This window comes from Neptuniibacter marinus (assembly GCF_001597725.1).
GTDB lineage: Bacteria > Pseudomonadota > Gammaproteobacteria > Pseudomonadales > Balneatricaceae > Neptuniibacter > Neptuniibacter marinus.
Genome location: NZ_LUTR01000015.1, coordinates 1 through 84,237 on the forward strand (window position 1 = coordinate 1; position 84,237 = coordinate 84,237).

Consider the following 84,237-nt stretch of genomic DNA (forward strand, 5'->3'; position numbering starts at 1 on the left):
AGTTATCATCTAATAAACGATATAAATCGCTATGGATGGTGACCTTCCTACAGAGGACTTTCACCTCATTAGTTCATACCCATGCTGGGCGTACACAAGGCCATTAAGTCGGATTCGTAACAGTTGGCTCGGTTCCGCTTCGCTACACATTTTAGCCAACTATTGCTCATCGCTTATGGCGGCGTTAGGCGCTAGAAGTGTGGCTTACTTTCAGGGGTTTCTACGTCGATTCAATACAATCAGGGAAATAGGTATTAAATAGGGGAAGATGTGTCGAGCAATTATTGTTATGGATTCGTGTGTTTTGTTCCGCTTGATGCGAATGCTCCGAAATTCTTTGGTTTCTCCGAATTTCTAGCTGGACTAGCGCTCATGGTACTGGCATGGACAATAGCCGATGTGCGCTACCGCTTTAGGGTTAGAACGACACCACTACCGCTCCAAGGGGTAACATTCTCTGTGGTAGCAGCTGTGGGAGTTTTGACCCTACTGACGGATCTGTGGCGTGCAGAGCAATGGCTGGTTCCACGAGGGAATCTCTTGACACCAGCAGGGTGGCAAGCTTTCCTCGGAGGTATTTTTCTTCTGACGTTTCTAACATGGGCATGGTTCGCTTTCATTCGTCCTCCTGTCTTTGGTAAGAGGAATGCCCAGCGGTATGGCCAAACCCTCTATCAGATTATTCTAAAAGGTTCTCCGTCAGAGCTATCTGTGATTGCAGATGAAGTAGCACGCTCGGCGAAGTCGTTGATTCGCCACGCCACGGATAGGGGTGAGTTTAAAAACTACCGTAGGCAGGAAAAGGAAGATAAGGCCCCGTCGAAGGTGACTGCCTGTGCTAATGATATATTGCTTCTGATTGCCGATAAGAGATTCTGTCGATCAATTGTCGAATCGTCCCCCGGTACTGCGTTAGCTGTGTTCTACGAGATTGGCGAGACACAGAAGTACGGCATCCCAGTAGAGATTTTCTCCAAGAATATCGTGAACGAGGCCCTCGCAAATAAGGATTCCTTCCTATTCAATGAAGCCGAAGGGTACGAATCCGGCTTGATCGGCTATCACAAGCCCCTGAGCCAAGCCATGTTCTCAAATTACAAGATGGTTGAAGTAATCGGAACACTTTTAGACCCAGACATATGGGATAAAAGAAAGTGGGATGCTGCGCAATGGAAAGCTTACTGCCGGGTAGTTCTGATGACCCTCCGCGATTATGTAGAAAAGGACTTTTGGAGGCACTCCTTCGTGCTGTACCGCGCAAAGGGCTATATTGAGCACGCTGCATTCGATCTCTACAAAATTGATGGGATCGCGAACAGTGGCTGGGATGACGATGTACAAGCGAGGCTTCGAGTTATCGTTGAGTTCATCAAGGACGCTATCGAGATTCTCGAAAAGAGGGGAGTTCCTGAGGGCCTCCAGCTAAGAGTTCGGGAGGAGCGTGGTAGGGAGTCCTTCTATGATCACCTGGCTTCCATAATCTTCGAGATCATATTCTCCGCATCCGCAGTTCGGTCTCCTGCTAGCCAATGTTGGTGGATCCAGCATAATTCCGTCTGGGGTGAGCTGTTTAACTTCAGAAGCTTAAATGGAGCTGCTGGCAAGGTAGTGAAGTTCAAAGTGCGTCGCCTTATTTACAATGAGATAGCAGATATGGCGCGCTTCCCAAACTTTAAGGGGGCTAGGATTATTGGCTTCTGCTTGAACGTTATGGGAATTACTGTCACGGATCAGGACTATTTTTACGACAGTAAGGCATTACAGAAGGTGGTACTATCGTGGACGAAAAAAAAATATGCGTGGCTGTACTCCTATAACCCGCAAGTAGCGGAAGCGTGTCTGGTCGATGGCATTACGTATGACGAGGATAATCGACGTTTGGTCAAAACTTACCCAGCTGAAGGTTTGAGACGCAAGCCAAAGTATGTTTACTTTGATGTGGACCCGCCACCGCCCGAAGAAGAAAATCCCTAGAATGGTCACGTGCTACCAGGACGAGAAGATAGCGCCTAACAATCGGCTGCACGGCGACTGGTTTTCCGCCGCTTCGCGGCTCCAAACCGGCACGTGAGCCGGGCGTTAAACCTTTTACGAATAAATAATTCTATGGAAGGACAATGAATTACAAAAAGGCAATCTCAATTCTATTAGCCACATTACTTTTGACCGCTTGCTCAGGAATGAGAGGTGGATTAACCAAAAACGAACTTGATTCGAGTAATAATATCGCGGTTGTATCCCTTTTAGGTACCAACTTTAATGGTATCCACATTGGAACGACTATTTTCAGTAATGTTGTGTATGAAGAAACAGTCCCTGAATGGAACATTGATGGATTTACTGAAGAGTTAATTATTTCACGGCTTAATCAATCAGATTTACGTACTGCTGTAGTTCTGCAACACGATCCAAACCTTAAGGAACGTTTGAAAAAAACATGGAGCTTTCTTAATGGTTATGACTATAAAGAGCTAATAGAATCCGCAAAAAACCAAGGCGCCGATACACTTATTCTTGTCAAACCAACAAGGTACGATAACAAACCATTTCATGAGCCTGGTTATGGCTTCTACGAACGTTCGTTTCTTGGCAATGCACAGAGCTGTGTTTATTCACTATTTACCATGACTGTATTCTCTACTAATAGTGGACAAGAATTAGGGTGGGAATGGGGATTCCCCTGTGAAACAGGTGAGGTTGAGATCAAATGGAAAGACAGCTTTGATCAATATACCAAAGAAGAAACACAGCTACTTCGTCTTAAAGTAGAAAACAGTGTAAAACAAAATGTATTGTCGGCTCTAAGAGCCCTTGGTTATTAAGGTCATCAAAAAAAGCCTAAAGATCAAAAACCAACAGGATCGGTCTGGCTTTTTGCAATACATAAAATAAATAGGGCCCGAATATATTTTCTACGGCCTCGTAGACAACATGCTGTTTAGCGTTAGGGGTTTGGTTCTATCGAGCATTTCCTTATTTATTGCTTTAACTGGGGGCTCTCCCACAGACAGAGTCATTGCTTGGATTAGATGTATCGTCCAACCCAAAACAGGTGGATGCAGTTGTTATATCATTAGACTACTGCAACAGCTTAATGGACGGTTGGTATACGCAGTCGATAACAAGTCATTAACTACTATTTCTTCTAAGTACTATTACTCGTGCAACATCAGCGAACAAATTACACCAGCGGTGTAAGGAAAAAGGCGTATCCCATTGGAATTTACGAACTACTCTATCGAACTACTGACACTTTTATTTTTAGTGTCGGTTGTCGCCGGACTCCTTGATACATTGGCAGGTGGCGGCGGGTTAATATCAATACCTGCCTTAATTTTGAGTGGCGTTCCCCCTTTGGCTGCACTGGGGACCAACAAATTACAAGGTTGTATGGGGACGGCTACAGCGTCTTATATGATGCTTAAAAATAAAAGAATACGCTGGAACAACGTGAAGTATCTAATGTTAACAGCGTTTCTAGGCGCAGCACTGGGAACCATCGCTGTGCAATTTATAAATACAGATGTATTAGCCTTTGTTATTCCTATTGTTCTTTTATTTATCGCTATCTACTTTCTTATATCGCCAAAACTCATTAAAACTCAGGGTGTCGCTAACTTAACCAACACAAAGTATAAAAATATAGTTGTCCCTTTTATTGGTTTTTATGACGGTATGTTTGGTCCGGGTACGGGCTCTTTTTTCGCCCTGTCGGGTATTCTATGTCGAGGACATGACCTAATAACATCTACAGCCATCGCTAAACCCTTAAACTTTGCGACCAATATCGCGTCTTTAATTGTATTTTTAGTGGCCGGTCATATTGTTTGGGTTGTTGGACTATCGATGATGCTAGGGCAATTCATAGGTGCATGGCTTGGCGCCCATTGTTTGTTCAAAATTAAGCCCGCCTATTTAAGAATCATTGTCGTTCTTATGTGTAGTGCTATGCTATTAAAGTATGCTGATTCAATGGGATGGTTTGTTTTCGCCTAACACACCCTTCAAAAGGGAAAATAACGGTGGGTTTTTGGTAGTTACTTAACGTTAAGATCTATTAATAGCACGCTTGAGTAGCGAGTGTTTCTCGTTTCTCACTGCTTGTAAGGTTTGTATGTTTACTTCTTTAACGTCCAGCATGATTGCTTTTGCTGTTGCCGCATTGGTGATTATCATTGCCGGTAGCAAGTTGGCAAAACTGTCAGATTCATTAGCTGACCAAACAGGCTTGGGCGAAGCATTATTTGGGGTTTTACTCTTAGCGGGAGTTACCTCATTACCTGACTTTGCAGCAACACTCACGGCGGCCATTGATGCTCGCCCCAATTTGGCCATGAGTAATGTCATGGGGAGTATGGCCGCTAATCTTGTCTTTCTGGCTGTGGCAGATATTGTTTATCGTAAAGCTAATTTGGAACATGCGGCAGCCTCTGCCGTTAATCTGATGCTCGCTGGCTTGCTCATTGTTTTATTAACCTTGCCTTTACTGGCCGTTTTTAGCCCCTCTATTACTTTTTTTAATATTCACCCCATTACACCCGTAATTATTATCGCTTATATATCCGGGTTGCACTTAGTTCTGCATACGAAAACAAAACCTATGTGGTTCCCTCGACAAACATGTCAAACGGTTGCAGACCAACCTGATACGCGCCATAGCAGTAATTTAACCTCCGTGTGGATAACGTTTACCTGCATGGCTGCGTTAACGGGGATAGCGGGTTGGGTTTTAATGGAATCAGCAAAACAGATAGCCGATCAAACGGGAATTTCTGAAACACTTATGGGTGGATTTTTCACCGCGCTTGCCACTTCTACACCCGAGCTAGTCACCACGATTGTTGCCATTCGTATTGGTGCTTTAACCCTTGCAGTCAGTAATATTTTTGGCACTAACTGCTTTAATATGTTGGTGGTTGCCGCTGCTGATGTAGGTTATACCCAAGGTTCTATCTATCATGATATGGCTCCTGTCCAAGTCACCTGGGCTTTGGTGAGTATTTTAATGACAGCGACTTTACTCTTAGGCATGGTGCGACGGCAGACTTATGGCATTGGTAAAATCGGGTTTGAGAGCGCCCTTATTTTAGCGATCTATGGTATTGCTTTGGGCTTCGTTATCTTAAGTTAAGTCATTAGCCACAATGCTGGCTCAATCTGACCTTTTTTCCAGAAATCATCTCTTAAAGAGCTTTCCTCCTCGAACACAGAAAAACTCCTGATGAATAGTTTAAATTCTTCCTATAAACCATCTATCGCAATGACCAGAAACCCACTTATAGAGGCAGCAACGAGAGAAACGAAAAATATTGATGAAAATTTATAAAAAGAACCTTCAAAACCAGCCAACAAAAACCCTACTTAATGTATGATATAACCCCTATAAATTAATTAGTTAACAATTTTATTCACTTCAAAAAGCTACCATATCGTCTTGGTTAAAAGAGCAAAAGGGTTATTAATGAAAAAACAATTAGCACTCATATTAGCGTTAGCTTCAACCTCTGCATATGCAGACTCTAGTAATTTTGAAGGCTTCGAAGCCGGTTTAGGTTTGGGATATGTTAACGCCGATATGGTCTACACAGATAGTAATTCGGATCGTTTGAATTGGGATAAAGATGATGCGGTTGTACAAGTAAACGTCGCTTATCATTGGCCAATTAATAAAGATTGGCTAATTGGTGTAGGTGCAACGTACGACCTGAATGATACTGATGCAAGTACTCAAATTTACAGAAGTGAAGATATTAATGCAGAGTTGCAACACCACTCCTCAATCTATGTCCAACCAACCTATGTAATTGATGATGGATCGGCTGTCTTCGCAAAAGTTGGTTATCACAAAGCGAGAACCAACGTCACGGGGCCAAGTTCAGTATGGACTGAAGATAACATCACTGTTGAAGGTATTGGCTATAGCCTAGGTTATAAAAGGCTGATCCAAAACAACCTATTTATTCAAGGTGAGCTTTTGTTTGTTCATTATGATGATGAACAATTAGGGAGCGGTGCATTCACCTATGAGTATGAGCAAAAAACTCGTTCTGCTGTCGTTACGTTAGGTTATCAGTTTTAAACTATATCAATGGGCTAGGTTTCACTTGTTGCAATACATAACAGCAAGTGAGGCCTGTCTTTTGTAGGAGGTCAGAACCTTATGAGCAGCCTCCGTTAAACTGTAGTAAATTCATATCTGTAAGCTGATAAGAAGCAGCAAAAACGAGTCCCCTACTCTTCACATAAAGCCTGCATCGCAGATAGTTTAAAAAATAACTCTATTTCAACACTGGACGATCCGCTACCTAGACAAGGTATTTGTCAGGCTTACCCATTCTGTAGATCAAAGAATAAAAGTCGAGCGTTTTTCATGGTAGCGTATACTAAGAGAATCAATCGGACTGCCATTATTTGATGCGTTGAACATAGGGCAATATATGAATTCTTTAATTTCGTTAGACCGTCTCCGATTTCTATTCAACCGTTTTAGTGAAAGGCTATGGGTGCGCCCATTGGCGGTCTGCTTTTTATCCATTGCAGCGGTCTTTGCAGCGAAGTTTATAGATGGCTCCGCTGTGGCAAATCAAATGCCTTCTATTGCTCAAGATTCAGTTGAAACTTTACTTTCACTGCTCGCATCCAGCATGTTGGTAATCGCTACCTTTTCGGTGGGTTCAATGGTATCGGCATACGCCGCTGCCAGTAGCTCTGCCACCCCTCGCGCTTTCTCTTTAGTGGTTGCTGATGACGTATCCCAGAATGCTCTTTCAACCTTTGTTGGGGCATTTATTTTTAGTGTGGTTGCTCTAACTGCGGTAAAAAACGCTTTCTATAATCAAGCCGGCTTATTCAGCCTTTTTGTACTTACCACCATTGTCTTTGCAGTAGTGATTCTGACTTTTGTCCGCTGGGTCGATAATATCGCGCGGCTGGGACGGGTGGGATCAACCATTGAAAAAGTTGAAAGGGCAACGGAAAACGCTTTTATTAGAAGACGAGATAAACCTAGGCTGGGTGGCATATCAGTATCAGATATTACCAGCAAAGGGATCGATGTTTTCTCACCAACGATTGGTTATGTGCAGCATATTGATATGGCGGCCCTTCAGGGTTGGGCGCAAGGTGTTGATGCGCATGTCGTAGTATCAGCATTACCCGGAACACTCACTACAGCCGACAAACCTTTAGCGTCGGTGCATATGTCATCATCTGCGTTGTCCAACGTAGATTATACGGGCCTTATTAAATCATTCCACATTGGCCACGACCGTACGTTTGAAGATGATCCTCGCTTTGGCTTAGTCACGTTATCAGAAATTGCCGCACGGGCTTTATCTCCTGCCGTCAACGATCCCGGAACAGCGATAAAGGTAACGGGTTCGCTGGTACGTTTAATTTCGCTCATTGATCAACCCGAGCAAACAGAAAGCAAACCTAAATATGACCGTGTAGCCGTTCCTGAGGTTGCCTTGCAGGATATGTTCGATGATGCTTTTACGGCTATAGCACGCGATGGTGCGGGTGTAATAGAAGTATGTATTCGTTTACAAAAAGCGTTGACCTCTCTTGAGTCCCTTAACAACAAGGAAATAAAAAAAGCGGCCCAATATCACCGACGTTTAGCCCTGAAGCGGGCATGTAATGTACTTGATATAGAAGAGGATTTAATCGCTATTAAAAAAGCCGCACGCGAAGATAAATCGATGTGACATTCAGATATAGATTAAGACAGAGCAGGCCTAACAGATGACAGCTATACTCACTTTTTTTACAACCTTGGCCTGTATAGTGACGTTACTTCCCTTTTCACGTCATCCCCACTGGGCCATCAGGGGAATGGATTTTCCTCGCCTACAATTTGCTATTTTTATAGCGGTTTTATTGATAGCTAATTTTGTTTTCCTTAATAAACAATCCCAATTTACGTGGGTTGTAATCTCAATCACTGCGCTTTGCTTGGCCTGGCAGTTATGGTGGATATTACCTTATACACGTTTATGGCCCCATGAAGTAAAAGAGACTAAGGAGAGTAGCCCTGATAAGCAAATAAGTATTATGACGGCTAATGTTCTAACGCCTAACCGAAAGGTAGATAAGCTAATCCAGTTAGTACAGATACATAAACCCGATGTTCTTGTAACACTCGAGTCTGATCAGTGGTGGGAAGATCAACTCAAGGTGGTGGAAGTAGATATGCCACACAGCATAAAATGTCCACTGGATAACCTTTACGGCATGCATGTGTTCTCACGGTTGCCCTTAAGTAACCAAGAAATAGCTTACTTGGTCGAGAAAGAGGTTCCGTCCATACACACCACCTTAACTTTAGACTCAGGTGATAAAGTCCGCATGCACTTTATGCATCCTGCCCCTCCTAGCCCTACCGAAAATCCACAATCAGCAGAACGGGATGCTGAATTAATCATTGTGGCCAAAAGTGTTGCTAAAAGTAATCAACCTATCATCGTAACAGGGGATCTTAATGACGTGGCTTGGTCTGCGACAACGCGCCTCTTTCGTAAAATAAGCGGTCTGTTAGATCCGCGAGTTGGTCGCGGTATGCTAAACACGTTTCATGCGGACTTTCCTTTTCTACGTTGGCCTTTAGATCATCTATTTCATAGCCAACACTTTACCCTAAACTCCATTAAGCGTTTACCGCCAATCGGTTCTGATCATTTTGCTTTACTAACTAAATTAACGCTCTCGCCTACAGTAGGGGCTGACCAAACGGGGTTAGAATCCAATACGTCTGATCACAACTGGGCAAAAGAAATAACCGAAAACCAAAGCATCAGCGTAAATGATGTTCCACAAGTAGATAATAGTAAATAAAATCGGCCACTATAGAGGATGTTTAACTCGTCGTTTAGATAGCTATTTATCAACCACCAGCACCGTACAGACAAACGTTATGTTTAAGACACGATGAATAAAAACATCTTAGTCACAGCAGCAAGGTACTCGTTTCCACATGAAGCGGAATTAGCTCGCTCTAGTTTAGAAGCAAAGGGGATTACAGCCTTTGTTGCAGATGCTCATACGATAAATATGCAGTGGTTGTATTCTAATGCGCTAGGTGGCGTTAGGGTGCAGGTATATAAGAGAAATTTGGAAGCGGCACAGGCTATATTGAATACTGATTATTCATCATGTGTAGAATCCGAAGTCGATTGCGACGAAGAACCTAAGTGCTCAAAGTGCGGAGGAGTGCTAGAGCCATATACAAAAGGCAAACGGCCCGCATTTGTTGTTTTCATCCTATTTGGCTTTCCGCTCTTTTTTTATCAACATGGGCTACGTTGCACTCATTGTGGTTATTTCACCCAAACATAATCCATTAGCTGGCTCGCTTAGCGTATGCTTTTATCCTCCCTTATAGAAATACTCTGCTAAAAGCATAAAAACCCGTAGACTAAAAGTCTGCTGTTTTTTTTATTTAAGCAGCTAAATAGCATTAGCGGATGCGCCTAGACTTTATGCTTTTAATGACTATAAGATTTATAAATATTTTTTCAGCGTGAATGCACCACGTAGATCGCCCACGGAGAAGCCGGTTGCTTTATCTTCTGGGTATAGTGCTTGTAGGCTTTCCTGCAAGGCTGGCTTGATGTTACTGCCATGGCAGCCCAAACACTGGTCCGCTACTGGAATCGCTTTCATCATACGAAAGACCTTGCGACCATCTTCATCCACAACGACTTGTGAAAAACCTAAGGTTTTTAAATTAGCACCTTGCTGAGTTTGTTTAGCAAATTGTTCTAGTACCTGTTTTTCCCACTCATCAGGCGCATTCTCAGGATTACGTAATTTCAAACTTGTACGGCCTATATCCCAACCTGAAGATTGAGATATTTCGTGAGTTAGAGGCATTGCCTTTGTATTACAAACGGCAATAGCCGCCGGTGCACCGCCTTCTTCTTTCGCCTTTTTTAACTCGCCCATTAAGGTGGAAGCTAACTGCATAATAACCTGTTTAGCTTCAGCCTGAAGCTCAGGGATATTTACGGTGAACTCTTCAGCCTGAACCGAAGGGGTTGCAGCTATAGCTGCTGCAGCCAAAATAAGTGCTTTCATACTTAATGCCTCTTTGCATACAATCTATCTAATGCTGCAAAGTATATAGAAATAATTAGATTAGTAAACACTAATATACATTAAACCTACTCAAAGCCTCTTAGCTGGCAGGCTTATTCTGTAAAAACTGCATAAACGCTTGCTGAGCTTCAGTTGAAGACATGCGTTCGTAAAAAAGCGTACCCTCTTCATCCATTACTTGGTGTAACTGCTGAAGGTAAGCTTTTTTCATTAACATTTTAGATGTTTGGACCGATTGCGAAGGCAGCCGTGCTAATCGTTCAGCACGAGCACGGGCGCATTTGAGTAAAATATCGCAAGTTACAATCTGGTTGATTAAACCAATCTCTTGGGCTTTTTCAGCATCAAAAGGCACACCTTCAACCATCATTTCAAACGCCTGCCGATGGCTGACCATTTGCGGAAACAGTAAAGTGGAACCCCCTTCTGGAATAAGGCCTAATTTAACAAAGGGCATTTGACAGTTTAAATCATCGGCAGCCACCACAAGATCGCAATGTAGCAACATGGTAGAACCTATACCTACGGCATTACCTTGAACGGCGGCAATAATTGGTTTTTTACACTCAGCTAATTGGTGTAAAAAGCCAATAATAATCTTAATTGCATCAGCCCCATCACCGACAGATATGAAATCTTGAATATCATTACCCGCACAGAAACTAGTTCCCTCAGCACGAATAAGCACAACATTGATCTCTGAATTTTCAGATGCCGAATCTAACAGTTGAGTTAGCTGCTCATACATAGAAAGGGTCAATGCGTTCTTTTTTGCTGTTCTGTTTAGAATAATCTCCAGAACATCCTTATTCTGCTCTGCTAGGACAAATTCATTCATAGAAGTTCTCAATTAGATCTGATGTTTTATAAGAGCTACAGCCATTATTTATCAATATAATGTTCGGGCAGATAAGTTTTAATCATTTCGCTACTTTGGCCCCACACATGGCAACTATTGAGCATAAATTTTGCGCCCTCTTTCAGCACCCCTTCATCCCCCTCTTTACCTGAACTTGGCCATATCGCTTGTATTGCTGTCGTTGCCACAACCGGTAATAGGTCATTCAAATGGGTACAACCCGCAACACCGCCTAGCAATGCTCTGGCCTGTTTTTGCCACCCAGGCCCAATACGGGAGCCTTCCAGCTTTTTGAACGCAGAGGTAATCTGGCTACACATGCGAAAAGGTGATTTATCAATGACCGCTTCGACATGATGTATATGTAAGCCTTTATCAAGGGTCACCCGTATGCTGATATCGTGAAACGCTTCTCCTCCTGCCACATAGCCACCCCGTTCAGCATTATCTACATCATGGGTTTTAACATCCGTCATACGTGCTTCTATATCCCATAATTGATCGTCACGTAGATAACCCGTGCAAACCACTGTACGGGTATGTTGAGCCGTTCGATGAGAAGGTTTAGATAGTGGCATTAACTCGTTCCTTACTCAGTTGGCATCAGGTTGTGGCGATTTAAGCATTCGACGTAAAACTTTACCTACATTCGATTTAGGTAGGTCATCTGCAAACTCAACCTGTTTAGGCACTTTATAACGCGTAAGTTTACCTTTACACCAATTACGAATATCTTCGCGGTTCAAATCGGGATTACTACTCACAACAAAGACTTTAACGGTTTCTCCCGCTTTAATATCAGGCACACCAATAGCTGCACACTCAATCACATCGGGATGTTGTGTAATGACATCTTCAACTTCATTAGGATAAACATTAAACCCAGAGACGATAATCATATCTTTAGCGCGATCAACGATTCGATAGTAGCCATCTTCATCTAAAGTGGCGATATCACCGGTAATAAAGTAGCCATCGTCGGTGAATGAACATGCTGTCTCTTTAGGACGCTGCCAGTAACCTCTCATCACTTGCGGACCTTTAACACAGAGTTCACCCGCCTCACCAATAGGTACGTCTTCGCCATCAGTACCAATTACGCGGATATCTGTATGAAGCATCGATAAGCCAATGGTGCCTATGCGGTTCGCCAGCGGTGGATTAAAACAGACCGCCGGTGAGGTTTCGGTTAAACCATAGCCTTCGGTAATATCGCAACCGGTTTTTTCCTTCCACAACACTGCTGTTGATTGGTTTAGCGCCATACCACCCGATGCGGTAAATTTAAGGTTACTAAAATCCACATCTAAGAACTTTTCATCACTGCACAATGCGATAAAGAGCGTATTTAAACCGACAAAAGTGCTCATCTTCCATTTATGCAGCTCTTTGATAAAACCGGAGATATCACGTGGATTGGGAATTAAAACACTGTGACCACCCAGCAACGATACAACCTGAGCAACGGTAAAGGCATAAATATGATAAAGCGGCAGCGGAGATATGACTGTTTCTGTCCAATCAACGCCGGGTACTGTGAGTCGATTTTCAGCCTGCAACATATTAGAAATTAGATTGGCGTGCGTGAGAACAGCACCTTTTGATACGCCTGTAGTGCCGCCCGTATATTGCAATACAGCCGTGTCACCCGGAACGACTTCAACATGCTCAGGCGTTTCACCTAAATATTTTAACAGTACTTCTCGTAAAGGGAGCGCATCCGGCAGGTAGAAATTGGGTTCCATCTTTTTCAGATATTTAACAGCGGCATTAAGTATATTACGCTTAACAAACCCATGGAGATCACCCACTTGGGTCACAAATAGGTTTTCTATCTGGGTATTCGGCAGTATCTCTTCTGCCTTATGCGCCATACTTTTGTGAATAATCAACGCTTTTGCGCCAGAATCACAAAACTGATGCTCCATCTCTTTAGCTGTATAAAGAGGGTTGGTGTTTACAATCACTAACCCCGCCCTTAATGCTCCCATAAGTACAACAGGATATTGGATAAGATTGGGAAGCTGGATCGCAACACGGTCGCCGGGCTGTAAATTGGTCTCTTTCTGTAAATAAACAGCAAACGAAGCAGACAAGCGATCTAACTCATTATAATCGAGTGTACGGCCAAAGCTTGTGTACGCAGGTTTAGGACCAAACTTTTCACATGTATACGCTAGGACATCGGGGATTGTTTTAAATCCGTAATGATTAATATCCGCTGGTATTTGATCCGCTGCAGGTAACTGCTGCACCATTGCAGGCTCCTCGTATAATTATTTTTATCGAGAACCTTTTCGGTTCTAGTATGTTGTAACACGCTAAAGGAACTGCAAGCTACTGCTTACATATCCCTTAGATTACTGAATTCATGCAACCGGAAATAACGCCGCTAATTTGGTTGCTAGCATAATATCGCCATCGGCCTGAATACGACCGGTCATAAACGCTTGCATTCCATCGACTTCTCCAGACATGACCTCTTCTAGCGTAGTACTATCCATACGTAAAGTCACAGTAGGTTCGTCGCTACTACCTTCAGCAACCGCACAGCTCCCATCTTGAACTGTAACAAACCATTCACCGCCATCACTAATATCATATTGAAAAACAGCATCAGTTCCTGCCGCAGCAGATGAATCAAAACGTTGTTCCATTTGAGAGAAAATTGCTTTTAAATCTGCCATGTTCGAGACCTCATTTTTATTATGACTGTTTGCATTTTTTAGCTTGTAACGCGTCGCATTTAACTTCAATAGGCCACGCAATAAGGTGCGGCCTACTGGATTATTTAATACCTTTTTCATCTGTCTACCTTCAAAAGCATGATTAAAATGCAAAATGCTCTTGTTCCATAGACATCAGATTATCCGCACCGGATTGCATAGTAACGACCAAAGAGCGAGTACGCGGCAGAATACGCTGAAAATAGAATTGGGCTGTAGTCAGTTTAGCTTGATAGAAAGCAATATCACCTTCACCTTGAGCTATTTTTTCCTGAGCAACTTTCGCCATCCGAGCCCAGAAATAACCTAACACCACGTAACCTGAATACATGAGATAATCAACGGAAGCTGCACCAACTTCATCGCGGTTCTGCATCGCTTTCATACCTACTTGCATGGTCAAATCACCCCACTCTTTATTCAAATCAACAAGAGGCTTTGTGAACCCATGCATTTCTGGGTTATCAGCTTCCGCCTGACAGAATTTATGCATGATCTTAGTAAAGCCTTTTAAAGCTTCACCTTGGGTCATTAGAACTTTACGTCCCAATAAATCTAAAGCTTGTATCTGGGTTGTTCCCTCATAAAGCATAGAGATACGACTATCACGTACATTTTGCTCCATGCCCCACTCTGCGATATAGCCATGCCCACCAAAGATTTGTAAACCATGGTTAGCTGATTCAAAACCGACTTCGGTTAAAAACGCTTTTGCTATAGGTGTTAAGAAAGCCAATAGGGCATCTGCGTCTTTTTTCTCGTCACCCTCACATAACTTCACTTTGTCCACCAGCTGAGCGCAGTAATAGATCATCGCACGGCCCGCTTCAGCAAACGCTTTTTGTGTCAGTAGCATTTTGCGTACTTCAGGATGAACGATAATAGGGTCGGCCGCTTTATCAGGGTAGGCTGGGCCATTTAATGCTCGCATCTGTAAGCGATCTTTAGCGTAGGCTAATGAGTTTTGAAACCCCCATTCGGCATGAGCTAATCCTTGCAATGCAGTACCTAAACGTGCGGTATTCATAAAGGTAAACATACAGTTCAAACCTTTATTGGCAGGACCAATCAAGTAACCGGTCGCCCCATCAAAATTCATAACGCAGGTTGAATTACCATGAATACCCATTTTGTGTTCTAAAGAACCACAGCTAACCCCGTTACTCTCATTCAAAGCATCAGGTAAGTGCTTAGGAACAATAAAAAGCGAAATACCTTTTGTGCCAGCAGGGGCATCAGGAAGACGAGCTAATACGATATGGATAATATTTTCCGCCATATCATGCTCACCAGCAGAAATAAATATTTTCGTACCCGACACTTTATAGCTGCCATCAGCTTGAGGTTCTGCTTTGGTTCTCAGCATACCTAAGTCAGTACCACAATGAGGTTCTGTCAGGCACATAGTCCCTGTCCATTCACCAGAGATCAGTTTAGTCAGGTAAGTCTCTTTCTGCTCATCAGTACCATGAGCATCTAACGTATTCATCGCACCATGGCTTAAACCTGGATACATACTCCATGACCAATTGGCCGTACCTACCATCTCATTAAGTACAATACCTAGAGACTCAGGTAACCCCTGACCACCCCACTCTGTTTCATGGGCAAGGGATGGCCAACCACCCTCAACAAACTGCTGGTACGCTTCTTTAAAACCATCGGGTGTTGTCACTACACCATCATTCCAAGTACAGCCTTGTTGATCTCCTACTTGATTCAATGGTGACAGAACGCGCTCAGAAAATTTGGCACCCTCTTCCATAATTGCTGCCACCATATCGGGTGTTGCTTCATCACAACCCGGTAAGCTTTGGTAATGTCTCTCAGCATCAAGAACTTCGTTAAGTACGAAATTCATATCACGCAGTGGCGCTTTATATTCTGGCATGACCTGTATCCTCAATATTATTTTTATAGCGCTAAGTGGTATTTATCACTTGAGCAATCGCTGCAAAGTACAATCTAAATCGGCAGCTCTGTTGTTCAGATATACTTAAGGATGGTCGATAGACTGAATTTCGCCAATAACAAAAGCTACCATTATTAATGACAAAAAGTAGCACGCGTTTTAAAACACCTAAGTTATAAGGCTTAACAAGGGAGAGAGAAGAGCTATAAATACGAGACTGACCGCTTGAGTGTAACAATATCCTTCAAATAACATTGCGGTGCACAATAGAAACAAAAAAGCCGACACTTTCATGTCGGCTTTAAGTATTTTAAAAAACAGGCTTATAGATAATTAAATAGACTTAGATCTTTAATGGCCGCAAAGCTAGCGTAGGACGCTTCAAGTGCAGTTTCCTGCAATGTGAAAATACTAATGGCTTCGTTATAATCCATATCTTCGAATGAGGAGCGCGCTTCCTCAGTGAAGAGAATATAATCTTCATTAACTAAAAGCTGCTGCTCTAAGGCATTGATGCGACCACCGATACTGGTACGTGCAGCAATATTTAGCTCCTCAATACCGGACAAGTTCGTTAAGATTTGATCCATCTTGGTATTAAATAACTCTTTTCCGCTTTCCGTTGTAAAATCTGCAGTGTCTAGCTGCTCTTTCAAATCCATCGCTGTATTAAGAATATTATGTTGATCGAACACATCTAAGGTCGCAGTCCCTTCGTTAGCTCCACTAACATCTAGTTCAACACCAGCAATAGTCAAGGTTGGCGCATTAGGGTTAGTGGATAGATCATAACCATTTAGGCTAACAGCCGGATCTTCTGCAGTAACAAACTGGCCATTTTTATCCGTTACTGTTAGTAAACCAGCCGCATCCACTGTCATCGTTAATGGACCATTGGCGCCCATATAACTACCAAAGGCTTCCGCATCACCTCCATCAATATCTATATTCGAAACCATAGAAACCGTTTGTGTCAGATCGGCTTCTATGTAACCTGGCACCATCGCTACTTTTTCAAATATTTCAAAACCTGAATCAGTTGAGGCGACCTTATTCTCAGGGCCCACCTGTAGGTAACGCTGGCCGTCATCGCCATTAAATTCATAACGACCATTACTTTCGTTATAGGTATAGGGCTGGGTAAAACCTTTATTACCCGCAAACAGATATTCACCTTGAACATCTTTAGTGTTCATCAGGCTGGATAAGGACTTAACGATCTCCCCAACTTCAGAAGCGATAGAGATACGATCACCATCACTTAGCACTCCATTTTTACCTTGGAGCGTTAATTCTCTTAGGCGAATGGATAGGTTATTGATCTGATCGATGGTGGTTTCTTCTAGACTCAAACGTCGGTCAGCGACTTCGATATTCGCTGAAAACTGCTCTGTTCTAGCGATCTCTTTTTTGAACTTTTGAATCTGAGCCGATGCTAAAGGATCATCCGATGGTTGCAATATTCGCTTACCAGTCGAAAGCTGCTGCTGTGTTTTGAATAAATCTGCGCTGCCTTTATTAAGATTATCAATATTACTCAGAAAAATTTGCTGTGTAGAAATTCTCATGGCTTATCTCCCTATACACTCTGCAGCAAGGTATCAAATATAGTTTGCGCAACTTGGATTAATTGAGCTGAGGCTTGATAAGCTTGCTGAAACTGAACCAGCTTAGCCGCCTCTTCATCTAAGTTAACACCCGATATGCTTGAACGTTGCGCTATATTCGAATCAAGTACCGCTTTACCTGCTTGTGCATTTATTTGTGCAACCGCCGCTTCTGTTCCGACACGCTCAACCGTTTGACCGTATTTATCCTGGTAGGAGGCACCTTCGATATTTTTAACAAACTGCAGATCAGACAGAAGTAAAGCATTACTGTTATCTGAGACTCCATCCGTATTGGGCTGTATAGTAAACACGTCATTTAAGTTAGGTTGATTACTAATCGTAATGTCAAACCCCTGAAGCTCTATCGCCTCACCTGGATTAAATGCACCAACCTGGCGATCGCCGCCTTCATCCGTTAATTGGTAGTAGCCGACCTCTCCTGAATCATCGTGATCGATCGTAAATACATCACCATTAGCAACCGATGCAATATCAAGTGTAAGACCAAAGGTGGCCGTAAGGTCTAATTCAGTATCACCTATATTACCGACACCTGTCGCTGTGATTGCAGGCGATCCAGAATCTGTAATATTAAAAGAACCACCTACCGCCGTAATTGTCAGCGGATAAGTGATGCTTGATGTGAGATCATAATCAGCAATTTGAACATTTGATGCCGTGCCCACGTTAGCCACGTCACCGTTTGCTTCCAAAGGTGAGAGAAAACTAAGATTAAGCGGTGGCGTTAACTGCCCCACTACCGCCGCCTGAGCCGCGTAGTCTTCATCAGTGATCGTAACGTTAACAACCCCTGTACCAGTATTAGCCACATCTTCAGAGGTCGATAATGGTGAGCCTAACGCCAGCTGACTTGCATTATTAATAACAGTATCAATCTCAGCAGCTGCATTGCGGGTTGGCTGAATTAAAAATTTATCACCTTGTGCAAATGAAGTTGTTCCATCGAGTGTTAAGGTAAAACCGTCTATCCGTAATGTAAGGTCACCCGTAGCTGCATCTAAATAATACTCACCATCTTCATCAACTTCTGACGCATTCGCTGGCGGCGTACCACTGGCATTAAATTCGTTTTGACCCCAACGAACCTCATCATTGCCACGGATCAGTGTAAAGGTACTATCACTGTTAAAGATTAACTCATACTCTGTCGCTTCAACCTGAGTGACATCATTGATAATCACCATACCTGTTGAAGAAGTTAGATTATCTCGCTCAGCTAAAACACGGTTGGAAGCCGCTGTGGAATTGTTGATATCGGTGAACATCAGTCCACCGGCATTTCCGTCAAGGTCCATCCCCTTCTGATGCTGCTCGTTCATCGTGTCAGCAAAAACCAGTGCTATGCGGCCTAACTCATCTAAAGTTTCATTTAAGGTCGTATCACGATAATCAAGCATGCCACCGACCTTACCCCCAGATACTTGACTGGTGATATCACCGACATTATTACCTATTTGAATACCTAGATTTAGCTGGCTGCTATCGGCTGGGCTGGTCATGGTTGTTAATGTGTTAGCTGATTGCCCAACAACTAAGGGCTCACCATTACCAACAAAAACACTAACTTCCTGAGTATTACTATCTTCAATAATAGTAAAACCTATATATTCAGATAGTTCTTCTAGCTTCATATCTCGCTGATCAAGCAGCTCACTCGATACATTGCCAGAGGCATTAGCTATACGTATCTCATCATTAAGTTGGGCTATGTTTTGTGCAATCGTGTTGATAGCAGCAACACTACTCTCTAATTGACCGTTAATCGTTTCATTTTGGCGACGAATATTGGCATCTAAATCATTAAACCGTTGGACCAAGGATTCAGCCTGCGCAATAAACAGCTCACGATTCGGCAAACTTACAGGATCATCAACTGCCGTTTGCATCGCCCCAAAATAGTCATCCATCGCCGTAGATATGCTTGTTACATCTGAGGCCAGAAGGTTATCAAGTTCATTGGCAAAATCTTCAAAAACATCGTAACTACTATAGGTCGAGCTATCAGCCCAAATTTGACGATTTAAGAAATCATCCGCCACTCGATCAATATTATCTATAGTAACGCCACCTTGGCCTTCTCGTGCTTCAAACACAGGACGCTGACGTGTGTAACCCTCAGTATTTACATTACTGATATTCTGGCCGGTAACCGCAAGCGCTGTCTGGTTAGCCTGCAGGCTCTGCGTTCCTAGTGTAAGTAAACCAAAAGACATATGTGACTCCTTTTGAAGTGCAATGCTACTTAACGAAGTAACGGTTAAGGAGAGCTAAGTAATAGCTTATCGGCTATTAACTAAGTCTCTTTAGGAAAACCGCTTCGACTTGCAAGCAGATCACCCTCAAAAATATTTTTAATCTTTTCGGCATATTCAGGATCAGTTGCATACCCTGCTTCCTGTAATTTCCGGACATAATCATAAGGATTGCCAGCACTCTCTATTGCCATTTGGTAACGAGAGCTTCCTTTTAAAAAGCTGACATAATCTCTAAAACTATCTTCGTAGCTGTCATAGCTACGGAACGATGCATTTTCACGCTGTGCTAAACCATCACGGTATTCTAAGGTCGATACTTGAGCACTTGCCCCATCCCAACGCTGATCCGCTTTGATATTAAATAAGTTATTGCTATTGCTACCATCTGATTGACGCACCATAAACTTCCCCCAGCCTGTTTCTAAAGCTGATTGGGCAAGAAGAACACGCGGGTCAACACCTAGCTCATCAGCTACTTTTTCAGCCAATGGCAGAAGCTTTTCTACAAACTCTTCTGGTGATTCAAAGCGGTCAGGAAGGTCTTCTTCAGTTTTACTAGAAACAGCATCCAGTTGTTTTTTGAACACCTCTTTGACAGTACTAATCTGATCATCTGTTAATGTAACGCCTGGAGGGTTCTCTTTACCTTCGGCTTTAGCTAACAGTGCCGACGCAGCAATAGACGCCGCTTGATCAAATGCTTGATTCAATCTACGGCTATTTATGTCTAAAGCCTCTAAATCGACATTACGTGAGTCGCTATCGCTTTGCCCACCAAGCTGCCTAACTAAAACGTCAGTAAGACCAATCCCTTTATTGCCTGACATCTCCATAGCAATCTGATTATCGTACATGCTCTGATAAAGTTTGGTCTGACTGCTATTCATGAAGTTATCTTCACCAAAAGCTGCATTGGCATCACGCATAGATTTAAGAAGCATATTGACGAACAGCTGCTCAAACTGCTGAGCGGCTAAACGTAATCCCTCATCACTATTAGATCGGGCTTTAGCTTTTAGCTTTTGCAACTCAGCCAGATCCGAATACAACTGAGCATGACCACTGTCGCCGGTTTTAATCATCAGATAACCACCAATTCTGCTTTAAGTGCGCCCGCCTGCTTGAGGGCTTCTAAAATGGCCATCAAATCACCTGGCGCAGCACCTACGCGGTTCACTGCATCCACAATATCTTGCAAATTTGTACCTGGAGAAAACTCAAACATATGGCCTGAACCTTCATCCACCTCAATACCAGTACGTGGTGTCACTACAGTAGCGCCGTTACCTAATGGGTTAGGCTGATCTACATTAAGGTCTTCAGCAATAGCCACTGTTAGCCCACCATGGGTGATGGCAACTGGCGAAACCCGTACATTTTGGCCAATAATAATGGTACCTGTACGTGAGTTAATAACCACTTTGGCCGCATCCATGGCCGGTTCTACATTTAAGTTTTCAAGTACCGATAAAAACGATACGCGTTGCGATGGATCCCTAGGTGCTCGCACACGGATAGAGGTTGCATCCATTGATGCAGCCATCCCCTCACCCAATAAATGATTGATCTGCTCAGCCACTCGTCGAGAGGTTGTAAAATCAGAACGATGAAGGTTAAGAATCAAACTATCACCCTGAGCAAAAGCTGTCGGCACTGCGCGCTCAACGGTTGCTCCATTAGGGATACGTCCAACACTAGGTACATTTAAAGACAACCTAGACCCGTCAGCACCTTGAACACCAAACCCAGACACAACTAAATTACCTTGTGCTACTGCATAAACCTGACCATCTGCCCCTTTTAGCGGCGACATTAACAAACTACCGCCACGTAAGCTTTTAGCATCACCTAAAGCCGAAACAGTTATATCAATCTTTTGACCGGGCTTAGAAAAAGCAGGTAGATCTGCATGAATAGCTACCGCAGCAATATTTTTCGACTTAGGATCGACCGAAGTAGGAATCGCCACACCAAAGTTATTTAGCATGTTGCGGAACGTCTGTGAGGTAAAGGATGTTTTATCACCAGTACCATCTAAGCCGACAACTAAACCATAGCCAACTAATTGGTTCGAGCGTACACCTGAGATACTAACCATATCTTTTAGACGACTAGCTTCAGCGGTAATGCTAAGCAATAAACTAGCTATTAGAAGTAATGCAATTCTCATTATTCTATCCCCTTAGAAAGGCATTAACGCGCCGATAAAGAAACGAGACATCCACCCCATAACATTGGAATCATTGACAGCCCCCGTTCCACTATAAGCAATGCGCGCATCCGCTAATTTTGTTGATTCAACCGTATTATCCGACCCTATATCTTGCGGGCGAACCATACCGCTGATTCGAATATATTCATCACCCTGGTTAAGGTTCAGCCACTTCTCACCTTTAACAATCAAAACACCGTTAGGTAGCACATCATGTACAGTTACGGTGATATTACCGGTTAAATTATTACTCATATCAGAGGTACCTTCGCCCTCAAACGCTGTGGTAGTTGAAGGCAACGTAAAACTAACGGGCTTACCCAGTGCTGTAACTGGTGAACCAAAGGCAGTGGCTTGCTCTAACGACGTGGTACCGCTTTTATCAATCTCAGTCGTAGCGCTTTTCTGGGAACTCGTACTCTCTTGCAAAGCGATAGTTAAAATATCACCTACTCGGTGAGCACGCCCATCTCCATACAAATTAATACTCGTCGCCGCACTATAAATAGAGCCATTAACAGGCTTAGCATCCATCAACCCTTGTGGTCTAACCGGTGCATATTCGGGATTATTAGGCTGCACCTGCTTTTGCACACAACCGGTTAGCAATACACTGATAGCAACAAGCGCAAGGAGTACTTTGTTCATTTCAAGACCGCCTTCTATTATTCAATTAAAGCTGCTGACTCACGTAGGAGAGCATCTCATCCGCTGTAGAGATTACTTTAGAGTTCATCTCATAGGCTCGCTGTGTAGTTATCATATCCACCAGCTCTTGTACTGAATTCACGTTAGAACCTTCTAAGGTGCCCTGTATTAACTGCCCCGTCCCATTTTCACCTGGGTTACTTACTAAGGGCCCACCACTTGAAGCAGATTCTTGGTAAAGGTTTTGTCCTAAAGAAAGGAGCCCTTGGGGATTAACAAAATCAGCTAACTGTAACTGTCCAATTTCTGTTGGTTCAGAATCTCCAGCAACGGTAACTGAAACAATGCCATCGGTACTGATCGAAAAGTTAGTTACCTCTTCTGGCAATGTAATCGCAGGTTCTAGTTGATAACCTTCCGCTGAAACCAATTCACTATCAGAGTTAAGGTGTATCTGGCCATTACGGGTATAAGCCAAATCCCCATTAGGCAAAGTAACTTGCAGGAAGCCTCGGCCATTAATGGCCACATCAAAGGCCTCATCCGTTACCTCTAGGTCACCGGTACTAAACAGTTTTTGCGTACCAACCGTTCGAACACCTGAACCAATTTGTAACCCTGAAGGGAGCTGCGCCTCTTCTGCTGTTTGCGCACCCGGCTGGCGGCGAACCTGATACATTAAATCTTCAAATACAACCTGATCTCGTTTAAAGCCAACCGTTGAAACGTTTGCTAGGTTGTTAGATATCACCTTCAGGTTTGTGTCCTGAGCGGTCATACCTGTTTTAGCTACATTCAGTGCACCGTGCATCTATCTATCCTCGGTTGGTTCTATGAGAGCTTCAAAATGGATGTGGCAGCTTCGGAATTTTCTTCAGCTGTTTTCATCATTTTTATCTGCATTTCAAACTGACGGGAAGATGTAATAATCCCCGTCAACTCACTTACAGCATTAACGTTACTCGTTTCTAAATATCCTGCCCTAAGCCTGACATCCAGATCAGCTTCTAACGGAGCTTGAGCCCCAGTAGTCATTAAGCCATCCGTCCCTTTAAATAAGGTTTTAGGGTCTGGGTTCACCAGTTTCAACTGATCTGCCACTAATAACTCAACCCCATTATCGCCGACGGGACGAATGGTAATAATGCCGTTTGTTGCAATATCAATATTTTCAAAAGGCGGCAAAGCGATAGGTATTCCGCCATTTCCCATCACCGGCAAACCGCTGCCCGTGACCAGCTGATTAGCGGCATTCATCTGCAGAGAACCGGCACGAGTGTACCCTTCCGTGCCATCAGGTTTGAGTACAGTCAACCAACCATCACCCGCAATTGCCACATCCAACTTCCGACCGGTATCAATCAGCGAGCCACTCGACATATCTGTAGCTGGACGCTCAGTTTGGGCATAAACACGTGACGCATAACCCTCCCCAAACACTTGCATAGCGCGGGCTTGAGCAAGATCCGACTTAAAACCTGTTGTGTTGGCGTTAGCAAGGTTATTGGCATAAGACTGCTGCGCAAGCATATTTTCTCGCGCCCCACTCATTGCTAAATAAAGAACCTTATCCATCTATCACTTCCAGAATTTGGCGGCAAAACCGCGTTTGTTTCTATGAATTTATTTTTCTCTAGTTATATAGATAGCAACACACGTGCCAGAAACGAAAAAAGGCCGCTAATGCGGCCTTTAATGAAGAAAGTATAAACCTTATATCTGCAAAATATTCTGCGTTACTGTATTGAGTGTTTCCAAGGTTTTCGAGTTTGCCTGGAAATTACGCTGTGCTTCGATCAAAGAGACAAGCTCGGCAGACAGGTCTACGTTAGATTGCTCTAAAGCAGCCGATTGTAAGGTACCATTCAGACCTGTACCTGGTGGGTTCACAATCGCATCCCCTGAAGCTAGCGTTGAAGTCCACTCCGTATCTCCTGATGGTGATAGACCTGACTGGTTTTCAAATGTCGCTATAGCAACAACACCTAAGTCCTGAGTCTGACCATTGGAAAAACTGGCAACCATTTCGCCTGTGCCTCCAAAAGTAACCCCAATCAAATCACCTTTTGTATAACCATCTTGAGCCGACGATTTAACGATCGATGAAGAAGCAAACTGTGTCGTATTAGCTATATCAAGATCAATAACAGTGGTTGAATCAGCAGGATCTGCGCCGCTAATTGTAATCGTTGGCACAACGGAACCCGCAGAGAACTGATCGCCATTAATACCTGTAAGCAAACCATTAGATGGATCAAACTTAACTAAGATCGGCCCCGGCTCAGTACCTGTGCCCGTTTCACCTGGGTCAAGTTCTTTCCCTATATCTAGCTGTTCAGATCCATTCAAGTATGCATACATCCGGTATACACCTTGGAATGAGTTATCACCATTTTTCACGATAGCGGGATCAAAAGGCGTCCCAGCAGCAGCACCGGATGTTTCAGCAATTGTGATTGCTTCAGCAGGTGTGATATCACCGGCTTCTGCCTTATAAGTGACGACAACTTCCTGATTAACATTATCATAGATAACCGATTCAACACTCGGGTTTGCATCTAAGATTTTCGCCTCACTTGCGGCGATCGCTTGGCCTATCTGATCCGCGGTAGAACCAATACCTAAGGTGCCTATTGAAATTCCACCAACCTCAAGCACAACCGCAGCAGCCAAAGGCACTTCACCACCATCAATCGCGAAAGTATACGTTTCATTAGCATCAATTTCAGCAATTTCAGCAACCGCAGCAGTACCTGTCACTTGCACAAGATCGGGCTCTGGAAATTCCGATTTAAACCGTAACGTAATATCACCTGCACCGTTAATCACTACGCTGCCGATTCTCGGGTCACCGGTTACAGGATCAGTCAAGTCACTAAAGAACGCCCCCGAAGAGATAACATCTCCAGCCGCATAACCAGCAAGTTCAGTCATATGCGCAGCAGTTACAGTAACACCAGAAATCGTGTCACCCGCTGCTAAGCTTGTCACTTGCTGCTGAGCCTGAACAGGACGTGCTTCGGCCATATTGACCTTAATTGTGTGCTCGTTACCTAAGCTGTCAAAGGTTCGAACCGTTGTACTATAGGTGAATGAACCTGGTTCATCCTTATCATAGTCCGCTAAAAGCGTCTCAGGATCTTCGCGAGAATCAATATTAAATGAGAGATCAATCTCCTCTGTCGCTTTAGGTGGACTTTCTTTCTGAGTAACCGCCAAGTTGCCAATAGGTAAACGGTTTCCTTCCTCATCCAAACCATATCCTTGAAGATATTTACCAGTTTTCGACACCATGAAGCCATCTTTATCTAGCTCAAACGACCCTGCACGAGTATAAGTTGTGCCACCTTGTCCGTCATCAAGCTGAAAGAAACCGGAACCATTGATCGCTAAATCAAGGTTGTTGTTAGTAAATTCAATCGTACCGGCTTGGAAGTCTTGAGCGATATCGGTCACGGTTACACCCGCACCCGCTACATTCGATGAGCCCGCCCCCACAACTGCTGTCGCATAAATATCACCAAACTCCGTACGTGAAGACTTAAAGCCTACTGTACTCGCGTTCGCGATATTATTACCAGTCACATCAAGGTCTGTAGTTGCTGCCTTCAGACCGGTTACTGCTGTATTAAAACCTGCCATTATCCTGTCCTCACACGCCGATCTGTTTCACGTCGCTGACATCAAAAGAGCCTGCGTTCGTATTTACTTTCATACCGATACCATTCTCGCCCAATGTCACACTATTTACCTGATAAGCCAGATTAGTGTCTATTGCGCTGTATTCGCCATCATCTAGACGCTCAACCGTGAATGTGTAATCCCCTGCTGGTAGCTCAGGATTACCATCCTCATCAAACGCCATCTGCCAAGCAAACTCGTGTTCACCTTGCTCAACTGCTCCGAGCTGCATAGTGTCTACAAGAGAACCACTGGAGTTGTAAACTTTGATACGCACGTCCGATGCACTTGTCTCTAGATTAAACGAGCCATGGGCATATGGATTTGCCTGTGTACCCACTTCTGAGGTATCGCCCGGAATATAAACAGATTGACCCACCATCGCTGAAGCTTGCAACGCTGCTTGACTTGACAACATCGACTGAGACATCTCATTAATCGATGTATTCAACTGGTTGATACTTTCAACCTGCGACATGGTAGCAATCTGCTGCATAAAGTCAGTTGTATCTGCAGGACTTGAAGGATCCTGATTTTGCAACTGAGCAATCATCAGCCGCATGAACATATCACTATCATCATCCGTCTGACTTGTCGCTGTGCTCGAGGTCTGATTCGTCTGATTGATTTGTTCAAAGACGTTTTGATTTACGCCATCTACAGTACTCATGGCTATTTAGCCTCGCGTCTTAATTTGTTTATTACTGTCCAAGGCTGATGGTTTGTTGCAACATCTGCTTGGCCGTATTTAGAATTTCAGTGTTAATTTGGAAGGAACGAGAAGCCGATATCATATCTGCCATTTCCTCTACCACATTAACATTTGGGTAATAAATAAAACCTTGTTCATCCGCCATTGGATGCTCAGGGCTATACTCTTTGCGCAGCTCTGCTTGGCTTTCAACAATACCTAATACTTGTACACCCTTCCCTGCTGCAACCCCAAACTCATTATCTGCCAGCGGGTCGACCTGCTGCACCGAAAAAACTGGCTTACGTGCACGATAGGTTTCATCAACACTAGAGCTAATACTTTCAGCATTTGCCATGTTACTCGCTGTAGTATTTAAGCGGATCGTTTGCGCATTCATCGCTGATCCTGCAATACCAAAAACATTACTCAAAGACATGACTATTCACCTTTAATCGCTGATTTCAGCCCTGTAATTTTTTTATTCAACAACTGGAAAGATGTCTGATAATCCAGTGCATTCTCAGTGTAACGAGCCATCTCTTGCTGGACTTCAACTGTATTACCGTCAACAGATGCCTGAGAAGGAATACGAAACATCATGTCTGCGGCAAGATCAGGACTTAATAACGTTGTTTGATGCTTAGGAGATGTTACCGTTTGTTTAATTGTCATCTCAGATGCCTGATTTAAGATCTGAGAAAACTCTAAATCTTTGGCTTTAAAATTAGGCGTATCTGCATTAGCAATATTATTAGCCAGCACTTCTGCGCGACGTGCACGATACAATAGTGCATCATCATGTATCCCCAGTGCTGCATCAAAGCTAATTGCCATCAAACGATCTCCTTTATTGACTAGGTCTTACCAAGCAATACATATACCAAAACAAAAAAACCTTTATTTAACAAATATATATAAAAAAACAGACTAATATTCGTTAAACTTACAGGCAAGAAACGGCAATATAAAACCTATTCTTTGCCGCCCGGCAAACAAATAGAGCGGAAAGAGGAAAGCGGAAAGCGGAAAGCGGAAAGCGGAAAGCGGAAAGCGGAAAGCGGAAAGCGGAAAGCGGAAAGCGGAAAGCGGAAGATAAATAAACCGCAGAAAGATATCTACGGCTTCATAATAGATCGAATATTTATTCAGATTGCTTGATAAATTATTCCAGGCTGGCAATGAATCATCTGATATTTATCAGATAAACCTGACAAAAATTCTGATGCTCCCAAAATCAGATAACCACCAGGTTTTAACACTGAATGCATTTTAGTTAGAATTTCAGTTTTTTTCTCACTGGAGAAATAAATCAACACATTACGACAAAAAATAACATCAAACTGGCCCAGCGCCGAGTACTGGCCTAACAGATTAATGCTTTGAAAACGCACACGCGCTTTAATATCAGGCTTAACAACCCAGCTACCACCGGCAGTCTCACTAAAATGCTGAACTAAGCGATCCTGAGAAAGCCCTCTACCAATCGCTAACATCTCATACTCACCACGTCGAGCTTGGGCTAATACCTGCGTAGATATATCGGTGGCAACAATCTCTTCTGATAACAACTTACCCGGAGTTTTCTTTTTAAACTCATCAAACGTCATGCTGATGGAATATGGTTCTTGTCCGGTAGAACATGCAGCCGACCAGATACGTATTTTTGAACCTGATCCACGACTTAACAGCTCAGGTAAAATACGATCTCTAAGAATATCAAATGGATGTACATCTCTAAACCATAACGTCTCATTCGTCGTCATCGCATCAATAACTTGCTCACGCAATTTCATTGAAGCAGGGCTCTGAAGTTTAGTAATCAGCTCTTTTAAACTAAGACAGTTTTGCTCTTGAACGATTTTGCCCAACCGGCTTTGAACTAGGTATTGCTTATGTTTAGCCAGCAATATACCGCTCGTCTCTTCAAGAAAGCGACTAAATAGTTCGAAATCAGAATCCGTAATAGCAAAACCAGCCCGAGGCGTAATACTCATGAAGAGTAGGCACTCCTATTCAACATGCGCTGCTACTTTGTTTCAACTTGATTAATACGTTTCACAACCGCTGCCGCCAAATCATCAGGGTTAAATTTAGCAAGAAAGCCATCAGCCCCAACCTTTTTAACCATTGATACGTTAAAACCACCGGATAGGGATGTATGTAAAACAACATGCATATGTTTCATACGCTCATCATCACGGATCATAGAAGTTAAGGTATAACCGTCCATTTCAGGCATTTCTATATCTGAAATAACCATCAGGAAATGAGTTGTTACATCAACCCCACGATCGGCCAAATCACACAAGAAGTCCCATGCCTGTCGACCATTATTACACGCTGTAACTTTAATCCCTAGACTTTCTAAACTACGCTTCATTTGGTTACGCGCAACCGAAGAGTCATCAGTTATAAGTATCTGATATTCTTTGGCCTTTTCACGAAGCTGATCATCAGCCACCTCTTTACTTACCTCTGTAGCCATAGGGTAAAGGTCAGCAAGAATCTGCTCGACATCTAAGATCTCTATCAGTCGATCTTCGTGCTCAAAAATAGCTGTCAGATAGTTTTCTACACCTATTTCTGTTGGTGGAGCCATAATCTGGTCCCACTGCGTATTCAGAATACGATCTACTTGGCGCACTAAAAATGCCAATGTACGACGATTATACTCAGCGACAATCAGAAAACAGTTACTACGTTGATCTTTAGGTACAGACTCACGCCCAATCGCTTCTGACAAATCCAATACAGGAATTGTCTCACCACGAATATGTGCCATCCCTTTAATCGCAGAAGTCTGTCTAGGGACCTCTGTAAGTTTTGGGCACTGTAAAACTTCTCGTACTTTAAACACATTAATACCGTACTGCTGATCACTTTCCAAAGCGAACAATAATAGTTCGAGCCTATTCTGGCCCACCATCTGAGTACGTAGGTTTACACTATCTAGGATACCTGACATGATCTAACAATCCCGTAGAGATTAAATCAATTCTATTTTTATATTGCACACAAATACGCCACCCTGAATATTGATGACACAACGTGAATACTTATAATTTAACACGACTTTTCCTACTAACCACTTTTCTTTTGTCACCCTTACAGCTTTTTGCTGCTGGTGAAGCAGAAAAACTTGAGCAGTCGGCTGAACATTACCTATATAAACACTACAGCAACACAGGGACTGGCACACGTGTAGAGATCAAACTTAACCCGATTAGCAGAAAAATCAACCTAAAAAGCTGTTTAAAACCGTATGAATTTCAAACACCAAAGGGAAATGGCAGTCGTATCACCCTAAAAGCGCGCTGCCCATCACCTCTTTGGCAGCTATTCATAACAGCAGAAGTAAAAGAATTTGATATAGCTGTAGTCGCACAATCTAGTTTAGCCCGCGGAACCTATATCAGCATCCAAGATATAAAACTTAAAGAGGTTGAGATAACTTCTTTAAGATCGGCTTATTTTACCAAACTCCAAGATATTCTAGGCTGGACAAGCAAAAGAAGCATTGCCGCCGATACAATAATAACCACATCAATGCTCAAAGTACCTTTAGCTGTATCTAAAGGGGACGCACTTATTATTGAAGCCAAGCTTAATGGCGTAAGTATCCGAACATCAGGTACTGCCCTCGAAAGCGGCACACTAGGGGAACAGATAAAAGTCAGAAATGACCGTTCAGGAGTGATGGTTAAAGCTAAAATAATCCAAGCGGGCTTAGTACAAGTCCCTTAGCCTTAAACCCAAGTAGATTGGCCATAATTCAACTGCTATACTGCATCAATACCACAAGAAAATAATTTAATTTTTTCTTAAAGTTCTATTAAGAGCCGCCGATAAGCTTGTTCAGATACAATATAGAGGACGGATAAATGATTAATGATCTCACGAGCCTGTCATCATCACAGACGGCAAGCACTCGTGCACGGACTAATGAGCAAGGTAACGCTGCCAAAAATGGCAACGGTGCAGTTGCCCAGCAGCCCCCGTCCAATAAAGGTGATACAGTCAATCTCAGCAATGCAGCACAGTTACTGCAGAATGTTGACAAACAACTGTCTGACACACCTGATGTGGACAATGAACGTGTCGAGCGAATCAAACAGGAAATAGAAAGTGGTAGCTATCAGATTAACGCTGAACGCGTAGCTGAAAAGATGCTTAACTTTGATAACCTACTTTAAAGCAATGACATGACTGAGCAACAAATAACAGAACTTAATACCCTGCTAGAGCAGGGTATTTTGCTTTTAGAATCACTCAGCTCTATTTACGACAAAGAGCTTGAAGCTCTGAGCAGCAAAGACATTGATCGCTTGAGTGATACCACTCAGGAAAAAATGGCCCTGCTCAATAGCTTCCATAATTTCACCCTCGAACGCGTAGAACTACTGAAATCTTTCGGTTATAACATCGAAGCGGGTGATTATGGGCTTCCCAGAAATATGGAAGAAGACAGTCCATTTTTATCGCAAGCAGCTGAACACTACGTGCTTATCAAGCAGTATTTGAAAGAATTACAACATAAAAATAAGCGTAACGAGCAAGCGATTCACCGCAGTCAACAAAATGTAACCCAGTTACTAGCCATTGTGCGCGGACAGAAAAAACAGGATCAGCTCTACACTAAAGCAGGCAGCTCTGGGCTTTATAAAGCTCAAAACAGGATAGGCAAAGCCTAAACCATCCTAATACCACGCCTAGCTAGTGACTCTTCATAGAATTAGCGCTAGAATCTCGCAGAATTTCACACCTACTTCAGTCCCAGTAGCTCAGTAGGATAGAGCGGTCCCCTCCTAAGGGACAGGCCAGGGGTTCGAATCCTCTCTGGGACACCATTTTATTCCACGCCCACCAATCAGCTAACCCATTGACTCTCTAGGAAGACTAAAGGTTAAGACAAAGTGCGCTTTACCTTATGTGTCACGCCTTCTTGCTCCTAACTGTCACATCAGAGGCATCAAAAAAAAACAACCTCTAACACCTAACCTACTCTCTATCTATCAGAGGCAGGGGCAGCAACCTTAATAGGAGCTTCAATGGAAGGCTCAGCAGTACTTGCAGCCTTAGTATCTTCTACTAGCCCCTTATCTACTAGCTTGAAAGGAACAGTATTTGCTTGTTTACCGACCTTTTCACTAGAAACGCTGTCAACTGAAGAACTATTATTCGCCAGAACCGCCGGCAGATTCCAAGCAAAACATGCAAGAACAAGATGGACAACAAACACACCCATAACACTAAACCTGTACAACCTCTTATAAGGGTCCGTTCTGGCCTCTACATGTTCATTAAACTCATCGGCAGACATGTGATTTCGAGTAACATTCTTCCAATAAAGTAAGTCATTCCAAGAAAGCCTTAACCCCTGATAACCAACCGCCACTCGAATAACAACACTGATCACAAGATATGCCGCAAGTCCTTTTGCAAGAGCAGCGAACAGTTCTGATTCAAGAAAACTATCTCGACCCGCAAGTCGAGATAGCAAGCCAATTGAGAGCAGGAAGATAGATGACAACGCATCCTTCAATAGCCCCGAAACCAAATCATGAGCAGATTCAGAATATCCATCACTGGCTGACTTAACATCCTTCTGAAGCTCAGCCAATTCCTTCGCATGTGCTTCTTTACGATCTTTTATGACAAATTCATAGCGCCATTGTGCTTGCTCTAGCGCCTGTTCAAGGTGTGGATAAAGAGAGGGCAACAAGCCATTATCTTCTGGCAAGTCCAAACTCAGTCTATCCATGAGCAACAGTAAGCGTGTTTCTGTACGCTCTGCATAAACCCAGCGAACACATTTCTCTAAACGATGTAAACTCTCTATGCCCTCTACAGCCCCTTCTCCGGACAAAGCTATAGTGATCCTTTTAATACCAGCAACAACAACCTTATCACGGGAGTAAAACTCTTTAACAAGACAACTAACAAGTAATTCCTGATAACAAGCAAAGACATAACTCAAACATTCTTGCCCAAATGCAGAATCTGGCAACCTGAAACAAGAGGGCTGAATTTTTACAGAGTAATCTGCAAGCACATGTACTTGCGCCCTTATACTTTCATCAGGAGGAAGATCTGCCTCATACGCATTCAACTCTTCAACATTCAAATTTTCCTGAACAGGCAAAATTGATAAATGCTCTCCGACATACGCTTCATCAACTCCATTCAACCATACTGAAACTTTATCGCTGCGGTAGAACGGATGATTTGCATCAAACGGAGACGGGAGATCCTGCAACCACTCTTTAAAAAAATCGATTGAAAAAAACAACAGATTCGTAGAATTCGGTAATCGGTTTAATTGTGAATCAATAAATTCATTTTTAAATAGATTTACATTGCAGCTTCCATATGGAGCAGCCGCAATATCTTGCCACTCCTCGGCACGATCACCATCAATCGTTAACACCAAAATCCCTTCATCCATCAAGGCCTTAAAGTCACAGTTCGCACAATCTAGATCAGCAGCAGCAAAAGTAAATTCAACACGATCCTCTAACTCAGTAACATCTGAGATAGATCGCAGATCACTTAATGCTTCGAGCGTCCCAGCTAACATAATCAGGCTTCATCCAATTGCACAGTACGAATCGTTATTACTTGTTCATTACCAATTTGAGCAACCTCAATATTATTACTCTTACGCGTGCCCTGAAAACTGACTTTAACTCCTGTACTAGTTTTAAGAGTGGTCGTACGTGAATTTTTAGGTATTGAATCTGGGCGAGCGTCAAAAACCTGACCAGCAATTCCTTTTTCTGCCAATAGATCCCTTAAAGATGCCTCATGGGCTACTTTTAGCTGTTCTCTCTCAGCTTTTTCTGCATCTGTCATTCCCTCAGAGGTATACGCACCTAGAACACGATTAACAAACTCATCAGTATTGAATGAATCAGCATTTTCAAAATAGTTAATTGCCCTTGCTTTAAAATCAGATCGCCCCATATCCTCAGGTAGATCAGGCAAGCCCTTTGCCCACTCATTCACACCACTGACTGTATTCTTGGTTAGAGTTGAGGCATTTTCGCGGACTGTTACTTGAAGGAAGTTTTTAAAATAACTGGAGATCGCAACTTCTGTGTCTTTTTTGGCTGATGCCGTATCTCGCTGGAGCGCTAAAACGTTCCATGCAAAAGTACTTGCAGGATCAACAACTGCCCATTTTTGCAAAGCTCTAGGGCTATCTGCAAGGGAATCCATAACTCTTGTCAGAGATACAATTTGCTCACCGTTCACCTGTGCAACTTGCTGTTGATATACGGTGGAATAGTCAACCTTTAAAAAGGCTAACAGATTGTGCCTGACATTATTTAACAATACAGAGAAAACAGAGACTATAAAGACTCCCTCACTCATCGACTTGTTATGCGCGCTAAAGAAACGACCCGCTAAACGCCTAGAGATTGGCTTTAGCTGAGCAGGCACATCATCAAGTAACACCTCGCAATCACTCTTGCAGGTATTGTTATCAGGATCACTAAAAATAAACTGAGTTCCATCGCATGCACTGCGAATGCAGTTTTCGAAAAAAGCTTTCTGTTCGGAGCTCAGAGATACTTGGTCATTATAGTCAGGCTCATCAACATCTTTCCGAATAATATGATAGATAAAGCTTTCGATCTGAATAGATTCTCTAACCGCTTCAGTAAATGTTGCTACAACAGGTGCTGGTGCATTCATTATGTATTCCTTTACACGCCATAAAATACAAAGTCGTATTATAGTCTTCGCACTTCTATTTTAAATACTACAAACTACAAAAGAACACTACGAACTACTGAAAAGTACTAGAAATCACTTTTGCTACCACTTTTCTTGATGAACATTACTCTTAGATTAAGCAATGGCTAACTTCCACTTACGCTGTACAATAAAGTCCTTTTTTAAACAGCTAAGGAAGGCCTGTGGCAAAAAATTTTAAATTCGTTAATGCAGCAGCTAAGCGTGAATTTCAAGCATTACCTGACGAAATAAAGCAGCAATTTTCTACTGACCTTAATGCTGTATGTCAAAATGAAGACCCCTTCTCCGATTTCAAGGATATTTCACCATCTGTTGGCACCGGTGCCATAGAGCTCATAGAAAATGGTAGCCCTGCCTACCGAACCGTATATTGCGCAAAATACCTTGATACGGTGTTTATCCTCCATGCTTTTGTAAAAACAACAAACGGCGTCGACCGAAGAGCGATGGACACAGCAAAAAAACGTCATAAGGACATGATGGAAGAAGTCAGACTTGCTATGCAAGAAGCAAAAACGTTAGCAAAGCAGGCGGGCACACGTAAAACAAGCAGAAAGACAAAGAAAAAGCGTTAAATATTGCCGCTTAACAATTTTGTTCAAAATGACTATGAATTTTTTTCAACACAAAAATATATAAAATTATATATATTAAGTAAGACACTTAATTTTGCTCAGGGAAACTATTATGGAACGCCTACAATACGAAAACATTTTTGAGGCGATAAATGATGATCAAGCTGATGCAGCTGACTTAGCATTCAGAGCTGACTTAATGCTTGTTATAAGGAAAATCATCAAACAGAAATCATGGAAACAAGCCGAAGCAGCCGCAGCGCTTAGCATACCGCAACCGAGAGTAAGTGATCTACTTTGCGGAAAAGTGGACAAATTTTCCTCAGACGCGCTTATCGGCTTTCTCGCTAGATTAGGGTTTCGCTTCAACCTTCAGTATCAGTCAGAACGACAAAAGCCTCTTCAAGTAAAAGTTCGGCAAGAAGCTGCTTAAATTTAATTTCGTTTTGAAGCATAAAAAGGTAAGCCACTAACTCAATATAATATCAGCTAATTAGAAAACTAATGGAACCAGTTCCTCTCTGGGACACCATTTCTTCAACTTTAAGTCCGAAAACATCTACGACTACAGCAACAGATTAGCGTATAAGGTTCCCCAAAGATCCATCAGGTATCTTATCTACCCCTTCTTCTAAGTAGTGTTGCAATCGGTGGTATTTATCTTTCTCAACGCCATCAGAAACCAATCGGCTCGATAATTTTAAATAACGCTCTACCATTTTTAAGCGCTCTGCGCGCTTATCTACGCTGTCTCTCGCCGACTCAAGAAAAAGTTGAGCCAAGTTAAGCAAGGCATTGACGTTAGTCGTGTCATATTCGGTCGCTAGACCAAAGTACTTGAGGGCTTGAGGCATTTTACCTGAGAGGTAATGCTTAACACCTAAGCGATTCACTTTAACACTCATCTCAGGGTCATGTTTTTTACTGACCGCAGGTGTTACACGCTTCGTCTTCTCAGGCTCGATCAGCGGTACAGCATCACCCATTACATTGAGTAGTTCACGTTCTAAGTTTAACGGTGTGGATAGCTCCGAATTAGCTCTCTGAGCATCACGTGTGCATTTACTTGCCGCTTCAGTATCACCAAGTTGGTTATACATCTCACTTTTTAGCAATGACGCTTTTACTTTTAACAGATGATCTTCAGGAAAGGTTTTATAAGCCTGTTCAATTATGCTTTCAAACTCATTATGAAGCCCTATTTCTGCATTACCTTCTGCTGCCGAAAGCTCTATCCGCTTTACATTTGCTAGACGTAAATACGGTTCTGGGGACTTATAACAACTATGCCGACCTAATGCGATCGACTTTTTATAAGCACCTCCAGCGAGGTCGAGTTTTTTTGTTTGGGTAGCTAAACGACCCAATTCCATTTGGCGAGGGATACCCAATGGCGACCTTTGAGTGGCTTCATTTACTGTTTCACAGGCTAATTCAAGATCACCATTTTTCTCATGACTAGAAGCTAAAAGGTCGTAAGCAACAATAAATAAAGGGTATTCACTAATCAGCTCATTTAACAATCGCTGCGCTTCTTCAATATTACCTTGCGCTAGAAGCGCCTGTGCCCAACACAAGCCCGCTTCTTTATCATGGCCTTTCCAATAGAGCTTTTCTGCAATTTTGGCAGCTTCCTGCGATTTACCAAACTGAGTTAATAAACGCGATAAAATTAACTGTGCTTCATCATATTCGGCATCATAACTAGCAAAGTTATTTTTGCAGTAATTTATAGCCGTAGGGTAATCTCCAATCTCAAGCGCATCGTCAATGGGTTTAAAAATGGTTTTACGAAACAAGATGCTATCTAATCGATGCTTAAGCTCATCGATTGAGAAAGGCTTCATAATAAGCTCATCAGGGCGGCTATCAATTGCATGCAAAATAACTTCTTGCGACGAATCGCTGGTCATAAAAACCCAGCACGCACTTGGTTTTATATAACCAAGATAGCGGCACTCTTCAAGAATTTGAATACCGGCAACACTGTCATTTATGTTATGACCGAGCAGAATAACATCGTAGTTATTTTCGGATATTTCGGATAGGACTCGCTCATTAATAGTGATGGCTTTAAGATTCACTACTCCTAAGCTTCTTAGCATATAGAAGATTGTTGCACGCATGTTGCCACTACTTTCAATCAGCAACACTTTTTTGTCAGAATAATCTACTTTGGCCACTCAACCATCCGCGATAAAGTTACATATATGTATGCAGTATAAAAGCGGAGGCCTCAAGACAAAAGCATTTACTGAAAACAAAAAAAGCACCAAGCGTAGGGTGAAACACTTGGTGCCAAGACAGTTCTATGCTGTGTTGACTATCTTATAGGGAGAACAACTAAACGCGCATGACCCAGATCAAGAAAAACCGCTCCCACTGAGCGTAATCTGGGAGTATTGATACAATATGATGAGTTCTTCATCTATAGGTTTCAGGTACACTACATAAAAACATATAAAAATAGATACTTATGACTACAGCATTTATCACACATGATGATTGTGGCTTACATAATATGGGGCCAGAGCATCCAGAAAGCCCTATTCGCCTTGTCGCCATTAAGAAAGTACTGGAAAAAACAGGGCTGATGCAAGAACTTGAACAGATTCAATCCGTTCACGTCCTCCCTGAACAGATCCAATTAGTTCATGCCCATCTCCATCAAAAGCGTTTAGAAATGAAACTTCCTGAACAAGGTGTTATCTATACCGATGAAGATACCGCCCTATGCCCAGACTCATTACATGCAGCAAGCTTAGCAGCCGGATCAGCTATATTAGCCACAAACAGGGTAATTGCAGGCAAAGCTCAAAACGCATTCTGCGCTGTACGTCCGCCTGGGCATCATGCAGAGCATAATAACCCTATGGGGTTCTGCTTTTATAACAATGCGGCAATTGCTGCCATGCATGCCTTACAGCAGCCAGGTATAGAACGCGTGGCGATCTTTGATTTTGACGTCCATCAAGGAAACGGGACCGTTGATATATTTAAAGACAGGCCTGAAGTGCTAGTGTGCTCGACCTTTCAGCACCCTTTCTATCCCAAACGCTATAGCGATATCCAGCGAGACAATATCATAAACTGCCCTATGGAAGCCCATAGTGATGGCATGGTGTTCCGCAAATTGGTTGAATCAAGATGGTTACCTGCGATACAAGCACATAAGCCCGATATGATCATCATCTCTGCAGGCTTTGATGCCCATCATGAAGACCCAATGGCAGATATAAAACTAAATGAAGAGGACTATCGCTGGGTCACTCAGTTTTTGATGGATGCGGCAAAGACATATAGTAAGAATCGCATAGTGTCTATTTTAGAGGGCGGTTATAACCCAATATCGCTCGCCTTTAGCGTACAAGCTCATATCGAAGTTCTTTCGGGACATTAACACCAAGATCAACAAAAAAAGGCTGCCAAGTGGCAGCCTTTTTAATGACTTACTTTTATCGTCTTGAAATAAGCTTAACTTACAAACTTAATCATTACACCCGCAGCCACTGCAGATCCAATTACACCCGCTACGTTTGGCCCCATAGCATGCATCAGAAGGAAGTTTTGAGGGTTCGACTCAAGACCGATCTTATTTGATACACGTGCTGCCATAGGTACAGCTGATACACCAGCTGATCCAATCAGAGGATTAATAGCGTTACCACCTGCCATTTTGTTCATGATCTTAGCCATGATAACACCACAGGCAGTACCAATACCAAACGCCACAATACCCAAAGACAGAATACCAAGCGTCTGGAAATCGAGGAACTTATCTGCAGACAATTTAGAACCAACAGATAAGCCCAAGAAGATAGTAACAATGTTAATAAGTGCATTTTGTGCAGTATCACTTAAACGATCAACAACACCACACTCTCGCATTAAATTACCAAAGCAGAACATACCCAATAATGGAGCAGCATCAGGCAGTAACAAGGCAACAAGTACAAGTAGTAAGATTGGGAAAAGAATCTTCTCAGTCTTGCTCACATGACGTAGCTGATGCATTGCGATCTTACGTTCAGCTTCTGTAGTTAAAGCTTTCATGATAGGCGGCTGAATCAGGGGAACGAGCGCCATATAGGAGTATGCAGCTACCGCAATTGCACCAAGTAAATGAGGAGCAAGCAAGCTCGTCACATAGATTGCTGTTGGTCCATCAGCACCGCCAATGATACCTATAGCAGCGGCTTCCTGAATGTTAAAGTCCATAACACCCAGCGTTGTTAGGCCAACAGCCCCTAATACAGTCGCAAAGATACCAAATTGCGCAGCAGCACCTAAGAACAGTGTTTTAGGGTTAGCCAACAAGGGACCAAAATCAGTCATCGCCCCTACGCCCATAAAGATCAGCAATGGTGCGGCACCCGAAGCAATAGCAACCGTATAGAAGTTATACAACATTCCGTTGTTATAACCGCTATCTTGAGCCGCATAAACTGCAGCCGTATGCTCAGCAGCTGATGCACCATGGTAAGCATGAAGAATCTCATGAGGGTCTGTACTAGCTATATTGAGCGCACCTGCAAGCGAGTTCAACACTTCAGGTACAGCAAAATGCACTGCGTTTTCAACTGCAGAATAAGCAAGTCCCGCTTCAGGGATATTTGCCATAATGCCGCCAAAGCCAATAGGCACTAGCAATAAAGGTTCAAAGTTCTTTCGAATGGCTAGAAACAATAGCAACAAGCCAACCAAAATCATGATGAACTGGCCGCCCGTGATATTATAAATACCTGAGGCTGTAAACAGTTGGGTTAACTTTTCCATCTAGAATACCTTACGCCAGTGTCAGCAAAGAATCGCCAACCTGAACAGCGTCACCTTCGCTCACGTCAACAGACACAACAGTACCTGCGCGTGCTGCACGTACTTCCGTTTCCATTTTCATCGCTTCTAGGATAACAAGTACATCACCCTCTTGAACCGCCTGTCCTGCAGACACTTCAACCTTCCAAATGTTACCCGCTAGCGGTGCAGGAATATCTTCACCTTCGCCGGCAGGAGCAGGAGCAGCAGCTGGCGCAGCAGATGCGGGTGCTACAGCTGAGATATCTCCGCCTTCAGCCACTTGTACAACGTAGTTCTGACCGTTAACAGTGATTGTGTAAACTTCTGATCCAGATTTCTTAGGTGCAGACATCGCTAGTGCGTCCTCTAATGTTGGTGCAGGTTCAAATGCATCAGGATTATTACGATTCTCAAGGAATTTAAGGCCAATCTGTGGGAATAACGCATAGGTTAGAACATCGTCAATCTCGTTCTCACCAGTCGTTAGGTTGATGCCTTTTTCAGTTGCTAGATTTTTCAACTCAGCAACAAGCTTATCCATTTCTGGCTCAAGTAGATCAGCAGGACGGCAAGTTATCTCTTCGCCGCCATCTAAAACACGCGTCTGAAGTTCTACATTGTATGATGAAGGAGCTGCACCATACTCACCTTTAAGGATACCTTGAACTTCTTTAGAGATAGTTTTGTAACGCTCGCCCATAAGGACGTTAATCACCGCTTGCGTACCTACGATTTGAGACGTAGGTGTTACCAACGGGATCCAGCCTAGATCTTCACGTACTCGTGGAATCTCTGCCAACACATCGTCAAACTTATCAGCAGCGCCTTGCTCTTTCAGCTGGCCTTCCATGTTAGTCAACATGCCACCAGGTACTTGAGCAACAAGGATACGAGAATCGGTTCCACGTAGAGAACCTTCAAATTTAGCGTATTTTTTACGCACATCACGGAAGTAAGCTGCTATCTCTTCAAGTTGTAGCAGATCAAGGCCTGTATCGCGATCTGTACCGGCTAAGGCAGCAACTACAGACTCTGTAGCCGTATGACCATAAGTCATCGACATAGAAGAGATGGCTGTATCAACACGGTCAATACCCGCTTCTACTGCCTTCAGGATTGTCATATCTGACAATCCTGATGTAGCGTGCGCATGTAGCTGAACTTCTAGATCCGTTTGCGCCTTAAGACGGGAAACCAGATCAAATGCATCATAAGGCGTCAAGATACCTGACATATCTTTGATCGCAATAGAGTCGGCACCTTTATCTTCTAACGTTTTTGCATATTCAACCCACATATCTGTGGTATGAACAGGGCTTTTTGTGAAAGAGATTGTGCCTTGAGCATGCTTACCAGTTGCCTTAACAGCTTTAATCGCTGTTTCAAGGTTGCGTGGATCGTTCATCGCATCAAAGATACGGAACACATCAACACCATTGGTTGCAGCACGCTCAACGAATTTGTTTACAACATCATCGGCGTAATGACGATAACCGAGCAGGTTCTGTCCACGCAGAAGCATCTGCTGTTTAGTATTTGGCATTGCCTGCTTAAGCAGACGGATACGTTCCCACGGATCTTCTCCGATAAAACGAATACATGAGTCAAATGTTGCGCCGCCCCAGCTTTCTAGGGACCAAAAGCCTACTTTATCCAGCTTTTCCGCGATCGGCAGCATATCTTCAACTCGCATACGCGTAGCAAAAAGTGACTGATGTGCGTCACGTAAAACTACGTCGGTAATACCAAGTGGTTTCTTAGCGTCGGTCATGGGTAATGGCCTTCTGTCGATTAATGCAGATTATTCTTTATTTATCCGTTCTTTGTTTATGAACGGTATTTATGAACAGCAGCTGTCATTACAGCTATCAACTCATCATTACTAGCCGTAGCAGCTGTTGGTGCAGCTTTTTTTGCTTTCGGCTTAGCAGGTGTTTCTGGGAAATACTTGCTAACTACTTTTGACATTCCCGAAGTTGTGAATACCAACAAAGTTAGAAATACAAATACGAATCCCATACCAAAGGCCATTAATTCTAGGCCTTCTGATAGCAGATTTTCCATCTTATGGATGCTCCTGTACTTATCGAAACCCATTCGCTTAGTAAGCGACTTTTGATCCGTTTATAAATTATAAACGTTCACTAGCGAATGCACTGGTTGCAAATGGACCACAATTAAACCCGAAAAGTCTATTTCTGGCAATAAATTGAGATCAAAATTCATCTAATTAACGGCATAATACCCAAAAACATAGGCACACTGCCGCTTAAACTAAAAAACAGCCCTATTTTTCGGCTACACCTGGGCGGTACACTTTTACGTTACTGAAACCCCGCTCTTGCATTTGGTGGGCATGCATCTGACTCATCACACCTTTCTCACAGTATAGTAGATAATCTTTGTCTTCAGAAAAGCCATCTGCCGCGGTGGATAGAGCAAAAAAGGGTACCAACTGAATTTCACATCCCGGAATATTCAAGGGTTTCTTTTCCTGCTCATGGGGCGCACGAATATCAACGACAACTTGATTGGCACCGACGTTGGTTAAGGCCTCAACTTCCGCATGAATATTTACGTCTTCAACAATCTCGTCGATACTGATAACCTGGCGGCGCTCCAAGGCCCTTTCTAGCACTTCGTAGTCAAAATCTGACTCTTCCTTCTCGACGCGGTCTTTCTTAGCGCACGTCGTCGGACGATCAGAGATAACTCCGCAGTATTCAGGCATATTTTTAGCAAAATCATAAGCACCGATTTCACGCGTTATATCGATAATATCTTGCTTATCCATTGTTATCAGCGGCCTTACCACGAGCTTCTCTGTCGCAGCATCAATAATCGCCAAATTAGGTAACGTTTGACTAGAGACTTGAGCAATACTTTCGCCTGTTACTAAAGCATCTATCCCCATACGATCTGAGACCTGCTCGCTAGCCCTCATCATCATGCGCTTAAGAACAACACCCATATGTGAATGATGAACGGACTGAAGAATTTCACCTATAACTTCATCAAACGGGATGGTAATAAACTTAACCCGCGCAGAGGAGCCATATCGCTGCCATAAATACAGGGCAACTTGTTTCACACCAATCTCATGTGCATGCCCACCTAAGTTGAAGAAAAGAAAATGGGTTTTACAGCCACGTCGCATGGACATGTAGCTGGCAACAATGGAATCAAATCCACCTGAAATTAAAGACAAGGTCGCTTCTTGTGTACCGAGCGGAAAACCGCCAAGACCTTTGTAAGTATTCGTAACCACATGCAGCTTGTCGTTACGAATTTCTAAATCCACATAAAGATCAGGTTTATGCACATCCACTCCAAGGGCTTCTGAGTGCTGATTAAGCCCACCCCCTACATAACGTTCAACATCAATAGAACGAAACTCGTGTTTGCCTGAGCGCTTCACACGTACCTTAAACGTTTTGCCCCTCAACTCATCTGCATAAATAGCATGAGCTTTTTCGTATATATCGTGAAAATCGCCCAGCGGATACTCTGTCACTTCTACAAAGCTATGAATACCCGGCGTACGTTGCATAAGATCAACAACCTGAGCAATCGTATCTGCATTGGCTCCGTCACAAACCACATCGAGCTTATCCCAATGACCACGCACTTTAATCTGCTCGTCAACACGACGCATCATATTCTGCAGATTACTCTGTAATCGCTGAATCAAACGTTTGCGTACCGGACGGCTTTTAATAGTAATTTCTGGAAATAAACGAATAGAGAACTTCATAGCGGGGAGCTCAACAATATAAAGGAATATGAATGGTTATTATAAAACGAAGGGATATACATATACAGCTTAGGTTTAGATGGCGCGCCCGAGAGGATTCGAACCTCTGACCGCCTGGTTCGTAGCCAGGTACTCTATCCAGCTGAGCTACGGGCGCATATCTGAAATATTTTTTGAAGTGGCGCGCCCGAGAGGATTCGAACCTCTGACCGCCTGGTTCGTAGCCAGGTACTCTATCCAGCTGAGCTACGGGCGCATATCTGAAATATTTTTTGAAGTGGCGCGCCCGAGAGGATTCGAACCTCTGACCGCCTGGTTCGTAGCCAGGTACTCTATCCAGCTGAGCTACGGGCGCTTAATCAAATGGCGGTGAGCTAGGGATTCGAACCCTAGATAAGATTTCTCCTATACGCCCTTAGCAGGGGCGCGCCTTCAGCCACTCGGCCAGCTCACCAACAACGGCGCGTAATATACCTAACTGATTTTAAAAAGGAAAGAAAAGATTTAAATTTATTACTGATTTCCCTCTTCTTCCTTCTCACGTTGGATACGCTGATAGATTTCTTCCCGGTGAACAGACACATCTTTAGGCGCATTTACACCTATACGAACCTGATTACCCTTCACACCAAGGACTGTAACAGTGACTTCGTCACCAACCATTAAAGTTTCGCCTACACGACGAGTAAGAATTAACATGCTTTAGAATCTCCTTTGTACATCCAAGGCCAGCTTGCTCAAAAAAAACAACCTACACACCGGCATTCATCCAATACCCTGCCAATACGTTGCCCATATAATAACGCTAACCTAACTATAGACTAGCTTCTCACTATAAGTTCTATTTTTCACTTACAGAGTTGTTCGTATCTAGCTCAAAAACAGAGTGCAAAGCACGTACTGCCAGCTCTAGATACTTTTCAGCAATAACAACAGAAACCTTAATTTCAGAGGTAGATATCATCTGAATATTAATATTCTCTTCTGCCAAAGCATCAAACATTTTACTTGCCACTCCCGCATGAGAGCGCATACCAACGCCCACAATAGAAACTTTGGCAATTTTGTTATCTCCCACCACCTCACGGGCCCCAAGCGCCTCTGAGGCCTTCTCAAGCACGCTACGCGCAACATCGTAATCATTGCGATGCACAGTGAAAGTAAAATCCGTTGTGTTATCCGCAGCAACATTCTGCACGATCACATCAACTTCTATATTTGCACGACTAACTGGACCTAATATTTTGGAAGCCACACCTGGTATATCAGGTACTCCCATAACCGTTAGTTTTGCTTCATCACGATTAAACGCAATACCTGAAATAATTGGTTTTTCCACAGTTGACTCATCCTCTATGGTAATCAACGTACCCGGCCCATCTTGAAAACTATGCAGCACTCTCAAGGGAACCTTATATTTTCCAGCAAACTCAACCGCGCGAATCTGCAGCACCTTTGAACCAAGGCTGGCCATTTCTAGCATCTCCTCAAAGGTGATCACATCTAAGCGCTGCGCCCCACTAACAACTCTAGGATCAGTAGTGTATACGCCATCAACGTCAGTATAGATCTGACATTCGTCAGCCTTTAATGCCGCAGCTAATGCGACACCCGTCGTATCAGAACCTCCACGACCTAAAGTCGTGATATTGCCGTCAACATCAACACCTTGGAAACCGGCAACAACAATAACACGCCCCTCAGCCAAATCAGCTTGCATAGATGAGACTTCTATATCCTCTATCCGCGCTTTCATATGGGAAGAGTCAGTTAAAATTTTAACCTGACTACCCGTATAAGAACGCGCAGGAACACCTCTTTTCTCTAGCGCCATACAGAGTAGAGCTATAGTTACCTGCTCACCTGTAGAGAGCAGCACATCCATCTCACGAGGACTTGGTGTTTGCGGCTGTATCTCTTTAGCTAAGCCGATAAGACGATTAGTCTCACCACTCATCGCAGACACAACAACAACGATGTCATGCCCCTGCTGCTTGAAGCCTTGCACTTTTTCAGCCACAGCTTCAATCCGCTCAACACTACCTACGGATGTACCACCGTATTTTTGTACATACAGCGCCATAATTAATACCCTACGAGCAGATTAAACCGCTGCCTTAACAAGATCTTCTACTGAACCAAGCGCAGCAGACAATGCATCTAAATCCGTACCACCACCCTGCGCAAAATCAGGACGACCACCGCCTTTACCACCAATTTTACCCGTCAGGTCTTTGATGATATCGCCCGCTTTAATTTGACTTGTCAGTTCCTTAGTAACACCGGCTGCTAAAGCGATCTTGCCATCCTGCACAGTAGCTAATACGACCACGCCACTACCTAACTTGTTTTTCAACTGATCAATCGTGTCACGTAGTGCTTTGGCTTCTACACCTTCTAATTGAGCCGCAAGCACCTTAACGCCGCTAACCTCTATTGCAGAGCCAAGAAGATCTGAGCCCGCCGCTGAAGCCAACTTAGTTTTCAATTGCTCCAGCTCTTTTTCTAACTGACGATTTCGCTCAGACAATCCTTTAACTTTATCAATAACAGATTCGCGCGAACCTTTAACTAACGCTGAAACAGTAGACAAAGTTAAATCTGTTTCGTTCAACCAGTTAAGAGCGCCTAAACCTGTGACTGCTTCAATACGTCTAACGCCTGCAGCTACACCGCTTTCAGATACAATTTTTAATAAACCTATATCACCAGTACGCTTAGCATGAGTACCACCACAAAGCTCGATGGAGAAGTCCCCTCCCATAGTTAGGACTCTAACGGTCTCATCGTATTTTTCACCGAACAATGCCGCTGCGCCTTTCTCTTTAGCTGCATCTATTCCCATGATTTCAGTAACAACTTCTGAATTCTGGCGAATCTGCTCATTAACAAGACGCTCAACTTCACTTATCTGCTCAGCCGTCATCGCTTCAAAATGAGAAAAATCGAAGCGTAAACGCTCTTCATCATTAAGAGAGCCTTTTTGCTGCACGTGCCCCCCCAATACAGTGGAAAGTGCCGCATGCAATAGATGGGTAGCTGAATGATTCAAGGCAATCGCTTGACGGCGTACCGCGTCTACTTCAGGTAAAATATGATCACCTACAGTCAATGAACCTGAGGTTAATACACCATGATGGAGGTGATTTTTACCCTCTTTAGTGCAGTCAGCCACATCAAAACGAGCAGTATTTGACGTTAAAACGCCGCTATCGCCTACTTGACCACCCGATTCAGCGTAGAACGGTGTTTTATCTAGTACAACAATAGCCTGCTGACCTTCAGCAAGCTGCTGCACTTCACTTCCGTCAGAGAATAACGCTACAACCGTGGCTGTATCATTCAATCGTTCATAGCCAGTAAAGTCAGTCGAACCGTCAAGACGGATCGCATCGTTATAATCTACTGAGAACTTTCCAGCTGCACGCGCACGTTCACGCTGGGCTTCCATTGCCCGCTCAAAACCTGCTTCATCAACACTTAGCTCATGTTCACGTGCAACATCGGCAGTTAAGTCAAATGGGAAACCATAAGTGTCGTATAACTTAAAGATCGTTTCTCCTGGAATTTCTGAGCCATCTAACTGCTCAATCGCTTCCTGTAGTATACGCATACCGTGATCTAACGTCTTCGCAAACTGCTCTTCCTCTTTTAGAAGAACGCGCTCCACTTGAGATTGCTTCTCTTTTAATTCTGGATAGGCTTCGCCCATTTCCTTAACAAGCGCTGTCACTAATTGATTAAAGAAAGGACCACTTGCCCCCAACTTATTGCCGTGACGAACAGCGCGACGGATAATACGTCGCAATACATAACCGGCACCTTCGTTAGAAGGCAAAACACCATCAACAATAAGAAACGAACAAGAACGAATATGATCGGCAATTACACGTAATGATTTATTATCAAGATCACTCACGCCTACAGCCTCTGCCGTTGACTTAAGTAAGCTCTGAAACAAATCAATCTCATAGTTTGAATGGACGCCCTGCATGATTGCCGCTATACGTTCTAAACCCATCCCCGTATCTACGGATGGCTTAGGTAACGGCGTCATTTCACCGTCAGCACTGCGGTTGTATTGCATAAATACAACGTTCCAGATTTCGATGTAACGATCACCATCTTCTTCAGGGCTGCCTGGAGGCCCCCCCCAAACATCTTCACCATGATCAAAAAAGATCTCAGTACAAGGACCGCAAGGGCCGGTATCGCCCATAGACCAAAAATTATCTTCATCCAATTTAGAAAAACGCTCAGGATCAACACCGATCTCATTTTTCCAAATTTTCTCAGCTTCAGCATCTGAATGATGAACCGTGACCCATAATCGCTCTTTTGGCAGCCCCATCACTTCAGTGAGAAAGCTCCAAGCAAACTGAATAGCATCACGCTTAAAATAGTCACCAAAGCTAAAATTACCCAACATCTCAAAAAATGTATGATGTCGAGCGGTATAGCCTACATTCTCTAAGTCATTATGCTTCCCGCCGGCTCGTACACAACGCTGAGAACTGGTAGCACGAGAATAGCTTCGTTTGTCGCTACCGAGGAAAACATCCTTAAACTGAACCATGCCCGCATTGGTAAACATCAATGTAGGATCATTGGCAGGAATGAGGGAGCTACTCGCTACAACCTCATGGCCTTGCTTATTAAAATAATCTAAAAAAGCTTGGCGAATTTCAGCACTTGTCATGTATTTCATTAGATGAACCGTATGCGTGTCCGTTCCAGTAAACCTGCCAAATGACCGTCTAATAGCCACGACAGAAAAAAGTAACCACAAATATGGGCGCCATAGTATATATCCTGTACTGAAATTGTTCGAATATTTTTGAATTAATGACCATTAATAGGACGATTAATGGGGATCTATAACCTACATACCTAATTTATGCGTTAATTTGTATTTTTTAACACTTCATTTTCAGCATATTGAATTTCATCAAATGAGAAACCACGTTGACTCATAAAACGAACTCTTCTTGCACGCTCCTTATAATCCAAGGGCTTAGACGATATTGCATATTTGCGCTCATATAACTCAAACGCTAGCTCAAACCAATCAACTTCACTCGCCTCTAAGACCTCCTCGATAAGCGCTTCATCAACACCCTTACGCTTAAGATCAAAACGAATACGCATCAGACCATGCCCTTGAGACACCCTCATACGTATAAAGCTTTCAACAAATCTCAAATCTGATTGATAACCCGCCAATTCCAAGTCATTCAATACAGATTCAACGTCTATATCACCCGATATTAACAACAGCTTCTTTCGCAGTTCACCTTTAGAGTATTCACGCCGCGCGAGTAGAACTATCGCTCTATTCCATACATCTTTTTTAGTAATTTCTCTATCCATGACATTGCCTTTAGCAAGCTCTAGGCATTGAAACAAAAAAGACCTCCATCACTAAGTGAGGGAGGCCTTAATCTTAACCTAGTCTATTATTAAATAAGATCAAGATTCTCAGAAGAATCACTCTCTTCCTTTTCTGCAGGAGCAGCTGCCAATAAACGTTTACGTAATTCAGTTTCAATTTCATTAGCGATTTCACGATTTTCTTCTAAAAACTTCGCAGCATTAGCCTTACCTTGACCAATTTTATCGCCATTATATGCGTACCATGCACCAGACTTATCAACAAGCTTCTCTTTAACGCCGAGATCAATTACCTCACCCATATGGTAGATACCCCTACCATACATAATTTGAAACTCAGCCTGACGGAAAGGAGGTGATACTTTGTTTTTTACAACTTTAACACGTGTCTCGTTGCCAATAACCTCATCTCCCAACTTAACCGCTCCTGTGCGGCGTATATCCAAACGTACAGAGGAATAAAATTTAAGCGCATTACCACCTGTTGTAGTTTCAGGATTACCGAACATCACACCGATTTTCATACGGATCTGATTAATAAAGACTAATAGACAGTTTGAATTTTTAACATTGCCTGTCAGCTTACGCAGAGCTTGGGACATCAAACGTGCCTGCAAGCCAACATGAGTATCACCCATATCACCTTCAATTTCGGCTTTAGGTGTTAAAGCAGCTACGGAGTCAACAATAATCACATCCACCGCATTTGAGCGCACTAACATATCGGTAATTTCTAACGCCTGCTCACCTGTATCAGGCTGAGAGACCAGCAAACTGTCTACATCAACACCTAATTTTTCAGCATAGATAGGGTCCAACGCATGCTCAGCATCCACAAACGCGCAGGTTTTCCCTTCTTTCTGTGCTTCGGCAATCACCTGCAGAGTCAGTGTTGTTTTACCGGAGGATTCTGGACCATAAATCTCAACAATACGACCATAAGGTAATCCGCCTATACCTAGCGCAATATCCAGCCCTAAAGACCCTGTCGATACGGCAGGGATTGCCTCTCTTGGCTGATCTCCCATACGCATGACTGCGCCTTTACCAAACTGTCTTTCGATCTGCCCTAATGCTGCATCAAGCGCTTTTTTACGATTCGCGTCCATCTTAAACCCTGTCTAAGTTATTTCACATTACGTTGAAATATACTGTATGTATGGACAGTATTATTTCATAACATTTCTGGATTGCAACCCTCAGATAGTCAAGTTATGTAAAATTCCTTCAAGCGCAACCCTAACCGCTTGTTTTCGAACGGATTCACGATCCCCATTAAACTGAAAAACTGCCGTTCGGGTCGGCTTTTCATGCACCGCCCACGCAAACCAAACCGTACCAACGGGCTTTTCTTCACTCCCTCCACCAGGACCCGCTATTCCACTTGTTACAACAGACAACTGAGCAGAGCTATGTAATAAGACACCTTCGGCCATCTCAATCACCACATTCTCAGATACCGCTCCAAACGTCTCTAAGGTCTGTTCAGATACCCCTAGCATCTCCTGCTTCGATTGATTACTGTAAGTAACAAAGCCACGATCAAACCACTCAGAACTACCCGCCACGGCTGTTATCTCTTGAGCAATCCAACCACCGGTGCATGATTCTGCAGTAGCTATCATTACTTTCTTTTCGATCGCTTTCTTAGCAATCTCACATACTAGCTGTTGCATATAGACTCCACTTATCCACAACTTATCTCTTTTATTATTCTCATTTCTCACTAAAACAACAAAAAGAAAGACACGAACACATATATAATCGCATCTATGTTGTCATATCCATTTAACGTACAATGCCTCTAATAACTGCACCTAAACATAACTAACTTACTCAAAAATAGACAGTATAATCAGATGGTTACCAAAGCATCCCCAACCCACACCCCTATGATGCAGCAATACCTACGCATTAAGGCTCAACATCCTAATCAACTTGTCTTTTATCGGATGGGAGACTTTTATGAGCTTTTCTATGATGATGCAAAAAAAGCCTCTGAGCTACTGGATATTTCCTTAACTGCACGTGGAAAGTCAGGCGGGGAACCCATCCCTATGGCGGGCATCCCGTACCATGCAGCAGAGACCTATGTAGGCAAAATTGTCCGTGCCGGTGAATCCGTTGTCATCTGCGAGCAGATTGGCGACCCTGCCACCAGCAAAGGGCCAGTCGAACGGGCCGTTGCCCGTATTATCACCCCGGGAACCGTCAGTGATGAAGCACTCTTAGACGAAAATCGAGACAACCTATTAGTCGCTATCAATCAGGTTGATGATATTTATGGCCTCGCTATTGTCGATATAACATCAGGCCGTTTTAGTTTGCTTGAAGTTAATACTCAGGACTCACTTTTAAGTGAACTCGAGCGCTTACGCCCTTCTGAAACCTTATTCAATGAAGAAACGCCTCTAGGCACCTTGTTAGCTACACATAAAAGCTTACGGCCCCAAGCACCTTGGCACTTTGAGAACGATACCGCTCATAACCTTTTATGTCAGCAATTTAAGGTCAAAGATCTCGGTGGGTTTGGCTGCGAACAGCATAAGGTAGCAATCAGCGCAGCGGGGTGTTTACTCCAGTACGCGAAAGACACCCAAAGAACCGCACTCCCCCACATTCGTCGCATCCAAGTTGAGCACCACAACGATTGCGTCGCTTTAGATGCGGCCACCCGTAAGAATTTAGAAATTGATCAAAACCTGTCAGGCGGATTCGATAATACACTCGCCCAAGTAATCGACAAATGCCGTACTCCGATGGGGAGTCGTTTATTGAGACGCTGGCTGCATAGACCGTTGCAAGACAGAAGCGCCCTCTTAGCACGGCAAGCCTCAATCCAATGGCTTCAAGATGAATATCGTTTTGAAAACATAGAACAAGACCTTAAAAATATTGGTGATAGTGAACGAATCTTAGCGCGAATAGCCCTTCGTTCAGCACGCCCCCGTGACTTAGAAAGACTAAGAAATTCATTAAATGTACTGCCTAGCCTTCAAAATCAACTGCGGGGCACCACAGCGCCAAGAGTGGCGGAACTTGCCGAAACAATTAAAGAGTTCCCTACTTTAGCGAACTTACTCAGCCGAGCCATTATTGATAACCCTCCCGTAATTATTCGTGATGGCGGCGTGATCGCTGAAGGTTTTGATACAGAGCTCGATGAATTACGCGGTTTAAGTGAAAATGCTGGTGCATACTTGATTGAACTTGAGCGTCGAGAACGTGAACGCACAGGTATTCCAACCTTAAAAGTAGGCTATAACCGAGTACACGGTTATTTTATAGAGATAGGCAAAGCGCAAAAAGCGGAGCTACCCGCTGAATATATACGTCGCCAAACACTCAAAAACGCAGAGCGCTATATAACCCCTGAACTTAAAGAGTTCGAAGACAAGGCCCTATCCGCCAAAAGCCGCGCCCTATCACGGGAAAAAGCACTTTATGATGAGCTGCTTGAAACCTTAGCGACAGAACTCGCCGAATTACAAGATTCCTCAGCCGCTATAGCCGAACTAGACACCTTAAACAATTTAGCAGAACGCGCATCAACACTTGATTACGTCCCACCAACGTTGACGGATGAACCACAAATAAAAATTCAACGGGGTCGCCACCCTGTAGTTGAATCAGTTTTAGACGATCCTTTTGTCTCTAATGACTTAGAACTCGACGCTAAACGAAAGATGTTAATCATCACCGGCCCGAACATGGGTGGTAAATCCACCTATATGCGTCAAGCAGCGCTTATCACTTTACTGGCCCACATAGGAAGCTATGTACCCGCAAGTGCGGCAACAATCGGCATCGTTGATCGAATATTCACCCGCATGGGTTCATCCGATGACTTAGCAGGTGGTCGATCCACCTTCATGGTAGAGATGACCGAGACTGCTAACATTATGCATAACGCAACGGATCGCAGCTTGGTATTAATGGATGAAGTAGGTCGAGGTACCAGCACCTTTGATGGCTTATCCCTCGCTTGGGCATGTGCAGAAAATCTTGCCCGTGAAACCCGCGCTTTTACACTCTTTGCAACCCATTACTTTGAATTGACCAGCTTGCCAGAACAAGCACCAAGCGTATTTAATGTGCATTTAACGGCAGTGGAACACAATGATCATATTGTCTTCCTTCATGAAGTCAAAGAGGGCCCAGCAAGTCAAAGTTACGGTTTACAGGTTGCTCAGCTAGCTGGTGTACCGCTGCAAGTAATACAGCAGGCAAAAACAAAACTGCTACAGCTAGAACAAGATGTTACCGTCGCAGCACAGATGACAACACCGCCACCACCGGTTCAGAACGATATGTTTTCCGCACCGACTCACAAAGCCGTAAAAGAGCTTAAAAAGATAGCGCCTGATGAGCTTTCTCCACGACAGGCATTGGAGCTTTTATACGAACTAAAGGAATTAGTTAAATAAATACAAAAAACCGCCAATGGCGGTTTTTTTATCGAGATACAAAACAATCTATTGCTGAAGTAGATCTTCTCCACTTAAGCCATTTCTTTCGACAATATCACGCAGTTTACGCAGCGCTTCAACTTGAATTTGACGAACACGTTCACGGGTCAGACCAATTTCTCTCCCCACTTCTTCTAAAGTACTCATTTCATAACCACGAAGGCCAAAACGCCGAGATAAAACCTCAGCATGCTTCTCAGGCAAGCTATTCAACCAATTATCCAGATTCCCACTGATATTGGAGTTCTGAAGTAAAGTAGCAGGGTCGGTCGAAATAGTATCAGGGATGGTATCGAGTAAAGATTTGTCTGAATCTTTACCCATTGGCGTATCAATCGAAGTTACACGTTCATTGAGACCCATCATACGTTCTACGTTCTCAACAGGCTTCTCCACCAGCTCAGCTATTTCTTCAACTGAAGGCTCATGATCCAATTTGTGCGCTAACTCTCTTGAGGCTCGAAGATAGACATTTAACTCTTTAACCACATGAATCGGCAGCCTAATTGTACGAGTCTGATTCATAATCGCTCGTTCAATCGTTTGACGAATCCACCATGTAGCATAAGTTGAAAAACGGAAACCTCGTTCAGGGTCAAATTTTTCAACCGCACGAATCAATCCTAAATTCCCCTCCTCAATAAGATCTAACAGCGTAAGACCTCTATTGATATAACGGCGAGAAATCTTAACAACTAATCTTAAGTTGCTCTCGATCATTCGTTTACGTGCAGACTCATCGCCCTTAAGTGATAAACGGGAGAAATGAACCTCCTCCTCTGCACTCAAAAGTGGCGAAAAGCCTATTTCATTCAGATAAAGCTGTGTCGCATCCAAATTTTTAGCATTTAACAAATCTTTGTGGGCAATGCTACCGCGTCCCCGCCCACTATTTAAAAGCTCCTTTTTTTCTTCGGATGTTACAGTGGTCTGATCCGGTTTTTCTGGAAGCTGCTCATCGCTTACAGCAGCACCCTGCAACTCCAATTTGCAGTCGTTATCCATATTCTCCATAACCCGTTCCCTAAACGTCGCATTCAAAAAAAAAAAAACAGATTTTTTATTATTATTGGCTATCGCTTGGGTAAATACCTAAGTGGATCAACCGGTTTCCCATCACGTCGTATTTCAAAATGTAACATGACTCTATCCGCACCACTGCTACCCATCTCAGCAATTTTCTGACCTGTTTTAACCATATCATTTTCTTTTACTAAAACACGACTATTATGTGCATATGCACTCAAAAATTGCTGATTGTGATCAATAATTACGAGATTCCCATAACCTAACAAGCCATTACCCGCGTAGACAACCTTGCCTGACGCCGCTGCTTTAATCGCCAGACCTCTTGACCCAGCAATATCTATCCCTTTATTAATAACACCCTTTGTTTTAAATGTATTTAAGATTTTACCGTTTGTCGGCCACTTCCAGTAAATTTTACCTGAAGAATTTGTTTTAATTATGGGATTTTTACTCTTAGTAGTTGTTGTTTTTGCTGGCGGCTTAGCTGTAGATGAAGTCTTAGCTATACTCTTAATCTGCGTTTTCGTTGTTGCCTGAGCTTGAGGCTTAGATTTTGATGCAGGCTTATTAGCGACAACATTCTGCCGAGTAGACGTAATAATAGGCTTAGGAGCCACTATAGAAGAATCGCGAACAATTGATTCGCGTGAAGCTGCTGTCGCTGGCTTTAATCTTAAAGGCTGTCCAGGATAAATACTATAATGGCTGCCAATGCCATTCAAGGCAGCCAGTTGTCTATAATCCATCCCGTAACGAAACGCTATGGAATAAAGCGTATCCCCTTTTTTAACAATGTATTCTGATGTAGTCGGATGGATAGCTGCAGGCACAGCACGTTCACTAACGGGCGCATAAGTGTGTCCACCACATGCTACAAGCGACCCCGTTATAGTAAACGCTAAAAACCATCTTAGCAGCACAATACTATACCTCTGATTTTCGCCCCATTTTTTCAATTACTACAACCACAAGAACCCCTACAATCATCAATAATAAAGAATACATTAATAACGCGGGCTCACCCGTAAGCGACTCAAAGGAAAACGGAGATATATTTTCTTGCACTAAAGGTATCTCCTCACCATGCCGATTAATGGTATAGGCTGTTGTATATTTCCAAGGCCACACTTTATTAAGCGAGCCCAACATAAAGCCACCTAATAGTGCAAAGGTGGTGGTTTTGAAAGAACTAAACATCCAACTCAATACACGGGAAAAACTTAACAACCCAACAATACAGCCACCAACAAATAAACTTAGGGTCACCAACTCTAAATTTTTAATAGCCATCAAGATCGGCGCATACATACCTAAGAGCAACAGAATAAAACTTCCTGAAATACCGGGAAGAATCATTGCACAAATTGCCACCATACCAGACAGAAAGATAAACAGCGGTGTTACCTCCAAGCTTGTAGGAGACATTGATGTAACAAAGTAAGCCGTAACTACCCCAACAATAAAGGAGGTATAGGTATTACGATCCCATAGATCTATATGCCGACAGACTGACCATACTGAAGCCAAGATCAGACCGAAGAAAAAAGACCAAAGCAATTCCGGATATTCTGCTAACCAATACAGAACAACATGAGAGATAGTTAATAAACTAAATAGTATTCCGGAAATAAGTGTTAAAAGAAACGAGCCATTGACATGTTTCCATACAGCAACAGGCCCCTCCCTAAACAACATCAGTACAGCGGCCGGACCAAACTGCTTTAATGAAAATATAAGCTCTTCATATATTCCCATCATAAAGGCGATTGTGCCTCCAGACACGCCAGGAACCGTATCTGCAGCCCCCATCATCATACCTTTACCCGACAGCGCAATATAATCACGCAGTGAACGCCTTTCTTGCATCTAAACTCCCTAACGTACAGTACCGCTTAATAATGGAACAAATTTCACACACTCAAGCACTTCTGTTGAAAACTCCTCTTCTGAGAGGCGTAAAACCAGCTTAAGCTCCTGACTATCACTTCCACCTACAGGAATGATGAGTCTTCCACCAATAGCTAACTGCTGCTTCAACTCTTCTGGAACTTCTTCCGGAGCACAGGCAGCCAATATCCCATCAAATGGAGCCTTGACTGACCAACCCATTCCTCCATCGGTATGCTTAAGATGGACATTACTAAGTCCTAACAGTTTTAGCCGCTCTCGTGCTTTTTCTTGTAAAGGACGAATCCTCTCTACACTAAACAATTCGGACACCAAGGGTGCCAAAATGGATGTTTGATACCCTGAACCGGTACCCACTTCTAACACTTTATCTAAAGGCCCATCCGCCAATAAGGTTTCAGTCATACGTGCGACAATAAAAGGCTGCGATATAGTCTGATTAAAACCAATAGGTAGGGCTGTATCTTCATACGCACGATGCGATAAAGCTTCATCAATAAAGATGTGTCTAGGCGTCTGACGCATCACTTCGAGTACAGATTCATTAACTATACCCTGCTCCCTTAACCGATTAATTAATCGGTCTCGAGTTCGTTGTGAGGTCATTCCTATCCCACGTAATTGCTTATCGTTCAAAAACTACGCTCCAACCAATCACCTACATTATCCATACCTGCGTATTCCGTCATATCCACATGCAAAGGCGTAATAGATACACAACGCTCATCCAACGCATAAAAATCAGTACCTGGCGCCCTATCTGCTGCAGCCCCCGCTCCAGCAATCCAATAACGCACCTTTCCGCGAGGGTCATGGGTTACTATTGGTTTATCAGCACAGGATCTATGCCCTAAACGAGTCACATGAATACCGCTAAATTCATCCACAGAGCAGTCAGGCACATTAACATTTAAAATAGTTCTCGGCGCAACATTCAGCTGATGAATATTAGCTACTATATCTTTGGCCACTTGCGCGGCAGCTTCATAAGAAGCTGGATGAAAGCTGCCTGATGATATAGCAATGGAGGGATAACGAAAATGCCTGCCCTCCATCGCAGCAGCAACCGTTCCTGAGTAGATCACATCATCACCAAGATTAGGGCCAGCATTGATCCCTGACACTACAATATCTGGTTCCATACCCAATACTCCAGACCCACCAATATGAACACAATCGGTCGGCGTGCCATTGATACTATAAAATCCATTTTCGTGGTGAACAATTTCCAATGGTCTATCAAGGGTTAAAGAATTACTCGCGGCGCTCCGATTTCTATCCGGAGCGACTACCAACACTTCGCCTAAATCAGATAAGGCTCGGACTAACGCCGACAACCCTGGAGCATAAACACCATCATCATTTGAGATTAATATCTTCATATATCCGTCGTTACTCTGACACAGAAGTTAAACACAGCTCTCGAAGTACACTTGTTGCGAAAGCACCAGACATTAAACCAAACTCAATCCAACACTCTGTCTCGCTTATCTGCTCTAGCTTAAGGTTTTCAGGCTGCAGCTTCAAAGCTCTTCGCTCCTGATTTAAACTTAAGGTTTCTAAAAGATCGGAAACGTCTTTCCATTGCAACAAAGTAGAGCGCTCCCATTCTTCGGCTTCACCTGTAGGCATCATCTCACCACGCCCCCACAAAGGCCCAGTCAGCGTAATAGCATCATTATTAAGGCGCTGTTGCAGCTCATCGTTCGACTTTTCTTCAACAAAACAGCTCTGACTGCCGGAGATCATCAAAGCATCACCATCCATTATGCGACCCCACAACCCGCTTTCTATACGTGAAGACAAAAGCTGGTTAAACAACCATGAGCGCACCGCCGAAATATAGATCCCTTTTTTGTTACGCTGCCGCTCCTGAATCTCCCCTTTTAACAGGGCAATGCCTTTATACAAATTACCAAAATCAAAACCAAAGCGCTGTTCACCAAAGTAATTAGGTACGCCCCCTTGTTCTACCAAAGCCACGCGACGCTTCAACGCATCCATATCCGTAACTTGCCGTAAGCACAGCCTAAAGGTATTCCCTTTTAGCGTACCTAAGCGAAGTTTGCGCGGATGACGTACCGCCTCAAGCACCTCAATGCTATCGCCACCAAACAGCTTCCAATTGAGATTTCGCTTAATGGGAAATTTAATACAAAACCACTGTTCAGTAACCGCATGCCGATCTTTTTTGCCGGCATAAGTCACATCCCGCGGGCTAACTTGAGCAAAGTTAGCTAGCTGGCGTGCAACCCAATCTGTATTCTCTCCACGTTTGCGGATATATAAAAATACATGCTCACCTTGCCCCTCCGGTTCAAAGCCAAGCGACTCTATAACTTGGAAATCTTCAGGGGTTGAACGAATAACTGCTTCGCTCTCAGGAACGCCGTATAAATATTTAAAATCTGTAGGTAGGATTGTCACGTGTTATTTATTCTCTTCTACAGGCTCAACTAACTGAATAAACGTTTCGCCATCACGTATCATGCCCAATTCACTTCGAGCACGTTCTTCTAGCGCTGCTTGCCCTTTTTTAAGATCCTGAACTTCAGCTTCTAACTCACTATTTCTTTGACTTAACTCTTGGTTAATACTTTTCTGCAACTCGATTTTGGCATTCAAGTCCCAAATATCACGCACATTCACCTCTCCGAACCACAATCGGTATTGCAGTCCTAATAAAAGGCAAATGAGTAACGTAATTAACCAGCGATACATAGACATTCTTTAAGCAAAAAAAGAGGGCAATCCGCCCCCTTTTTATATCAGACTATTGAGCAAACAACTACGTTAGCCCTGCCCTTTAATTTCTTTCAAACCATTATAGATAGCATCAACACCTAACTCTTCTTCTATACGAAGCAGGCGATTGTACTTAGCTACTCGGTCAGAACGACATAGTGAACCTGTCTTTATCTGACCAGCAGCCGTACCCACAGCTAAATCAGCAATAGTGGTATCTTCTGTTTCGCCTGAGCGATGAGAGATAACCGCAGTAAATCCAGCATCTTTAGCCATTTTGATAGCATCAAGCGTTTCTGACAAAGAACCAATCTGGTTAAATTTAATCAGTATTGAGTTACCAATACTCTGCTCAATACCACGGCTCAATATTTTAGTATTAGTTACAAAAAGGTCATCACCAACCAATTGAACTTTATTGCCAATTCTCTTCGTCAGATAAGCCCAACCTTCCCAATCTGACTCATCCAAACCATCTTCAACAGAAACGATTGGATAGTTTTCAGTAAGAACCGCAAGGTAATCACTAAAACCTTCGGAATCAAAAACCTTACCTTCGCCAGCAAGATCATATTTGCCATCTTTATAAAATTCAGATGCGGCGCAATCTAAAGCTAGAGTGACATCTTTACCTAACTCATAACCTGCATTTGAGACCGCTTCTTTAATAACAACCAGCGCTTCTTCATTGGACGCTAGATTAGGCGCAAAACCACCTTCATCACCGACCGCTGTATTCAAGCCTTTGGCTTTTAAAACCGCTTTCAATGCATGAAAAATCTCTGCACCACAACGCAAACCTTCGGAGAACTTATCAAAATTAACCGGCTGCACCATAAACTCTTGGATATCTACGTTATTATCCGCGTGCTCACCGCCATTCAGAATATTCATCATAGGCACAGGCAAAGAGTACTGTCCTGGCGTGCCGTTCACATCTGCAATGTGCGCATAAAGAGGAATACCTTTCTCTACAGCCGCTGCTTTAGCCGCCGCCAAAGAAACCGCCAAGATAGCGTTTGCGCCAAGGTTTTCTTTATTTTCGGTACCATCCAGCTCAAGCATTTTATTATCAAGCGCACGCTGATCAGTAACATCCATTCCAATTAGCGCTTCACGGATAACACCGTTGACTGCAGCAACTGCTTTCAATACGCCTTTACCCAAGTAACGCGCTTTATCACCATCACGAAGTTCAAGTGCTTCACGAGAGCCTGTTGATGCACCAGATGGGGCACAGGCTGAACCAACAACACCTGACGCTAGGATAACGTCAGCTTCTACAGTTGGGTTTCCACGAGAATCCAATACTTCGCGGGCTTTAATGTTAGCAATCTGTGTCATGGGTAAAAAACTCCAGAAATTTTTCGTTCAGGGGGCTAAAGCCCCCGTCCATAATTTTTCAATTAGCTTGTTGATCTATCGCAGCCTGAATAAATCCGGTAAACAACCCGTGACCATCACGAGGAGTTGACGTGAACTCAGGATGGAACTGACAAGCCACAAACCAAGGATGATCCGCTACTTCTACGACTTCGACCAACTCACCATCAACTGAACGTCCAGAGATACGTAGGCCAGCATCTTCTAATTTAGAGACGTAATTGTTATTCACTTCGTAACGATGGCGGTGACGTTCAGTCACCTCTGTAGAACCATAAGCTTTAGCCGCCGTAGATCCTTCAGCCAAATGACAAATTTGGGCGCCCAAGCGCATTGTTCCACCTAGATCATCAGTTTCACCACGCGTTTCCACATCACCTTCAGATGTTCTCCACTCAGTAATCAAACCAACAACCGGATACTCTGCCTGAGTATCAAACTCAGTCGAAGTAGCAGTTTCCAGACCTGCAACATTACGCGCAAATTCAATCACTGCTACTTGCATACCTAAACAGATACCTAAGTATGGAACCTTGTTCTCACGCGCATAGCGAACAGCACTGATCTTCCCTTCAACGCCTCGTTCACCAAAACCGCCAGGCACAAGAATAGCATTAACATCACTAAGAATACCCACCCCTTCACGCTCTACACGTTCAGAATCGATACACTCAATTTTAACTCGTCTCTTCAAGGCGATACCCGCATGGGAAAGCGCCTCGATCAATGATTTATAAGCATCCAGAAGCTCCATGTATTTACCAACCATGGCAATCTTAACTTCACCTTCAGGATTCAAGTGAGCATCAGCTACACGATCCCATTCATCAAGATTGGCTTCGCCACATTCAAGATTAAAACGCTCTATCACGATGTCATCAAGATGCTGTTCTGACAGCATACGAGGAATGTTGTAGATAGTATCGGCATCAGGTAACGAAATAACCGCCCGCTCTTCCACGTTAGTAAACAGGGATAATTTACGGCGCGATGAATCGGGTATCGCAAAATCAGACCGACATACCAAGATGTCCGGTTGAATACCGATTGAACGAAGCTCTTTAACCGAATGCTGAGACGGCTTAGTTTTGATCTCACCCGCAGTAGCAATATAAGGCACTAAGGTTAAGTGCATAAACATAGCGCGAGATGAACCGAGTTCCGCTTTAAGTTGGCGAACAGCTTCCATAAACGGTAGCGATTCAATATCACCAACAGTGCCGCCAATCTCTACCAAGGCAACATCAGCATCACCAGCACCCTCTATAACACGACGCTTAATCTCATCGGTAATATGAGGAATAACCTGTACTGTACCACCAAGATAATCACCACGGCGCTCTTTACGGAGTACATGCTGATAGATACGCCCAGCAGTGAAATTATTACGTTTACTCATGGTCGTACGAATAAAACGTTCGTAGTGACCAAGGTCGAGGTCGGTTTCTGCACCATCCTCTGTTACAAAAACTTCACCATGCTGGATGGGGCTCATAGTCCCTGGATCCACATTGATATATGGGTCCAGTTTCAACATAGTTACTTTCAGCCCTCTGGCTTCCAAAATGGCAGCGAGAGATGCGGATGCGATGCCTTTGCCCAATGAGGACACAACACCGCCTGTGACGAAGATATATCGCGTCATGCAGAACCTGTCTGATCGTGTATTAAACGAGGAAATTTTAAGTTGGAGATGGCGCTATAAGATAGCAAATTAGCAGCGCTCAGACAATGAAAAGGAGCACCATAAAACAGAAAAGCCAGACTTTTCTGAGTACCATCCCTCACAAATGCAAATACTAGGCACTGCAACTAACTGATCGCCGACATAAAGTAACGGCCAATGCTCCCTATACCAAGGCGGTATCGCTGCTTCTTGTAATAGTTTTTTAACAGAGACTGAGTGTTTTTTACCTTGAGGACGACAGCGCTCTCCACCTTTACGGCGCTTTACCACAACATCGGATAAGGATTTAAGCCCCATTGTCGCAGCGGATATATACAATGTTCCCTCACCCAAATCGTACTCCCCTTCGCGTACAACTGGGAGGCCATCACACAAAAAGTTAGGCAAGGATAGATCATCACGATCTAAATAAAGTGCACCTAAAAACCGCCGTAACTTATATCCACCCAAAATATAAACAGGATTAGCATCAACCTTAGCTAGCACAACATCAGCAAAAATCACTTGCAACTGATCCTGATTAATTCGAATACCTGTTTTCACATAAACCCAATGACGCAATAAGGCACGACGTTTTTGCGGCTCAAACCCCTCTAATCTCTGTAAATCTAAGCATCCCCGTTGATCGGTACAGCCTAAAAGGTCTGATTCTAGATAGGATTCCAGCAAAGAGTGCGATTCAGCCATAAGCTCAGCGCTTTTCTGCCACTGAGTCAACACATGAGGCCATCGTTGCTTTAACAACGGCATCACACGATGACGCAAATAATTTCGATCGTAACTCTCATCCTGATTGCTCGGGTCATCTATATATTCAAGTTCCAATAGATCAGCTACTTGCTCCAACTCTGCACGACTCAACTTAAGCAATGGACGAAACAGAGCCCCTTCCCCCAAAGAACGCATCGCAGCCATGCCCGACAACCCCAGCAATCCAGCTCCACGCAGCATTCTAAATAAGAGGGTTTCAGCCTGGTCATCTGCATGATGCCCCATTAACAACAAATCCCTAGCCCTTATTACCTGCTCAAATGCAGTGTATCGAGCATCTCGCGCAGCGTTTTCAGATGAGTTTTCAGGAAAAACATCAACCACTTCATGAGCAAGAGAAAGCATAGTAGCCTGAGCACACGAAAAAGCAGCCCAACTATCAGCCTCATTTTGTAAATGATGATTAATATGGACAACATGTATCTTAGAGGAAGGTAACAAGCGAGAAGCTAGCACTAGTAAGACCTGAGAGTCTAAACCACCACTATGAGCAATAAGGAAACGCTCTATATCTGAAGAAGAAACAACTGTGAGCGCATTTTTAAATTGGCGCTCACATTTTTTGAGAACAGCAACCGCTTCAGGGTTACTCTTCACCGCCAAAACCATAAGCCATCAGACGCTTATAACGTCGTTCAAGCAACTCTTCAGTCGGTAATTCATTCAAGTGCTCTAAAACACCTAACAAGTGACGTTTTAAGTTTGCAGCCGTTAGAGCAGGGTCACGATGTGCACCACCCAATGGCTCATTAATAATTTGGTCAACTAGGCCTAATTCATGCAAACGTTCAGATGTAATACCCATCGCTTTCGCTGCATCAGCTGCACGATCAGCACTCTTCCAAAGAATCGATGCACAACCTTCAGGAGATATAACAGAGTAAGTAGAGTAGCTCATCATCATAAGCTCATCACATACACCAATCGCCAACGCACCACCAGATCCACCTTCACCGATCACGGTAGAGATAATGGGTGTTTTAAATTGTGACATTTTAGCCAAGTTAAACGCTATAGCTTCTGACTGGCCACGCTCTTCAGCATCAATACCCGGATAAGCACCCGGTGTATCAATGAAGGTCAGGATAGGCATTTTAAAACGCTCAGCCATCTCCATCAGACGCAGTGCTTTACGATAACCTTCAGGACGCGGCATACCAAAGTTACGTTTTTGACGTTCACGCACGCCACGCCCTTTTTGGTGGCCAATAACCATAACAGGCTTTCCATCAAGGCGTGCTGTACCACCAACAATAGCCTGATCATCCGCAAAATGGCGATCGCCATGTATCTCATCAAATTCATCAAAAATATATTCAATGTAATCCAATGTATACGGCCGTTGAGGATGACGTGCTAGTTGAGACACTTGCCACGCAGAAAGGTCTGAAAAGATTGATTCCGTCAAAGCACGACTCTTACCTTCAAGACGAGAAATCTCTTCAGAGATATTTAACTCGGCAGTGTCATCTCCAACCAAACGAAGTTCTTCAATTTTTGCCTGCAGCTCCGCAATCGGCTGCTCAAAATCCAGATAGTTAGGATTCATATGACTCATCTATGCTTAAGTGAAAAATTGTGCAAAGTGTACCTTTTTGCAGCTTTAAGAACCAGACCTAGTAACTCAAAGAGACTGATTCGTGACCAAAACGCTCCATTAATGCAATAAGTAGCTCATCGCTGGCTTGTACCCTCCAGTTATCACCTAAGGTTAGTACCGCCTCAGCATCTGCTCTTTTATAACGCACTTTGACCGGTAACTGACCGCCAATCTTGTAAGTATTAAGTAAACTTTCGAACTCTTTTAACTTTCTACCAGTAAATTGATCTGCCGTTGCAACCACCTGAACACCAGACGCATATTGTGAGCGTGCCTGAGGAATCGTTAACACTTTATTAACACGCACCTTCAAACCTCCAGAGAAGTGATCTTCTGCTACCTCTCCTTCTACGATAAGAACCACATCTTTTTTCACAGACTCCCTTACTTCATCATAGGTATCCCCAAAAAGCGTCACATCAATGCGGGCACTACGATCATCTAAAGTCACAAAACAGAGGTTATCGCCTTTTTTGGTCTTTTTCAGCCTAATTTCTACCACTAGACCGGCAATTTTTTGCGATTGTCCACGTGCAGGTTGAAGCTCAACAATACGTTTACTAACAAAATGCTTCAATTCAGACGCATATTCATCAATAGGGTGACCCGTCAAATAGAGCCCTAAGGTATCTTTCTCACCAGTTAAGCGCTCCTTATCAGTCCAAGGCCTAACGCCTTTGTACTCCTCATAAGGATCTCGCGTTGACTCAGCCTCAGCCTCGCCAAACAAGTCAAACATACCTGCATCTTGGTTTTTAGCGGTTTGGTCGGCAGCCTGCAGGGCATCAGGAATAGCTTTCCATAACACAGCACGCTCAGCCCCTAATTTATCTAGGGCACCCGATTTGACCAGCGCTTCAAGCACCCGTTTATTTAATTTCTTTGCCCCAACACGTTGGCAGAAATCAAACAGGTCTTTAAACTCTTCCCCTGAAGCTCTTGCTTCAACAATCGCTTCAATCGGCCCCTCACCAACCCCTTTAATGGCCCCTAGTCCATAAACTATGTCGCCGTCATCATTAACAGTGAACATATAATCGCCACTATTAACATCAGGCAAGGTTGGTGCAATCTTCATCTGACGACATTCTTCAACGAAGATCACTACTTTATCAGTGTTCTGCATATCCGAAGAAAGCACTGCAGCCATAAAAGGAGCGGGGTAATGGGTTTTTAGCCACGCTGTCTGGTAAGAAACGAGCGCGTAGGCGGCGGAATGGGATTTGTTAAAACCATAACCGGCAAACTTTTCTACCAGATCAAAGATGTTACCTGCTAAGTCTTTATCAATACCATTAGCTTCAGAGCCCTCTAAAAACAAAGCGCGTTGCTTCGCCATCTCCTCAGGCTTTTTCTTACCCATAGCACGGCGCAACATATCAGCCCCACCAAGGGTATATCCAGCCATAACCTGAGCAATCTGCATAACCTGTTCTTGGTAAAGGATAATACCGTAAGTCGGCTCCAATACTGGCTGCAAACTATCTAATTGGTAATCTGGATGCGGCCAAGCCATCTCAGCACGGCCATGCTTACGGTTGATAAAGTCATCAACCATGCCCGACTGCAAAGGCCCCGGACGAAAGAGTGCAACAAGTGCGACAATATCTTCAAAACGAGAGGGTAATAAGCGGCGGACAAGATCCTTCATACCACTCGACTCTAACTGGAACACAGCGGTAGTTTCAGAGGATTGCAGAAGATCAAATGTTTTTCTATCTTCTAAATCAATTAATGCTATATCGAGAGGCTCTTCATTATTTTTCTCTCGAATGCCATTAATCGTTTGTAACGCCCAATCAATAATTGTCAGCGTTCTCAGCCCCAAAAAGTCGAATTTAACCAAACCCGCTTCTTCAACGTCACCTTTATCGAACTGGGTAACAAGGCCTTTACCTTCTTCATCACAATAAGTTGCAGAAAAATCGGTTAGTTTGGTGGGGGCGATAACAACACCACCGGCATGTTTACCTACGTTTCGGGTAATACCTTCTAGCTTGTACGCCATCTCCATGATCTCTTGAGCTTCAGCGCTTGAGTTCACAAAATCACTTAACATTGGCTCTTGTTCCATCGCTTTCGTCAGCGTTATCCCAACCTCAAACGGGATAAGCTTAGATAGACGATCTGCCAAACCAAAAGGCTTGCCTTGCACACGCGCTACATCTCGGACAACCGCCTTGGCCGCCATAGTACCGAAAGTAACAATCTGAGATACCGCATCACGACCGTAAGTTCTAGCCACATAATCAATCACCTTATCACGGTTATCCATACAGAAATCGATATCGAAATCCGGCATAGAAACACGCTCAGGGTTTAGGAACCGCTCAAACAGTAAGTCATATTCAAGTGGGTCTAAATCAGTAATCTTTTGTACATAAGCCACCAATGAACCGGCACCAGAACCACGCCCAGGCCCTACAGGTACACCGTTTTCCTTACCCCATTTAATAAAGTCCATTACGATAAGGAAGTAACCTGGGAAACCCATCTGTATGATGATCTCAAGTTCAAACTCAAGTCGGTCAACATACAATTGCCGCTTAGCGTCATACTCAGGATCATCACGATCAAGAAGAATGGCTAAACGCTCTTCTAAACCGTCATAGGAGACCTTGCGAAAATAATCATCCATCAACATCCCTTCAGGAATGGGATATTTCGGCAGGTAGTAAGTCCCCATTTCAATTTCAATATTACAACGTTTCGCTATAGCTACTGTATTGCTAACAGCCGATGGAATATCACTAAAAAGCTCCGCCATTTCATCTTGAGAACGGAAATACTGCTCTTCACTATAATCTTTAGGGCGAGTAGGGTCTTCAAAAGCTCGTCCTTGGTTTATGCAAACGCGAACCTCATGGGCCTCAAAGTCTTCAGGCTTAATAAACATGACTTCATTGGTCGCAACAACTGGACAGTTATACTGTTTAGCTAAAGCAACTGAACCGTGAACCACCTGCTCATCACCACTTCGACCTGTACGCTGCACCTCCAAATAGAACGAATCAGGAAATACATCCATCCAATATTGTAAAATATCACCAGCCTGACCATTTTCAGCCAGAATGGAACGGCCAATTTCTCCCCGCTTACCACCTGAGAGTACAATTAAACCCTTGGATTTCTCTACAACCCATTCTTTTTTAATTAGAGCCATATCATGAATGATATTTTGCCCTTCAGAATAAGCTTGGGAGATCAGCTCCATTAGATTCAGATAACCTTCAGAGTTTCTCACTAAGAAGGTTAATCGATAAGGCTCGCCTCCCGGTTCATCCGTATTTTCAACCCAAAGATCCGCCCCACATAGTGGTTTAATACCACTACCTGTGGCTGCTTTAAAAAATTTAATTAAAGCAAAAAGATTAGTTTGGTCTGTCATCGCTACAGCAGGCATATTATTCGCTTTTGCGGCTGCAATAAGCTCTTTAACACGCACTAATCCATCCACTAAGGAAAACTCAGTATGTACACGTAGATGAATAAATTTAGGATCGTTTAAGGCTAGCTCTGACATGGTGCTCAATCTAAAATGGGTTAAGTTAATTTTCTTCTAATAACTGACGTACAGGCTTAAAAGAACGCCTGTGCTGAACTAACGGACCATGCTTTTTTAATGCTTCTAAATGGAGAACAGTCGGATAACCTTTATGTTTAGCAAACCCATATTCTGGGTGCAAAACATCAAGTTCCTGCATCTCCTTATCACGCGCAACTTTAGCGATGATGGATGCGGCACTGATCTCAGCAACTTTACTATCCCCTTTAACTACAGCTTCACTTGGGCATAATAGCTGGGGACAACGATTACCATCAATAAAAGCAAATTCGGGTGTTACATCTAACCCTTCAACGGCTCTCTGCATAGCCAGCATTGTCGCATGCAGAATATTCAGCTCGTCAATTTCCACAGGGGATGCAGAAGCAACACACCAAGCAAGTGCCTTCTCTCTTATTTCAAGATCGAGTGATTCTCGACGCTTCTCAGACAATTTTTTTGAATCGGCTAAACCTACAATCGGTTTCGATGGATCTAGAATAACAGCCGCCGCTACAACATTGCCGATCAATGGACCCTGGCTTATTTTACAACACTTTTTAGTCACTATCTGCACTAATACTCCAAACCCCTTGCCACAGTAGGGCTGAAAGCAACAGAAGTGAAAAATTAATGTCTAACTTAATTAAAAAGAGCGTGTCTAGATTTAAATCTATAATAACTCACATTGCATAAGCATGAAATTCCCCATCTAGCCCAAAATAGTAATGCAATAAACGCCACTACTGTATCTAATGCAAAGCACACCCAAGTTCAGAGAAATCTGTTATAAATCTTTAACGAAGTCCTCCCCTATCCAACCACATCTGATAGATCTCAGAAGACCATTTACTCTGAAAGAAAGCTATTGCAGCCTCTTGCTCATCATCACTCAGTGAACTTCCAAATCCAGGCATAGTGCCACCAAATTTCGCACCGCCCTCCTGAACTGTAGCCTTCAGACCTTTTAATGGGTGATGCCACGCATGGGCAGAGCCATTAAGGGGGGGAGGTGGATATTTTCCATTTGGTAAAAGCTTTTTCCATTCCCTTGTCCCTTGAGCACCTGCACCATGACAGGTTGCACAATTATTTAAAAAGACTGCTTCCCCAAGATCAACTTGGGATTGGGTGTACCAACGCCCCTCAACTTTAGGCTCTGTCTCAAAACACCCTACTAACCCAAGGGAAAGAATCAAAACGACGCCTATTCGGGTCATCATTTTTCCAATTCCGCTTTCTTTTTTAAATACTCTTCTTCTGAAATATCACCTTTTGCATAGCGGTCATCAAGAATATCCATAGCTGTCGAAGAAGCCTCTCTCTTTTTGGCGAAAGCTTTCACAAATAAAAGGATGAATAGAACTATAATCAACAGCCAAATAAACATTCCAAACCCATGCCACCCTGATGTAAACATATCACCTGCATGCCACATAATCTGACTCCTTATTTAATAGTTAGAGTATTCTGAAAACACTCCTACCTGACCTTTAGTATCGATAGAGTAAACCTTAAACGCATGCTTAGGGGCTTCCTCCATATCCATACCGGGACTTCCTGAAACCATTCCGGGTACGGCAAGAAGCTTGATATCTTTTCTAGCTAACACTTTTTTGATGTCCTGGGCTGGTACATGCCCCTCGATAACTTTTCCATTGATCTTAGCTGTATGGCACGAAGCGCCCTTTTTAGGCACACCTAATTGTTCTTTCAAAGGAGCCACATCAGAAAGAACATGATCTTTTACAACAAAATTATGTTCCTTAAGGTGTGCTATCCAGGTTTTACAACAACCGCAGCTTGCGCTGCGATATACATCGATTTCATACTGAGAATCATCTCTATTTTCCAACCAGTATGGATCACCTGAATATGCTGGTAGAGATAAAACCATTAAAAGAAACACCACTAGCTTTTTCATCTTTGTAATTACCATATTCATTACTGCAAAACCTCTGTATGACCTCCATGGCATAGTTCATCTAAAATGGGACACTCATGACCCTTATTACCTGGGCATGATTTGGACATTTTCATCAGTGAAGATTTAATATCTTCAAGGTGTTCAATCTGACTCTGAACACGCGCTAAATTCTCTTGTACTTTTTCTTTAACTTCCGCTGATGCACGGTCAGGATTATGCTGTAGATCCAAAAGTTTTTTACACTCATCCAGAGAGAACCCTAATCCCCTAGCACGCTTAATAAACCCTAGAGTTTCCAACTGGTCTTCTGTGTAAAAGCGATAGCCATTATCCGCCCGCCTAGCTTTCGGAATGATCCCTTTCTCTTCATAAAAACGGATTGTTTTACTGGTTAAGCCAGTGAACTTAGCTGCTTGTGAAATATTCATTTTGAAATTACCTGCATAAGTGGAACCAACCCACACCATCGAAGGAGGGGTATTTTTTATTAAGCAGGAAGCATTACGCCCCTGATGATTAGCTCATCAAAGGCTGAGGAGGTCTGTCTTTCTGAATGAGATAAATCGTTGTTAAAGAGGCTTTAAATATAGATATATTAAAGGGGATATACGCTATTTTCATAGAAGTAACGCTAGAAATAACGGAACACAAGTGACCACCGCAAGAGCTTTGCAACTCACACCCAGGTTGGTCAGCACAATTTACACTTTTTTCCATACCACCATCCATCTCCACCATAGAATGCATATCAGAGGACATGTGTTCCATTGGTAAAGCAGCAGCCACACTCATTTGCGTTGTCCCAAACAACGTTATCAAAAGTGCAAAAATGGTAAAAAGCTGTCTCATGTTCATATTCTTATGATAGCCCCACAATATCTACTGTGACAAGAGCTTTTAATTAAGATTCACCTTTTTTTGCTTATATCCTTGACCTTACTCTAACTGGAAGGATTAAGCTGATTGAAACTGTAAGGGCAATGCAGCTATGACTAAATATTCAACAGAAACGCGAAATATATACTTCTCCCAACAAGGGGATAGCGAAAGATTAACAGCTGAGCTATCTAATCTCGATGGAGTGATTGGGTTACTTATGTCTGAAGATTGGTTAGAGGTCTCATACGATGCGACAAAAATACAGTGGAAAAGTATTGAGCAAGCTATAACTAACAATCAATTTGAAGTTAAGCCCAGCCTACTAAGTAAATGGAAAAGAAGTTGGTACCAATACTCAGATGAGAATATCAGAGACAACTTTAACCACAAACCTCACTGCTGTAACAAATCGCCAAAATAGCTCTGCAATCAATGGTAACAAGATGAAGAACCACATCTCAAAAAATCGACGATATGCCTTGATAATAGCTCTATTTATTTGGAGCAATCTATCTTTTGCATCATCTACCTCAAACACGACCTTTGTGATTCAACCTGTGAAAACAGAGTGCATTGATACACCAGAAAGCAGCAAATTCGGTTCTAATTTCAACCATTGCTCTTCTACTATTACCGTAATATCTTCATCACGAAATATTGAACCGAAATTTAAGGTCGTACCTCCAAACAATATTATTGGCGATCAGTATAAATTAACCCTTTCCCAACGGATCAAGAAACCACCTCGGCTCCCCCTTAACCCCATATCAACAAAAAAAACCGGCGTAAGCCAATACTGGAGTTCTGAACTGGTCGGGTTTCACCCCCCGCAACTGTCACAAATGCTTTAAGCGGCCGACCAGTTCTTTTTTTAAGTGAGGTTCAAAATGAAAAAGAGTTTCTCAGCAGCACTACTAACAATGTTACTAATCTCCCCTTCTGCTTTTGCGGGAGTAGCAAGCCCTATTGCTGACTCAATACAACATCACAATGAAATGAAGGGGCAACACGATTCCATAGGAATACCAGGAAAAAGCACCGAGGTAACTAAAGCATTGAACTTGACCGCTAATGATCAAATGAGATTCAGCATAGATACCTTAGACCTAAAAAAAGGAGACATTGTAAGTTTCACCGTAACAAACACAGGGCAGATACATCACGAATTTGTACTAGGTACGCGAGACAAAATTGAAATGCACCGCAAAGAAATGCAAGGAATGCCTAATATGAAGCACTCTGACAGCAATGCTCTATCTTTAAAATCAGGAGAAACCAAAACACTAATATGGAAGTTTACTTCCGTAGGAAATTTTTTGGCCGCATGTACACTGCCAGGGCACTACGAGGCAGGAATGATTACAACAATAAAAGTCGGTAATAGTCAGTAAGGAGGTTCAGATGAAAAAGCAGTCATTTCCAAAAAGCATTAATCCAAGCAGACGCCGTTTCGTTACCGGATTGGCAATGGGTGGGGTATTAGCTGGGTTCGGTTTTAAGTCCCAATCATTATTCGCCGCAGCTCCACAAATGGGCACACCCGAATTGAGAGGTAACGATTTTGACCTATCAATAGGGAAGCAAGCGGTTAATTTCACAGGAGCCCCTCGGTACGCAACAACGGTAAATGGCTCTTTACCAGCTCCTGTCTTACGCTTCAAGGAAGGAGAAACAGTTTCATTACGTGTAACCAATACTTTAGCTGAAGACAGTTCTATTCATTGGCATGGGTTAATATTGCCACCAGAAATGGACGGCGTCCCTGGCTTATCCTTTGCGGGGATTAAACCAGGTGAAACATATAACTATCAATTTAAAGTAACTCAATCAGGCACCTACTGGTATCACAGCCATTCAGGTTTCCAAGAGCAAACAGGACTATATGGCGCAATAGTTATCGAGCCTAAAGAACCACCACCCTATACCTATGATCGTGATTATGTCGTTATGTTATCCGATTGGACTGACGAAGATCCAAATGATGTATACGCAAAGTTGAAGAAGATGAGCCACTACTACAACTTCAACGAAAGAACACTCAATGACACCTGGAAAGATATTAAAGAAAAAGGGGCTGAAGCTACATTTCGCGAACGAGAGATGTGGAATGTCATGCGTATGAGCCAAACAGATATCTCTGACGTAACCGGCTACACCTATAGCTTCCTAATAAACGGCGTCACACCTGCAGAAGGCTGGAAAGGATTATTCAAAAAAGGCGAAAAAATATTACTCCGCTTTATTAACAGTGCCGCAATGACCTTTTTTGACGTTCGAATCCCTGGCCTAAAAATGACAGTTGTCGCTGCTGATGGTCAGTATGTTCAACCAGTATCAATTGATGAATTCAGAATTGGTGTTGCTGAAACCTATGATGTGATCGTAGAGCCAGAACACGACATGGCTTATACAGTTTTCGCTCAAGCTATTGATCGTTCAGGATATGCTAGAGGAACGCTCACACCTGATTATTCTTTAACGGGTGAAGTACCTGCGCTTGATCCTGTGCCTCTACTTACTCACACCGATATGGGTATGGGCATGGACCACAGCATGCATAATATGGGGGGTACCTCTCAAATGGATCATTCCCAACACAATATGCAAAGCTCTGCGAAGATGGATCATTCTCAACATAATATGAAAAGCTCCGGGAAGATGGATCACTCTCAGCATAATATGAAAAGTTCCGGAAAGATGGATCATTCTCAACATAATATGCAAAGCTCCGGAAAGATGGATCATTCTCAACATTCTATGGGGGCCGTAGGTAGCATGAATAATGCTATGCAATCTCCTGGAATTAAGCATGCAGACACGGAATATGGCCCGCATGTTGATATGCGCGCAGACGATCCTCAATATCGACTAGATGATCCTGGGGTAGGATTACGAAACAATGGAAGGCGTGTTTTAACTTATGCAGACCTAAAAAACCTCAATCCAACGCCTGACCCGCGCGATCCAACTCGTGAAATTGATCTCCACCTCACTGGCAACATGAGCCGCTATATGTGGTCAATCAACGGCGTTAAATACAGTGATGCTGATCCAATACAGATGAAATATGGGGAGCGAGTCAGAATTAATTTTGTTAATGACACCATGATGAACCACCCTATGCATCTACACGGCATGTGGAGTGATCTAGAAACAGGGGATGATAAATATATCCCTCGTAAACACACGGTCGTAGTACAGCCGGGAGCAAAAATTAGTTATCGAGTCACCGCTGATGCTAAGGGCAAGTGGGCATATCACTGTCACTTGATTTATCACATGCTTGGTATGTTCCGTGAAGTTCACGTTAGCTAAAAGGGAGAAGACGATGAATAATATTTTAAAAAAGACGTTGATTTTAGCCATGTCGGCCCTTCCTTTTCAAGCTGAAGCAGGAGGAAAAGACGACCCTTTGCTGACCATGGTAACCATAGATCAACTAGAAAAAAGGGATGCAAGTTCTGGTAAACCGTTTGCTTGGGAAGTTCAAGGCTGGGCTGGGTATGATCTTGATAAGTTCGTATTCAAAACAGAAGGTGAACGCACAACCGGGGAAACTGAGAAAGCAGAACTGCAACTTCTCTATAGCAAGGCGATTGACCCATATTGGGATGTTCAATTTGGTATACGGCATGATTTCTATCCCAAACCCACGCAAGACTGGGCTGTTGTCGCGGTACAAGGCGTTGCCCCCTACTACTTTGAAACCGATGCAAGCCTTTTCATAGGTGAAGACGGTCAATCAGCGCTGAGATTAGAATCCGAATATGAAATGATGCTCACTCAGCAATGGGTTCTTTCCCCTGAAATTGAGATTAATTTTCACGGAAAAAATGATGAAGCACGAGAAGTCGGTTCTGGACTCTCGAACATAGAAGCAGGTATTCGACTTCGTTATGAGGTCAAAAGGGAATTTGCACCCTATATAGGAATCCATTGGGAGAAAAAATTCGGCAATACCGCAGACTATGCCCGTGAAGAAGGAGAGGATACCAGTGACGTTCAATTTGTTATTGGGGTGAGAGCCTGGTTTTAATCATCTAAAGTAGCCCTTAACTTCAAAGGAACAGCTTTACCACAAGATATTTAGGATCAACAAAGAAGCCTTTTTAGGCTTCTTTTTTTGTCTAAAAAAGCGCCCCAAGAACATTACGTGGACTATTCTATAACTTATTGATTTTAAATAGAAACTACAAACAACCATTCAGGCTTGAATATTTTACGAAAGCCTGTAAACGAATGACAAAGACTCACATTCAATCAACTCATTCATTTTGAAATCATTTTCATCAATTACTCTGTTTCAAAATAGTCAGTTAATGACTACCAATCTAATGGGTAATTATAATGGTCACTAAAATCATCCTACTATCGTTTATTACAGGCTCGCTATCTGCGCAAGCAGGGCAAGTAGTAAATTCCGAAGTAGCTGAACTAAAATTTAAAACCTCAAATAAGTTTACGCATTTTCAATCCGTTACCCTATCAAACAATGAAATTGGCAGCTTAGTAAAAGGCAAGATAAGAAAGAAAAAACTTTCCCGCTCTCTGCGTCAAGGGCACGTAGATTTGGAAGTGCGGAATGAGAATTCTGAACTTATTAAAACGATGCCACTAACTTACTCACCACAGAAATTATCAAAGCGACGCTTTTTTGCCTCAAAATTCCACTACCAATTCAAAGATACCCTGCCTGAAAACTGGACTGTTTCAGTAAATTTCCATCCAGCTGAAATAAGTAATCACTCAATCTAAAAATACTGATATTTCATCATGAAAATTAAATCTCATACATTAAAAATAGGTTTAGCGGTACTAGTCTCTTACTCGGCGGCATCGTGGGCAGATACCCAAGATATTAACTGGGCTAAAAGCCTACTGCTGAGTCTAGGGCAGTCACCACAATGGCAGCAGTTAGAGGCAAATTTAGATAGTGCGAAAGCTGCAAAAGATGCTGCGATGCAGCCCATATATAATCCAGAATTGGAGATAAGTTATGACGATAAAACTGATAGAGCCTATCAGGTCACACTTAGCCAAAAGATAGACTTATATGATAAGCGGAGTAGCCGGAGTCAGATTGCCGCTATTCAAGAACAAATTAGCGCATTACAAAATAAACAAACAAAAACTGAATTAGCTAAACACTCCTTAACCAGCCTTATACAAACACGACGTGCTGAGGAGTTATTACAGCTGGCTGAACAAGAACTAGTTATAAGCCAGCGTTTAATTAAATTAACTCAGCAAAAGATTCAGGCCGGTGATGCTAACCAGCTTGACCTTGAGTTTGTGAAGGTAGCATTGTCTGATGCAATAAATGCAAAGAATAATGCACAGAAAGATCTACAGTTAAGCAGAGCACAACAACAAAGCTTAATAGGCGATTTGTCTCTCAAACTTCCTGAAAAATTAGTGCATGACCTTCCCACTACTCCAGATTTTTCCACACTAAGCACACAGAGCTATCTTGTAAAAATATCCACTTTACAAGCTCAATTAGCCCAGTTACAAATTAGACAGTCCGTAGCTGAGAGTAAATCAGAGCCCACTCTAGGCTTAGGTATGGGGCAAGATGGGAATGATGATGTTCTCGCTCTTTCAATCACCTTCCCCTTAAATGTACGTAATAATTATCAATCAGAAATACGCGCAGCGGAATCTAATGCTAAAGCCTCAGACTATGCAGTTACACAACATTTAATCGAAGTAGAAAATTTACTTAGACAGAATTGGAATGTTGTTGAGCAGCAAAAAAGCTTACAGAGCCTTTTGCAAAAGGCTCAGCAGAAAGGTATCTCTCACTTAAGCCAGAAATTAGAAAGGCTCTGGCAAATTGGGGAATTAAACACCTCTGATTACCTGCAAAACCTGCGGCGCCTCAATACATCATTAGCGACAGATGTAAACCTAAGTGCAGAATCCAACCTAAGCCTGATCGAATGGCTAAGCAGTAGCAATCAACTTATACATTGGTTAGAGCAACAATGAACCAGCCCAATATATTCTGAGATTTTAAGATGAAACTACAAATATTACCTCTTGTTATCAGCAGCATGATGGTCTCATCCATGACTAACGTTGCATTTGCTGGCGAAAATCATGAAGAAAAAATAAACACTGTAACGAACTCTGTAAGCGAAATGGCAGAACATAAAGACCATGAGGGTGATCATGAAGAGCACGAAGGTGAAGATGATCACCAAGAGCATGAAGGAGAGGATGAGCATGAGGAGCATGAGGAGCATGAGATAGAAGATATAGATCATGCAGGACATGAAGGGGAGGAAGAACATAAGGAAGAAGAACATAAGGAAGAAGAAGGTGTATTGCACCTTACCCCAGAACAGCAGTCTATGATCGATTTAGAAGTTACTGAACTAAAGCAAGAATACGTTGCAAACACGCAAAACATTTATGGTGAAGTTGTTAATAACCGTTACAAAACAAGCATTATTTCAGCTCAGTCTGACGTAAAAGTTATTAGGCGACATGCTGTATTAGGTGATCACGTAAAAAAAGGGGATCCACTTGTTACCCTTTTCTCTGATGAATTAGCAGATCGTTTTACCGAGCTTCGCAATAACGCAAAAGAGTGGGAGCTGGTTAAAAGCATGGGGAAAAGTTTATCTGGAAAACAACGTTATAGCCGTGCAGAAGCTAATTTTCGACAAAGCGTAACTAAGGTAATTGCCTTTGGTTTGTCTACAGATGAAATTGAAGCCCAAGTTAATAAACCTAACAAAAACCCATTAGGTCAGTTCATTCTGAAAGCTCCACACAGCGGTATTATTCAACAAGATAACTTTCTCATCGGACAAACTGTCACTAGCAATGAGTCTTTATTTACATTGGTTGATGAACAGGATATCTGGGTAGAAGCACAACTCCCTGCAGATCAACAATTAGATATAGAAAAAGGGACTGAAATCACCCTCACCGTCGGAGATGAATCTTATCATGGCACCCTATTGCAGATTGCTCATAATCTTAGCGAAGTTACCCGTACACGTATGGTCAGAATTAGCGTAGATAATCGTGATCACAGGCTTCACCCCGGACAGTTTGCGCGTGTTTTCATGCCAACAGAAACATTTTCATTACAGATGGTACTGCCAGAGACATCTTTCACTAAAACCCCAGATGGAGATTGGGGAGTCTTTGTTCAAGTAGATGAGGGTGAATACAAACTAGAAGAAGTTGAAATTTTAGGTGAAATGGTCGGCTCACGCATTGTCAGCGGGTTAGGTCGTGGTACCAAGGTTGTAACATCCGGAACTTTCTTTTTAGCTTCCGAGCAAGCAAAAGCTGGCTTTGATATTCATAACCACTAGGAAAAACCAATGCTAAATAGACTTATAGAATGGTCAGTTGGTAACCGTATTATAGTGGTCATCTCTGTCCTCATCGCGTTAATTGGAAGTGCCTTTCTAATTCCCAAACTCAATCTGGACGCGTTTCCTGATGTAACAAACATTCAGGTATCAGTTAATGCAGAAGCGCCAGGCTTAGCGGCTGAAGAAGTTGAGCAGCTGATTACCTTTCCAATTGAGTCCGTAATGTATTCAATGCCTGATGTTGAAGAGGTCCGTTCCATCTCTAAAACGGGTTTAGCTGGTATAACCGTTGTTTTCGAAGAAGGCACCGATATTTATTTTGCTAGGCAGCAAGTATTTGAACAGCTTCAAGTCGCAAAAGAGATGATCCCAGAAGGAGTAGGTGTACCTGAAATGGGTCCAAACACATCTGGTCTCGGTCAAATTTATCAATACCTTATAAAAGCAGAGCCCGGCAGCGATTACGATGTTATGAAGCTTCGTAGCCTTAATGATTGGGTTGTAAAGCTACTATTAATGCCTGTTGATGGTATTACAGATGTACTCTCTTTTGGTGGAGAGGTACGTCAGTATCAGGTCAATCTAGACTCACAGAGCTTACTCTCTTATGACATCAGAAGTGAGCAGCTTGTTGATGCTATTGAAGCAAACAACCGTAATGCAGGTGGTTGGTATCTTGACCGAGGTGGGGAACAACTTGTTGTCAGGGGTGTTGGTTGGTTACGCAGCGACCGTAAAGGTTTACAGGATATTGCAGATATTCCCTTAAAAGAAGTTGATGGAACACTTGTGCGTGTGGGTGATGTTGCAAATGTTGAATTTGGTAGTGAAATACGCCAAGGCGCCGTCACTATGTCACACAAAAATGCTGAAGGCGAAATTGAAAATTACGGTGAGGTTGTAACGGGTATTGTACTTAAACGTATGGGGAGTAACACCAACAGTACAATCGAAGAAATCGAAAACAGGATAGAGCTGATAAATCGTGCTTTACCTGAAGGTGTAATTTTTGAACCATACTACGATCAATCGGATTTAGTTAAAAAAGCAATCAACACGGTAGTCACAGCGTTAACTCAAGCTTTCATATTTATTGTTATTGTAATTGCTTTATTTTTATTGAATTTCCGTGCGACAACGCTCGTTTTACTCTCCATTCCTCTTTCAGTTGGTTTAGCCTTAGCTTTTATGTCTTATTACGGCATGTCAGCAAACCTAATGTCCCTTGGTGGATTAGCTATTGCGATTGGCATGATGGTCGATGGTGCCGTTGTAATGATGGAAAATATATTCAAACATATTACCCACCCGGATAAACGTCACGAAGGCCATACTGCACCAGGTGTGGACGACCCATTTGATGTTGAGCATGATACTCATGGTATGTCATTACGTATCAAAATAGCTGCAAAGGAAGTAGCTCGTCCTGTGTTTTTTGCAGTAATGATTATTATTGTTGTATTTGCACCATTGTTCAGTTTGGAAGGCGTAGAAGGAAAGCTTTTTCAACCGATGGCTATTACCATCATAATTGCCATGCTATCAGCACTTCTTGTTGCTCTAATTGTGGTACCCGCATTAGCAAGCTTGATATTTAAGTCGGGCATTCGAGAAAAAGAAAGTCCAATTCTTAAACCGATTGATCGCGGTTATCGCAAATTGTTACGTGTCGTACTTAAAAGACGTAAATCACTACTTTCAATTGTTGGTATTACTGTAATCGCCACATTATCCCTTCTTCCACAACTAGGAACAGAATTTGTTCCTGAATTAGAAGAAGGAACTATTAATCTTAGGGTGACACTCGCACCTTCCGCTAATATGGAATCGGCTTTATCTGTTGCTCCAAAATTAGAAAAGGAGTTGCTGTCATTTCCTGAAGTGACGTATGCATTGAGCCGCATAGGGCGTGCTGAAATTGGTGGTGACCCAGAACCTGTATCAAATATTGAGATATATATAGGTCTCAAACCTGTTAATGAATGGACCAGCGCCACAAACAGGCAAGAGCTACAGGCATTAATGCAAAAACGTTTAAACATTCATCCAGGGTTATTATTTACTTTCTCACAACCTATCGCGACACGTGTTGATGAACTACTTTCTGGTGTAAAAGCCCAGTTAGCGATCAAGCTTTTCGGAAGCGACTTAAATACTCTAGCGGAAAAAGCGCGTGAAATAGAAAGTGTTGTTAAAGAGGTTTCTGGAGCAACAGATGTTGCTATGGAGCAAGTCGAAGGCGAAGCCCAATTAGTTATTCGCCCTAACCGTGAGCAGCTGTTCCGTTATGGTTTATCAGTATCTGATGTCATGAGTTTGGTGGAAACAGGTATTGGCGGTATCAGTGCGGGACAGGTCATTAATGGTAACGAACGATATGACATATATATTCGCTTACAAAAAGATCAGCGCGACTCAGCAACTAGTTTGCGTCAATTACGATTAAAAGCAAATAACGGTGCTATTGTTCGTCTAAGTGATGTTGCTCAGGTAGCAATTGAACAAGGACCACCTCAAATTCGTAGAGATGATGTACAACGTCGTGTGGTCATTCAGGCAAACGTACAGGGCCGCGATATGGGTAGCGTAGTCAATGACATTTATACTGCCATTGAAAAGGATGTGGAACTACCTACGGGCTATACAGTGGATATTGGCGGTCAATTTGAGAACCAGCAACGAGCACAAGCACGTCTAATGCTCGTTGTACCTTTATCAATAGCTTTAATTGGTCTGTTATTGTATTTCTCTTTCGGCTCCCTTGGGCAAGCCGCATTAGTGTTGCTTAATCTGCCATTAGCACTGATTGGGGGAGTAGCGGCGCTGTTTATCTCAGGTCAATACCTCTCTGTACCAAGTTCAATCGGTTTTATCACTCTGTTTGGTGTAGCTGTATTGAATGGTGTTGTTATGGTCGAAAGCATCAACTTACGTATTCAAGACGGTCAACGTATGGCAGAAGCTGTGTATGAGGGTGCTTGCTCTCGATTAAGACCTGTTTTAATGACAGCTTTAACCTCAGCGCTAGGATTGATTCCTATTTTAATGTCGACTGATATTGGTTCTGAGATACAGAAACCCCTCGCCACCGTAGTTGTAGGTGGTCTACTATCATCGACAGTGTTAACAATGTTAATCATTCCTACATTGTATGAGTCGTTTTCAAAATATAAATATCAGAAAGAAGAGTAATTCCGTATAAATGCCTGCCAGATCGCTGGCAGGCATTTTCTTAAACTCGGAGTGTATATAAATGCGCCTACTGCTTATTGAAGATGATCTACAGTTAGCCAATCAATTACAGCACAGCTTAGAGTCTTCAGGTTATCTCGTTGACCTTAGTAATAGTGTTAGGGATGCTCGGTATAAGGCAAACGAAATCACATATGACATAGCGATTATGGATTTGGGTTTACCTGATGGAAATGGTCGTAGCTTATTACAAGAATGGCGCCAACAGCACCAACACATTCCTGTTCTAGTGCTTACTGCCCGTGATGATTGGGAGGAAAAAGTTAAGACGTTTCAGGCCGGTGCCGATGATTATGTTTGCAAACCATTTAGGCAAGAGGAATTACTGGTTCGTTTAGAAGCATTGTTGCGAAGAACTAAAGCACACCAGTGCCCAATATTGGAAGCAGGCGGAATACGTTTAGATGAACTGTCTCAAGAAGCCATTATAGTAACAACGAATCAGCGAATTTCATTAACCCATACTGAGTTTCGATTATTACAACATTTTCTTAGGTATCCGGGCCGTCTATTTAGTAAACAGCAACTCCTAGATTGCCTATATCAATTTGATGCTGAACCTGAAAGTAACATTGTTGAAAGTTATATTCGTAAGTTGCGCCAAAAATTGGGTAAAAAAGTCATTGAGAACAAACGGTTTCAGGGGTACTGCTTCAAAGGCCTAGTATGATTTCAATTGAAAAGCTTCTACTAAAACGTTTTATCATCGTAGTGACTATTATTACCGTATCTCTTGGAGTGCTAAATCACTTGTGGGCTGAAAGGATCTACCTGAATGTCCTGACCCAACAGTTAGAACATGAAAGCGAGGCTTTGCTAAAACACTTACAGAAAACAAAACCTAATAACCTTTCCACAGTCAGCCTAAACCTTCCACAACACAGCAGCCATCTTTATTACATAGAGAGCAGTGCGAGCAGTTGGAGCTCGGCCCCTAAGCTGATATCAGATCTTCCTATAAAAACTTGGCTGAATACTGAAGGTATCTATCAGTATGAAAAAAATAGTGGTGAAAATTTTCTTATTTTAAGTAAGCGTCATACGGATGGCTTCAACCTTATTGTAATGCAAGACATAACGGCCTCCTTGGTTGAATTAGAACAGTCTCATCTTTCTATGCTTCTGGTTGTGATTCTGAGCTTCGCATTACTAATGTACCTTCAACGTAAAGTAATCAGAGAAACATTTTCTAAAATCACTCCTGTTTACCAACAAATTGAGGCGATCCAACGTGGGGAAAAAGCAAAGTTGATTGTGCCAAATATTGCTGAAATATCCCCACTTGCAAAAGCAATCAACCAACTTCTTGGTTACTTGGAAAGCCGCAATGAGCGAAGCAAAAATGCCATCGGTAATCTTTCTCATGCGTTGAAGACACCTGTCGCCGTGATCCGCCAAATCATTGAGCAGAATGATAGCGGCTTATCTACAGAAAACAGACTAAGACTTACCGATCAGATAAATCAGCTCAATTACATTATAAACGGTGAACTCAAACGCGCCAGAATCTCTGGGCGGGGTAGTCAGAAGCAGTCATTTTCTCTGTCTGATACTGTTAATAATCTCTCATCCACATTGACGTTAATTTACCCTGACAAGAAGATTGATTTTATACTTAAAATCAGTGAAAAAGCTTATTTCCCTGGTGATAAAAGTGACTTTCTTGAGCTACTTGGCAACCTTATGGACAACGCTGCCAAGTGGTGCGCACATCAGGTAACTATTGAAATTTCCATGCAGTCGGGCATGTTTAACCTTCAAGTTGTTGATGATGGTTCCGGCTACAATGAAAGTGATATTCCCTCAATACTTGAACGTGGAGTGCGCTTAGATGAGCAAGCTCCAGGGCATGGATTGGGATTGAATATAGTTAGCAATATTGTGCAGCAATATATTGGACAATTACAAATCAGTAATGCTGTTCCACATGGATGCAGAGTGCAAATTAGAATCCCATTAGACTTTTCATAACATTTATCATCTCCCTTATTATAAGGTTTTGAGATAAAAATCATATTTAAGCCCTAAATTCACCTTCCAATCACTTTGACTCTTCATACTAGCCATTACAAACCATTTCATGAGGTGATTTATGGAAGTTAAAAGTCTTTTTAGTGCTCTAATTTTAACCGGCGTTTTGTTAAGTGAAGCCAGTTTTGCTGCAGGCTCTGTACCTCCAGTAGACCCGTCTTTAATTACCAGTACGAGCAGTCGGGCTTTAACGATTCGAGATGTATCAACGGAGAGTATTGAAAATATGGTGGTCATCAAAGGCCGCCTAACACACAAGCGGATGTACATAAATGACGAACCCGGTTATATCTTGGCGAAAATCATCAATGATAGTGGCGAAGTGATCGAGAATCAGCGCTATGACATAGAAGACTTCACGAAAGAAGATAACGTTCGCTTTTCAGGATTTGAATTAGCAATAAAAACACCTTCTTCTGACATAAAATCAATTTTAATTTCTCATCAGAAGAAATAATTTAATACTTGATAGTAGTAAAAGGAAATTCCTGCCGGTAGCCACTTCTATTCGAAGAATTAGATTGGTTATTCGGCACTTTGGACTAGCAATCATCTTCTATCCACTTGGAAGTTCATTTGATCGACTGTTAAATTTCAGCCCAGCACTTGGTATTGCGGCAGGTGAAGGATGTTGTCGGGAAGTTCGGTCATGGTGTTGTATAGGCGTAGGTGTCAGTCAGA

Annotated in this window: 76 protein-coding genes and 5 tRNA genes; 27 read left to right on the forward strand and 54 right to left on the reverse strand. The window is 42.9% G+C overall.

Annotated elements, in window-relative coordinates; all coding sequences use genetic code 11:
- Positions 1 to 270 precede the first annotated feature (270 nt).
- From A3774_RS16820 to A3774_RS10840, 8 genes are all read left to right on the forward strand, one after another.
- Positions 271 to 1,974: a hypothetical protein gene (locus A3774_RS16820; protein ID WP_075107958.1), complete on the forward strand. Its 1,704-nt coding sequence runs from the start codon at positions 271 to 273 to the stop codon at positions 1,972 to 1,974.
- 143 nt (positions 1,975 to 2,117) lie between these two features.
- The gene (locus A3774_RS10810; protein ID WP_067867098.1) at positions 2,118 to 2,822 is read left to right on the forward strand and encodes a hypothetical protein; all 705 of its coding nucleotides are present in this window, start codon (positions 2,118 to 2,120) and stop codon (positions 2,820 to 2,822) included.
- A gap of 394 nt (positions 2,823 to 3,216) precedes the next feature.
- Positions 3,217 to 3,996, forward strand: a complete 780-nt coding sequence (locus A3774_RS10815) for a TSUP family transporter (RefSeq protein WP_067867100.1) — start codon at positions 3,217 to 3,219, stop codon at positions 3,994 to 3,996.
- Between the two features lie 118 nt (positions 3,997 to 4,114).
- The gene (locus A3774_RS10820) at positions 4,115 to 5,131 is read left to right on the forward strand and encodes a sodium:calcium antiporter (RefSeq protein ID WP_067867102.1); all 1,017 of its coding nucleotides are present in this window, start codon (positions 4,115 to 4,117) and stop codon (positions 5,129 to 5,131) included.
- 330 nt (positions 5,132 to 5,461) lie between these two features.
- On the forward strand, positions 5,462 to 6,079 hold the full coding sequence (locus tag A3774_RS10825) for an outer membrane beta-barrel protein (protein ID WP_067867104.1): 618 nt from the start codon (positions 5,462 to 5,464) through the stop codon (positions 6,077 to 6,079).
- A gap of 358 nt (positions 6,080 to 6,437) precedes the next feature.
- On the forward strand, positions 6,438 to 7,709 hold the full coding sequence (locus A3774_RS10830; RefSeq protein ID WP_067867106.1) for a DUF2254 domain-containing protein: 1,272 nt from the start codon (positions 6,438 to 6,440) through the stop codon (positions 7,707 to 7,709).
- A 37-nt stretch (positions 7,710 to 7,746) separates the two neighbouring features.
- On the forward strand, positions 7,747 to 8,835 hold the full coding sequence (locus A3774_RS10835) for an endonuclease/exonuclease/phosphatase family protein (protein WP_067867109.1): 1,089 nt from the start codon (positions 7,747 to 7,749) through the stop codon (positions 8,833 to 8,835).
- 93 nt (positions 8,836 to 8,928) lie between these two features.
- Positions 8,929 to 9,336, forward strand: a complete 408-nt coding sequence (locus A3774_RS10840; protein WP_067867110.1) for a putative signal transducing protein — start codon at positions 8,929 to 8,931, stop codon at positions 9,334 to 9,336.
- A gap of 165 nt (positions 9,337 to 9,501) precedes the next feature.
- On the opposite strand, the gene A3774_RS10845 is transcribed toward A3774_RS10840, so the two are convergent.
- The 19 genes from A3774_RS10845 to A3774_RS10940 all read right to left on the reverse strand — a co-directional run bounded on the left by A3774_RS10845 (position 9,502) and on the right by A3774_RS10940 (position 29,681).
- Complete coding sequence (locus A3774_RS10845; RefSeq protein ID WP_082792419.1) at positions 9,502 to 10,077, reverse strand: Tll0287-like domain-containing protein; 576 nt, start codon at positions 10,075 to 10,077, stop codon at positions 9,502 to 9,504.
- Positions 10,078 to 10,177: 100 nt separating this feature from the next.
- Positions 10,178 to 10,936, reverse strand: a complete 759-nt coding sequence (locus tag A3774_RS10850; protein ID WP_067867113.1) for an enoyl-CoA hydratase/isomerase family protein — start codon at positions 10,934 to 10,936, stop codon at positions 10,178 to 10,180.
- A 44-nt stretch (positions 10,937 to 10,980) separates the two neighbouring features.
- Positions 10,981 to 11,535 (reverse strand): DUF2889 domain-containing protein, encoded by a 555-nt coding sequence (locus A3774_RS10855; protein ID WP_067867115.1) that lies wholly within the window; start codon positions 11,533 to 11,535, stop codon positions 10,981 to 10,983.
- A 15-nt stretch (positions 11,536 to 11,550) separates the two neighbouring features.
- A complete protein-coding gene (locus A3774_RS10860) occupies positions 11,551 to 13,215 on the reverse strand; it encodes an AMP-binding protein (protein WP_067867117.1) in 1,665 nt (554 codons plus the stop codon).
- Between the two features lie 111 nt (positions 13,216 to 13,326).
- Positions 13,327 to 13,764, reverse strand: a complete 438-nt coding sequence (locus tag A3774_RS10865; protein ID WP_331709319.1) for an SCP2 sterol-binding domain-containing protein — start codon at positions 13,762 to 13,764, stop codon at positions 13,327 to 13,329.
- Between the two features lie 22 nt (positions 13,765 to 13,786).
- Entirely contained in the window at positions 13,787 to 15,574 is a 1,788-nt protein-coding gene (locus tag A3774_RS10870) for an acyl-CoA dehydrogenase C-terminal domain-containing protein (RefSeq protein ID WP_067867119.1), read from the reverse strand.
- A 344-nt stretch (positions 15,575 to 15,918) separates the two neighbouring features.
- A complete protein-coding gene (flgL, locus tag A3774_RS10875) occupies positions 15,919 to 17,163 on the reverse strand; it encodes a flagellar hook-associated protein FlgL (protein ID WP_067867122.1) in 1,245 nt (414 codons plus the stop codon).
- 11 nt (positions 17,164 to 17,174) lie between these two features.
- Positions 17,175 to 19,439 (reverse strand): flagellar hook-associated protein FlgK, encoded by a 2,265-nt coding sequence (gene flgK, locus A3774_RS10880; protein WP_067867124.1) that lies wholly within the window; start codon positions 19,437 to 19,439, stop codon positions 17,175 to 17,177.
- Positions 19,440 to 19,519: 80 nt separating this feature from the next.
- Complete coding sequence (flgJ, locus tag A3774_RS10885) at positions 19,520 to 20,563, reverse strand: flagellar assembly peptidoglycan hydrolase FlgJ (RefSeq protein ID WP_067867126.1); 1,044 nt, start codon at positions 20,561 to 20,563, stop codon at positions 19,520 to 19,522.
- Positions 20,563 to 21,651 (reverse strand): flagellar basal body P-ring protein FlgI, encoded by a 1,089-nt coding sequence (locus A3774_RS16635; RefSeq protein ID WP_067867128.1) that lies wholly within the window; start codon positions 21,649 to 21,651, stop codon positions 20,563 to 20,565. Before A3774_RS16635 ends, flgJ begins: the two co-directional genes overlap by 1 nt.
- 12 nt (positions 21,652 to 21,663) lie before the next feature.
- Positions 21,664 to 22,341, reverse strand: coding sequence for a flagellar basal body L-ring protein FlgH (gene flgH, locus A3774_RS16640; protein ID WP_067867130.1), 678 nt, complete (start codon positions 22,339 to 22,341; stop codon positions 21,664 to 21,666).
- A 25-nt stretch (positions 22,342 to 22,366) separates the two neighbouring features.
- Complete coding sequence (gene flgG / locus A3774_RS10900; RefSeq protein WP_067867132.1) at positions 22,367 to 23,152, reverse strand: flagellar basal-body rod protein FlgG; 786 nt, start codon at positions 23,150 to 23,152, stop codon at positions 22,367 to 22,369.
- A 20-nt stretch (positions 23,153 to 23,172) separates the two neighbouring features.
- The gene (flgF, locus tag A3774_RS10905; RefSeq protein WP_067867134.1) at positions 23,173 to 23,916 is read right to left on the reverse strand and encodes a flagellar basal-body rod protein FlgF; all 744 of its coding nucleotides are present in this window, start codon (positions 23,914 to 23,916) and stop codon (positions 23,173 to 23,175) included.
- Between the two features lie 138 nt (positions 23,917 to 24,054).
- Complete coding sequence (locus tag A3774_RS10910) at positions 24,055 to 25,983, reverse strand: flagellar hook protein FlgE (protein WP_067867137.1); 1,929 nt, start codon at positions 25,981 to 25,983, stop codon at positions 24,055 to 24,057.
- Between the two features lie 10 nt (positions 25,984 to 25,993).
- Positions 25,994 to 26,692 carry a flagellar hook assembly protein FlgD gene (locus A3774_RS10915; RefSeq protein WP_067867140.1) on the reverse strand — a complete coding sequence of 233 codons (699 nt, stop codon included), beginning with the start codon at positions 26,690 to 26,692 and terminating at the stop codon, positions 25,994 to 25,996.
- Positions 26,693 to 26,723: 31 nt separating this feature from the next.
- Positions 26,724 to 27,152, reverse strand: a complete 429-nt coding sequence (gene flgC / locus A3774_RS10920; RefSeq protein ID WP_067867142.1) for a flagellar basal body rod protein FlgC — start codon at positions 27,150 to 27,152, stop codon at positions 26,724 to 26,726.
- 2 nt (positions 27,153 to 27,154) lie between these two features.
- On the reverse strand, positions 27,155 to 27,550 hold the full coding sequence (gene flgB / locus A3774_RS10925) for a flagellar basal body rod protein FlgB (protein ID WP_067867144.1): 396 nt from the start codon (positions 27,548 to 27,550) through the stop codon (positions 27,155 to 27,157).
- A gap of 311 nt (positions 27,551 to 27,861) precedes the next feature.
- Positions 27,862 to 28,710 carry a CheR family methyltransferase gene (locus tag A3774_RS10935; RefSeq protein ID WP_067867147.1) on the reverse strand — a complete coding sequence of 283 codons (849 nt, stop codon included), beginning with the start codon at positions 28,708 to 28,710 and terminating at the stop codon, positions 27,862 to 27,864.
- A 32-nt stretch (positions 28,711 to 28,742) separates the two neighbouring features.
- On the reverse strand, positions 28,743 to 29,681 hold the full coding sequence (locus A3774_RS10940) for a chemotaxis protein CheV (RefSeq protein WP_067867149.1): 939 nt from the start codon (positions 29,679 to 29,681) through the stop codon (positions 28,743 to 28,745).
- 83 nt (positions 29,682 to 29,764) lie between these two features.
- On the opposite strand from A3774_RS10940, the gene flgA reads away from it, so the two are divergent.
- The 4 genes from flgA (at position 29,765) to A3774_RS10960 (ending at position 31,563) form a co-directional block, all read left to right on the forward strand.
- A complete protein-coding gene (flgA, locus tag A3774_RS10945) occupies positions 29,765 to 30,460 on the forward strand; it encodes a flagellar basal body P-ring formation chaperone FlgA (protein ID WP_067867151.1) in 696 nt (231 codons plus the stop codon).
- A 137-nt stretch (positions 30,461 to 30,597) separates the two neighbouring features.
- Complete coding sequence (flgM, locus tag A3774_RS10950) at positions 30,598 to 30,909, forward strand: flagellar biosynthesis anti-sigma factor FlgM (protein ID WP_067867153.1); 312 nt, start codon at positions 30,598 to 30,600, stop codon at positions 30,907 to 30,909.
- Between the two features lie 9 nt (positions 30,910 to 30,918).
- Positions 30,919 to 31,407 carry a flagella synthesis protein FlgN gene (locus A3774_RS10955; protein WP_067867155.1) on the forward strand — a complete coding sequence of 163 codons (489 nt, stop codon included), beginning with the start codon at positions 30,919 to 30,921 and terminating at the stop codon, positions 31,405 to 31,407.
- A gap of 79 nt (positions 31,408 to 31,486) precedes the next feature.
- Positions 31,487 to 31,563 (forward strand) — tRNA-Arg (locus tag A3774_RS10960).
- 158 nt (positions 31,564 to 31,721) lie between these two features.
- Here the strand turns inward: A3774_RS10960 and A3774_RS10965 are convergent.
- On the reverse strand, positions 31,722 to 33,293 hold the full coding sequence (locus A3774_RS10965; protein ID WP_067867157.1) for a hypothetical protein: 1,572 nt from the start codon (positions 33,291 to 33,293) through the stop codon (positions 31,722 to 31,724).
- A 2-nt stretch (positions 33,294 to 33,295) separates the two neighbouring features.
- The gene (locus A3774_RS10970) at positions 33,296 to 34,414 is read right to left on the reverse strand and encodes a nucleoid-associated protein (RefSeq protein WP_067867159.1); all 1,119 of its coding nucleotides are present in this window, start codon (positions 34,412 to 34,414) and stop codon (positions 33,296 to 33,298) included.
- Between the two features lie 224 nt (positions 34,415 to 34,638).
- Here A3774_RS10970 and A3774_RS10975 point away from each other — a divergent pair, with 224 nt between their 5' ends.
- Together A3774_RS10975 and A3774_RS10980 are read left to right on the forward strand one after the other, a co-directional pair.
- On the forward strand, positions 34,639 to 35,052 hold the full coding sequence (locus A3774_RS10975; RefSeq protein ID WP_067867161.1) for a type II toxin-antitoxin system RelE/ParE family toxin: 414 nt from the start codon (positions 34,639 to 34,641) through the stop codon (positions 35,050 to 35,052).
- Positions 35,053 to 35,164: 112 nt separating this feature from the next.
- Positions 35,165 to 35,485 carry a helix-turn-helix domain-containing protein gene (locus A3774_RS10980; protein ID WP_067867163.1) on the forward strand — a complete coding sequence of 107 codons (321 nt, stop codon included), beginning with the start codon at positions 35,165 to 35,167 and terminating at the stop codon, positions 35,483 to 35,485.
- Between the two features lie 145 nt (positions 35,486 to 35,630).
- On the opposite strand, the gene A3774_RS10985 is transcribed toward A3774_RS10980, so the two are convergent.
- Positions 35,631 to 37,235, reverse strand: coding sequence for a tetratricopeptide repeat protein (locus tag A3774_RS10985; protein WP_067867165.1), 1,605 nt, complete (start codon positions 37,233 to 37,235; stop codon positions 35,631 to 35,633).
- Between the two features lie 293 nt (positions 37,236 to 37,528).
- Here A3774_RS10985 and A3774_RS10990 point away from each other — a divergent pair, with 293 nt between their 5' ends.
- Entirely contained in the window at positions 37,529 to 38,452 is a 924-nt protein-coding gene (locus A3774_RS10990; RefSeq protein WP_067867167.1) for a histone deacetylase family protein, read from the forward strand.
- Positions 38,453 to 38,526: 74 nt separating this feature from the next.
- On the opposite strand, the gene A3774_RS10995 is transcribed toward A3774_RS10990, so the two are convergent.
- The 14 genes from A3774_RS10995 to pncC all read right to left on the reverse strand — a co-directional run bounded on the left by A3774_RS10995 (position 38,527) and on the right by pncC (position 50,670).
- Positions 38,527 to 39,828 (reverse strand): sodium ion-translocating decarboxylase subunit beta, encoded by a 1,302-nt coding sequence (locus A3774_RS10995; RefSeq protein WP_067867169.1) that lies wholly within the window; start codon positions 39,826 to 39,828, stop codon positions 38,527 to 38,529.
- A gap of 10 nt (positions 39,829 to 39,838) precedes the next feature.
- Positions 39,839 to 41,620, reverse strand: coding sequence for a sodium-extruding oxaloacetate decarboxylase subunit alpha (oadA, locus tag A3774_RS11000; RefSeq protein ID WP_067867171.1), 1,782 nt, complete (start codon positions 41,618 to 41,620; stop codon positions 39,839 to 39,841).
- 56 nt (positions 41,621 to 41,676) lie between these two features.
- A complete protein-coding gene (locus tag A3774_RS11005; RefSeq protein ID WP_067867173.1) occupies positions 41,677 to 41,913 on the reverse strand; it encodes an OadG family protein in 237 nt (78 codons plus the stop codon).
- Between the two features lie 223 nt (positions 41,914 to 42,136).
- The gene (gene thiI, locus A3774_RS11010; protein ID WP_067867175.1) at positions 42,137 to 43,603 is read right to left on the reverse strand and encodes a tRNA uracil 4-sulfurtransferase ThiI; all 1,467 of its coding nucleotides are present in this window, start codon (positions 43,601 to 43,603) and stop codon (positions 42,137 to 42,139) included.
- 80 nt (positions 43,604 to 43,683) lie between these two features.
- Positions 43,684 to 43,760: transfer RNA gene (locus A3774_RS11015), tRNA-Arg, on the reverse strand.
- A gap of 22 nt (positions 43,761 to 43,782) precedes the next feature.
- Positions 43,783 to 43,859: transfer RNA gene (locus A3774_RS11020), tRNA-Arg, on the reverse strand.
- A 22-nt stretch (positions 43,860 to 43,881) separates the two neighbouring features.
- A tRNA-Arg gene (locus A3774_RS11025) sits at positions 43,882 to 43,958 on the reverse strand.
- Between the two features lie 9 nt (positions 43,959 to 43,967).
- Positions 43,968 to 44,057 (reverse strand) — tRNA-Ser (locus tag A3774_RS11030).
- Positions 44,058 to 44,116: 59 nt separating this feature from the next.
- Positions 44,117 to 44,302, reverse strand: coding sequence for a carbon storage regulator CsrA (gene csrA, locus A3774_RS11035; protein ID WP_067867177.1), 186 nt, complete (start codon positions 44,300 to 44,302; stop codon positions 44,117 to 44,119).
- 142 nt (positions 44,303 to 44,444) lie between these two features.
- The gene (locus A3774_RS11040; RefSeq protein ID WP_067867179.1) at positions 44,445 to 45,686 is read right to left on the reverse strand and encodes an aspartate kinase; all 1,242 of its coding nucleotides are present in this window, start codon (positions 45,684 to 45,686) and stop codon (positions 44,445 to 44,447) included.
- Between the two features lie 21 nt (positions 45,687 to 45,707).
- The gene (alaS, locus tag A3774_RS11045; RefSeq protein WP_067867241.1) at positions 45,708 to 48,302 is read right to left on the reverse strand and encodes an alanine--tRNA ligase; all 2,595 of its coding nucleotides are present in this window, start codon (positions 48,300 to 48,302) and stop codon (positions 45,708 to 45,710) included.
- A gap of 203 nt (positions 48,303 to 48,505) precedes the next feature.
- Complete coding sequence (locus tag A3774_RS11050) at positions 48,506 to 48,973, reverse strand: regulatory protein RecX (RefSeq protein WP_067867181.1); 468 nt, start codon at positions 48,971 to 48,973, stop codon at positions 48,506 to 48,508.
- 89 nt (positions 48,974 to 49,062) lie between these two features.
- Entirely contained in the window at positions 49,063 to 50,103 is a 1,041-nt protein-coding gene (gene recA, locus A3774_RS11055) for a recombinase RecA (protein ID WP_067867183.1), read from the reverse strand.
- A 90-nt stretch (positions 50,104 to 50,193) separates the two neighbouring features.
- Entirely contained in the window at positions 50,194 to 50,670 is a 477-nt protein-coding gene (gene pncC / locus A3774_RS11060; RefSeq protein WP_067867184.1) for a nicotinamide-nucleotide amidase, read from the reverse strand.
- Positions 50,671 to 50,853: 183 nt separating this feature from the next.
- Here pncC and mutS point away from each other — a divergent pair, with 183 nt between their 5' ends.
- Positions 50,854 to 53,421: a DNA mismatch repair protein MutS gene (gene mutS / locus A3774_RS11065; RefSeq protein WP_067867186.1), complete on the forward strand. Its 2,568-nt coding sequence runs from the start codon at positions 50,854 to 50,856 to the stop codon at positions 53,419 to 53,421.
- Positions 53,422 to 53,469: 48 nt separating this feature from the next.
- Here the strand turns inward: mutS and rpoS are convergent, their stop codons facing one another.
- The 18 genes from rpoS to A3774_RS11155 all read right to left on the reverse strand — a co-directional run bounded on the left by rpoS (position 53,470) and on the right by A3774_RS11155 (position 70,906).
- Entirely contained in the window at positions 53,470 to 54,477 is a 1,008-nt protein-coding gene (gene rpoS, locus A3774_RS11070) for an RNA polymerase sigma factor RpoS (RefSeq protein WP_067867188.1), read from the reverse strand.
- Between the two features lie 59 nt (positions 54,478 to 54,536).
- Positions 54,537 to 55,412, reverse strand: a complete 876-nt coding sequence (locus A3774_RS11075) for a peptidoglycan DD-metalloendopeptidase family protein (protein WP_156473704.1) — start codon at positions 55,410 to 55,412, stop codon at positions 54,537 to 54,539.
- Positions 55,413 to 55,416: 4 nt separating this feature from the next.
- Positions 55,417 to 56,358, reverse strand: coding sequence for a DUF368 domain-containing protein (locus tag A3774_RS11080; RefSeq protein ID WP_067867190.1), 942 nt, complete (start codon positions 56,356 to 56,358; stop codon positions 55,417 to 55,419).
- Between the two features lie 9 nt (positions 56,359 to 56,367).
- Complete coding sequence (locus A3774_RS11085) at positions 56,368 to 57,006, reverse strand: protein-L-isoaspartate(D-aspartate) O-methyltransferase (protein ID WP_197468059.1); 639 nt, start codon at positions 57,004 to 57,006, stop codon at positions 56,368 to 56,370.
- A 26-nt stretch (positions 57,007 to 57,032) separates the two neighbouring features.
- A complete protein-coding gene (gene surE / locus A3774_RS11090) occupies positions 57,033 to 57,782 on the reverse strand; it encodes a 5'/3'-nucleotidase SurE (protein ID WP_067867194.1) in 750 nt (249 codons plus the stop codon).
- Between the two features lie 10 nt (positions 57,783 to 57,792).
- Entirely contained in the window at positions 57,793 to 58,827 is a 1,035-nt protein-coding gene (truD, locus tag A3774_RS11095) for a tRNA pseudouridine(13) synthase TruD (RefSeq protein ID WP_067867196.1), read from the reverse strand.
- 3 nt (positions 58,828 to 58,830) lie between these two features.
- On the reverse strand, positions 58,831 to 59,127 hold the full coding sequence (ftsB, locus tag A3774_RS11100; RefSeq protein WP_456264839.1) for a cell division protein FtsB: 297 nt from the start codon (positions 59,125 to 59,127) through the stop codon (positions 58,831 to 58,833).
- 66 nt (positions 59,128 to 59,193) lie between these two features.
- The gene (gene eno, locus A3774_RS11105) at positions 59,194 to 60,489 is read right to left on the reverse strand and encodes a phosphopyruvate hydratase (protein WP_067867198.1); all 1,296 of its coding nucleotides are present in this window, start codon (positions 60,487 to 60,489) and stop codon (positions 59,194 to 59,196) included.
- 58 nt (positions 60,490 to 60,547) lie between these two features.
- Positions 60,548 to 62,173 carry a CTP synthase gene (locus A3774_RS11110; protein WP_067867200.1) on the reverse strand — a complete coding sequence of 542 codons (1,626 nt, stop codon included), beginning with the start codon at positions 62,171 to 62,173 and terminating at the stop codon, positions 60,548 to 60,550.
- Between the two features lie 69 nt (positions 62,174 to 62,242).
- Positions 62,243 to 63,583, reverse strand: a complete 1,341-nt coding sequence (gene tilS / locus A3774_RS11115; protein WP_197468058.1) for a tRNA lysidine(34) synthetase TilS — start codon at positions 63,581 to 63,583, stop codon at positions 62,243 to 62,245.
- Positions 63,573 to 64,535 carry an acetyl-CoA carboxylase carboxyl transferase subunit alpha gene (gene accA / locus A3774_RS11120; protein WP_067867247.1) on the reverse strand — a complete coding sequence of 321 codons (963 nt, stop codon included), beginning with the start codon at positions 64,533 to 64,535 and terminating at the stop codon, positions 63,573 to 63,575. The genes tilS and accA overlap by 11 nt, the downstream gene beginning before the upstream one ends.
- 67 nt (positions 64,536 to 64,602) lie before the next feature.
- Positions 64,603 to 68,109, reverse strand: coding sequence for a DNA polymerase III subunit alpha (gene dnaE, locus A3774_RS11125; protein WP_067867204.1), 3,507 nt, complete (start codon positions 68,107 to 68,109; stop codon positions 64,603 to 64,605).
- Between the two features lie 25 nt (positions 68,110 to 68,134).
- The gene (gene rnhB / locus A3774_RS11130) at positions 68,135 to 68,707 is read right to left on the reverse strand and encodes a ribonuclease HII (protein ID WP_067867207.1); all 573 of its coding nucleotides are present in this window, start codon (positions 68,705 to 68,707) and stop codon (positions 68,135 to 68,137) included.
- 220 nt (positions 68,708 to 68,927) lie between these two features.
- The gene (locus A3774_RS11135; RefSeq protein ID WP_067867209.1) at positions 68,928 to 69,353 is read right to left on the reverse strand and encodes a c-type cytochrome; all 426 of its coding nucleotides are present in this window, start codon (positions 69,351 to 69,353) and stop codon (positions 68,928 to 68,930) included.
- Positions 69,350 to 69,568 (reverse strand): SHOCT domain-containing protein, encoded by a 219-nt coding sequence (locus A3774_RS11140; RefSeq protein WP_067867211.1) that lies wholly within the window; start codon positions 69,566 to 69,568, stop codon positions 69,350 to 69,352. Before A3774_RS11140 ends, A3774_RS11135 begins: the two co-directional genes overlap by 4 nt.
- Before the next feature lie 15 nt (positions 69,569 to 69,583).
- Entirely contained in the window at positions 69,584 to 70,075 is a 492-nt protein-coding gene (locus A3774_RS11145) for a DUF411 domain-containing protein (protein WP_231867971.1), read from the reverse strand.
- On the reverse strand, positions 70,075 to 70,485 hold the full coding sequence (cueR, locus tag A3774_RS11150; RefSeq protein WP_067867252.1) for a Cu(I)-responsive transcriptional regulator: 411 nt from the start codon (positions 70,483 to 70,485) through the stop codon (positions 70,075 to 70,077). Before cueR ends, A3774_RS11145 begins: the two co-directional genes overlap by 1 nt.
- An 88-nt stretch (positions 70,486 to 70,573) precedes the next feature.
- Positions 70,574 to 70,906 carry a hypothetical protein gene (locus A3774_RS11155; RefSeq protein ID WP_067867213.1) on the reverse strand — a complete coding sequence of 111 codons (333 nt, stop codon included), beginning with the start codon at positions 70,904 to 70,906 and terminating at the stop codon, positions 70,574 to 70,576.
- Positions 70,907 to 71,045: 139 nt separating this feature from the next.
- On the opposite strand from A3774_RS11155, the gene A3774_RS11160 reads away from it, so the two are divergent.
- From A3774_RS11160 to A3774_RS11210, 11 genes are all read left to right on the forward strand, one after another.
- Positions 71,046 to 71,357 carry a hypothetical protein gene (locus A3774_RS11160; protein WP_067867215.1) on the forward strand — a complete coding sequence of 104 codons (312 nt, stop codon included), beginning with the start codon at positions 71,046 to 71,048 and terminating at the stop codon, positions 71,355 to 71,357.
- Between the two features lie 466 nt (positions 71,358 to 71,823).
- On the forward strand, positions 71,824 to 72,327 hold the full coding sequence (locus A3774_RS11165; RefSeq protein ID WP_067867218.1) for a cupredoxin domain-containing protein: 504 nt from the start codon (positions 71,824 to 71,826) through the stop codon (positions 72,325 to 72,327).
- A gap of 10 nt (positions 72,328 to 72,337) precedes the next feature.
- A complete protein-coding gene (locus tag A3774_RS11170; protein ID WP_067867220.1) occupies positions 72,338 to 74,251 on the forward strand; it encodes a copper resistance system multicopper oxidase in 1,914 nt (637 codons plus the stop codon).
- 13 nt (positions 74,252 to 74,264) lie between these two features.
- The gene (locus A3774_RS11175; protein ID WP_067867222.1) at positions 74,265 to 74,972 is read left to right on the forward strand and encodes a copper resistance protein B; all 708 of its coding nucleotides are present in this window, start codon (positions 74,265 to 74,267) and stop codon (positions 74,970 to 74,972) included.
- A 311-nt stretch (positions 74,973 to 75,283) separates the two neighbouring features.
- Positions 75,284 to 75,691, forward strand: coding sequence for a hypothetical protein (locus A3774_RS11180; protein WP_067867224.1), 408 nt, complete (start codon positions 75,284 to 75,286; stop codon positions 75,689 to 75,691).
- 18 nt (positions 75,692 to 75,709) lie between these two features.
- The gene (locus tag A3774_RS11185; protein ID WP_067867226.1) at positions 75,710 to 76,927 is read left to right on the forward strand and encodes a TolC family protein; all 1,218 of its coding nucleotides are present in this window, start codon (positions 75,710 to 75,712) and stop codon (positions 76,925 to 76,927) included.
- Between the two features lie 29 nt (positions 76,928 to 76,956).
- The gene (locus tag A3774_RS11190) at positions 76,957 to 78,270 is read left to right on the forward strand and encodes an efflux RND transporter periplasmic adaptor subunit (RefSeq protein ID WP_067867228.1); all 1,314 of its coding nucleotides are present in this window, start codon (positions 76,957 to 76,959) and stop codon (positions 78,268 to 78,270) included.
- A gap of 9 nt (positions 78,271 to 78,279) precedes the next feature.
- The gene (locus A3774_RS11195) at positions 78,280 to 81,465 is read left to right on the forward strand and encodes an efflux RND transporter permease subunit (protein WP_067867230.1); all 3,186 of its coding nucleotides are present in this window, start codon (positions 78,280 to 78,282) and stop codon (positions 81,463 to 81,465) included.
- A 61-nt stretch (positions 81,466 to 81,526) separates the two neighbouring features.
- Positions 81,527 to 82,195 (forward strand): response regulator transcription factor, encoded by a 669-nt coding sequence (locus tag A3774_RS11200; RefSeq protein WP_067867231.1) that lies wholly within the window; start codon positions 81,527 to 81,529, stop codon positions 82,193 to 82,195.
- The gene (locus A3774_RS11205) at positions 82,192 to 83,496 is read left to right on the forward strand and encodes a sensor histidine kinase (RefSeq protein WP_067867233.1); all 1,305 of its coding nucleotides are present in this window, start codon (positions 82,192 to 82,194) and stop codon (positions 83,494 to 83,496) included. The genes A3774_RS11200 and A3774_RS11205 overlap by 4 nt, the downstream gene beginning before the upstream one ends.
- Before the next feature lie 121 nt (positions 83,497 to 83,617).
- Complete coding sequence (locus A3774_RS11210; RefSeq protein WP_067867235.1) at positions 83,618 to 84,013, forward strand: hypothetical protein; 396 nt, start codon at positions 83,618 to 83,620, stop codon at positions 84,011 to 84,013.
- Positions 84,014 to 84,237 lie beyond the last annotated feature (224 nt).

Coding starts and splice junctions, on each gene's coding strand:
- flgM (WP_067867153.1), top strand. CDS start 30,598: ATGATTAATGATCTCACGAGCCTGTCATCATCACAGACGGCAAGCACT.
- A3774_RS10970 (WP_067867159.1), bottom strand. CDS start 34,414: ATGAATGCACCAGCACCTGTTGTAGCAACATTTACTGAAGCGGTTAGA.
- rpoS (WP_067867188.1), bottom strand. CDS start 54,477: ATGGAGAATATGGATAACGACTGCAAATTGGAGTTGCAGGGTGCTGCT.
- A3774_RS10835 (WP_067867109.1), top strand. CDS start 7,747: ATGACAGCTATACTCACTTTTTTTACAACCTTGGCCTGTATAGTGACG.
- pncC (WP_067867184.1), bottom strand. CDS start 50,670: ATGCAACAGCTAGTATGTGAGATTGCTAAGAAAGCGATCGAAAAGAAA.
- A3774_RS11200 (WP_067867231.1), top strand. CDS start 81,527: ATGCGCCTACTGCTTATTGAAGATGATCTACAGTTAGCCAATCAATTA.
- flgC (WP_067867142.1), bottom strand. CDS start 27,152: ATGTCTTTGAGTAATGTTTTTGGTATTGCAGGATCAGCGATGAATGCG.
- A3774_RS10990 (WP_067867167.1), top strand. CDS start 37,529: ATGACTACAGCATTTATCACACATGATGATTGTGGCTTACATAATATG.
- A3774_RS11050 (WP_067867181.1), bottom strand. CDS start 48,973: ATGGATAGAGAAATTACTAAAAAAGATGTATGGAATAGAGCGATAGTT.
- A3774_RS11145 (WP_231867971.1), bottom strand. CDS start 70,075: ATGAATATGGTAATTACAAAGATGAAAAAGCTAGTGGTGTTTCTTTTA.
- flgK (WP_067867124.1), bottom strand. CDS start 19,439: ATGTCTTTTGGTTTACTTACACTAGGAACGCAGAGCCTGCAGGCTAAC.
- A3774_RS11205 (WP_067867233.1), top strand. CDS start 82,192: ATGATTTCAATTGAAAAGCTTCTACTAAAACGTTTTATCATCGTAGTG.
- A3774_RS11190 (WP_067867228.1), top strand. CDS start 76,957: ATGAAACTACAAATATTACCTCTTGTTATCAGCAGCATGATGGTCTCA.
- ftsB (WP_456264839.1), bottom strand. CDS start 59,127: ATGTCTATGTATCGCTGGTTAATTACGTTACTCATTTGCCTTTTATTA.
- flgH (WP_067867130.1), bottom strand. CDS start 22,341: ATGAACAAAGTACTCCTTGCGCTTGTTGCTATCAGTGTATTGCTAACC.
- A3774_RS10820 (WP_067867102.1), top strand. CDS start 4,115: ATGTTTACTTCTTTAACGTCCAGCATGATTGCTTTTGCTGTTGCCGCA.
- A3774_RS11080 (WP_067867190.1), bottom strand. CDS start 56,358: ATGCAAGAAAGGCGTTCACTGCGTGATTATATTGCGCTGTCGGGTAAA.
- eno (WP_067867198.1), bottom strand. CDS start 60,489: ATGACACAGATTGCTAACATTAAAGCCCGCGAAGTATTGGATTCTCGT.
- A3774_RS10845 (WP_082792419.1), bottom strand. CDS start 10,077: ATGAAAGCACTTATTTTGGCTGCAGCAGCTATAGCTGCAACCCCTTCG.
- dnaE (WP_067867204.1), bottom strand. CDS start 68,109: ATGTCAGAGCTAGCCTTAAACGATCCTAAATTTATTCATCTACGTGTA.
- A3774_RS11210 (WP_067867235.1), top strand. CDS start 83,618: ATGGAAGTTAAAAGTCTTTTTAGTGCTCTAATTTTAACCGGCGTTTTG.
- A3774_RS10915 (WP_067867140.1), bottom strand. CDS start 26,692: ATGAGTACTGTAGATGGCGTAAATCAAAACGTCTTTGAACAAATCAAT.
- A3774_RS10860 (WP_067867117.1), bottom strand. CDS start 13,215: ATGGTGCAGCAGTTACCTGCAGCGGATCAAATACCAGCGGATATTAAT.
- A3774_RS11110 (WP_067867200.1), bottom strand. CDS start 62,173: ATGACGCGATATATCTTCGTCACAGGCGGTGTTGTGTCCTCATTGGGC.
- A3774_RS10965 (WP_067867157.1), bottom strand. CDS start 33,293: ATGTTAGCTGGGACGCTCGAAGCATTAAGTGATCTGCGATCTATCTCA.
- mutS (WP_067867186.1), top strand. CDS start 50,854: ATGGTTACCAAAGCATCCCCAACCCACACCCCTATGATGCAGCAATAC.
- A3774_RS11175 (WP_067867222.1), top strand. CDS start 74,265: ATGAATAATATTTTAAAAAAGACGTTGATTTTAGCCATGTCGGCCCTT.
- oadA (WP_067867171.1), bottom strand. CDS start 41,620: ATGACCGACGCTAAGAAACCACTTGGTATTACCGACGTAGTTTTACGT.
- csrA (WP_067867177.1), bottom strand. CDS start 44,302: ATGTTAATTCTTACTCGTCGTGTAGGCGAAACTTTAATGGTTGGTGAC.
- A3774_RS10995 (WP_067867169.1), bottom strand. CDS start 39,828: ATGGAAAAGTTAACCCAACTGTTTACAGCCTCAGGTATTTATAATATC.
- A3774_RS11005 (WP_067867173.1), bottom strand. CDS start 41,913: ATGGAAAATCTGCTATCAGAAGGCCTAGAATTAATGGCCTTTGGTATG.
- A3774_RS11180 (WP_067867224.1), top strand. CDS start 75,284: ATGGTCACTAAAATCATCCTACTATCGTTTATTACAGGCTCGCTATCT.
- A3774_RS10850 (WP_067867113.1), bottom strand. CDS start 10,936: ATGAATGAATTTGTCCTAGCAGAGCAGAATAAGGATGTTCTGGAGATT.
- A3774_RS11155 (WP_067867213.1), bottom strand. CDS start 70,906: ATGAGACAGCTTTTTACCATTTTTGCACTTTTGATAACGTTGTTTGGG.
- A3774_RS11140 (WP_067867211.1), bottom strand. CDS start 69,568: ATGTGGCATGCAGGTGATATGTTTACATCAGGGTGGCATGGGTTTGGA.
- A3774_RS10865 (WP_331709319.1), bottom strand. CDS start 13,764: ATGAAAAAGGTATTAAATAATCCAGTAGGCCGCACCTTATTGCGTGGC.
- A3774_RS11185 (WP_067867226.1), top strand. CDS start 75,710: ATGAAAATTAAATCTCATACATTAAAAATAGGTTTAGCGGTACTAGTC.
- A3774_RS11160 (WP_067867215.1), top strand. CDS start 71,046: ATGACTAAATATTCAACAGAAACGCGAAATATATACTTCTCCCAACAA.
- surE (WP_067867194.1), bottom strand. CDS start 57,782: ATGAAGATATTAATCTCAAATGATGATGGTGTTTATGCTCCAGGGTTG.
- A3774_RS10810 (WP_067867098.1), top strand. CDS start 2,118: ATGAATTACAAAAAGGCAATCTCAATTCTATTAGCCACATTACTTTTG.
- A3774_RS10870 (WP_067867119.1), bottom strand. CDS start 15,574: ATGCCAGAATATAAAGCGCCACTGCGTGATATGAATTTCGTACTTAAC.
- A3774_RS10935 (WP_067867147.1), bottom strand. CDS start 28,710: ATGAGTATTACGCCTCGGGCTGGTTTTGCTATTACGGATTCTGATTTC.
- A3774_RS11085 (WP_197468059.1), bottom strand. CDS start 57,006: ATGACCTCACAACGAACTCGAGACCGATTAATTAATCGGTTAAGGGAG.
- A3774_RS10940 (WP_067867149.1), bottom strand. CDS start 29,681: ATGTCAGGTATCCTAGATAGTGTAAACCTACGTACTCAGATGGTGGGC.
- A3774_RS10910 (WP_067867137.1), bottom strand. CDS start 25,983: ATGGCAGGTTTTAATACAGCAGTAACCGGTCTGAAGGCAGCAACTACA.
- flgG (WP_067867132.1), bottom strand. CDS start 23,152: ATGCACGGTGCACTGAATGTAGCTAAAACAGGTATGACCGCTCAGGAC.
- accA (WP_067867247.1), bottom strand. CDS start 64,535: ATGAATCCTAACTATCTGGATTTTGAGCAGCCGATTGCGGAGCTGCAG.
- A3774_RS11135 (WP_067867209.1), bottom strand. CDS start 69,353: ATGATGACCCGAATAGGCGTCGTTTTGATTCTTTCCCTTGGGTTAGTA.
- flgL (WP_067867122.1), bottom strand. CDS start 17,163: ATGAGAATTTCTACACAGCAAATTTTTCTGAGTAATATTGATAATCTT.
- A3774_RS11170 (WP_067867220.1), top strand. CDS start 72,338: ATGAAAAAGCAGTCATTTCCAAAAAGCATTAATCCAAGCAGACGCCGT.
- flgB (WP_067867144.1), bottom strand. CDS start 27,550: ATGGCAATTAGCTTTGATGCAGCACTGGGGATACATGATGATGCACTA.
- A3774_RS10855 (WP_067867115.1), bottom strand. CDS start 11,535: ATGCCACTATCTAAACCTTCTCATCGAACGGCTCAACATACCCGTACA.
- thiI (WP_067867175.1), bottom strand. CDS start 43,603: ATGAAGTTCTCTATTCGTTTATTTCCAGAAATTACTATTAAAAGCCGT.
- A3774_RS11040 (WP_067867179.1), bottom strand. CDS start 45,686: ATGGCGCTGTATGTACAAAAATACGGTGGTACATCCGTAGGTAGTGTT.
- flgJ (WP_067867126.1), bottom strand. CDS start 20,563: ATGATTAAAACCGGCGACAGTGGTCATGCTCAGTTGTATTCGGATCTG.
- A3774_RS10955 (WP_067867155.1), top strand. CDS start 30,919: ATGACTGAGCAACAAATAACAGAACTTAATACCCTGCTAGAGCAGGGT.
- A3774_RS11165 (WP_067867218.1), top strand. CDS start 71,824: ATGAAAAAGAGTTTCTCAGCAGCACTACTAACAATGTTACTAATCTCC.
- A3774_RS10825 (WP_067867104.1), top strand. CDS start 5,462: ATGAAAAAACAATTAGCACTCATATTAGCGTTAGCTTCAACCTCTGCA.
- cueR (WP_067867252.1), bottom strand. CDS start 70,485: ATGAATATTTCACAAGCAGCTAAGTTCACTGGCTTAACCAGTAAAACA.
- flgF (WP_067867134.1), bottom strand. CDS start 23,916: ATGGATAAGGTTCTTTATTTAGCAATGAGTGGGGCGCGAGAAAATATG.
- A3774_RS10840 (WP_067867110.1), top strand. CDS start 8,929: ATGAATAAAAACATCTTAGTCACAGCAGCAAGGTACTCGTTTCCACAT.
- A3774_RS11195 (WP_067867230.1), top strand. CDS start 78,280: ATGCTAAATAGACTTATAGAATGGTCAGTTGGTAACCGTATTATAGTG.
- alaS (WP_067867241.1), bottom strand. CDS start 48,302: ATGACAAGTGCTGAAATTCGCCAAGCTTTTTTAGATTATTTTAATAAG.
- recA (WP_067867183.1), bottom strand. CDS start 50,103: ATGGACGCGAATCGTAAAAAAGCGCTTGATGCAGCATTAGGGCAGATC.
- A3774_RS10980 (WP_067867163.1), top strand. CDS start 35,165: ATGGAACGCCTACAATACGAAAACATTTTTGAGGCGATAAATGATGAT.
- A3774_RS10830 (WP_067867106.1), top strand. CDS start 6,438: ATGAATTCTTTAATTTCGTTAGACCGTCTCCGATTTCTATTCAACCGT.
- A3774_RS16635 (WP_067867128.1), bottom strand. CDS start 21,651: ATGAGAATTGCATTACTTCTAATAGCTAGTTTATTGCTTAGCATTACC.